Here is an 86,644-nt window from a genome sequence, read left to right on the forward strand (position 1 = left end):
TTCACCCCGGCCTCACGGCCTTCGGCTTGCGGTTTGCTACACTTGGCGACAAATACCCGTGGTCGGACTTTCACCGACAAGATGTGCGCCATGCCCGACACACATAAAGAAAAGATCCAAGATTCGTTTGATGAGAATCTTGGATCTTTGTTTTTATTCACGATTGAGAATTTCGAGGAATTCTTCACCAGTAATCGTTTCTTTTTCGTAAAGGTATTTCGCCAGCTCGTGTAATTTCATCATGTTATCCGATAAAATTTGGCAAGCTTCTTTATACGCTTTGTCGATTAAGGCAATGACTTCTTGGTCAATTTGCGCTGATGTTTCTGGTGAGCAAGCAAGAGAAGTGTCGCCTCCTAAGTATTGGTTATTGACTGTTTCTAAAGCAGTCATACCAAAGTGATCAGACATCCCTAAACGAGCGATCATCATACGCGCTGTTTTGGTTGCCATTTCGATGTCGTTACTTGCACCGGATGTAATCGAATGGAAGACGAGATCTTCGGCAGCACGACCACCGCAATAAGTCACAATTCTTGTATACAACTCTTCTTTGCTCAATAAGTTGTTTTCTTGTTCATCCACTTGCATCGTATAACCCAAAGCACCTTTTGTACGCGGGATAATCGTAATTTTATGAACTGGTGCAGCATGAGAACTTTTTGCGGAAACAAGCGCATGGCCGATTTCGTGATAAGAGACAATCATGCGCTCTTTTGGCGAAATGACTTTGTTTTTCTTTTGTTCCCCGGCAATGACGATTTCAATTGCTTCTTCTAAATCGCGTTGTGCCACTTGTTTTCGACCATCACGAACTGCAAGTAGGGCACCTTCGTTGATGATATTGGCCAGGTCAGCCCCAGAAGTACCAGCAGAAGCACGAGCGATCATATTAAAGTCGATATTTGGCGTCATTTTCACGTTTTTTGCATGAAGTTGAAGAATGGCTTCACGACCTTCAAGATCAGGGAGTTCAACCGGAATACGACGGTCAAAACGACCTGGACGAGTTAAGGCAGGGTCTAGGGAATCTGGACGGTTGGTTGCAGCTAAAAGAACAATTCCTTTGGAGCCATCAAATCCATCCATTTCCGCAAGTAATTGGTTGAGTGTTTGTTCACGTTCATCGTTGCCATTGAATCCAGAACCGTCACGTTTTTTACCGATTGTATCAATTTCATCGATAAAGACGATACATGGCGCATGTTTACGCGCTTCTTTAAATAAGTCACGCACCCGTTTAGCACCACGGCCAACGAACATTTCAACGAATTCAGAACCGGCAATAAAGTAGAAAGGTACACCGGCTTCTCCCGCAACGGCACGGGCTAATAAAGTTTTCCCGGTACCTGGAGGACCGACTAACAGAGCCCCTTTTGGCATTTTGGCTCCGATTTCGTTATAGCGACCAGGGTTGTTTAAGAAGCTCACGATTTCTTTGAGGTTTTGTTTTGCTTCATCTTGACCGGCAACATCTTTAAATGTGGTGTGGGTCATTTCCCCTTTATACACTTTGGCATTTGTTTTTTCGTTTTGACCGAAACCACCAAAGCCACCAAATGGGAAACCGCCACCGCTATTTCCATCTTCGTCATCATCTCCATTGTCGTCGCTATTCGGATTGGTAAAGGTAAATCCCCCACCACCCATGGAGTTGTTCATTTTTTTACGGAAATTTCTAAACATCCACCATAAGCCAAACCAAAGTAAGAGATAAGGCGCAAAGGTGATTAAAAAGGAAGTCAAGAAACTGTTTTGACGAACAGGAACTTCAGTGAATTCTACGCCACCGGCAATTAAACGATCGACTAAGTTAGGATCTTCAACGCGTTGCGTGACATAGACTTTGTGATCATCTGCATCGGTTGTAAAGGAGATTGTATCGCCTTCAATTGTTACTTTTTCGACTTCATGTTGTTCAACTTGTTGTAAAAAGTCGGAATAAGAAGTCGATGAATTTCTAGAGTTGTTCATCATGGATGGAATAAACATCAAGGCAAACAGGATGATGATTCCAAACGTTAAGATGAGGTATTTGAGATTTTTGTTTTTCGGTTTTTGATTCATGTTGTACCTCTTATGTGAATGAGTCAATTATATCGAATTTTAGCACTCAAGCAAACGATGTGCTAATTTACCTCGATTTCACACGAAGCAAAGACAATTAGGGTTAAAATTGTTAATTTGCGCACACTCGTTAGACAAAGAACAAACTAGTCGAATTTATGGCGTCGTTTTGTGGACAGAACCATCATATCCTTCATTTTCTGTTCGTCGGATTGTTCGAGCGCTTGCGTGAACTCATCTAGCGTATCTCGAAATTGGCGAATCTCATCCAATAAAATATCTTTGTTTAATAAAAACAATTCGCACCACATGTCTTCGTTGATGGAGGCAATGCGGGTTAAATCTCTAAAAGAGTCCCCGGTATATTCCACTAGGTGTTCATTTTCATGCGTGTCCATCAAAGTGACGGCGATGACGTGAGTTAACTGGGATAAAAAGCCGATCATTTTATCGTGTTCTTCGGGAGTTAAAACGGAAATGTTTTTGCATCCTAAATCTTTAGCTAAAGAACTGACTTTAACAATGGTAGAGGCAGAATTGCGATCATCAGGAATCAAAATGAAGTTTGCTTGATCAAAAATAGCCGGGTTTGCATATTCGATTCCTTTGGATTCACGACCACACATGGGGTGAATGGACATGAGTTCACAATCTTTACGCAAGATGTTTTGGACAGGTTCCATCACCGCACGTTTTACCCCAGAGATTTCTAAAATCAAGGTGTGTGGTGCAAAGTGGTTTTGGTTCTTTTCAATCCATTCTTTTAATAACGTAGGATAAATACAGAAAATAAGCAGTTCGCAATCAGCTAAGCCGTGGGAAAAATCCGCAAATCCTTCATCGATCCACTCTTTTTCTTTGGCTCGTTTTAAAGAATGGCCATTTAAATCAAATCCATAAACACGATAACCGAGTTGTTTTAAGCGCCCAGCAAAAGAACCGCCCATGACGCCCATGCCGATAATTCCAACAGTTTTCATGTTTATACCTCCTTGAGTTCAACACCTAGAGATTTTAGATCTGCAAAGAACGTTGGATAGCTTTTATTGACCGCTTGCGCATTTTGAATGAGACAAGGCTGATGGGCACAAAGCGCAAAGACAGCCATCGCCATAACAATGCGATGATCGTTATGACTATCGATCGTGACGACATGATCAGAAGAATAAGTGTCTTTTCCAATGATGGTGATCGAATCTTCATCACTTGTGATCTCAACACCCCACTTGCGCAATTCGTCTTCCATCGCTTTGACGCGATCACTTTCTTTATAACGCAGTCTTGCGGTATGGATCAAACGGTTTTTACCTGGAATAAATGCGGCAAGTGTACAAAGAATAGGGCCTAAATCAGGGCAATCGGCTAAATCAAACGTAAAGTTGATTTTTTGATCAGGGCTTACGACGAGTTTGTCTTCTTGCCAGTTCAATAAACCGCCAGCTTGTTGGACAAAATCACAAATTACGCGATCGCCTTGTAAAGAATCTTGTTTCAGCCCCGTTAAAGTGAGCTCTTGTTTCAACATCCCTAGCACTAAAAAGAAGGCGGCTTGTGACCAATCGGATTCGACTTGAACGTAGCGACTTTGATATTCCTGATTAGGGGCAATGTGGTAATGATGATCGTTGGTTTCTTCAACGGTAATGCCAAATTGGCGCATCATATCTACCGTTAATCCGACATAAGAGCGCGATTGATAATCCCCAACAACATCTAAATCAATGCCATTGACTAAAGGGGCCATCAATAACATGCCGGAAATGAATTGGCTTGAAATATGACCTTCTAAAGCGTAAGCGCCACTTGTTAAAGGACCTTGGAAAGTCAACTGTTGTTGATTTTGTTCAAAGCGTAATCCTTGATCATGGAATAATTTTTCATACACCCCTAATGGTCTAGCTAAAAGACTTTCTTGGCCTTTGAAGGTAACTCGTTCTTGGCCGCTTGCGGCAATGGGGATAAAAAAGCGCAATGTCGATCCGGATTCATAGGCATCTAAAGTGACGGGAGCAGTTAAAGTTTGCGGCTTGCATCCTTGTACAGAAACAAGGGAAGTCTTTGGGTCAATATTTATTTTTGCGCCAAGATTTTCTAAACAAGAAATGGTCGCTTGAATATCTTTGGAATTTCCTAAATGTTCAATGGTCGAATTGCCTTGGGCGAGTCCGGAGCAGATTAAGGCCCGGTGGCTTAACGATTTAGAGGCAGGAATGTGAAGTGTTCCCGCAATCGGGGAAGGTTGTAATAAAACGTTCATCAATAAATCCTTCCTTTCTAGTTTCAATGAAAGAACGTAAAACATGAATTATGCTTCAAAAGAAGTCGTCGCTTGATGACTCATCCATAAATCCAATAAGCCAAAAGCGCTCAAAGCATCGACAACAGCTCGAGCTCGGTGGATAATGGCCGGATCATGACGGCCTTTAATTTCTAAAATGACATCTTCTTTGGTTTGATAGTTGACGCTATGTTGTGGTTGATAAATCGATGGCGTTGGTTTGATACACGTTTGGAAAACAATCGGCATACCATTGCTGATGCCCCCATTAATCCCGCCATTACGATTGGTTTGAGTTTGAATGACTCCATCTTGGATGATGATTGGATCGTTGGCTTGGGAGCCATAAAGATGGGCAAAGCCAAAGCCTTCACCAAAACTAATCCCTTTAACAGCGGGAATAGAAAACATGAGATGGCTTAATGTACTTTCGATCGAATCGAAAAACGGTTCACCAATTCCCGCCGGAAAGCCAGTAATGACGGTTTGTAAAATACCGCCAACGCTATCGAGATTAGCACTCGCTTGTTGGATTTCTTCTTTCATTTTTTCTTCGGCTTGCTCATTGAGAACAGGGAATTCTTTTTGGTTTAAGATATCCATTTGTTGAGTTAAACAAGCAGAATCGAAATCAAAATCATCATCGACAATGCCATGTAAAGATTGAATATGGGTTGCAAGGCGAACGCCTTTTGCTTCTAAGATTTGGCGACAAATGGCGCCGGCAGCCACGATAGGCGCGGTTAAACGGCCGGAAAAGTGACCGCCACCACGATAGTCTTGATAGCCACTATATTTTTCAAATGCGGCAAGATCAGCATGCCCAGGACGTAAACGATATTTTAATTGGGCATAGTCTTGCGAACGCGTATTGGTATTGGCAATGAGAATGGTTAAAGGCGTTCCCGTCGTTTTACCTTCAAAAAAGCCAGAGACAAATTGGACTTGATCGGCTTCTTGTCGTCTTGTCGAAAGTTTGCCTTTTGCCTTACGTTTTTCCATTTCCCAATTGAGTTTGTCTAAATCAATTTCAAAGCCAGCAGGCAGGCCATCGAGCACGGCTCCGATGGCTTCGCCATGGCTTTCTCCAAAAAGAGTAATGGAGATATGGTTACCGAATGTGTTTTTCATAAACATTTTCCTTTAATAATGTATCGATTTGTTCAGGGCTTAGCGTTTGGAAATAGAAGTGTCCAGGTTTGTCGACAAAGACACAATCAATTCCCGTTTCATTGCCTTTTTTATCATTGCGAATGAGCGCACTCGCTTTGGCAATGTCAAAGTGATCGATTTGTGGGACTTCTAAGCGATCCAATATCGCTAAAACGCGATGACGCAAACTTGGATCGGTTAAAAAATATAACATGCCGATGGCAACGCATTCGCCATGCAAATAATCATGATTTTCAAAGCTTCCTTCAATGCCGTGGCCAATGGTATGACCGAAGTTTAAAGATTTTCTTAAATTCGATTCTTTTTCATCTTGTTCAACGACGATGCGTTTTAAATCGATGGAACGAGCGATGATTTTCACAAAATCGAGCTGTTCTTGTTCGAAATCAGCTACTAAATTTTCATCAAACAAAAGCCCCATCTTTAACGCTTCGACTAAACCGGCATGAATTTGGCGAGGATCGAGTGTTTCTAAAACATTCGGGTCGATCAAGACGGTTTTGGGTTGCCAAAAAGCGCCAACGATATTTTTGATCGGGCCTAAATCGATCGCCGTTTTTCCGCCAACGGAAGAATCAACTTGGGCTAGGACAGTGGTCGGCAGGTTGATAAAATCGATTCCGCGCATATACGTTGCGGCCGCAAAACCGGCCATATCCCCTGTGACACCACCACCCAGGGCAATGACTTGGCTTTTGCGATTTAATTCGGCTTGGCTCATCGCCATTAAAAGTTGTTGATAAGTGGTGATATTTTTCGATCCTTCGCCTTGTTCAAAACAAAAACAAGAAGCATTGGCGAATTGTTGTAAAACGAGATCCACCCATTTTTGTGGGATTCCCGAATCATAGACGAGAATCGTTTTCTTTTGTGTATCGAGTTTGTCTGCTAAATGACTCAGACAATCTTTTTCAATCCAAACTGGATAAGATGATCCAGGTAAAGAGACAGTGAGTTTCATATTGAATTCAAAAAAGCCAATGGTTAGGCAGTTGCTCCTCTCTTATCTTTCTATTCTCCCTAATCAAAATCAGAATAGAACTCGGCTTTTCTTAAACTGCCAAAGATTTATTTATTTTAACGAATTATGGCCAGGGATATGTAAAAGATCCTCTTTTCCCGTCGATTTATCTTCTGAATGAATATAATTTTCAGAAAATGTTTGAAAATAAGTCAAAAATTGAGAAGAATAAGTCAAATCTTACAAGAGTCAGACTGTATATCTTTAGCGACTCTTTATGCGATGGTAAGATATCGAAAGGTGATAATGTGAAACAATTGGAAGAAGTAAGACAAGAAATTGATGAAATCGATGCCCAATTAGCAAAGTTGTTTGAAAAACGGATGCAAGCGGCCAATGAAGTTGCCCAATATAAAATGGAAAATGACATGCCCGTTTTTGATCCCGTTCGTGAAAAAGTCGTCATTCAAAAAAGCAAAGAGCAAATTCATGATGAATCACTCAAAGAAGATTATGGCGCATGGATTCAAAAGTTAATGGATATCTCCAAAAAGCGCCAACGCCAAATGATGAGTGCCAATACGGTTGCGTATTGTGGCATTGAAGGAGCGTTTGCCCATTCAGTGACAAAACGACTCTTTCCTGATGCCGATCAAAAAGCTTGTAAAAGTTTTGATGAAGTCTTTGAAGCGGTTTGTGCCAATGAGGCAGCATATGGCGTTTTGCCTTTAGAAAATTCGAATTCCGGATTGGTGGGAGAAGTCATGGATGGCTTGTTGAACTATCCGATCTATATTCACCAAGTCGTAGATGAACGTATTGAACAGTGTTTATTAGGCACAAAAGAGGCAACCCTGAGTGATATCAAATGGGTCTATTCCAAAGACCAAGCGTTATGGCAATCCAAAGATTTTTTAGATCGTTTGCATGTTGAAACAATCGCTTATCCTAATACCGCTTTAGCAGCGCAATATGTTGCGCAACAAAACGATAAAACGAAAGCAGCAATTGGATCGAAAGAAAATGCTTCATTATATGGTCTCAATATATTAGCGGAAAATATCGAACTAGATTCTTCCAATACAACCCGTTTCTTAGTCATTTCGACAAAAGAAAATGAACAACTCGGGGATTATTGTTCCTTATTAATTAGTGTGAATAATACCGTCGGGTCTCTTGCCAAAGCGATTAATGTCATTTCCGCTTTTGGTCTAGATATGGATTGCTTACAATCGCGTCCTCGTAAAGGCCATCCATTTGAATATTTTTTCTATATCCAAGCCGATGGAAAAACAAATCGGGAAAATTTAGAGGCTTGTTTACAAGCGTTGCGCCCAGTTTGTTTAATCAATAAATGGTTGGGCAGCTATGCCATTCAAAGAAAGGAAGATTGAATATGAGTTTTGTTAAAGATAGTGTAAATCGCACGCCAATCGTCGATACAGTATTTACGATCGTCGAAAAAGCCAACGAAGCAAAAGCAAAATATGGTGACGATGCCGTCATTGATGGTGTCATTGGTTCTTTATATTCAGAAGAAGGAAAACTCACCGCTTTAAATACGGTTTACGATACCCTAAAATCTCTCGATAACCGTCACTTGGCCAAATATGCGGTGAGCTTTACGGGAAACCCGGACTTCCAAAAAGATGCGATCGATTGGGTATTAGATGGCAATTCGAATCTATATAAAGAAGTGATTGCGACACCAGGGGGAACAGGAGCTGTCGGCATGACGATTGAAAACTGCTTAGAAGCAGGACAAACGCTCATTATTCCCGAAATTGCCTGGGGCTCTTATGCTTTAATGGCGCAAATGAACAACTTAAATGTGGCGACTTATTCTTTATTTGAAGGCGATCATTTCAACGTTGAAGATTTAAAAGCAACTTGTAAAGAAGTGATGGCGAAACAAGATCGTCTTGTTTTGATTATCAATGACCCTTGCCATAACCCAACAGGTTATTCCATGACTGATGAAGAGTGGAAAGAAGTAATCGCATTTTTAAACGAATGCTCCAAAACGCATTCTGTTGTTTTGATTAACGATATTGCCTACATCGACTACTCCTATCGTGGCTTTGAAGCCAAAAAATACTTCAAAAACTTTGATGAAATTAGCGAAAATGTCGCAATTGTCGTTGCGTTCTCCATTTCTAAATCGATGACGGCTTATGGTTTACGTTGTGGAGCGGCCATTCTTTTAGGAAAAACAGAAGCTGTCGTGAATGAATTGAAAATCGTGTTTGAAAAATCAGCACGCGCAACATGGTCAAATATCAACAATGGAGCAATGGAAACATTCTCGGTGATCATGAAAGAGAAACGCCAAGAATATCTCGATGAAAAAGAACAATATGTTCAATTATTAAAAGAACGTTCTTCTCTTTTCATTCAAGAAGCAGATGAAGTGGGATTACCTTACTATCCATATCGCGAAGGCTTCTTCGTGACTTTACCGATGGATAATCAACTTCGTGATGCATATCATGCAGCTTTGATGGACAACAAAATCTTTACTGTAAAAGTCAATAAAGGAATTCGTGTTGCGATTTGTTCGATGCCAATTCGTAAAGTAAAAGGATTGGCTTCTCGTATGAAAGAAATTCTTGATCAAGTACAAGCTTAAAAAATTATGATCCAATCCGTCTTCATCTTGTTAGGTAGCACTAGCGATGAAGACTTTTTTTATGTTAAGGAAGAAGGGATCACAAGATTTGAATGGGATTTAGGAAATTTGTGAAAAGAAATATGAAAAGCATAAAGAGATGAATTTGCGTTGATGACTTTGAAGAAAAAGAGCGTGAATAAAAAAATCCCGACCGATTGGTCGGGATCAATTGTCAAGTACGGGACTCCCTTATAACTTTTTTTGATTTCCTTGTCAAATTAAACACTTTTAAATGTGTGAATTAATATTGGAAATGTATGGATTTCATGCTAAAATGACACGGAACATAGTATATGTTAAAAAGTGTGCAAAAAAACAAGGCGAAATAGAGAATCTATTTAAGTTCAATATATACAGGTGGCTAAAGAATTATGGAAAGACAAGCAGGAATTTTATTACCTCTGTTTTCTGTCCCTGGAAACCAAGGGATCGGTGATTTAGGACAGAAAACGTTGATGATGATCGATGAATTGACGCGTGCCGGAATTAAAATCTGGTCAATGCTTCCGATTACAGCAGTACAAGAAGACAACTCCCCCTATAGTATGGCTTCTTCTTTTGCGGGTGATCCAATTTATATTAATATTGACCGTTTAGCGGAAATGGATTTGTTGACGCAAAGTAGTGTCATCAACTGCAACAAGTTTAAAAATGTTGTGGACTATGAAACGGTTCGTAAATTCAAAGAACCTTATTTCCAAAGAGCGTTTAAAGCATTCCGTAAAAACTATAAACGATGGAAACCAGAGTTTGAACAATTCAAACGTGAAGCATGGTGGCTCAACAACTGGACCGCTTATGAATTGTTCCGCCAACTCAATGATGGCAAAGGCTGGACACAATGGCCAGAAGAGTACCAAACTTGGCCAGAAGCACAAGGGGTCAACCTTCGTGACTATGTAGAACAAATTTTCTACATTCAGTTTTTACAATTTATTTTCTATCGTCAGCTCGACCAAGTGAGCTCTTATGCGCGTGAAAAAGGCTTGATCTTAATGCAAGATGTGCCATTTTTCGTAAGCTTAGATAATGCGGAAGTATGGAGTCGCAAACGTGAGTACATGGTGCAGCCAGATGGACGTGTCGTTCAACTTGCTGGTTGTCCACCTGATCCATATCACGAAAAAGGACAATGTTGGGAAAAACCAATGTATAACTTTGAAGTGATTAAGGATGACGAATATCGTTCTTTCCGTTCTCGTTTTAAATGGACAGCACGAAACTTCGATGCGATTCGCGTGATCCACTTCAAAGGATTTGACTTCGTATGGAAAGTTCCAGAAAACCGTAACCCACAATATGGACAATGGGCATCAGGACCAGGCCGTGATTTATTAGAAAAAATCGTAGCCGATATTCCCAATACGATGTTAACAGCGGAAGATCAAGGAGAACTTCGTCCAACGCTTAGAGCAATCGAAGACGAATACGGTATTCCAGTGATGGATGTTTTACAGTACCGTATGGAAACAAAACTGTTGAAACATAAATGTACAGAAAATTCCGTAGTCTATACTTCGTTCTATGACACGCCAACATTAGAGCAAGACTATGCCAACTTTACGAATAACCGTAAAATCGCATTACGTCGCTTCTTTAAGAAAAGAGGCTACTTACACCGTCCATTCCACGATTTAGTTTGTCATTATGCGATCGATTCCGATGCGGTAATCGCGATGTTGCCAATGCAAGATGTGATCGGATTAAAAGATTTCGGACGCATCAATGATCCAGAAAATCCACATGGGGATAACTGGACTTGGAAGCTGAAAGACTTTAAAGTGTTCCCGGCAGAACTCGATAAAATCCATGAATGGCTCAAAGATGCCGGTCGTCTAGGCGATGGTGGACCAAGAAAACAAGTCGCTGAAGTCGAAGATAACGACAGTGACGATGAAGAATAAACATTTAGATTAAAACTAAGCAAAAGGAGATCCAAAGCGGATCTCCTTTTTTTTAAGATATCCATGAAAAATAAGGGGAAACAATATAGATCGAGAAGGTAGTGTCACTTAAGAATTGATTGAGAATTACGGATGTTCATGGATTTCTTCATTCATTACAATCTGGCTGGCAAGTCAAAATCTTGACCTCAACATGGTAGATGGAGTAAGGAGAAAACTTGACATTTATTGCAGTTAGACTATACTAACAAAAGATTAGCTTAGACTAACTCCAAAGTCAAGAAATGAATTCGAGAAAATTCTATCTTATTTTTTTTGAACATCGAATTAGTGTTTGCTAACTACATCAATAAAAAAAGGAAAGGACAGAAACAAATATGATGATGAATAAACGACTGATTGGCACGGTTTGTGAAAGCAAGAAATATATAGCGGCCAATGTCATTTTACAGTGGTGCTCATTGTTGGCCAATATCGCGATGATGATGAGCATTAGCCGCTTATTAGCAAGTGTCTATTTGAACACAGTAGATTCAACAATGCTTTGGCAAACAGGATTGGTGATGATTGTCGCATTGTTGGTTCGCTATATTTGTGCAACGTTCGCTAGTCGAATGGCCTATCTCTCTTCAAAAACAGTGAAAAAGACATTGCGAGAACGCATTTATCAAAAACTGTTAAAACTGGGGGCTTCATATTCAGAACAAGTTCAAACGAGTGAAGTTGTGCAAGTGGCAGTTGAAGGGGTTGAACAGTTAGAAACATACTTCGGCTCTTATTTACCGCAATTTTTCTATGCGATGCTTGCCCCATTGACATTGTTTATTGTCTTGAGCTTCATCAACTTTGTTTCTGCATTTGCGCTATTTATTTGTGTTCCTTTAATTCCGATTGCGATTGCTGGGGTCCAAACGTTTGCAAAAAAGCTATTAGCCAAATATTGGGGACAGTATGTCGCTTTAGGGGATACGTTTTTGGAAAATCTGCAAGGATTGACGACATTAAAAATTTATCAAGCAGATGGATATCAAAATGAAAAGATGAATCAAGAAGCTGAAGAATTCCGCAAGATCACAATGAAAGTGCTGACGATGCAACTGAACTCCATCACGATTATGGACTTGGTGGCATATGGCGGTGCCGCGTTAGGCATTATTTTGGCGATCACTCAATATGCAGGTGGACATGTGTCTTTGTTTGGCTGCTTGTTGATTATCTTGTTATCGGCGGATTTCTTTTTGCCGATGCGTTTATTGGGGTCTTTCTTCCATATTGCGATGAATGGTATGGCAGCAAGCGATAAAATTTTCCGCTTGTTAGATTTGCCAGAAAATCCAACTCAAGAAGCACAAGTTCCTCAAGATTGTTCAATCCAGTGCTCCAATTTACATTTTTCCTATACGCCAGATCGTGAAATTCTCCATGGTATCGATCTATCTTTTACGCAAGGTAGTTTTACGGCGATCGTTGGGGAAAGTGGATGTGGAAAATCGACTATTGCTGGGATTTTAACGGGTCAAAATCGAAACTATAGCGGTTCTGTCACAATCGGTGGACTAGAACTCGCGAAAATTCAAGAAGAAAGCTTGATGCGCAATGTGACTTATATTGGGCGCAATAGTTACTTATTCAAAGGAACAGTGCGCGACAACTTATTGATGGCCAACCCTCAAGCAACAGAGGATGAGTTATGGGGTGTGCTTAAACAAGTCAATATCGAACAATTTTTGAAAAGTGAACAAGGCTTAGATACGCCTTTATTCGAAAAAGCATCAAACCTTTCAGGTGGTCAATGTCAGCGTTTAGCGCTTGCGCGAGCCTTGTTGCATGACAGTCCAATTTACATTTTTGATGAAGCAACGTCCAACATTGATGTGGAAAGTGAAGATGAAATTATGGCGCAAATTCATGCGATCGCGAAAACGAAAACGGTCATTTTGATCTCCCATCGCCTTGTCAATGTCGTTCAAGCCGACAACATCTATGTCATTGACCAGGGCGATATTGTCGAACAAGGAACACATCAAAAATTATTAGAAACGCAAGGCCACTACAAGAAATTGTGGGATGCGCAACAAAGTCTAGAACAATTTGGAAAGGATGACCAAGATCAATGAAAAAGAGAAGCAATATTCAAATGATGGTCCGTCTGATTGGGTTAGTTAAACCGTTGACGGGCTATATGATCCTGGCCATCACGCTTGGCTTATTGGGTCATTTATGTGCGACCTTCATTACTGTTTTAGGTGGCTATGCCGTTATGAATGTGTGGGGTTATGCTGCTTTGAATGTGCTCGGTCATTCGGTTTGGATGAGCTTGCAGACGACTTTCATTGTCATTGTTGTGATTGCGATACTGCGTGGCTTTCTTCGTTATGGCGAACAAGCTTGTAACCATTTCATCGCCTTTAAATTGTTGGCCCTGATTCGTCACCACGTATTTGTGGCCTTACGTAAATTATGTCCCGCAAAACTGGATGGAAAAGATAAAGGGAATCTGATTTCAGTGATTACTTCCGATATTGAATTATTAGAAGTGTTTTATGCCCATACCATTTCGCCAGCCGCAATCGCCTTATTATTTAGTGCGATCATGAGCGTGTTTATTGGCTCATTCCATTGGAGTTTAGGGCTGATCGCATTGGCTGCTTATTGCACAGTGGGCGTTGTGATTCCGGTGATCATTTCTAAAATGAATGGCGATTTAGGAACACGATTCCGTCAACAGTCGGGAGAACTGAGCAGTTTTGTTTTAGATAGTTTGCGTGGTCTTTTAGAAACGATCCAGTATGGAACAGGCCAAGCAAGACTAGAAGAAATGAATGCGAAAACCGATCAGCTTTTGGTCCAAGAAGAAAAGATGAAACGACTGACCGGACGCAATACAGCTATGACCAATACTGTTATTTTAGCGTTTGATTTGGTGATGTTATGGGCATCGACTTTACTTTCTATGAACGGTGTCATTGGTTTTGATGGCGTTTTGATTTCTGTGATCGCCTTGATGAGCTCATTCGGTCCTGTTGTTGCTTTAGCTAATTTGGGAAGCACTTTACAAAATACGTTTGCGGCCGGAAATCGAGTACTCGATATTTTGGATGAAACACCAGTCGTTTTTGAAATTAGTGGCCAACCAGAAATTACATTTGAAAATGCCAAAGTGGATCATGTGACATTCTCTTATGGTCAAGAAACGATTCTTTCTGATATTTCGATTGATGTGCCAAAGCATTCTGTGATTGGTATATCGGGCAGAAGTGGTAGTGGTAAATCAACACTATTAAAACTGTTGATGCGCTTTTGGTCGGCTCAACAAGGTCAAATTCAAATTTCGAATACGGATATTGATGCGATCAATACCGAAAATTTACGAAACATGGAAAGTTTTGTCACACAAGAAACGCACCTGTTTCATGACACGATTGCGAATAATTTACGAATCGCCAAATTGGATGCAACCCAAGAAGAAATCGAAGCAGCTTGTCAAAAAGCCTCCGTTCATGATTTCATTATGAGTTTGCCAAACGGTTATGACACCCAAGTTGGAGAACTGGGCGATACGCTTTCTGGTGGCGAACAACAAAGATTAGGCTTAGCCAGGGCATTTTTGCATGATGCTCCATTGATGTTATTAGATGAACCGACAAGTAATTTAGATAGCTTAAATGAAGCGGTGATTTTGAAATCGTTACAAGAAGAGCGAGATGGAAAAACTGTGATTCTTGTTTCCCATCGCCAATCTACAATGCGAATTGCCGATAAAGTCTATTCAGTAGAACATGGAAGAATGAGCTAATGCCAACAATCGAACAAAAAAGACAAAGAGAACAAGTGATCGTTTCGCAAATGATCGCCTTGTACTGCAAAAGAAAACATCATCATCGAGATGGTTTGTGTCCAGAATGCCAGGCGTTAGATACATATGCCAAAATGCGCAGCGAGCGTTGTCCATTTATGGAATCCAAAACGTTTTGTTCCAATTGTAAAGTGCATTGTTATAAACCAGAAATGAGAGAAAAAATCAAAGAGGTGATGCGTTTTTCAGGACCGGGGATGATCTTCTATCATCCTCTTATGGCGATTCGCCATGTGATCGAAAGCAGACGTGAAAAAAGAAAAATGGGAGAAAAAACATGAACATTCGAAAAATGATCTATTTAATTGTCGGCTGCATCAGCTTAGCGCTTGGCGCACTGGGTGCCATCATGCCCTTGCTTCCGGCTTTTCCATTTTTACTTTTGGCAACGTGTTGCTTTGCGAAAAGTTCAGATCGACTCCATCAGTGGTTTACTCAAACAAAGCTGTATCAAAATAATTTAGAAAGCTATGTCCAAGGAAAAGGCATGAGCTGGAAAACTAAAATTCGCGTGATGGTGATCGTTACGTTATTGATGGCGGTTGGTTTTGTGATGATGAGCCGTGTTCCAATTGGCCGAATCGTTTTAGCAGGAGTCTGGCTATTCCATATGATCTACTTTGTTTTCGGAATCAAAACGCTTAAAGAGGGGACTCAAGAACCACTTTATGCATGGAGTAGAAAACTAGTAATTGAAGGTATGCAGTGTGAACATTGTGCTAAGCGTTTGGAAACAGCATTCCATCAAAATGGTCAGATCAAAGCCGAAGTGAATTTCAAAAATAAAATGGCAACCATCTATGCCCAAGACAGGATCAAAGATGAAGTGATCCTGCAAATCGTGCAACAAGCTGGTTTTGTTGGCCAAATGTCATAACTCAAATTAAAACTAGATCAAAATGGTCCCTTTTTGAAGACACTCGAAAGTCAATCAACGAGTGTTTGCATCAAGGGACTTTTAATATAAGGGATCATTAAAGTAGGACCGGATTCGTTGTGTATCTATAAATCATCACAAAAATTACAACGAATATTTGTGTGTTGAGCACACTTTTTACAACGAAAACGGGGTATACGTCACTTTGTGGATTTTTTCTAATCTCTTAAAGATTACCTTTTGAAATGTTCGAAAAGATGAAGGTTTAAATGCAAAAAAGCTCTGAAGAAATTGACTTCAGAGCGATATACATCACTAAATTAGATCACCACAATCGCGTCTTCGCTAGCGAGTTTCGGTTGTTCTAAAGTTGGAATATGGATATTAAGTGCTTCTTTTAAAACATCTTCAACAGTATTGACGGGTACGATATTTAAAGCATCTTTGACTTCTTGGCTCACTTCAACTAAGTCTTTTTCGTTTTGGGCAGGGATGAGTACTTTTGTGATACCCGCCCGCATGGCACCATAGAGTTTTTCTTTTAATCCGCCAATCGGTAAGACTTGGCCACTTAAGGAAATTTCACCGGTCATCGCAATGTGCGAATCGACTGGTTTTTGAAGGACTAAAGAAGCAAGGGCAGTAAAGATCGTAATGCCCGCACTTGGCCCATCTTTTGGCGTTGCGCCATAAGGGAAGTGGATATGAATATCTCGTTTAGAAAATTCTAAAGTATCTAAAGGCAAGCGGGATTTTAAAACGGAATACGAAATCTTAGCCGATTCTTTCATCACATCGCCCAGATGTCCCGTTAAAATCATTTGTCCACTACCGGGCATAGCGGCAGTTTCGATAAAGAGAACTTCACCCCCAACGGAAGTCCAGGCAAGACCTGTGACCATACCACAAGGATTAGACTCTTGTACTTTTTCATGACGCACTTGGTTCGGTCCTAAAATATCAAAGACATCTTCAGATCGAATGGTGATCGGTCCATGATTTTGTTCGATCAAATCAACCGCTTTTGCCCGAGCGATACTCGCAATTTGTTTTTTCAAACCGCGACAACCTGCTTCCATCGTATAGTTGGAAATAATCGTTTCAATTGCTTCCTCTTCAAAGATCAAATCACTTGGCGCAATGCCATGATCTTCTAAAACTTCGGGGATCAAATAATCTTTGGCGATCACAAATTTTTCGCTTGGCGTATAACTATCTAAAGAAATGACTTCCATACGATCTAATAAAGGAGCAGGAATATTGTCTAAAGAGTTTGCCGTCGCTATAAAGAGTACATCACTTAAATCAAATGGTAAATCCAAATATTGATCCGTAAATGTATCATTTTGTTCAGGATCTAATACTTCTAACATGGCTGCAGCCGGATCTCCAGAATAACCTCCGGCCATCATCTTATCGATTTCATCTAAAATCATGACTGGATTGGAAGCACCGGCTTGTTTCATCGCTTTTAAAATTCGGCCACTCATCGCCCCGACATACGTTCTACGATGACCACGAATCGCCGATTCATCCCGAATACCACCTAAAGAAAGGCGCGTATAAGGACGATGTAAAGCTTTAGCAATCGATTTTCCTAAGGACGTTTTACCAGTTCCGGGTGGGCCGACTAAAAGAATGGCACTGCCTTTCATCGAATTGCGCAGTTGCATCACGGCGAGGTGTTGCAAAATCCGTTCTTTCACTTTATCCATGCCGGCATGATGTGAGTCTAAAATCTTTCTGGCTTCTTTTAAATCAGGATGGAAGGCCTCTTCTTTTTTCCACGGAAGGGCAAGCGCAAAATCTAAGTATGTTCTTAACACTTCTGCTTCTTGGGCTTGTTCATTCATCTTTTCTAAACGTCTAGCATCTTCAAGAAGCGCTTTTTGGTTCGTTTCACGAAGAGGCAAAGCTTGAATTCTAGACACATAATCATTTTGATTGTCTTCTTCGCCCTCTTCATCTCCCAATTGTTCTTTTAGTTTTTGAATTTGACGCTCAATTGCTTGGCGACGATAGAAGTCAGTCGCCTCACTCATCATTTTGGCATTGAGTTCCAATTTTAAAGCAACTTCTTCTTTTTGCCGCAACAAGTAATCAATAAAACGAGTCACTTGTTGTTTTTTCGAATCGATCGTTAACATCTCATACGTTTCTGTCGTCGATAAATTCATATATTGCGTTAAAAACACAATCATCTGATTTAAAGACTCATATTCACGAACTCGATTGGCAATATGCCGACCACCTTGAAATGCCTTGGCAATATCATCCACGATTTGTTGGATATACAGTTGCATATCCGCCTTAGCTTGTTCACTTAAATCCTCAATGATTGGATCCTCATAATAAGCACAAGTCTTTGCTTCTGGATCGAATTGCACAATGCGCACTCGCACTTTGGCATAAGCTTTGACAAGCGGTTCATCCTGTTCGTCGTTGTTCACTTTTGTAGCACTGCATAAAACACCATACGCATTCAATTGACCATCATCACAATGTAAGTATTCATCCTTACCACTAAAGGCAACAAAGTCATTCTCATATAACAATTGAGCGACTTCTGGGCGAAGATTCTTTAAATGGAGAGTGGTCTGTGGCAAAAGTAATAAATTAGAAGAAACTTTAATAAAAGGAGCAGTGTGTTTATTGTTGTCCATAAAATCATCCTCACTTTCTATCAAACAATTTTGATTTTTTGTTTTAAACATAAAAGGCTAGCTATACAGAAAGCATGCCGGAATAAAAAAGTATTCTCAAGAAGAAAAGTAATGAGAAATATTAAACGAGTGATGAGATCGAAGAAAGAAAACTGAGAGTTGTGCATAAAAGATAGAGATTCACAAAGAAAAGGATGCAACTTAAGCATAGTCCAAGATCAATAAAACAGATCATCAAAAGACCGAGAAATGGGGATCTACGCAATGGATGTTAAGAAAGCAAATTTTGGGAGATAAATGAGAAAAATATCGAAATTTTATCAACTTTGTGAAAATATATTATGAATATGATAGATTGATAATGAATGATAAATAAAATAAAAAAAGATAATCAAGGGTTGAGAAGAAAGTTAGGCCACATGTGTGTTGAGAAGCACAAGTTTTACAATTGTAATAAGAGCATGAAGAAAACGTAGATTACTATTATCGGATAATGAATAGAAGCAATACATAAGATTATTGAGTGTGAGAGATAGAGACAGTGCTAATCTCTTTCCTCTCAACTCGATTGTTCGTATTGCTTATTATATGATTGTGTAAATGAGTCAATGAATAAAAGGGGACTAACTTGTGACTAATATGTTTGCGAGGATCGTGACAGGTCTATAGTCTGAGCTGAAAAAAGATTGTGAAGAATTCTTAGAAGGTGGATGAGTAATGGCAGGACATACAAATGCAAGTATGAATGCGGCGAATAAAGCGAAGAATGATGAATTTTATACGCTGTTAACGGATATAGAAAAAGAGATGCGTTATTATCGCAAGCACTTTAAGGATAAGACGGTGTTTTGTAACTGCGACGATCCGTTCGAATCAAATTTTTTTAAGTATTTTGTATTGAACTTTAACCGTCTTGGATTGAAGAAATTGATTGCAACATGCTATGCGACATCTCCTATTGCGCATAAGCAACTATCGTTGTTCGATGTTATTGAAAGTGATAGGCCAATTGAAAATAAGCCATACAAGGCTGTCGTCACAAAGGTTTATGATACGAACGGTGATGGTGGCGTCGACATGTTCGATGTGGCGGAGCTTTTCCGACAGCACGAGAATGAATTGGTTGAGCTTGAGGGAAATGGCGATTTTCGTTCTACTGAATGTCTTGCATTGCTTGATGAGGCTGATATTGTGGTCACGAATCCTCCTTTCTCACTGTTCCGGGAGTACGTCGCAACGCTGGTTGAACATGAAAAGAAGTTCATTATTATCGGCAATAGCAATGCTATTACGTGTAAAGAGATTTTTCCACTTATTATGCACAACAAGCTTTGGCTTGGCGTTACACGTAGTGGCACGGGCTCTATGTGGTTCAGGGTCATGGATGATTTTCCTGAGAAGTCAGGTCAAAAAGTCGAAAATGGTGTGAGATATCAAACGATAGGTAACTCAGCATGGTTTACAAATCTTGATGTAAAGAAACGTCACGATGAGTTTATTCTTGTCAAGAAGTATAAGGGACATGAAGATGAATATCCGACTTACGATAACTACAGTGCTATTGAAGTATCGAAGGTTGTGAACATTCCTCTTGATTACGAGGGTGCTATGGGTGTTCCAATTACTTTCCTTGGAAAGTACAACCCTGACCAGTTTGAAATTATTGGCATTAGCGGTGAGTTGGCAGAGCCGCTTTATGTTGATGGCAAGCGGAAATCAGGCCGTTTTTATATTGATGGGCGACGTTTATATGACCGACTTGTTATCAAGAACAAGCACCCCGAAAAAACGAAGGAGAGTCATTAGCCATGCATATTGAAGAACGTAAGATTACCGTTCGCGAAATTACAGAAGGATATTTCAATGATGCCGAGGAAGGTGTTGTTGGCTATGATGAGCAGCTGGACATCCGTCCGAAGTATCAGCGTGAGTTCGTCTACAAGGACGCGCAACGCGATGAGGTCATCCGTACCGTTATGAAGGGCCTTCCCTTGAATGTGATGTACTGGGTAGACCGTGGCAAACAGTGCGAGGATGACATCAATTCGCCTCGATACGAAGTACTGGATGGTCAGCAACGCACAATTTCGCTATGTGAGTACGTGGACGGGAATTTCTCTGTTGACGACAAGGGTTTTTATAATCTTCCTGTCGATATACAAAAGAAGATCCTTGATTACGAGTTATTCGTGTACGTATGCGAGGGGACGGATTCCGAGAAGTTGGAATGGTTCCGCATCATTAACATCGCTGGTGAGCAGTTGACCGAGCAGGAGCTACGCAACGCAGTGTATGCAGGGTCATGGGTATCCGACGCGAAGCGTTATTTCTCGAAGACGGGATGCGCGGCGACCACGTTGGCGGATGATTACCTGAAAGGTTCGAGCATCCGTCAGGAGTACCTTGAGACGGCTATCAAGTGGGCTGCTGCCGCTGACGGCAAGACCATCGAGGGCTATATGGCCGAGCACCAACACGATCCGAGGGCGCAGGAGCTTTGGAGTTATTTCCGCAGCGTCATCGAGTGGGTGCAGTCGGTGTTCCCGAAGGTGCGCAAGGAGATGAAGGGCTTGCCGTGGGGATTGCTTTACAACGAGCACCATGGTAGGCGTGATCTTGATCCAAAGGTGTTGGAAGCAGAAGTGCAGCGTCTCATGGGCGACGAGGATGTGACGAAGAAGTCTGGCATCTACGAGTACCTGTTGACGGGTGACGAGCGTAAGCTGAGCATTCGCGCATTCGAGCGCCGTGTGCAATTGGCTGCATACGAGAAGCAGGGCCACAAGTGCGCGATATGCGGTGAGGAATTCGAGTTTGAGCAGATGCACGGAGACCATATCGTTGCATGGAGCAAGGGTGGACATTCCACGCCGGATAACTGTCAGATGCTCTGCCGAGATTGCAACCTGAAAAAAGGGGCGCAGTAAGGCAAGAATAATTCCAATTGATACCGGAACGCTTCGCTTTTTTATGGTTAAATGTATATTTGATTAATTAAATAACGGAAATAATTGCTTTACAAGAAGCGAGAAATTCAAGCAAATTAAAAAATATCCATATGTGTATGGAGGTTAGTGGCCTGACCATCGTGAAGAAGTGCGTTGCTAGTGTCCGCGTTATGGGTTGGTCGGAAGAGGACCTGCTACAAGTAAGACTCTAGAGTGCATAGTATTCATGAAATGAGCAAGACGAGATGGAAATAGAATTACTATTGTCGCAAAGAGTAATGCTAAGCGAGGATGGAGTATTTTGTTGATAAATATACATTAATACAGGTAAGCTAGTGTCGACGTTTTTCTATTTGTAGGGCAGGATTGAAATAATTTTATGCAGGTTGGAATAAGGTGTATAAACATCTGTCAGACGATGTTGTAAACAACATCGCTAAAGAGAAAAAATGCGAACCCCTGAAAATTGTAGATAATGTATCTACTTATATGAAGCTCCTTGGTGATTTTTTGATTTTCTTCAAGTAATTAGAGAAAATATGAATCGTTCACAAATGACTTTTTGTAGAGAATAAAGGATTAAAAAATGCCCTTTTGATTCAAAGGGCAGGGAGTTACTTCAATAAATATTTTTCAAATGCTTTTTCGGCATCGAGATGGAATTCTTTAAAGAAAAGAACAAGCCAAATGATATAGGCGACGATCGCAAGATAAGGGTTGAATAGATAGGAACATAAAGCGCCAAGAACCATTACGTTTGCCCAAGTGAAACATTGATTACGCATGTCACGTGAGATATAGGCTTTGTCATAGCGTTGTTGTTGTGTTTCGGATAATGAATTAAATCCCGAAACGAACTTTGCACCTTTTTCTTTGAGTAAGGCAAAGAGAATTCCGATGATTGAAAATGGAATAGCTAAAATGGCACATGCCCAAACTCCAATATTCATGAATGAAGCCTCCTTTAGTTTTACTTTCAAATCTTATTCACTAGCTTGATGGATAAATTATCTCACTTTTTGCATAGAACAAGAAAAAGTAGCCCTTCACAAGCTCATTTTAATTACAAAAAAACAGCAAGATGACTTTATCTATGGTCATTCTTGCTGTTTTTTATTTTGCTTCTTGTTTTTTTATATTCGTAAGCGTCAAATGAATGACGGGTATTAAGATGAATAGCCTTTTGAGATAATTCGATCAGTTATCTCAGGGGGCTTTTTATTATGAATGATTTCGGCTATTTAGATCTTGGAATAGATTTCTCCAAAGTCAAAAACATTATTCTAGTGAATAAACCAGCCGATCTTCGTAAAGGGATTGATGGTTATGCTTCTATCATTCAGGGAATTTATCACCTAGATCCAACGGATGGTTCTTTGTATCTTTTTACTAACCGAACCAAAGATAAAATGAAAGGAATCCTCCATGATGGCAATGGTTACTGGTTGGTCTATAAACGTCTAGCTAGATCTCATTTAAAATGGCCTTTTACTGAAATAAATCAATATCAAACAATCAGCTCATCACAGTTACAAGCTCTACTATCCGGAATGACAATTGTGCCAGACCCTCAATTTTTACCTCAAAAACCAAAATACATTTAACCCAGCAGGCCACTCTGCTGGGTTTTTGACAAGAACTATATACATATGAAAAAACACATATTTAACATACTTAAATTTAATATAATATCTTATTAAGTTTCATATTATGCATAAATAAGATATAATACAGTTATGGTAAGAATAGATCCTGAAATTAAACAAAAAATCCGAACTAACATAGCGACTCAGATTCGTGAACAAACAAAAGACATGGACAAAAACGATGTCGTGAATTTACTTATTGATACAGTCTGCGAATCTCAAGGCAGAAAAGAGCTCAATAATTATCTCCAAAACGCTCTTTTTGCCGCAAAAACTGAAAACATTCAACTCAGACTCTTTGACTTAGATACCTTAGAACCAACTGATTTGGAAAAAGACACAATCGAATTCTTGAACGAAAAACGTGAAGCCTGTGAGATTACTGAAGAACAGTATCGCGAAGTTTTAGCTAAAGTCCAAAATCATCGAAAAAAGTTGGACAACCAATTAAACGATCTGAAAAAGCTAGATGCCGTTAAGAAAAACAAACCAAGAAAAGACTGCAGAAACCACGAACCCGATATCATCGATGTTATTCAACTCGATGAAAACACTCTCTGCCCATTCTGTGGCAGAAAGATGTCCCATTTAGATTATTCGGAAAAAACCGTTATTGAATACCAACCAGCTCAATACCTAATCAGAAAAATCAAACTGGAAAAAAAGGTTTGTCCGGCAGGATGTACAGATGAAAACGGAAAATCGATGATCATCAAAGCTCAACCGAAAGAACCAGATCTCATTGACAAGAGCATTGCCACAACTTCTCTTGTTGCCGGACTCGCTTATGAAAAATTCATGATGGGCACACCGTTATACCGCCTTGAAAAGGACGCCTCTGCTTTGGGAGTAGATCTGTCTAGACAGACAATGAGTAATATTTTACAGACGTGCTATGAACAATATCTAATCCCCATCTGCGAACAGATCAATCAGGATCTAGTGAAGCAAAATGTCATCCATATGGATGAAACACCGCTACAGTGTCTTGCCTTAAAAGACCGATCGACTTCCTATATGATCTGTGGAGTTAGTGGAGAATATGCACAACAACAAATGGTTCTTTACCAGTTCAATGAAAGTCGAAAAAAAGAATTTATCATAAGTATGCTTGGGACAGATTTTACCGGCGCACTCATGACAGATGGACTGCAAGGCTACAGATCCTATCCAGGATGCACAAAACTATCTTGTTTGGCACATGCAAGACGGTACTTTTATGATGCCGTTAACTGTAGGGATGATTATGCCCAATTGAAAAAGATTTTGAATGCGTATAAAAATTCCGATGATATTCCGGAAAAAGCTCAAGCCTTCCTTCAAGAACATGAGTCTTTAAATCGTTTAGTTGCCATTTTAAAACAAATCGCAGAACTGTATCAAATCGAGAATGACTTTTCTGATTGTTCAACTGAACAGAGAACACAGGCCAGAAAAAAGCTAAGCAATCCTCGTTTTGAAAAGTTAGTGCAAGAAGTTGAAATTGTAGCAGAAGGATTCGAAGAGAAAACGAAAGCTCATAAAGCTGCAACATACTTCTTGGAGCGTAAAGAAGAATTAGCGAGATACATAGAAAATGGCATTTATCCGATCGATAATAATTTAGCTGAAAGAAAAATAAAGAGTTTCGTGATCGCAAGAAAGAATTTCTTGTTCTCGAATAGTGTCAGCGGAGCAGAATCGGCTGCTGGGTATATGACACTGCTAGAATCAGCTAAAATGAATGGATTAAACCCATTCATGTACCTAGAACACGTTTTGAATACATTGAAGTATTACAAAGAAGAGCAAATTCCACAGAAAGTAGTGGAAGAGTTAGTTCCATACTCTAAAAATCTTCCTGAAAACTTATATCTTCAGTCAAATAATTAAGGCGCTGTATTCTGTTTAGCTACAAACAGAATACAGCGCCTTTTATTCTAATAACACACGTCATTCATTTGACGCTTACTTATATTCAACGCTTTGCATGTTGTTGGTCTATTTTAAGTGACTATATTCGATTTTCACTTTCCGTTTATTTCTTTTCGTCCATCCAAATACAAGAGAAGTGTTCTCCACAATCTTTGCCATCACGACGATAGGAATAACATTGCGGGTTTGTTTTGGTATCGAGAGAAGAGAATTGAATATTTTCTTCGGGAATACCGAACTTCTTGAAAAATTGTGCGTTGATTTTTTGATGATCTAAATAAGAGCGATCGCCTTGTCCGGAAAGAATACATCCTTCTAAAGAAATGCCTTCTTTTTTGGCCATGTCTTCCATTTGACTCACGACTTCTGGTCCAACTTCTAATGAATTTGGCATTAAAGAAGGAGAGAAATAGACATGGAGATCTTCGGGATAGAGTAATCCATCTTGTTGGAGGGCTTGTAAAAAAATAGCAACGATCGCTTGGACAGTTCCTTTCCATCCCGAATGCACGGCACCAATGACGGAATGTTGTTCATCATAAAAGAGAATGCCTAAACAATCGGCTGTAAAGACACCGATTAAAACATTCGGATCGGTTGTGTATAAACCATCGGTTTGATCGATGGCAGTATCGGCGCGATATGCGCCTTTTTTTACATCGAAAGAAGAAACACGAACGACATGTCCAGTATGTCTTTGGTGGGCTAAGCACCAAAAATCTAAAGGAAGGGTTTCTTTTTCTAATGCATAGCGATTTTGCATGACATCTTCGGGGTTTTGACAAACGTGTAAAGCGATGTTGCCTTGTTCTGGTGCATCTAGAGTTCTAAGGGTAATGCAGCCATGAATATGGTGATCATTGAATGTGATTTTGTTTAGTGAGTGTGGATTCATATTTTGGTTCGAGTTGATTTGTGTATTCATACATTGAGTATAGCGATTGGTTTGAATAAAGGAAAAGAGATCAAGAAAAGATCAAAATAAAAAAGTGGGATGGATTTAGTTGGAAAGAGAAAACGGAATTAGGCTTGAATTTTGAAATAGCGTTGGATTCAAAAATAACATGAAAAAGGCGATCTAAAGCCAAATTGTGGAAAAAATAAATTATTAGCACTTACTACTTGCATCTGCTAAATAGAGTGATATATTGTTAGCAGTCGAACAGAAAGAGTGCCAAAGATGAGGTGGGAATATGAACCTAACCGAAAGACAAAAGGCGATTCTGAAGGCGGTTGTTGAAGAATTTACTCGAACGGCGCAACCGATCGGGTCGAAATCTTTGATTCCCCTTTTGCCTATTCCTGTGTCATCCGCAACGATCCGTAACGAGTTAGCGATTCTTGAAAAAGAAGGGCTGATTGAAAAGACCCATTCTTCAAGTGGTCGTGTTCCTTCTTTAAAAGGATATCGTTACTACGTCGAAAATCTAATGGAACTTTCATTAGATCCGATGATTCAAGATTCGTTGCGTACCGTCTTTAGCAAGCGACATTGTTCACTGGAAGATACGATTTCGACATCATGCGATATTTTAGCGCAGATGACTCATTTGACGAGTATGGTTTTCGAACCTCGTCAAAGCGAACAAAGACTTGTTTCGTTATCGCTCATCCCGATCAACGAACATCAAGCCGTTGCGGTTGTGGTGACCAGCAGTGGTCAAACCCAACATCGTTTATTCCAGTTTGAAGAAGGTGTATCGATCGAAGATTTGAAATCGTGTACGCAAATGTTGAACGAGAAGCTTGCTGGAACGAAGGTTGATGAACTGATTGAACAAATGGAGAAGATCAGACCAGAGATTTCCGCTCATGTATCACGACATGAAGTGTTATTTGAAGCCTTCATCTCTGCTTGTATGGGATTTGCCAGTGAGAGATCAAAAGTATATGGAAGAGCCAATATGTTGGTTCAGCCTGAATTTGCGGATCCAGGGAAATTAGAAGATCTAATGCGGACGCTAGAAGATCGACAGTTATTTAAAAAGTGGGCTTTAAAACCAGATAACGTATCAACGAAAATTGATGAGCGAAATCAATTGATTCAAATTGGTGATTGCTCTGTCATCTGTACCCGCTTTGATACAGGCGCACAAGAAGAAGGCCAATTGATGGTCGTTGGACCAAGCCGTATGCCTTATTCCAAAGTCATCGCATTGATGGACTATTTATCCGAACAAATCGAAGAGACTTTCGCAACACGACTAGAAGGAGGACAAGACGATGAATAATCCGACTGATCCAAATACAATGGAAAATCAAGAGATGGATGCAACAGCGACTGTTGAGGCATCTACAGAAGAAACACTTGAAGATCCAGTTGAAGCACTTCAAAAAGAAATTGAATCGCTTCAAGCACAACTTGCTGAATGCAAAAACGAACAGCTTCGCGCCTATGCCGATACGGATAACACCCGTAAGCGATTATTAAGGGAAGCTGAACAAGTTAAAAAATATAGATTCCAAAATGCAGCGCTAGAATTGTTACCGATCTTGGATAACTTAAACCGCGCGCTCGCAACGAAACCAGAAAATCCAGAAGTTGAAAACTTCGTTAAAGGATTTGAAATGATTCAAACGCAATTCGTAAATGCCTTAAGTAATGAAGGTGTGATTGAAATTGAAGCGTTGAATCAACCATTCGATGCCAACTTCATGCAGGCGTTAGCTACCGAACATCAAGAAGGCGTTGAAGCAGGAATTGTTATTGAAGTTTTACAAAAAGGTTATAAATTGAAAGATCGCATTTTGCGACCAGCTCTCGTTAAAGTGAGCGACTAAAAGGAGGATATGAATATGTCTAAAATTATTGGTATTGACTTAGGTACAACAAATAGCTGTGTAGCTGTTATGGAAGGTGGAGAACCAAAAGTAATCCCTAACCCAGAAGGAAACCGTACAACTCCATCCGTGGTCGCATTCAAAGATGATGAACGTATTATCGGTGATGCCGCTAAACGTCAAATGATCACAAACCCAAACGTTGTTGCTTCTATTAAAAGTAAAATGGGCAGCAATGAAAAAGTTCATTTAAATGGCAAAGATTATACACCACAAGAAATCTCCGCAATGATTTTACAATACTTGAAATCTTATGCTGAAGATTACTTAGGGGAACCAGTAACAGAAGCAGTTATTACTGTTCCTGCTTACTTCAACGACGCACAACGTCAAGCAACAAAAGATGCCGGAACTATCGCTGGCTTAAATGTACAACGTATTATCAACGAACCTACTGCAGCAGCTCTTGCTTATGGTTTGGATAAAACAGATAAAGAACAACGTATCCTCGTTTATGACTTAGGTGGAGGAACATTCGACGTTTCCATCCTTGATCTTGATGATGGAACATTTGAAGTATTATCCACAAATGGTGACACTCATTTAGGTGGTGACGACTTCGATAACATCGTTGTTGATTGGATCGTAGATCAGTTCAAAAAAGACAACGGTATCGATCTGAAAAACGATAAAATGGCGATTCAGCGTATTAAAGAAGCTGCTGAAAAAGCGAAAAAAGATTTATCTAGCACAATGCAAGCACAGATTTCCTTACCATTCATCTCTGCTGGCGCTGCTGGACCATTACACATTGAAACAACACTCACTCGTGCTAAATTCAATGAAATGACAAAATCTCTTGTTGAAAGAACATTAGAACCAATTAAAAACGCATTACGCGATGCTGACTTAACAGTAAATGATATCGATGAAGTCCTCTTAGTTGGTGGATCTACACGTATCCCAGCTGTTCAAGAAGCGGTTAAAAAAGCAACAGGTAAAGAACCTAGCCACTCTGTAAACCCTGATGAAGCAGTTGCAATCGGTGCTGCAATTCAAGGTGGTGTATTAAAAGGTGATGTTAAAGACGTCTTATTACTTGACGTAACACCATTAACATTAGGTATCGAAACAATGGGTGGTGTAATGACTCCATTGATTCCAAGAAACACAACAATCCCAACTAAAAAATCTCAGGTTTTCTCTACTGCAGCAGATAACCAACCAGCAGTGGACATCAAAGTTTTACAAGGTGAACGTCCAATGGCTGCTGACAACAAAGTGTTAGGTAACTTCCAATTAACAGGAATTGCACCTGCACGTCGTGGTATTCCACAAATCGAAGTTACATTCGACATTGATGCTAACGGTATCGTAAACGTAAGCGCAAAAGATAAAGCTTCTGGAAAAGAACAGACCATCGTGATTCAAAACTCTAACGGTTTATCCGAAGATGAAATCGATCGTATGGTTAAAGAAGCAGAAAGCCACAAAGCAGCAGATGATGCGAAAAAAGCGGAAGTTGAAACTCGCAACAAAGCGGATGCATTCATCGCTCAAATCGATGCTATGTTAGAAGACAACAAAGATAGCCTGCCAGAAGATCAAGCCAAACAGTTAAAAGACAAACGTGATGAACTGCAAAAAGCACTCGATGAAAACGATATGGCTAAAGTTGAATCCTTCATGTCTGAATTAGAAAAAGCTGCTCAAGCTGCTTCTGCTGCAATGTATCAAAACGGCAACAATAACAACGAGGATCAAAACAACAACGCAAATGGCGATGATGTTGTTGATGCTGAATTCACAGAAAAGAAATAAGTTGCCCACACAAGCTTTAAACAATCCATCGTGATAAACGCTTAAAGAACGGCACATTTTTAATAAAAGTGTGAGCCATTCGCGACAATTGGCGTCATGCTTAGGCAAATAGGAACGAATTTGATATCCTAAAACACGATAAAAATGAAGCACTCTAAGCTACAGGGGTTTTCACTTCTGTAGCTTTCTGCATGAGAAGGGAGAAAGAGAATGTCTCAGCCCAAAGACCTATATGAAATCCTTGGTGTCAGTCGTGATGCTAGCCAAGAAGAGATCAAGAAAGCCTACCGCAAACTAGCTCGCAAATATCATCCGGATGTAAACAAAGAACCGGATGCCGAAGAAAAATTTAAAGAAATCAACGGCGCTTATGAAGTTCTCGGAAACGAAGAAAAGCGTAGACAATACGACCGATTTGGAACAACAGATGGTCAGGCCGGAGGATTCGATTTCTCCAGCTTCTTTGATCAAGGCGATCCATTTGGTGATTTATTCAATATGTTCACCGGTGGTTCAACGTATAGCCAAGCCAACTATCGGACAGCGCCACGTCGTGGAGAAGATCAATATCAGCGCATGACCATTGAGTTCATGGAAGCTATTGAAGGAACAACAAGAACAATTCGTCTTGATATAGATGAACCATGTGATCATTGCCATGGATCTGGGGCAGAATCCAAAGACGATGTACAAACATGCTCACGATGCAACGGTCGTGGTTATGTCGTTGAAGTCACGAATTCCTTATTTGGTCAAGTTCAAAGACAAACTACATGTCCAGAATGTCATGGAACAGGACAAACGATTAAAAATAAATGTCATGCCTGCAACGGAAGTGGTTTCCATCACGTTCGTAAAGAATTGGAAATCAAAATTCCACAAGGCATTATGTCCGGTCAACGCATCCGCTTAGCAGGAAAAGGTGGAAGCGGCATGAACGGTGGTCCAAATGGCGATTTATATATCGAAATTTTTGTCAAAGAACATCCAGTCTTCAAACGGGATGGTCAAGACATTTATATCGAAGTACCAATCTCAGCAATCGATGCCACTTTAGGTAAAAGCTTAAAAGTGCCAACAGTGCATGGAGATGTCGATTTGAATATCCCTGGCGGGACTCAACCTGGACAACGCTTCCGCTTAAAAGGACAAGGTGTTCCTTACGGCAAAGCAAGTGGTGACCAATATGTCGATGTCAAAGTCGAAATTCCTAAAAAAGTGACCGATGCGGAACGTGAATTGTATGAACAAATCCGTGACCATCGGGCAAAAACTGAAGAAGATGGACCATTTGAAAAGTTCAAAAAATTCTTCTCCGGAAAATAGAAATAAACATATAAGAGGATGAATGGAAGTAGATTCTTCCTTACGCAAATGATAAGGAAAGGAGCGATACTATGGCAGACAACAAAAGACTTTATTCGATTTTAGGCATTACGCCCGATGCGGATGATAAAGAAATAAAAAAAGCATATCGCAAACTCGCCAGAAAATATCACCCTGATGTCAACAAAGACAAAGGGGCAGAAGAAAAATTCAAAGAAATTAATATGGCAAATGAAGTTCTTTCCGATCCGAAGCGCCGTGCTCAATATGATCAATATGGCGAAATTGCGTTAGATCCAAACTTTAACGAAAACGTCTTTAACCAACAAAGCGGTGGCTTTGGCGGGGCGGGATTTAATTTTGAAGACCTCTTTGGCCAAGGTGGTGGATCGTTTAGATCTAGTGGCTTTGGTGGATTTGAAGATTTATTTGGTCGACAAAGCTCTCGCCCACGCAAAGGGGAAGATAGGAATACCAAAATTTCGATCAGCTTTATGGAAGCAGCCAAAGGGGCAACGAAAACATTTAGCTTTAATATTCAAAAATCCAATGGCAGTGTGGAACCTTTGACTTTAGAAGTTAAAATTCCAGCCGGAATTCGCGAAGGCCAAAAAATTCGTATTGCGAATAAAGGGGAACCAGGATGGAATGGCGGACCAGCTGGCGATTTGTATTTAGAAGTCAGTATTCGCCCAGATCGAAAATTCACACGCGATGGCCTAAATATCGAAGTCGTTGTCGATGTGAATTATATCGATGCCGCACTTGGCGGAACAATTGATGTACCAACATTGGATGGCGTGGTGGAAATGAAAATTCCAGCTGGAATCCAAGCGGATCAAAAGTTGCGTTTAAAAGGCAAAGGGATTGCCAGCGCCAAAGGAACAGGAGATGAATTTGCGAAAATTCGCATCACAGTTCCTAAACATCTAAGCGAAAAAGAAAAAGAATTATTCGAACAACTTCGCAATATTCAAGCGCATTAGAAAGTGTAAACGGCAAAGGGACATGAAACCCTTTGTCGTTTTTTTACGCAAAATTCAGGTGGTTTGTCTTGATGAACAATAGAAATGGGCTGATAATAAAGAATATTTGTGCAAAAGCCCTAAAATGCGGATGGACGAAGTGAGGATTAAATATGGATGAAAAGAAAATCGTAAATCTAGAAGAAGATTTAACAACTGAACATACCAACGAACCTGTTTCTTTAGAAGAACAAGCAGAACAGAAAATGCAAAAAACGATTTTAACAACAGATCAACAAACAGAAAAAGTGCTAGCAGATGAACCAGAAGTTGAACTCGTTGACGAAAATGAAATGCCAAATGAACAAGCACAAGAAGTACCTCTCGTGCTCGATGCAAATATTACAAGTGAAGAAGAGATTGAAATTGATCACACAGAAGAGATCAATCAAATCAATGCCCAAATTCAACAAACTTATGCCAAATATAAACGAACAATGATTTATTTAGTGGCTTGTTTTGTGATTTATATTGTCTTCATGTTTGTCGTTAAAGAATCATGGAGCGTATATGTTGTTTTGGCCAACTGTGTCGCGATGATTGCTTTAGCTGTATACGACACGCGTTTAACACGTAAAATTCGAAGACTTGCGACAGAACGTGGTCGTTTGATGGAAGAATCCAAAGTGGCCAATGGTCAGGCAGTGGCAACCGACTTACCTATGGTTGAAAATGCGCAATCTTTAAACGATCTTCCTCGCCAATTTACAGTTTTAGATGATATCGAATTTGAAGATGGAACAGTTGCTGAACATATCGTTGTCTCTCCTTATGGAATTGCCGTAGTTGGCGATGAATCACTCAAAGACAATGTGCTGCAAGCATTAGATCAATGTGGTGTGGACCAGGCAGAAGAACTAGTAATGTTCTATGATCCAAATGAAGAAACAAGTGAACTCGTTCAAAAAATTTTACAAGTCAATGTCAATTGTTTAGATGAAAGACAAATTATGCAGATCCTGCTTAATTTAACAGGACTTAGCAAATAGTCGATATAAATCAATAGTGGAGCCGATCCGATCGGTTCCACTTTTTTTAGAAGTGTATCGGGCATGGCACACATCTAGGTGGTGTAAGACCACTATGATAGCGTATCTTCGCAACCGCTAACCATTAGCTTAAGGCAAGGGGGTCACCGGTAACGGGGATTCTAAAAGAAGCCGGCGGCAAAGTTCCGGCCAGAGGAACACGAAGCACATCAAGCTATAGATTGGAGATGAGTAGAAAGGTGAAGGTATCGCATGAAAGAGAGGAGCAGAAAAAATATATACATCTGAGAAGGAAAAGTCTTTAAGCCAGGGAGAATTTCTTTTCAGCTATCTCAGGCGCTTTCCACGCTATATGAATACGAACCGCCTAGTGCCGAACGGCATGTTGAGTAGAGTGAAAGGAAATTTAGATAGACCCTACTCGATTCAATAAGCATTAGAATTCTGATTCCTATGAATGAAAAATTGTTTAATTGAAGGTTAATTAAAAAATAAAGTGTGATACATTTAAAATAATGAAAGGCTTTTTAAAAATATGGTTATGAAATTCCTGATATAAATCCCTGCGCGTATAAATATGAAACAGTTGAATGGCGCAGGGGAAGATAATGCAAATAACAAAAGGAGATTAAAATGCAGAAGAAAAACGCTTTCGTCGCTATTCTTATGGCAGTGGTTGTTATGTTAAATGTGCTTATTTGCCCTGTTTTTGCTGAGTATAATAAAAGATATTTGACTAAAGAAGTAGTTAATTTTAACAACGGCATTGTTCATATGCTTTGCGATAATTTAGGACTTGAAGTTGACTTATCGAGAGCTAAGCCTCTTAACGATTCGAATAAAGAACCAAGATATATGTATATTCCTTTTTCTGAAGGCGGGTATTTGATTTATGACTCACAAGAAAATTTCGTAACTGAATTTAGTGAAAGTGAAGAAAATGAAATAGCCTTCGATGGTGCTGATTATATTTATGCTGGTCCTCGTTCGCTTTACAAGATTATTGAAGGTGGTTTATTTAATATCCAAACGAAAGAATTTGTGAATGCACAAGAAGAATTTATGCATGGAATTAAAGAATTAGAAAATGACATTTCAGTAGCTGTTCGGGAAAACGAGGCAAAAATAGGGATTGAAATGCTTTCAACAAATGCTACAAGTACAATTTCTGGGCCTCTTCCCAACTATCATCATAATCCTGATGGAAGATGCGGAGCGACTGCGGCAGCTATGTTATTACGTTGGTATGATATTTATCGAAATGGGAAATATGTACCGAGCAACCTTGAAAGTAGTTCTGGGGTTGCTCTAATTGATCATCTTTGGAGTAAGATGAAAAGTTCGACTCATTCAGGAGCTTATCCAGGAGTTGTTTATGTAGAAATGATGAATTACATTAACACACAAGGAATTTCTCATGCTGGTGGGATAGATGTATATAGCAATGAGTATGTTATTGGTAGAGTTGACTCATATGGAACACCTTTCCTATTGAACGTTTTGAACCATCCTAAATACGAAAATCACTTTGTAACGGGATATGGGTATTATTCAGATTCTACCGGATTTTATCCAATCGTAAATGATGGATGGGGGAATAGAAACATAAAAATCCACTCTAACTATGCCCATCAAATCATATGGTAATTTGAAATGAAAAAAGAATTATTTGCTTTTCTCATATTGGTTTTGATTACTTGTTTTGGGATATTCTTTCTCACTTCAAATGGTCACAGTTCACCGATGAATTATCTTGTTGGCCAAGTCATATCAAAAGAGGGCAACACGTTAACGATTGAAGTGGATCATGAAAAATCTAATTTAAAAACGCCTTTAACAGAAAGTGTTTATTCCGTTGATGTAAAGGATATTGGAAGCTATTTTACCGATCCACAGATCGGAGATACCGTTCGGATTACTTGTAGTAAAGATATGAGTTTTCTTATTGCGATTTATGATGAAGATGAAGTGATAAATGATGCTGTAAGTACGGAATTGAACTGATCTCGGCAATAAATTGTCGAAGTAGAAAATTATAATGTTTTAAAAAGGCGCATGAACACAAGAGATGTAACTCTCGAGTAAGCATGCATCTTTTTTTTGCACTTTAAAATTTGATGAGGTGTTTTTTGACCTCAAACATTTTATAGCGAAGAATTTAATCGGATTCTTCGCTGATTTCTTTTGTGCGGTATAGCTCTCTCCTGTCAGGAGAAAGTTCGTATGCATCAAATGAATGACGTGCATTATGTTATATAGCTTTTTGAAATAAAGAAAATGTAGAGTAATGAGTGAAGCTCTCCGAGGACGCCTTTGCGGGATCGGCACGCGGCCGGAGCGGACTCCTTCTGCTGCTAAGGGAGTTCCTTTTGTCACACCGATCGCCTTGTCTTGCACTGTGGTGCGTGCGAATCGTTCAGCGACGACCGACGCGGCAAAAGGAATTAAAACATTCTTATATGTAAATTTTATGAAAAAGAATAGAAGGAAAAGGATCGTTTAAATAGAGTTTGCGTCTCAATTTCTTTTTATCCCATATTGCCAGAATTGGTTATTTTTAAATTGCACAAATTGGTAGTTCTTATATTGCGTTTTACATCAGTGCAACTAAAACCCATGTATGTCGACCACCAGAAAGTACCTTTCTAGGTTTCACCTTTTGGAAAGGAAAAGACGGATGGAAGGCAAAACCGGCAAATGACCGTAAACAAAGACTCTATGACAAAATTAAAGAAGTTCTTTGTAGAAAAAGAGCGGCTGCATCACCATTAAAAGACGTGTTTACAAAAGTAAACCAAATCGTCAGAAGTTGGATTAACTATTTTAGCATTGGTTCGATGAAAAAGTTCCTGACTAAGTTCGGCGAGTGGCTCAGGCATAAAATTCGAGTTGTCATATTGAAGCAGTGGAAAAGACCACGAACAATCTTTGATAACCTGATGAAATTGAATCGCATATCTAAATGGCCTTTAGAATCTGAATTGATCAGACAAACGGCCAACTCCAGGCTAGGCCTATATAGGACAGCAGGAATGCGAACAGTGAACTTTCTGATCTCACCAAATATTTTGGCAATGAGAAAAGGAGATCGACCAGGATTGATCGATCCCCTTAATCTCTATTTATCATTTTATAACGCATGAAATAAAACTGTAAAGCTGTAGCGCTGTATACGAGAACCGTACGTACGGTGCAATGAGAGGGACGGAAATTTAATTAATCCCCCTCTACCTTCTCAAGTCAGGAATGAATTGATTATTCGCTTTCTACAATAGGTTCGGCTTCTTCATCTTTGAGCAAGTATTTCCATTCGAAATGGTGATGGATGAAATAAATAGTCGCAATGGATAAGGCAACTAAAAGAACTTCTTGAGCGATTCTTGGTAAATGCCAAAGATCAATCCAACAAATACCAACATAAAGAAGTAAGAAGACTTCCAGATAGACAACTATCAACATCCAATAGCGACGGTTGGTGATGGCGCGTTTCATTTGAAAAGCAAAGCCAGCAAAAAGAATCATCATGGATATAGCCTCGGTCATCGCCATCCAAAGATTGGCAACTTCATTAGGATTGTTCGAAGGTTGTAATCCCGAAAATAAAGAATCAAGGGCGATAAAACCAATAAAAATTGCTTCATAACAAGTCCCTTCGACAAACCCGATCAAAAGGGCGTGGGAGCTTCGTTCTCGTTTAAATGAACGACCATAAAATAACAACGTAAAGGCGAGAATCAAAAAGGCGAAAGTCGCACAATAAACAACCGCAAAAGATGAAGTTTGCGCTAAGATTTGTTGGAACCAATCTTGATCATAGAAAATGGCAGGTAAAATCATCCAAACACAAAGGTAGGAGAGGATTAAAGCTGATGCGCCTTTAATTGCTGGTTTCCAACCTCCTTCTTGAATAAAACAATACAGTAAAATAGCGAGCATCGGTAAAACGGAGCTCATTAAAACAAGGACAATATGGGAGAATAGAAACATAGAAGTCTCCTTTCTAATATGGAATATTAATGGATTCAATGCGAATAGAAATTCCGTGTAAAGTTAAAACGTTATCATTATATCATTGCAATTGAAAATCAGAAAAAAGCGTAATGTTCTTTGAGCATATAAAATTGAGCAAAATAGAAAGTAGCTAAACGATTGCGAAACTAGACGATTTGATTTGTTTTTTAGACCAAAGATGGATTGATTAATAATCTGGATTACAATAAGAAGAAAGATAAAGTAGGTGATCGAAATGAAAGGGCATGGAAAGAAGGGTTCTGTAAAACGGAAAAAAACGTGGCGTATTTTTGTCTTGGTGTCCTGCATGAGTATGTCGATGGTTTTTGGTGGATGTACCAAAAAAGATGTTGTGCGCGTTGCGGTCAGTGAAGAACAACACGTACAAATCTTCGCTGAATTGTTTTGCCAATTGGCAAAAGAAAAAGATATTCCATGTGAAACAAGGAAAACTCAATCCGGAATCGCGAATATTCATCCCGCATTAGAAAACGATTCACTACAAGTCGGGCTGGAATATACACAAACGGCTTGGTCAAATATTTTACAAAAACATACGACTTATCGTCCCAATGATTTAACCGAACTCCAGCGTGAATATCAAAAACGCAATTTGTATTGGTGTAATCTTCCACGAGTTGAAGATGCTTACTCATTAGCGGTGAGTCAAGAAACAGCAAAGAAATATGATCTGCAAACACTTAGTGATCTAGCTAAGGTAAGCGAGGCACTTGTTATTGGAGCCCCAACATTATTTTTTGAAGAAGCAGACGCATATCCTTTGATCAAGGAAAGCTATGGCATGAGCTTTAAGACAACGGTGAATATTTCTGAACAAGATGTAGCATCCAATATATTGGATCAAAAAGTGGATGTGGTCTCTGCCCATTCTTTAGATGGCGGAATGCGAGCTGCAGACCTTGTTGTGTTAGAAGATGATTTAAATGTAGGAGTTGTTGCGACGGTGGGCGTTGTTATAAGCAAGCCGGCGATGATGGCACATCCCCAACTTAATGTTGTCGCACAAGAGATCGGTCGGATTTTGACGAGTGAGCAATTAGCGGATCTTTCGCAAGACGTTTTAAATGGCGTATCGACACCAGAAGAAATTGCTAGACAGTTATTGATCGAAAATGATTTGATTGAACCTAAAAATTAAAAAGCAAAAGAATAACGCAAAGGGGATTTTGTACGAAAAATCCTCTTTTTTTCTACATTTTTTTGAAACAATAAAAAAGTAGAAAAAAAGCGTGTTGCATAGAGTTGCCAAGTGGTGATGAATAATCGAAATAGATTGATATTCAATACTAATAGAGATAAATATACATCTTATATATAATATTAATTGTCATATCGTGTGAAAAGAAAGATGAAGAGGAATGTGGAATATGGCGCAACATAATGCAACATAAAAAAACAGGGAGAGCATAAAAAGAAGGGAAAAGACCTTAATTTTGAACGAATTATGCAATTGATGCACTGTTGCATTGCGTGTTGCATATTGCACGGCGAATACAACATATTCGAAAAAAATAAAAATGTAATGCTTTTCAAAAGGTTATTCGCTATAATTAGGACGTACAGATTATAAAAAACGAACAAGCGGCGAAAAACGTAAGTGCTTTCGCAAAAATGCTTCGAATTGCGCAAACGAATGCTTCGCAAGGATAAAGATTTGCAAATGAGATCGAAATTATTATGAAAATGTGACGCGAATCTCGGTTCTGATTTGTTCTGTGTTTTTATGATCAAAACGATTAAAAAAGTCTGCACAACACCTCTAATAAAGAAACAATACTTCTTGGTGCAGACAGGGGAGGAATTATGAAAAACTGGCAAAAATTTGCTGCGGCCGCATTAGCTGGATCTATGGCATTAGTAGGATGCTCCAATAATGGTGGTGGAGAAGCATCATCCACAGCAGCAGCTGGAGATGCATCAAAAGGTAAAGTTTATTATTTAAACTTCAAACCAGAAGCTGATGCAGCTTGGCAAGAAATGGCTAAAAAATATACTGAAGAAACTGGAACAGAAGTACAGATCGTTACAGCTGCAAGTGGGAACTATGAAACAACATTAATGTCCGAAATGGGCAAAAGTAGTGCACCAACTTTATTCCAAGTTAACGGTCCTGTAGGTCTGAAAAACTGGGAAGACTATGCATATAATTTAGCAGATACTCCAATTGTTTCTGAACTGACAAGCAAAGATTACACTTTAACAAGCAGCAATGGCGATACAGCAGCAATTGCTTATGCAGTTGAATCTTATGGAATTATCACAAACGTTGAATTATTAGAAAAAGCTGGTTATACAACAGACGACATCCAATCTTTTGAAGATCTGAAAAAAGTAGCTGAAGATATCCAATCTCGTAAAGATGAACTCGGATTTGCAGCATTCACATCTGCTGGTATGGATGGTTCCTCTGACTGGCGTTTCAAAACTCACTTAGCAAATATGCCTTTATATTTCGAATATAAAGAAGATGGCGTATCTGATAAAGAAGAATTGAAAGGTACTTACTTAGACAACTACCGTCAGATTTTTGATCTTTATATCAACAACTCCACTACTCCAGGTGCAGATTTAGCAAGCAAAACTGCAGATGATAGTGAACGTGAATTCACAAGTGGTGAAGCAGTATTCTTCCAGAACGGTTCTTGGGAATACAACAACTTAATCGATGCTGGCATGACTGATGACCAAATCACAATGATTCCTATTTATATCGGTGCTGGCGATGAAGCAAACCAAGGTTTAACAACTGGTACTGAAAACTACTGGGTTGTCAATAAAGACGCAAATCCTGATGATATTGCAGCTACGTTAGAATTCATGAACTGGATGGTTACGAATAAAGAAGGTACAACATTCATGGCTGATAAATTAGGATTAACAATCCCATTTAAAAAAGCAAAAGAATCTCCAAACGTATTTGTTAAAAAAGATATTGAATTAACAGCTGAAGGCAAAACTCCAGTATCTTGGAACTTCCCAACAATGCCATCTGAAGAATGGAAAAACGGTGTTGGTGCAGCATTAACTGCTTACGCAGCTGATCCAACAGATGCAAACTGGGATGCAGTAGTATCTGCATTCGTTGATGGCTGGAAAGCTGAAAAAGAACTCACTAAATAAGGTTTAAATCAACCGTCATTCACCCAATAGAATTAAATGAAACAATGAAATGCGCAGGTGGGGGAAATAAGCTTTCTGCCTGCGCTTTCTACTTTTCATAAATAGCTAAAAATGAGTTATAAATTCATATATTTGATTTATTCCATAAAACGATATCGAAAATGTTTGCGATAAGTGATCGAAATTTCTAAAGATGGTTGGAATGATCATATATTGTGAACAAAAAAGAAAGCTCGAAACAAGGAAATTGAAAGATAGGAGAAGACTATGGAAAAGGCTCTAAAAAAATATGCCTGGATCTTCGTTCTTCCGACATTGGCAGCTTTCACGATTGGATTTATCATCCCATTCTTTGAAGGTTTGTATTTGTCCTTCTGCCAATTTACAACAGTAGGAAATGCAAAATTTATCGGAATTTCGAACTATATTAATGCGCTCGGAGACCCTCAATTTATTCAATCCGCATGGTTTACCATTTGTGTAACTGTAGTGAATATCCTGGCAATTAATATTTTGGCATTTGCGCTCGCAATGGCTTTAACAGAAAAATTAAAAGGTACAAACTTCTTTAGAACAATCTTCTTTATGCCAAACTTAATTGGTGGGATCGTTCTAGGTTACATTTGGCAGATTTTAATTAACGGGATTTTGTCCTTATGTGCACAACCATTGTTGAAGTTGAATCCAACCGCTGGGTTCTGGGGCATCATTATTTTGATGTGCTGGCAACAGATTGGTTATATGATGATCATTTATATCGCGGGTCTGCAAAACGTCCCAGATGATTTGATTGAAGCAGCCAAAATCGATGGTGCGAATGATTGGCAAATTTTATGGAAAATTAAAATTCCAATGATGATGCCATCGATCACGATCTGCGTATTCTTAACGCTGACAAACTCTTTAAAATTATTCGATCAAAACTTAGCTTTAACCGCTGGCGAACCAAGCCACGCAACCGAAATGCTCGCGATGAACATTTACAACACATTCTACTTCCGTGCAGGTCCAGCATGGAAAGGAATTGGTCAGGCTAAATCGGTTATTTTCTCCATTGTGGTCATCCTCATTGGATTCTTGCAGTTGAAGAGCACAAGAAGTAAGGAGGTTCAAGCATAATGAAAGAAAGATCAAAAGTATTTCAGATCCTCCTGTTTGTCTTGATGTGTGTCTTAACGGTTTTGTGGGTTTATCCAATTTTCATGATTTTGGTCAATGCCCTCAAAGTTGAAAGCGCCATTACAACAAGTACTGTATTCAGCTTACCTAGTGCTGAAAAATTTGCGGGTTTTGAAAACTTTGCGAAAGCATTGCATTCGCAAGGATTCCTCGCTTCTTTAGGGTATTCAACATTAATTACGGTGACTTCCGTTGCAGCGATCATCCTTTGTTGTTCGATGTGTGCATGGTATATCACTCGTGTGAAATCAAAAATTAATAACTTCTTATATTATCTGTTTGTATTCTCCATGGTTGTTCCATTCCAAATGGTCATGTTCACCTTGTCCCAAACAGCAGATATATTAAAACTCAATACGCCATATAACATCTGGATCATTTATTTAGGATTTGGATCCGGTTTGGCTGTCTTTATGTTCGCGGGATTTGTTAAATCAATTCCTGTTGAAATTGAAGAAGCAGCATTGATCGACGGATGTTCCCCATTGCAGATTTTCTTTAAAATTGTAGTTCCAATTTTAAAACCAACAATGGTATCCGTAACAATCTTGCAAGCAATGTGGGTTTGGAATGACTATCTATTACCAACGCTGGTATTGGATATCACCAAATACAAAACGATTCCAATGCTGATTCAGCACTTCCGTGGAAGCTATGGACGTGTAGCGATGGGACCAATGATGGCATCGATCATCATGACCATCATCCCAATTGTTATTGTTTATATTTTAGGTCAAAAACATATTATTAAAGGCGTTGCCGCAGGTGCGGTGAAAGGATAAGTCTTTTGGCAAAAGTCACCATGAAAGAAATCGCAAAAGCATCGGGGTGGTCTTTAGGGACTGTCTCGCGTGTGCTAAGCGATGCACCTGGTGTCAATGAAAAAGCAAGAGAAGAAGTTTTACAAACAGCACGTCGTTTAAACTATCAGAAAAACGATATTGCGAGTGCCTTACGGCAAAAAAGACCAGAGGGAATTTTCATCGTCGTTGTCGCAAACGGAAGCCCAATTTTTGATCAACTCGCATTTCGCTTAAAAGATCACCTAGAAACTCTTGGTAAACGGGTCCATTTGTTGAGAGTCCAACCCGACCAAGATGAAGGAGAACTGACATTAAGCCAGATGCGACAATCGATGCCAAGCGCCATTGTATTTTTAGGCACACGGCGTGAAAAGCTTCGTAAGTTATACGGCCGGATCCCCATTCCGGCCGTTTCTGTTGGTGCGAATTTGGGCAACTGGCCCGATACGAACCTCGTTTCCTTCTCGTTACCCGATACTGAGATTTTTCAACAAGTCACAGAGAGTTTATTTGAAGAAGGTAAAGATGAAATTGGTGTGATCATGAATGATCGCTTTGCCTATAGTGAACTGGCGGATCGTTATTTAGGAATTCAATACGCCTGCTATTCACGAAATCGAATTTTGCAAGAAAATGAAATGACGACGCTTCAACCTTCTACTTATGAAGGTGGATATGAAGGTTTAAAACAATTGCTGGCTAAAAACGGAAAATTAAATGCGGTATTAGTGGGCAATGAAGAACAAGCGATTGGTCTTTTACGCGCCGCAAAAGATTTAAATATTGTCGTTGGACAAGATCTTGTTGTTTTTGCGATGGATTTAAGTGAGGCTTCTCATTATTCCATTCCCCGACTTTCGGGAATCAAACGCGACTTAGATCAAGATGTCATTCATATCATTGCCACGTTAAACGATTTAGAAACTAAATTTTCTAACGAAGTACCAAGACATCAAGAACTAGCATGGTCTGTCGAATGGCAAGATTCTTGTTGGCGAATTGAAACGATTGAATCGCTCAAGTAAAAGGAAAATGAGACGATTTAAAACTTGCAACACCATTGACTGAGGAAAAGTAAAATTGAATATTCAAACATAAATGAGTCATTGAAATCATAGAGATCATGTGCGTTAAAGTTGAATGCATATGAAGAAAGGAATGATGATTATGAGAAAAAATGGAGTGCTCCTTCACATCACAAGTCTTCCAAGTAAATACGGAATTGGAACGCTAGGGAAAGAAGCATATGCCTTCGTTGATTTTCTAAAACGCGCCGATCAACAAATTTGGCAAGTATTACCCGTATGCCCAACCGGATATGGAGATTCTCCTTATGCTTCTTATTCCACATTTGCGGGAAACCCATATTTAATTGATTTGGAAACATTAGAAGAAGAAGGTCTATTAAAACCAGAAGAATATCAAAATTTAACTTGGTATGAACAAGAAGACCAAGTAGATTTTGGTAAAATGTACACCCAACGTTATCCAATTTTAGAAAAAGCATCGAGTCGCTTTTTACAAAATCCAACACCAGACTATGTAGAGTTCTGCAAAGGCCATGCAAGTTGGCTAGATGACTACGCTTTATTCATGGCATTAAAAGATTTACACCAAGGTAAACCTTGGTTGGAATGGGAAACCCCTTATCGCAAATATGATGCCAAAGCGGTTCAAGCTTGGACACAAGACAACCAAGCACGTGTGGATTACTACAAGTCTTTACAATATTTTTTCTTCACGCAATGGGAAAAACTGCGCCAATATGCCAACAAAAACGGCATTTCCATTTTAGGTGACTTACCTATTTATGTCGCATTAGATTCTGTTGATGCTTGGAGTCATCCAGAGTTATTCATGTTTGATGAAGATGGAAAACCATCCTTAGTTGCGGGATGCCCACCTGATGGCTTCTCGGAAGATGGTCAGTTATGGGGAAATCCAATTTACAATTGGGAATATCATAAAGAAACTGGCTATGCATGGTGGATTAATCGAATCGATCATGCGACAAAAGTTATGGATATTTTACGAATTGACCATTTCCGTGGCTTTGATTCCTACTATGCAATTCCAGCGGGAGCAACGACTGCTAAAGTTGGAGAATGGTTACAAGGACCAGGAATTGATTTATTTAAAGCAATTGAAGCAAAACTAGGTAAGAAAGAAATCATTGCCGAAGATTTGGGATACTTAACTGATTCTGTAAAACAATTGTTGGCGGATAGTGGATTTCCAGGAATGAAAGTTTTAGAATTCGCATTTGATTCTCGCGATGGATCTGGTGCTGAATATTTACCTTATAACTATCCTAAAAACTGCGTTGCTTATGCCGGAACACATGATAACGACACGATTCAAGGTTGGTTTCAAATGATCAACGATGGAGATCGTAAATACGCGCAAGACTTCATGGATGCCTACAATCCTGGCGAATACCATTGGGAAATGATGCGCACGGTGATCGCTTCTCCAGCCGATACAACAATCGTGCAAGCGCAAGATTTATTAGGATTAGATTCTTCTAGCCGCATGAATACACCAGGTAAAATGGGTGGAAACTGGACTTGGCGTTTAAAACCAGGGCAGATCAATGCTGATGTAGAAGGAACATTAAAATGGGTGACTGACTTATATGGACGTGCCCCAATGAAGAAAAAAGTAGTCGAAGACGAAAAAGAAACTGAAGAAAAAGAATAATTGTTGTATTTGAGGTGGATCAAAATACAGACAATTTAAAAATCCGCAAACGACCGTCAAGTTTATGCGGATTTTTTAAAGAAAAAGGTGGAACAAAGATGTGTGAAAAATCACATCTTGATTCCACTGAATTTGATTTTGATTAACGGTTTTTATTGCGACGATTGCTTTTCCATTTCTCGAGGCGACTTTCAATTTCTTGTGCTTCGCGTTTGGAAATCATATATTTCCCTTTTTTGCAGGATAATTCAACGAGGCGAGAACCATAAGGTTCAAGAGAATGAATCGTTGAATAAGGGATTTCTTGATCGTGATAAACCAAAGCCTGAGTTCCAAAAATGATGCGCCCATCGTGCCAATGTTGAACCGCTTTGGATGCTAAGAAAATCGCAATCCCGATAAAACATAAATATTCTGGGGGAAAGGAATCGGTATTCGTCAAATTTTGACTTTGAGTCGAGAACGATAAAACAAAAAAAGCCATCACGATATCGAGAAAGAGCCAACCTTGATCGAACGTCGCTTTGGTTGAACCGTTGTGCATTTTCATAAAATTACGTTGAACATCAAAACTCTTTTTAATTGCCGCGACTTGTTTGAATAGAACAATCGTGCTCAATGCACATAACAAAATTCCGAGCGCCCATAGTGTAAAAAAAGCCATACTTAAACCTCAATTTCAAATTTATTCAAAAAATATAGTGTAAAACATTTCATTTTTAGAATGCTAGAAAGAATCTAAAGTGCAAACGCTTTACATTGGAAACTAAAATAAAAAAACATTGGAAATTAGCCTTTTTTAAAGGAAAACCTTAGAGTTCTAATAGAAGACTAAGTCAACAAATTTAAATGGCAAAAATCCTTATAAATTATAGAGCCTCCTCTTAGATTTAGAAAGAGATTCAAAAGTCAAAATGTATATAGTTTGCTGATGAGGATTCTATGTAGTCAAAGATAACAGGATCAATTCCTGTATGCATGAAAGGATTATGAACATGGACATGAATCAAACTCTGCAGGGTATTGCTTCACACTATTATGGTAAAGAACTAAAAGATTGCAATCCACGTGAAGTTTATTATATTCTGCTCGATCTCACGAAAGAATTACTGAAAAGTGTTCCTTCCATTGAAGGAGATCGCAAAATCTACTATATTTCTGCCGAATTTTTAATTGGAAAATTATTATCGAACAACTTAATCAACTTAGGATTATACAAAGAAGTTCGTGATATTTTAGAAGCAAACGGAATTTCTTTAGCAGAAGTTGAAGAATACGAACCAGAACCATCTTTAGGAAATGGTGGTTTAGGTCGTTTGGCAGCTTGCTTTCTCGATTCGATCGCAACATTAGAACTTCCTGGTTATGGAGTGGGATTGAACTACCATTGTGGTCTGTTCCACCAAAAGTTTGAAAACAATAAACAAAAAGAAATCCCTGATCCATGGCTTTCTGATAACTGCTGGGTACAAGATACAGGCAAGTATTACCCAGTTCACTTCAAAAAGGGAACATTGTATGCGCACTTATACGCAATCGATGTTGTCGGCTATACGAAAAAGAAAAACCAATTACTGTTATTCGATTTAGATTGTGTAGATGAATCCATTATTCGTGATGGCATTTCTTTTGATAAAGAAGAAATTCCAAAAAACTTAACACTGTTCCTCTACCCAGATGATAGCGATGAAAATGGCCGCTTATTACGCGTTTACCAACAGTACTTCTTAGTTTCTGCTGGTGCGCAAATGATCTTGGAAGACATTAAAGCGCACGGTTGGTCTTTAGATACATTAAGCCAACACGCCGTAATTCAAATTAACGATACGCACCCATCTATGGTCATTCCTGAACTGATTCGTTTATTAGTTGCAGAAGGAATGGATATGGATGCAGCAATTGAACAAGTAGAAAGAACTTGTGCTTATACAAACCATACAATCCTAGCGGAAGCATTGGAAAAATGGCCAGTTCACTTCTTAAACGAAGTGGCACCAGATTTAATGCCAATTATCGAATACTTAGATCAAAAAGCACGTCAACGCTCCAATAACCCAGCTACTGCAATTATCGATCACGAAAATCGTGTTCATATGGCACACATGGATATCCACTTCTCTCAATCCACAAACGGTGTTGCTAAAATCCATACAGATATTTTGAAAAACACAGAGTTACATGATTTCTATGAACTCTATCCATATAAGTTCAACAATAAGACGAATGGGGCAACGTTCCGTCGTTGGTTACAAGCATGCAACCCAGAATTAACGGCTTGGATCATCTCTAAAATTGGCGATAGCTTCTTAAGCAAAGCGGAGGATTTAACAAAATTACTCGACTATGTCGATGATGAACAAGCTTTAGAAGAACTCGTTGCGATCAAAAAACAGAAAAAAGAAGAATTGGCAACATTCTTAAAAGCACGCCAAGGTATTGAATTAGATACAGATTCGATCTTCGATATTCAAGTGAAACGTCTGCACGAATACAAACGTCAACAGATGAACTTATTATCTGCAATCGCAATGTATCAAGAAATCAAAGCGGGCTACCGTCCAGATCATAAAGTTACAATTATCTTTGGCGCTAAAGCAGCACCTGCTTATGTTCTAGCAAAAGACATTATCCATGCGATTCTTGTATTCTCTAATATCGTAGCTAACGATCCAGTAGTGAGCCAATACATGCAAATCGTGATGATTGAAAACTATGATGTAACATGTGCCGAAAAACTGATCCCAGCAGCGAATATTTCTGAACAAATTTCTTTGGCATCTAAAGAAGCATCCGGAACATCAAACATGAAATTCATGCTCAATGGGGCAGTGACATTAGGTACTGATGATGGGGCCAATGTTGAAATTCACAAATTAGTTGGTGATGAAAATATCTTCATCTTTGGTAAAGACAGTGACACAGTCATTGATCATTATGCAAAAATGGATTACCGTCCAATGGATATTATCCAAGCCAACAACAAGATCGGTGAAATTGTCGACTTCCTTGTGAGTGACGAAATGATGAAAAATGGCGATCCAGAATCTTTACATCGTTTATATAACGACATTTTAAATAAAGACTGGTTCATGGCTCTTCTTGACTTAGATGCTTACATAGCAGCACGTAAAGCAGCTTATGCGGCTTATGAAGATCAGAAAAAATGGGCAAGAATGGCTTTGATCAACATCGCCATGGCAGGTTACTTCTCTTCTGACCGCACAATTGCTCAATATAACAATGATATTTGGCACTTGAAAAAATTAGGTGTGTATACCGATCAAGATGTTGAACTTGTAAGTGCGCAAACTTTAATGGAACAAAAGAAAGCTGCAAAAGAGGCTCAAGCAAAAGAAACAGCTAAAATTCCAGCAGCAAAATCAGCGCCAGTAAAGAAAGTAAACCCAAATCGAAAACCTTCTTCTAAAAGATCTAGTGCTAAAAAAATCAAAAAATAGAGAACAAACCGAATTTGAATAGCCTATTCAAAACTTGGCTAGTATAAAAAGACAAATCCCTTTTAGTCGACCTCGATATGAATAAACAAGAGGTCTCTAAAAGGGATTTTTGTATTGAAAAATAGGGATCAAGTCAAGGGAAGGGTTAGAGAAGGAATAAAAATCCCTTCCTGTTTTTAATGGGCAGGAAGGGAGAAAAAATCAAAATGATTGATGATAATTGATCAAATGATGCGTTATAAACTTTGTTTAAACAAGCATTCCACCATCAACAGATAAAACGGTACCGGTGATATAACTTGCTTTGTCAGATGCTAAAAAGACAAAGGCATTGGCAATATCTTCTGCCTCACCAATTCTTTTCATTGGGATGGCTTGAATCATTGGTTGAATCATCTGTTCAGGCAAAGCACGAACCATGTCTGTAGCTGTGATTCCCGGTGCAACGGCATTGACGCGAATATTGTATTTTCCAAGTTCACGAGCTAAGGAAATCGTTAGACCATTGACCGCAAATTTAGAAACTGGATAAGCAACCCCAGAAGGCTGACCTTGGCGAGAAACCATGCTCGATGTGTTTAAAATCACGCCGTGTCCTTGTTCTTTCATGATTTTTGCAGCGGCGTTAGCACAAACAAATGTAGCGTTCACGTTAAGATCCATGACTTTTTTAAATAAGTCGAGTGTGTAATCCATAAATGGCGTGGATTCAGAGAGGCCAGCATTGTTGACTAATACATCGAGGGAGCCATATTTTTCTTTGATGTCGCTAAAATCAGCAAAAATTGAGGCTTCGTCGGTTAAAGAAGTCCATCGTCCTTCAACATGATCATGATTTAATTCGTTTAATGCTTTGGATACTGTTTCTTGGCGAGAACCATACAAAACGACTTGGTAGTCAGCTTCTAAAAAAGCTTTAACGGTCGCAAATCCAATCCCGCGGGTACCACCAGTAATCACACAAACTTTATTTGGCATATTCTTGCTCCTTTCGTTCCAGTAGGAATTAGTATAGTTTTAGTATAAGTGATTTCGCTAAAAAAATAAAAAAGATTGTGAAATATTTTAGGAAAATAACATATTTAAAGTTGCTCTATCCATTGATGAAAGGGATGAGTCAAAAAAAGAAGCTACAGAATTTGTAGCTTCTTTTTTTGAGGAGGTTTTTGAAGTATAAGCCGTTCTTAACAAGCGATCATTAAGCGTTGAAAACAAGTTGTCCAGTTGTTGGATCTACATCAACGAGAATGTTGTTTTCTGTTTCTTTATCAAAAATTTGAATGTATTCAGTATTAAATGCGAGTTGGATCGTATCACCCACACGAGCAGCTGTGGATGGATCAACTGCAGCTGTGATTTGAACACCATTGCAGTTGACATATAAGTTACAAGTGGAACCTAACATTTCATACACTTCAACTTTACCGCTAGCAAGCGCATCTTTTGCTTTTTCGAGATCTTCTGGTTGGTCAGAAAGGTTTTCAGGACGAATACCCAAAGTGACAACTTGACCATCTGTATAACCTTTTTGTTTTAAACGAGCTGCTTTTGCTGCTGGTAATAAAATGTGGTCGTTACCGAGTGTTAAATATACTTTATCTTCTTTTTCTGTAATTGTTGCATCCATGAAGTTCATTTGTGGGCTACCGATAAAGCCGGCAACGAATTTGTTAACTGGATATTTGTATAAGTTATTAGGTGTATCGATTTGTTGCACTTCACCATTACTCATTACGACGATGCGATCTCCTAAAGTCATCGCTTCGGTTTGGTCATGTGTAACATAAATAATAGTAGAACCTAATTTTTCGTGTAGACGAGAAATTTCAACACGCATCTGCCCTCTTAGTTTGGCATCAAGGTTGGATAAAGGTTCGTCCATTAATAATACTTTTGGATGACGAACGATCGCACGCCCCATGGCAACACGTTGTCTTTGACCACCGGAAAGAGCTTTTGGTTTACGGTCTAATAAACTTTCCAGGCCCAAAGTTTTGGCAGCTTCTGCAACACGAGCATTGATTTCATCTTTTGGTAATTTAGCGATCTTTAATGGGAATTCCATATTTTCGCGAACAGTCATATGTGGGTATAGCGCATAGCTTTGGAAAACCATGGCGATATCACGGTCTTTTGGATCGAGATCATTCACGCGTTTGCCATCGATGACTAAATCACCAGAAGTGATTTCTTCTAGTCCGGCAACCATGCGCAAAGTTGTTGATTTACCACAACCAGATGGACCGACGAAAATGACGAATTCACCATCTTTGATATCGAGGTTAAAGTCTTGAACTGCTTCATACCCGTTTGGATAGATTTTTTTAATATGTTTTAAATTTAATTCGGACATACATTCTCCTTGTTATTGGACTACAGATTTTATAAAACACAAAAAGGATAGGATATAACCTGAATAGTCCATGATTTATACAGTATTTGATGTTGTTTTATCTATGCTTAGGATACCTTTTATAGGAAGCGGTTACAAGAGATTGAGCATGAAACGTTTCAAAACAAGAAAGACAAAAAACAGAAGAGAAATGATGCGATTTGCGGCAAGAAATGACTTTTCAAAAACAAACTCTAATTAGTAAAATTTTATCAAATTCACTGTAGAATTTAGTAAATATTTCGAATGAAAGTCTTCTGAAAGCGCTGTTTGTGCGATACAATGGAACTAACAAGATTCTATAAAAGGTCCAATGACCAAAGAAAGAGAAAGAAATATGTCTGATCAATCTATTTTAAAACTGGTTGAATATGGTGTTGAAACTGGCTTGTTGCCAGAGATGGAAAAAACGTATGCGACCAACTTACTTCTTGATTTGATGCAACAAGATGCAATTGATTTTGAGGCCTATGAACCTTCGGACAAGGATATTGATCTCGTTGAAGTATTAGATGAGTTACTTGACGAAGCTGCCCAAAAAGGAATTATTGAAGATTCCATTACGTATCGTGATTTATTCGATGCGAAATTGATGAACTGCTTAATGCCACGACCAAGTGAAGTGCAAAGAGAATTTGATAAACGGTATGAGAGAAGTCCACAAGATGCCACAAATTGGTTCTACAAACTGTCTCAAAATTCCAACTATATCCGTCGTGATCGCATTGCCAAAGATGAAAGATGGACAGCCGATTCTCCATATGGTGAAATCGAACTTTCCATTAACTTATCCAAACCAGAAAAAGATCCAAAAGCGATTGCAGCAGCTAAAAATGCACCGCAATCAAGTTATCCAAAATGCCAACTTTGTTTTGAAAACGAAGGTTATGCTGGGCGTGTGAACCACCCTGGCCGTTCGAACCACCGCATTATTCGAATTGAAGTGAATCGTTCACCTTGGGGATTCCAATATTCTCCATATGTGTACTACAACGAACATTGCATCGTGTTTAACTCTAAACACGTGCCAATGGCAATTAACCACGATACATTCGTAAAATTATTCGACTTTATCGATTTATTCCCACATTACTTTTTAGGTAGTAACGCGGACTTGCCAATCGTTGGAGGAAGTATTCTTTCTCATGACCACTTCCAAGGTGGACACCATGATTTCCCAATGGCTAAAGCACCAATGGAAGAAACCTTCAAGCTCAAAGGCTTTGAAGATCTAGAAGCAGGAATTGTTGCATGGCCAATGTCCGTTATCCGTTTAAGAGGAATTGATCGCAGCCGTATCATTGCTGCAGCGGATCATATTTTAGACGTATGGCGTTCTTATACAGATGAAGCGGCATCCATCATTGCTCATGATGGTCAACCTCATAACACAATCACCCCAATCAGCCGTAAACGTGATGGTCAATACGAACTGGATTTAGTTTTACGTTGCAATATCACAAGTGAAGAACATCCAATGGGAGTATTCCATCCTCATGCCCAGTGGCATCATATTAAAAAAGAAAATATCGGTTTAATTGAAGTCATGGGACTTGCTGTATTACCAGCTCGTTTAAAACAAGAAATGTCCGATCTAAAACAAGCAATGTTAAAAGGCGAAGATATCCACGCCATTCCAGCATTAGCTTTACATGCCGATTGGGCAGATGAAATCAAAGAAAAATATGCCGACATCAATGCGGACAATATTGATCAGATCATTCATGATGAAATCGGTATTGTATTTACTCATGTCTTAGAAGATGCCGGAGTTTATAAAACAGATGCAGCGGGTAGAGAAGCATTCCGCCGCTTCATTGCAGCACTTTAAACACAAAAAGTGAGATCGAATAGAACATTCGCGAAAGGAAACGTTATGAGAATTTTAGTAACTGGAGGAGCTGGCTATATTGGTAGCCATACTGTTGTTGAATTATTAAATGCCGGACATGAAGTTGTCATTGTCGATAACTTATATAACTCAAGTGAAAAAGCAGTCGACAGAATTCAAGAACTCACACAAAAAACAGTCGCTTTCTACCAAACAGATATTTGCGACTTAGAAGGTTTAAACAAAGTATTTGACGCTCAACAAATCGATGCAGTCATCCACTTTGCGGGCTTAAAAGCAGTCGGAGAAAGTGTTCGTAAACCAGTTGAATACTATAACAACAACATCGCTGGTACTTTAAACTTAATCGAAGCAATGCGTAGCCACAATGTTAAAAACATCATCTTCTCTTCTTCTGCAACAGTGTATGGTGATCCAGCAGAAATCCCAATTACAGAAAAATGTCCAAAAGGAACATGCACAAACCCATATGGTTGGACAAAATGGATGATTGAACAAATTCTGACTGACGTCCATACTGCAGATCCAGAATGGAATGTTATCTTACTTCGCTACTTCAACCCAATCGGTGCCCATGAATCCGGACGAATTGGCGAAGATCCAAAAGGAATTCCAAACAACTTATTACCATATGTAGCACAAGTTGCAGTGGGTAAATTAAAAGAAGTTGGTGTGTTCGGAAACGACTATCCAACACCAGACGGTACAGGTGTTCGCGACTACATCCACGTTGTTGATTTAGCAAATGGACACGTGGCTGCATTAGAACAAATCAAAAAGAATGCCGGCTTAAAAGTGTATAACTTAGGTACAGGTAAAGGAAGCTCCGTATTAGATGTAATTCATGCTTTCGAAAAAGCTTGTGGACATGAAATTCCTTATTCCATTAAACCAAGACGTGAAGGCGATATTGCGACTTGTTATGCAAAATGCGACCTAGCTAAAGAAGAATTAGGATGGGAAGCAAAATACAATATCGATGATATGTGTGCTTCTTCTTGGAAATGGCAATCTGAAAACCCAGATGGCTATAATACAGAAGGAAAATAGATCGCATTCAATCCCATTGATTTGAATCAAAACCCCAGTCATTTGTGATTGGGGTTTTCTAGTGGGTTGATTGCCTATTGGTGAAAGTTTTTTGTTTTCAAAAATTATACGTATAATTTGAAGATAAGTTTGTTCAAGAAAAGAGAAAAGGAGGATGACATTTGAAATCAGTAGATTATGGCCATGGCAGTATCGCTAAGGCGATCGTGCGCTCAGCTGGTCCAATGATGATTGCCCAAGTCCTTTCACTTCTCTATAACATGATTGACCGCATGTATATCGCCTATATGCCACAAGGAACGATTGCGATTGGGGCAGTCGGACTATGTTTTCCGATTTTGACGATTATGATCGCTTTTGCCAATCTTTATGGTTCTGGAGGAGGGCCTTTACTGGCCATTTGTCGTGGACGAAACGAAGAACAAGAAGCGAAACGTATTCAAGCCGCTACATTAGGTTTAATTGTGATCACAGGACTTGTCCTGATGATCGTTACGCAACGATGGAACAGTCCAATTTTGCGGCTATTTGGTGCAACTTCAGGCAATCTATCTTATGCCAAACAATATTTAGATATCGTTTTATGGGGTACAGTCTTTTCGATGCTTGCAACAGGAATGAATCCTTTCCTCATTGCGCAAGGAAGACCACTCGCAAGTATGACAACCATTGCCATAGGGGCAGTTTTAAATATTGTGCTCGATCCACTTTTTATTTTCGTTTGGCAGATGGGAATTGCCGGTGCAGCGATTGCGACGGTGATTTCGCAAATGATTTCCGCATTAATTGTGTTGTCTTTGTTGATGTCTAAGCGCGCTGTTTTAAAACTGGATTTTTCTTTAGTCTTTCCTTCTTTGAAGTGGGGAAGAATTCGCCGGATTACTTCACTGGGCTTTGCGGGATTTATTATGCAAGTGACCAACTCAATCGTACAATCCGTGTCTAATTCGGTTTTAGGACAACTTGGAGGCGATCTTTATATTTCGATCATGACGATTGTGAGTTCAGTTCGCCAAATTTTGGATACTCCCATTTCCGGATTAGTTGAAGGAGCAAGTCCCATTTTGTCCTTTAACTATGGCGCAAACCAGATGGGGCGAGTGAAAAAGACGATCCTTTGGATGACGGGGATTTGTTTAGGGTATACCGTTGTTGTTTGGCTTTGCGTGATCATTTGGCCAGAGGTATTTATCGATCTTTTTAATCAAGATCCCAATTTAATAAAAATCGCTAGGCCGGCGCTGACGATGTACTTTGTGGCATTTATTTTCCAGGCTTTTCAATATGCGGGACAGACGGTGTTTAAATCGTTGAATATGCGTAATCAAGCGGTCTTTTTCTCGTTGTTTCGAAAAGTGGTTCTTGTTGTTCCATTGACCCTACTCTTGCCCCATTTTATGGGGGTAATGGGTGTCTTTGCGGCAGAACCGATTTCGAATTTTATAGGTGGATGTGCTTGTTATATTTGTATGTATGGAACAGTCTATCGCAAAATTAAATCGTAAAAAGGATCCCATTTGATACAAAATTGCTTGTATCAAATGGGATTTTTTTTATGTCAGTAGACGAATTAGAAAAAATATCAAAAGTTTAGGGAATACTGCAAAGTGAAGAGAATATACAAGTGAATTTATGTGAAAACGCTTTATTTAGTGTAGGAATAATGAATGATATCGGAAAAGCAAGGACGATTTCATCTGTTTTCAGAAAACGAATGAAATTATTTACAAAAAATGTTGAAAAATGAAAATGACTGATTAAAATACTAAATCATTAAATCGATGACCGGAAGGAGTAGCTGTTGGAAGGTCTAAAGAGAGCTATAGTTTGGTGAAATATAGCGTCTGAAAAACAGTGAACGTGTCCGTGAGTGAAACTGCGACAGCAATCGAGTAGTTTCCGCTTCCTGGCGTTATAGGTAAGAGTCCTTTGTATAGAACAAAGGGAAGATAGGTGGTACCGCGAGCAATCGTCCTTTCATGTTATAGGAAAGGGCGTTTTTTTTTAGGCATGAAAGGGGTGATCTTCATGAAAAAAGTCCGACGAAGAACATCCAAATTCTTATGTTCAAAATAAATAACTAAATTCAAAAAAATAAAACATTAAAAAAGCTTATTCAAGCAAGAGGAGAAACATTACAAGCAAGGTGGTACAGATTTCAAATCCGATCAGCACTTTTTTGGCCCATTTTTAAAATACGAAAAACAACGAAAATAAAAATTATACAAAAATTGTCTTAGCTTATTCTGGCGGATTAGATACATCAGTATTGATCCCTTGGTTAAAAGAACATTACAACAACTGTGAAGTTATTGCGGTATCGGGAAATGTTGGGCAAGCAAGCGAACTAGAAGGCCTTGAAGAAAAAGCTCTCGCAACGGGTGCTTCAAAACTGTATATCGAAGATTTAACAGATGAATTTGTGAATGACTATATCGTGCCTTCTTTAAAAGCGGGTGCAACGTACGAAGATTATTTACTCGGTACTTCTTTTGCAAGACCAATTATCGCGAAAAAAATCGTCGAAATTGCGAAGAAAGAAGGCGCTCAAGCAATTTGTCACGGCTGCACAGGAAAAGGAAATGACCAAGTCAGATTCGAATTAGCAATCAAAGCTTTTGCGCCAGAATTAGACATCATCGCACCATGGCGGTTCTGGGAACTCAACTCCAGAGAAAAAGAAATCGCCTATGCCCAAGCCCATAACATTCCTTTAAAAATCAATAAAGAAACAAACTACTCAAAAGATAAAAACCTCTGGCACTTATCTCATGAAGGATTAGATCTTGAAGATCCTGCAAATGAAGCACCAATCGAACAAGAAGGATTCTTAGAATTAGGTGTTTCTCCTCAACAAGCCCCAGATCAACCAACAACGATCACCCTTCATTACGAAAAAGGTGTGCCAACCGCATTAGATGGCCAAGACATGAGCGCAAAAGATATCATCTATAAATTGAATGAACTAGGCGGCGCAAATGGAATTGGAATTTTAGATATTGTTGAAAATAGACTGGTCGGGATGAAATCAAGAGGTGTTTATGAAACACCAGGTGGAACGATCTTGTATGCGACACATAAAAAATTAGAAGAAATCACACTGGATAAAAATACGAAACATTTCAAAGATATCGTAGCTCAAAAATTTGGGGAACTGGTCTATGACGGATTATGGTATACCCCATTAAGAAAAGCACTTTCCGCATTTGTGGATTCCACACAAGAAACAGTGACTGGGGATGTAACAGTCAAATTATATAAAGGAAACATTCTGCCAGTAAGCGTCACTTCTCCTTATTCCTTATATAACGCAGGCATGGCAACGTTTGATGAAGACGATTGTTACGACCAAGCAGATTCCGCAGGATTCATCAACTTATTCGGTTTACCAATCGCCGTTAGAGCCATCAATGATCAAAAGCTCGCTCAAGAGACTGGGGAACATTTCTCCAGCGTTGAGTAATGGCGAAACTTTGGACCGGACGGATCGCCGGCAAAACCGATCCGCAGGCCAATGATTTCAACAGCTCGATTTCTTTTGATCAACGACTGTATGCCCAAGACATTCAAGGATCAAAAGTTCACAGCAGCATGTTAGCCAAACAAGGAATCATCACGACTGAAGAAAAAGAAAAAATCCATCAAGGTCTAGAAGAAATTCTAGATTTGATGAATCAAAACAAAATTGAATTCAGCCATGAGTATGAAGACATTCATACTTGTGTCGAACAACTTTTAACCGAAAAAATCGGCGATGCCGGCAAAAAATTACATACCGGCAGAAGCAGAAACGACCAAGTTGCTTTGGATTTAAAACTGTATGTTGCTCAAGAAATTGGCGAAATCCAAAAAGCAATCAAGCAAGTGATTCACGCGTTATGCCAAGTTGCTAAAGCCAATGCCGATACGATTATGCCCGGCTACACGCACCTGCAAAGAGCACAACCGATCACATTTGGTCATACGTTAATGGCGTATGCGACGATGTTAAAACGCGATTTCAAACGCTTAGCCAATACGCTCGAGATCATGGATGAATGCCCACTTGGCGCAGGTGCTCTCGCGACAACAACATTCAATCTAGATCGCGACTATACTGCTAAACATTTAGGGTTTTCCAAACCGATGTCAAACTCACTTGATGCTGTAGCGGATCGCGATTACTGCATTGAATATTTAAGCGATCTATCCATTATGATGATGCATTTGTCTAGACTCAGTGAAGAGATGATTTTATGGAGCTCTTGGGAATTTAAATTCATCGAACTCGATAATGCATTCTCTACGGGCAGTTCGATTATGCCGCAAAAGAAAAATCCCGATATGTGCGAACTCATACGCGGTAAAACAGGGCGGGTGTATGGCGATTTAATTGGCTTATTCACTGTCATGAAAGGTTTGCCTCTTGCCTACAACAAAGATATGCAAGAAGACAAAGAATCTGTATTTGATGCAACAGATACGGTCATGATGTGTTTAAACGTATTAGCACCAATGATCGAAACGATGAAGGTGCTTAAAGATAATATGAAAAGCGCGGGTCAAAAAGGTTTTATTAATGCGACTGACTGCGCCGATTATTTAACGAAAAAAGGAATGCCATTTCGCGATGCTTATAAACTGACAGGCGAACTTGTCGCCTCTTGTATTGAACAAGGAATCGTCCTTGAGGATCTTCCATTGGAGCAATTAAAACAAATCAGCCCCCTCTTTGATCAAGATTTCTTTGATAGTGTCGATTTGTTGAATTGCGTCAATCAGCGTCATGTGTATGGCGGGCCAACCCCAAAAAGTGTTTTGGCGCAAGTAGAACAAATGGAACAATTCCTCGCGAACGATCACGAATAAATCACGAAAACGATTGTTTAGAAAGTCATATACAAATTAGAAAGGATCCATATCTATGAAAAAAGTCTATATCGATGGTCAGGCAGGAACGACTGGACTACAAATTCATGAGCGTTTAGCAATGCGCAAAGATATTGAATTATTAGAAATCGATCCGGCATTGCGAAAAGACGAAAATGAACGCAAAAAACTCATGCGACAAGCGGATTTAGTCTTCTTATGCCTTCCTGATCAAGCGGCTAAACAAGCGGCTTTGTGGATGGAAGACATGGATACGCGCATCATCGATGCGAGCACAGCACATCGCACCAATCCAAATTGGGTATATGGCTTTCCTGAACTATCGCAAGAACAAAAAGAAAACATTCAACATGCCAAGTGTGTGGCCAATCCAGGATGCCATGCCAGCGGTTTTATCGCTTTAGTTCAGCCTTTAGTCACCCATGGTTTATTAGATGCCAATGTGAAGCTCACTGCCTTTTCGTTAACGGGCTATAGCGGTGGCGGCAAAGCGATGATTGAAGATTATGAACAACATTGCACGATTGACATGAGGTCTCCTAAACCTTATGCCTTAAATCTTAGTCATAAACATTTGCCAGAAATGAAGGCGATTTGTCAGCTTGAACAAACTCCGCTATTTGTGCCAATTGTTGATGACTTTAAACAAGGCATGCTCGTACAAGTGTTTATTGATGCTAATGATTTACATCATCCCAACTCCTCTATGCCTATTGGTGTGAATGAGTTAGTGAACTTTTATCAAAGCATTTATCAAGAAAGTCCAATTCAAGTATATGCCGGCGAAAATGCTTTATATACATCAACATTAGCTGGCCTAGATAAAATGGAAATTTTCGTCAATGGAAATGAGAATGGTTTTGTACTGAGTGCTCGCTTTGACAATTTAGGAAAAGGCGCAAGTGGAGCAGCCGTTCAAAATATGAATTTGATGTTAGGTCTAGATGAATACCAAGGTCTGCATCTTTAAAAAGAAAAACAATTCAGAACACTGAATTCACGATAGAGAAAACAGGAAGGAAATCGAGATGAAGCTTATCAAATCAGGAATTACGGCCGCTAAAGGATTTACGACCGGCGCAATTCATTGTGGGATTCGCAATAACAAGTCAAAAAAAGAACTGGCTTTGATCGTTTCGCAAGTGCCTTGCCAAACGGCAGCCGTATATACCAAAAACAAAGTTAAAGCAGCACCACTGCTTTTAAACAAAAAACACCTCGTTAATGGGCAAGCACAAGCCATTTGTGTGAACTCTGGCAATGCCAATGCATGTGCGATCAATGATGATCAAAATTCCTATATTCAAGCCAAAGCTGCTGCAGAAAAACTGGGCTTAAATGTGGAAGATGTTCTCGTTGCTTCAACGGGCGTGATTGGTGTGGAACTGCCAATCGATAAAATTGTGAACGGGATCAAAGAGATTGAATTAACAACAGATTGGTTAGAAACCGCAAAAGCGATTATGACTACGGATACAACGGTTAAAGAATGTTCAGTTGAATTTGAATTAGATGGCAAAACAGTACATCTTGGTGGAATCGCCAAAGGAAGCGGCATGATCCATCCCAACATGGGCACGATGTTATGTTTCATCACGACTGATGCTGCCATCAGTCATGAAATGCTTGATCAAATGTTAAAACAAAACGTCAAACAAACATTTAACCGCATTAGTGTGGATGGCGATACTTCAACAAATGATATGTGTATCGTTATGGCTAATGGTTTAGCTCAAAATACTTATATCGATCATGAAGGTGAAGATGCTGCAATTGTTAATGAAGCACTCAAAACGGTCATGGAAGCATTGGCCATTGACATTGCAAAAGATGGCGAAGGCGCTTCACGTTTAATTACCGTGCAGATGCAAAATGCGCGAAGCGAACAACAAGCCGAAACATTGGCCATGTCAGTCGCGTCTAGCTCGTTATTAAAAGCAGCCGTATTTGGCCAAGATGCGAACTGGGGTCGTGTTTTATGTGCAATGGGTTATGCGGATACCGAATTTGATCCAAGTTTAGTTGATATTTATTTTGCGTCAAACCAAGGCAAAGTATTGGTTTGTCAACAAGGAAAAGGAATTGTCTTCGATGAAGATTTAGCCGCCAAAATTTTAGCAAAACCAGAAATTGAAATCATCGCTGATTTACATGCAGGAGATGCGCAAGTGACTTGTTGGGGATGTGATTTAACGTATGATTACGTCAAAATCAATGGAGATTATCGGACATGATGAGCGCAGAAAAGAAAGCCGCAATCCTTGCTGAAGCACTTCCGTATTTAAAGGAATATCATGATGAAATCGTCATCGTAAAATACGGCGGCAACGCCATGATCGATGAACAACTCAAAAAAGCCGTCATTGAAGATGTGTTGATGTTGCATTTAGTCGGCATTCATGTTGTCTTACTGCATGGTGGCGGGCCCGATATCAATCGCATGTTAAAGAAAACAGGTATTGAAAGCCAGTTTGTCAATGGCCTTCGCGTGACGGATGAACAGACGATGGAAATCGTTCAAATGGTTTTAAGTGGCAAAGTGAATAAAGAACTCGTCAGCCATTTAGATGGCAAAGGCGTTGGTCTTTGCGGAATGGATGGCAATTTGTTTCAAGCGATTAAACACCAATCGCCAGATGCGGATTATGGATATGTCGGCGATATCGTCCAAGTCAATTGTGATTTAGCCAAAGATTTAATTGAAAAAAACTATATTCCCGTTATCTCCTCGGTCGCCATCGGCCAAGAAGATGGTCATGCCTATAACATCAATGCGGATTTAGCAGCCTCCAAACTTGCTGCCGCTTTGCATGCCAAAAAATTGATTTTATTGACAGATATTGTCGGCTTGTTAGCAGATCCAAAAGATCCAAATAGCTTAATTGAAACGATCAAACTCTCGCAAATCCCGGCTTTACAAAGCAATGGGGTAATTCGTGGCGGCATGATTCCTAAAGTCGATTGTTGTGTTGAAGCGGTGCGCCAAGGCGTATCGCGCGCGAGTATTATCGATGGCCGCGTAGAACATTCGATTCTCATTGAATTGTTAACGAATGTCGGTATTGGAACAATGTTTTTGCAGGAGGAGATTTAAATGAACTTTGAATCTTTAAAACACTTAGAACATGAACATGTCATGCAAACTTATGGACGTTTTGATCTGGCGATCGATCATGGTCAAGGTAGTCTTTTATACGATCTGCAAGGCAATGAATATATCGATATGACAAGTGGAATTGGCGTCAATGCGCTCGGTCATAACTATTTGCCTTTAGTGCAAGCAATTCAAAACCAAGCCACAAAAATCTTGCAGGCATCAAACTTGTTCTATACCGAACCTATGGTTGATGTGGCACAAAAGCTCAACCAAGCTTCTGGCATGAAAAAAGTTTTTTTCGCCAATTCCGGTGCTGAAGCCAATGAAGGTATGATTAAAATTGCCCGAAAATATTCATGGGATCATTATCATGATGAAAATCGCTTAGTGATTTTAACACTCAAACAATCTTTTCATGGCAGAACGATCGCAACACTAGAAGCGACTGGCCAAGATCATTTTCATCAAAACTTTTTCCCATTCACAAACGGCTTTGATTATATTCCGGCCAACGATATGCAAGCTCTGCAAAACTATTTTGCGACACACAAAATCGCAGGGTTGATGATGGAACTTGTTCAAGGCGAAAGCGGTGTGCGTCCGTTAGATCCACAATTTGTTTGCGAGGCAGCTAAACTTTGTCAACAACACGATGTGCTGTTGATGATTGATGAAGTCCAAACCGGTATAGGCAGAACAGGAAAATTTTTCGCCTATCAGCATTACGGTATTGAACCTGATTTAGTCTCATGTGCGAAAGGATTAGGCGGTGGTGTACCGATTGGTGCCGTACTTGCAAACACAAAATGCCAAGATGTTTTACAAGCTGGAGATCATGGAACGACATTTGGTGGCAATCCATTAGCCGCAAGCGCAGCGCGCGTCGTGATCGATACGGTCAGTGCTCCCGAATTTTTAAACGATGTGCAAGACAAAGGGACTTGGTTTATGGATGAGCTGAAAAAACTCAATTTATCCAAAGTCAAAGATGTGCGCGGTTTAGGGTTGATGATCGGCATTGAAGTTGCACCTGAAGAAGTGATGAACGACTTAACTAAACTTCGCCAAAAAGGAATTTTAGCTTTAAAAGCAGGTACAGCGACGATTCGTTTTTTACCTCCATTGATTATTGAAAAGCAACAGCTACAAACGGTATTAGATGTATGTAAAGAGGTGTTGGGATGAAACATTTATTAAAATTACTCGATCTATCCACAGAAGAAATCACTAGAATTTTAGACTTGGCAGATCAGTTAAAATATGAAAGAAAACATGGGATCCCCCATGAACATTTAAAAGGAAAATCGATCGGTTTGATTTTCCAAAAATCTTCAACGAGAACACGTGTCTCTTTTGAGACCGGGATTTATCAACTTGGCGGTCAGCCTTTATTTTTATCCAGCGCGGATCTGCAAATCGGTCGTGGTGAACCAATTCAAGATACTGCTCGTGTCCTTTCCCGTTATTTAGATGGCATTATGATTCGTACATATGGTCAAGACGAAGTAGAAAACCTTGCTCAATATGGCTCGATTCCAATCATTAATGGTTTGACCGACTTCTGTCATCCTTGCCAAGTTTTAGCCGACTTGATGACGATTCGCGAAAAGTTTGGTCATTTAGAAGGATTGAAAATGGCTTATATTGGCGATGGCAACAATATGGCTAACTCATTGATCGTGGGTGGGTTAAAAACAGGAATGGATGTTGCAATTGCCTCACCAGTCACGCATCAACCCGATGCGATGGTCTTGGAATTTGCGAAAACATATGGTGACCATTTCCAACTCACGACTTCCCCTGTTGAAGCGGTGAAACAAGCAGATATTGTCGTTACTGATACTTGGGCGTCCATGGGACAAGAAGACGAAAAAGAGGCAAGAGCGAAAATCTTTGCCGGCTATCAAGTGAATGATGAACTATTAGCTAACGCTAAAGAAGGTGTGATGGTTCAACATTGCTTGCCTGCCTATCGTGGTCAAGAAATTACGGAAAAAGTATTCGAAGATCATGCCGATGAAATTTTTGAGGAAGCAGAAAATCGTTTGCATGCTCAAAAAGCTGTCATGGTTTTATTGATGAAAGAGACAAATTAAGGTTAATTCAAGAGAAAAAAGAAAACAGCCAAGATTCAAGAGAAATCGGAGGCTGTTTTTTTGGTGTTAGAGTTTGATGATTTCTTGAGCAATTGCTTCTTGGAAAGCAGCGTCGTGTTCGACAAACAGCATCGTCGGTTTAAATTGTCGAAGAAGTTGTTTGATTTGGAGTCGTGAATAAATATCGATGTAGTTGAGTGGTTCATCCCAAATGTATAAGTGGGAGTGTTCACAAAGGCTTTTGGCGATTAAGACTTTTTTCTTTTGACCTTGAGAATAGGTATCCATATTTTGATCAAATTGTGTTCGTTCGAAATCCATTTTGCGTAAAATCATCTTTACTAAACTTGCATCGATGGGTGAAGCGAGTTGGATCGTTAAAGGGATAGGGGAAATAATCGAACTGGACCGAACTTGTGATTGTCCCTTGATATTTATATTGTCCAAGTAAAAGGTTGAGAAATGTGGTTTTGCCACGACCATTTTTGCCAATAAATCCGAGTTTTAAATCGGTATCGATTTGAAATGTGACATTTTTAAAAATGTTGTCCGAGCTAGAGGGGTAACCAAATGTTAAATTGTCTACGTAAATTGCTGACATGAAATATACTTCCTTCAATAATGCAAAAATAAAAGAGCTACAAGAAAGCAAAAAGCAATTCTTTGTAGCTCAAAATCACAGAATAAACCGATATGAAAAAGGATATTCATTATTTGGATAATAATAATTTAGATGATGAATAAGGAATAGACGAATCACTTTCTTGCAGAATTAGAGTTCTCGCCAATGACGAGACCACATATATGTTTTAATGAGCAAGAAAAGTTATACATTCTTCCACCTCAATTCATTCATTTGGAAAATAGCATAAACGGAAGAAAACAATCAATTGGATATGCAAAAAGAATGATCTTTATGATGGACTAAAGATCATTCTGATGAAGGAATCTAGGGTTCTAAAATTTGTGTAGCTTCGATAATTTGCAGACTTGGCTCGCCATTGTCATTATAGAAAAAGTTGCCAGTGATACGGGCTTTACAACCACCAAAATCAGTGCTTCCTTCTAGGCGGATTCGATCTTGTGGGGTATTGGAAGCAGGTGAGTTTAAGATTACCGCAAAATAATTGCCTTCTTCATCAACGTTTGCAGCTTGCGGTAAATAGCCAACCACAGTGATAGGGGAAGATAGTGCAGTAAGTTGTTTGCCCTGTTCGATCGCTTCTAATACGGTATATTCATGTTCTTCTTCTACAAGCGAGGCATTTGAAGCGGAAGAAAAAGAAGCTTCACTCGATGAGATTTCTGATTGTGTGGAATCAACTTGTGTAGTTTGTTCACTTTGCGTATTTGTTTCACTTTGTGAACTGGTTTTATGAGAATCTATTGTGCTTGGATTGGATTGGCAAGCGACGAGTAAACTAGATAAAAGACAGATTGCGAAGTATTTTGATTTGTTCATAATGTCCTCCAACATTTTGTTTTTCTTTATTTTATTATAACTAACGCGAGGCTAAGGCTGATCGACTTTGTTGAATATCAAGAAAAGAAAAATCCTGATCTTTGTTTGGATAACAAGATCAGGATTTTAAAATTCAAGCAAAGTAGGCAATTAGTCTAAACGTGTCATCCATTTCTTTTTGAAAAAGAGGCAATAACACAAGATTAAACGAACAAATTCTTCTTGCGACAACAAAAGATAAATCCAAAGGATGTTTTCTTTAAAGAAGAATAAACCAGCTACAGCGAGCGGAACGCCAATAGCCCAAGTGCCAAAGGTATTCAGGATCAACAATATTCCCGTATGACCACCGGATCGCAATACCCCACCGATAACCATGTTTTGGACTTTGACTAAACTCATGAGTCCAAATGCCCATAAAAGTTGAATGCTGAGTGTTTGAACATTGGCGTCTACATGATAGATCCGCACATAAAGAGGGGCCAAGAGCGATAATGAGGCAAATAAAATCAAAGAGCCGATAAAGGCCATTTTGAGAATTGTCTTGGAATGAGACATGGCCAGGTGGGATTGGTTAAGGCCAAGATCACGACCGATTAAAATACCAGCAGCTTGCGAAAAGCCCATTAATAATCCCATATATAAACCAACAACGGGAATGGTCATCGTCATTGCGGCACTTGCGATCAAGTTGGTATGGCCATAGACCATCGTGTAAATATTTTCCCCAAGACTCCATAAAAAATCGGAAACGACAAGGGGGACAACAATTTTAACAAGAGATTGCAGTTGGATCTTTACCGCTTCTTTTTGTTTTAACCAAGGCAAATAGCGTGAACAATAATAAGCAATGATGATTGCACTGAGTGCCGTGGATAAAACGGTAGCAAGCGCTGCCCCAAGTGCACCCCATTTGAAACCAAAGATCAATAAGGCATTCAATGCGGTATTGGCAAGAATCCCAATGGCAGATGCATAGAAAGGTTCTTTGGCATGTTGGTAACAACGCAAGGGAACGGAATATAAGACCGTATAAGCTTGAAAAGGGATCGCCCATATCGCAACACGCATGTAGTCCATTGCTTGAGAAGCAACATCGCGCGTATATAAGTTCATGACAGGTAAAATGCTCGAAAGAATGGAAACGAGTATAGAAATAAGAAATGTCCATTTCATGACAACTTGGATTAGGCGAGCACTTTCTACTTTCGCATTTCGCCCAGCGTATTGGGCGACGAAAATACTGACGCCAGAGGCAGCGGCAGCGATAATCGTTTGGTAAATTGAAATATATTTATTCGCAAATCCAGTTGCGGCAATCATGGTCATGCCTAATTGCCCAATCATAACTTGGTCAATGATCCCTAGGGAGTTTTGAACTAATGATTGTAAAGCGGTGGGCAGAGCGATCGACCAAACTTGTCGTTGAAATGAATGTTCCATGCTCATCCCCTCCTTGTTTATCATGTCATCTAAGATATTGTATCTTGAAATGATCTTCAAGATTATGAAATTTCAAAATTTGTTGAACCTATCTTTTTGTTGGCTTGTCCTCCATTTCCAAGAGGGAATCTAACGTAATATTGAAACCGGTTATTTGCGGAACGATTTCATGGATTACAGGAATAAAAAAAGGGATAAGTACGCCATAATCAGAAGAAAAGCGAAAAGCGTGTTTAAAAACCGGAAATTGACTTGCGAAAGCATTGGATAATTCGTATAAAAAAAGCAAATCGAATGATCATCGATCAACGATGAATGAAATATAAAATACCGTAAATAAAGAGCGAAAAACGCATGATCAGAAAGGATAGTATTCATGAAAGAACAAGATTTAAAGTTAATTATCGCAGATATTGATGGCACATTAGTCGAAGATTCAACACGCACAATGTTACCTTTTACACGTGATGTATTAAATTTTTTACACGCAAAAGGGATTTTATTCGGCATTGCATCTGGTCGTCCAACAGATGAATTAAGCAGAAACTCCCTCCAATACCATTTGGATTTTGAACCAGATATTTTTATTGGAATGAATGGTGGCGAAGTGGATGACCGCATTTCCCATCAAGTTTCTTCTTGTTATCCATTAACACCAGAAGATATCCAATTCTCCATTGAATTATTCAAAGATTATCCAGAAGTAAACCCAATTTTATATCGCGACCATAAATTAGTTTGCCGTTATCGCGATGAACTGATTAAAGGAACAGAATCTAGATCTGGAAAATCAAGCCATGTTGTAGAAACAGAAGAAGAATTCTGGTCCGAAGAAACAGGAAAAATGATGTTTAGAACAAAGACGGCTGAACTTTGCTCTGAAATTGAAGCACATGCGAAAACTCGAGTTCCTGCTCACTTAGCAGCATTTAAAACACAACCAACTTTATTAGAAATTCAAAATAATAGCGTCAACAAAGGTGTGGCGTTAAAACAAGTTGCGGCTCAACACAATATTCCAATCGAATCCATCATCGCCTTTGGAGATGCATCGAATGACAACGAAATGTTAAGAGATGCAGGTCTTGGCGTTTGCATGATCAACGGTTTGGAAGATACAAAAGCAGCAAGTGATGTTTTAAGTGATTACAACTGCAACGAAGATGGAATGGCTCGTTATTTATATGATCACTTCCGTGGTTTATTTGCGGGATTTGAATCACAATATTTAGACGAAAATAAAGAATACAAACCATATCGCTAAGCTTAAAAGAGCATGTACCAAAGAAAGAGGAATGAAAAATATGAAGGCAGACTACCATTTACATTGTCAGTTTAGTAATGATTCTTCTTATCCAATGGAAGATGTCATTTTAGATGCGATTGAAATGGGATTGGATGAAATTTGTTTTACCGATCACGTGGACTATGGGGTGAAATTTGATGTCACACCAGAGACAGAAAAAGACATTCCTAAATCATTACGTAATGTCGACTATCCCCAATATTTTGCAGAAATTGCACGGTTGAAAGAAAAATACAAAGACAAAATTGCGATTAAAGCGGGATTGGAATTTGGCGTGCAGATGCATACACTACAGATTTATCATGAACTCAAAGAGAAATGGCCATTAGATTTTGCGTTGTTATCGGTTCATGAAATCGATGATCTTGAATTTTTCCGATATACATACCAAGAAGGCAAAACGCAACAACAATACAACGAAGGCTACTATCGTGAGTTGTTAAAGCTTGTTCAAAACTTCCAAGATTATTGTGTATTGGCTCATATGGATTTAATTGTTCGTTATGACAAACAAGGGGTTTATCCTTTTGAAAAAGTCAAAGATCTCATTACGGAAATCTTGAAAGTGGTCATCGCCAATGGCAAAGGAATTGAAATCAATACGTCAAGTATACGTTATGGGTTAAGTGATACGACCCCATCACGCGCGATTCTCAAGCTTTATCACGATTTAGGTGGAACGATCATCACAATTGGTAGTGATTCCCATCGCCCAGGTGATTTGGGAAGTGGGATTTTGCAAGCTAAACAAATCCTGAAAGAAATTGGATTTAAACAGTTCTGTACCTACGAAAATTTTAAACCCATTTTTCACTCTCTATAAAGACAATCAAAGGCCTCATGACGATGATGATCGTGATGAGGCCTTTTTCAGTGAATGATGAAGGTGGAAGTTCCCTTTAAGAGATCAATCGTTTGTCCGATCGTCATGAAATTCATTATGTTTTCTGCGGATTGTCGGGAATTTACTCCGAGGGTTGTCGGAAGTTACCCCCAAGGATTGTTTTATCGACTTGGTTGATGGGAAATTCTACATAATTTCCCATAGATCCCAAACAAAAATGGACTCGATTTCCAATGTCTCTAGATTGAATAGGGAATTGGAGATAGAGTCCTTAAATCATTTCGATGAAATCAAGATATTTTATAGTCCATTTGTTGCTGAAGTCGTATTGTTTGCAGCATTTCCATCTGGTGTGGAATTTTGTTGTTGAGAAACTTGGTTTAAAACTTCCCAAACAATTTTGTTAATCTTACCAGCATCATTTGGATTCGATAAAGTACGTGAAAAAACAATAATGCTGTAAGGTTGACCGGAAACGGAATAGCCAATGACGTTGGTAAAGGTATCTAATTGGCCATATTTTTGGAACATAACAGGTTCGATCAACTCATTGAGATACAGTGTTTTATCTTGAGTATCTAACGCTTGAGTGATGATGTGGTAGCGGGTTGGATCTCCTTTGAGTCGGTTTAAAATATCCATATATTGAGTTGCAGTTGCTAAGTTAGCCATCGGATCTTCAGATTGGGGAGTATGGCTAGAATAGTTTTTCAATAATCCCGCAAATGCTTCCCAACCGCCAAGGCCATGGTAAAGAATGGCAGCGGCTGTGTTATCGGAGTGAATTAAACTCGATTGGATCAGTTCGGAAATGGGGATTGCTGCACCAAAGTAATATTGATTTGCAATCGGGTTTTGTCCTTCTGTTTTATAATCTTCAGCATTGAAGACTAAAGTGTCTTCTGGTTTTCGTGTTCCTTCGGCAATCTGGTCGCAATAGAGCATCGCTAAAGGCAATTTATAAATACTCGCCGCTTCGATAACCATTTCTTCGTTTAAACGGTACGAAACAGTTTTATCATCACTTTCAACAAGGATACATAGATCGCTTGGATTATAGCCTTGTTGAGCAATGTATTGATCAATTTGTGTTTTCAGTTGTTGATTGATCGCTTCTGGATCGTCAAATTGGGACACTTGAACTGGGAGTTCATTTGGATCGGGAGTCAAGGATGCAATTTTCTCTTCAGTTTGTTGTTCTTGATGTCTAAAAATAACAAACCAAAGTCCACCCAAAACAAAACATTGAATAATGCAGATGATCGCAAGGATGATCGTGGCGTTTTTATAACGATTTTCTTTTTGGTATTGATGGTTATGCATCTCGATTACCAATTCCTTTCTAAATTGTTTGTTTTATTTTAATCCAAAAGGGAATAGATTGGAAATGATTCGTTTTTTACCCTGGTCCATTTCAAGATAAGAAAGAATAAAAAAAGAACCGCAAGGTAAGAACCTTGCGGCTAGATGATACCAGAAATAATAATGTTTAGTGTTCGATAAAGAGATGGATAGACTGGTAATCATCCATATAACAACTTAGAAAAGAAAGGACTAAGAAAGAGAACGCAAATTAATGATTCATGACGGTTTGCATTCCAATTCCTGTCGTTGACTATAGTGTACGCCAAAAGGGACATTTTGCCTATAAGAAGGCATTGACTTTAATAAATTGTTAAGTTTTGAGCGACTTGTTTTAAATCGATTTTACATCAAACTCTTTCGATTGAAAGACAAGATTAAAACTTAAATCAAAAAGGATAACGCAAAGTCTAATCTAAATCTTGTTATTCATCAACGGTTTCCATGATATCAGGAATATTGCGGTTTAATTCTTTGTATATTCGAAGAAGAATATCAGTTGTGACGTTTTCTCTATTACCAAGTTTTGCCATCGAATCTGAACTGATTTTAGTCATTGTGAAGCTTCTTTTTGTACGTAATAATTTTAGAAGTTTTTAAAGGCAAAAACAGATTTAAGCATCTTCATGAAGCACATTCCAGGAGCGTCCAAATAATTCATTTCCTTCAGGTGACAATTGTAAAACTTCTGTTGTCTGTAGTAATTCTGCGGCACGTTTGGTATATGAACCTTGCTTATCCATAGCGATAAATACCTGTTTATTGGTATGTGAATATAATTCAAGTACCTTTTCTAAAACATGATCTTCTATCTGTTTTAACATGAAAGAATCATGTACAACGACAGGCAAATGAGGATGTTCCTAATTATGTGCTCGAAGCAGTTCGTCAAGGTAATGTAGTTGGCACCCAAGGAAAACGGAATTCCCGAACCATATATGAATTTATATAGGGTGGTAAAAAACAACGGATTGCTGTTCAAGTTGGAAGCAATGGATATATTGTTGGCGCGAATTGCATCAGCCTTAAGGAGAAGTAATTATGATAAAAAAAATACGTGTGCTACTTGAATACAACACATATTGCTTATGGCTATACGATGAAAACGATGAAATAATTGATAACGATAATCCGCCGGAATGGAACAATGATACTGAATTAACCGATGCCTTCATGGCAGTTAGCGACGTTTATGATACTTTCTTTTTGGATGATGGAAAAGAATTCTCTTATGTAGGTTGTCCAGACGAAATTACTGGAAATAAATTGAAGGATCTATTTTCATTTGCGATGGATCTTCTCTATGAAAGAAATGCCGGAAAATATATTATTCAAAATGATGTGTCGTTTGAATTTTAATATTGTTACATCAAGCGTTTGAATACTGTTAAATAGTGTCCATTAAAATGGGTCAATCCAAGTTAAGTGTCCACACATGTGGGTCTCTCTTATTATTTTGTCCATTTTTATGGGTACAGTTTAATTAAAGAAAAGAAGAAAATGTAAGATGATTTAATAAAATCAAACAGTATAATAAACCTCTAACAATACAGATTTTAATTCAAGTTGATGAAGATATAGAGGGAAATATTGAATATGGCTTTTCGTACAACAGTACTCACCTGGTCTAAAGGGGATTTGATGGAAACCTATTGGAAGGTGTTTTTTAAACGACAAAACGAAACATCAGGATGGAAAATTGATTTAATGACCATCTTTTTAAACCGTCGGGCGCATGCGCACGGTGGTTATATTGGCAAAGATACTTATTTTGCCGGACGACCACGCTTGCCTCATGGCTTACATGGCATCTTTATTTCACGCTATGCCCATATCGGGAAAGAATGTTGGATTTATCAAAATGTCACGATTGGAGAAGTAAATTCAAAAGCACCAACAATTGGCAACAACGTTTTGATTGGCGCCGGGGCATGTTTAATTGGCGATATTCATATTGGCGATGGAGCGCGAATTGGTGCCGGGGCTGTAGTTCGCCAAGATGTACCGGCCAATGCGACAGTGGTCAGTGGCGAATGCAAAATGATTTTGCATGATTCATATCGCCCATTTGATTTAGCCGTTGCACTCGAAAAAGAAGAAGCACAAAACCGGAAATAAACCGAGTACAATATAAGTAAGAAACACGATGCTGTTTAAAAAAGGAGAAAAAAATGAAATCCATTCCAATTACTTCAATCGAAGGATTCCAAATTGGACAAGCACAAGATTTAGAAGGCGGAACCGGTGTTACGGTCATCATCAATAAAGATGGTGCCACAGGTGCAGTTGATGTTCGTGGGGGCGGACCGGCAACACGAGAAACGGATTTGTTAGATCCCAAAAACATGGTCCAAAAGATCCACTCTGTGGTTCTTTCTGGCGGAAGTGCTTTTGGCTTAGAAAGTTCAAGTGGCGTTGTTCGCTATTTAAAAGAAAAGGGCGTTGGCTTTGGTATGAAAGATATTATTGTGCCAATTGTTTGCCAAGCCTCTTTATTCGATTTGAGTGTCGGATCAAGCGATGCTTACCCTGATCGAGAAATGGGATATCTCGCTGCCCAAAACAGTGAACAAAACGTTTTTGAGTCAGGTTGTAAAGGCGCCGGAACGGGAGCAAGTGTTGGAAAACTGATGGGATTTGAACACTCCATGAAAACCGGAATCGGAAGTGCTGCATTCCAAATCGGCCCATTAAAAGTAGGGGCAATTGCAGCGGTGAACGCTTGTGGAGACATTTATGAACCCGATTCTAAAATTCGCGTTGCCGGAATTTATGATCGCGAAACGAAAACAGAAATCGATACAGAACAAGCTGTTTTACAAATGGCAACACAAGCGATGGAAGGAATGAACACCACGATTTGTTGCGTGATAACCAATGCTGATTTAGATCAAGCGATGCTAACCAAACTAGCTGGAATGTCACAAAACGCGTTAGCGAGAACAATTCGTCCAGTCCATACACCAAATGATGGCGATACAGTTTTTGCGATGACATCGAATCAAGTGCCAGCAGATTTAACACTTGTTTCCGTCATGGCAATTCAAGCTTTAAGTGAAGCAATTGTAGATGCTGCCAAATCAGCAACACCGATGTTTGGACTAGAAAGCTGGTCTTCTTTGCATCAAGCATAATTTGATTTTCTTTGCAAAACAAAAAGATACGAGAACACAAATTTCTCGTATCTTTTTGTTTTAGATAGCAGAGCTTGTTTGTTTAGGTGGGAAAGCTTTACGTTGGCGAAATAAGAATAATATGCCACGAACATTAAGTTCGAAAACCATGGCCATCCATACCCCATAAAGACCATAAGGAATGGAAAGCAGCCAAGATAAAGTAATACGCACACCCCAAATGGAGATGAAGTTTAAACAAGCAGGCCAAAGCGTATCGCCTTTACCGCGTAAAATACCAATGATCGCAATCGATGCCCCATATAATGGCTCGGCAAATGCTTCCATTTTCAACAGGTTGGAACCAATCGCAATAACTTCAGGATCTAAAGAAAGCATCGCGATTAATTGGCGGGAGAAAATAAACATAAACGCGCCACAGACAGACATCATTAAAACAGTCAGACGTGTGATGCGCCACGCAATTTGGCGGGATAGTTCAATTCGATTGGCGCCAATACATTGGCCAATTAAAGCAGAGGCAGCTGAGGCAAACCCAAAGGCTGGCATATAACATAAGCTTTCGGCAGTGATCGCAAAACTATGTGCAGCAATAGACAATGTTCCTAAAGAGCTGACAATGCGTGTCATCGCAATGTAGGCAGTTCCCGTAATAAATTGTTCGATGCTGATCGGACCACCGATGCGAAATGCGCTACGCACGGAGTGGGAGTGAAAACGCCAAGGGGCTTTTTGTTTTAAAAATTCGTTTTTGATGAAAATCCATCCCGTCAAAAATAGCGAAACACAAATGACGGATGAAGATGTTCCAAGTGCAGCCCCCATTACGCCTAAATTGAGTTTGAAGATGAATAGTGCGTTAAAACTTACATCCAACAAACACATCATGACTTGGGCAATGCCGGGAACTTTCGTATCGCCCGTTGACTGTAACATATTCATTGCTAAAGTATTCAGCATGTAAAATGGAATCGTCAAAGAATAAACGAGCAAATAGAGTCCGGAATCTTTTAAAACAACCGGTTCGCCCCCAAGCAAAACTGGGATTTGAAAGCTGAGGGAAGCCATCAATATTGCAAGTGGTATGCTACAAATGCCAACGGCAAGGAGTCCTTGGCGACAAAGGGATGCGGCTTTTCGATAATCACGAGCGCCAATCGCTTGTGAAGTTTGAACGGAAAAGCCAAAAGTTACACCATTGGATACCCCATTAACTAACCAGGTTGTGGAGGTGACTAAGCCAATTGCGGCTGAAGCATTTGTCCCTAAACGGCCAACCATCCCCATATCGATTAACTGCATAATCGTGGTGGAGATTTGCGCCATAATGGCTGGCCAAGAAAGAGACCAGATTAAAGAGCGTTGCTCTTTTGTGTTGAGCGATTGATGATCGCGGATTTTTCGTAGAAGTTGTGCAGATGTCATGGAGTCATTTTATCAAATATTTGTCATAAACAAATGAGTGGAAAGATTTTTTCAAGGAATCAAATATTATCCAAACGATAACGATCTCGCATAACAATGACCAAATGATGGAATATAATAAGAACACCAATTAGAAAAGAAGGGAGATGAGTGTGATGACTGTTCAACAGTTCCCCTTTAATCGTGATCGAAGCAATGATAAAAAACCAAAACGTGACGGGAGTGATTTAGAACAATCTTCAACTTTCAATCTTCATGAACAAGGATCCTTTTATTGCGTGAATCAACAAGATCAAGGATTTTTAAAAACGTATGGATTAATGGATCCGAGCTTGTTTAATCATTATTTTTACGGATGTCAAAACCACTTTTTAGTCTCATCAAGAAGAGGTTTTTATTATTGGCCATGCGCCAATGAAGGCATTACGGGCGTCTGTGCAAAAAAGGATCCATCTTTTATCAAGGGGAGTAAAAATCCTTGTTTAACGTGTAAAAACCGCAAAGGGACAAACTTAACCCCTGTCCATTTGCAGCGCCATTTTCAAACGACGGCTTGGCCAGACCAAGGATTAGTTAAAATCACGCCCCTTCAACCCGATGGATCTGTTCACTTTTTATTGTGGCAAATCGGATATCCACATTGGGGAAAAAGTGATGCGCCAGATAAAATCGATCAAATTACCAAAATGATCAATGATCCTCATCAAGGATTTTTTATGGACTTGCCGCTTTTAAAGAATGTTGAAGCGTTATGCAAAACAATTCGCAAAGCGGGTTGGAATTATTTAAAAGCATCGGGCGCATATCCAGGATCGATGCAAATATGGTTATTCTTTGAACAACCGCTTCAACTAACCAAAGCAGTCGATTTGGGGAAAACGTTAATTTTAAAGGCAATTTTAGAAGAAGGACTATGCGATTTATCGTTTTTCGATAAGATGGTCCCTTCACGTTTCCCTAAAGACAAAGATTCAACGGGCCCGGCAATCGAACTGCCTTTGCAAGGGTGTGCCCTTGTAATGGGCAGAACGTATTTTTTAGATGATCAAAACAAAAACGTTCCTTTTGAACAATCACAACAATTTCTCAAAGCGATCGCAAAAGCAAAACTAGAGAGCGTCGAAAGATTTTTGCATGCGCATAAAAAACAATTGTTTTCTTGGTTAGATCCACAATCCAAAATGAATGTAGAAAGAAAACAACATCAAATCTTACAGCTTTTTGAAGATCCAGAAGACACGACCCATTTTCAAGCGAGTGATGTTCAAGGAACACTGAACATAACACTCAAAAACGGAATCTGGATTCAAAAAGACAATTTAAAACCGCGCTTAATTGGTCAATTGTTATTGTTAGGCAGTTATTGGAATCCAGATGAAGTGAGAAGTAAAGGCCGCTTTTTTAGTGGCCCACGCGTGATTCAGCATGCACAAATTGAAAAAGGGATGATTCATTTACCAAGAGGGATGGATGAAGAGTTGATTCGTCGTTTTGAAGAAGCGATGATTCCTTATCAAATCGAAGATCAAACGACAATTGGCCAAGCGCTTGATGTTCGTTTTTTAGGCCAGTTGCGTCCTGAACAAGAAGTGATGGTCAAATCGTTACTTGCACATACTCATGGCATTCTTGTGGCCGCAACGGGTTCTGGTAAAACGATGATGGCAACGGCATTAATTAGCCAAGCGAAAGTTTCGACACTCGTGATTGTCAATAATTTAAGAATTTTGGAAGGATGGGTAGAAACACTAAATACCCATCTACAATTCAACAATCCGGAATTTGAAAAAAATCTAAAAAAGAAAGGTCAATTCCAAGGGAAAATTGGAGTTTTGCAAGCCAATAACCAAACGTTATCTAAGCGAGTAGATATCGCTATGGCGCCTACATTATTTGCGAAGAAAAATGTCGAAGAAATTCTCGAGCCATATGGAATGATCATTTTTGACGAATGCCATCATGCGGCCTCGGCGCGCAATATTGAATTGCTCGATCAAATTGCCGCCAAACGAGTTTATGGTTTGACGGCTACACCGCAGCGCCCGGATGGATTGTCGCCTACGTTGTTTTGGGAATTAGGATCGATATTAAGTGAGTATTCGTCCAAAGAACAAATGAAGAAACAAACGTTCCACCGCTACTTCGTCACGCGCGATACCAATTTCATGGCGATCGATCAAAATCAAAGTGATTTTATGCGAATCTCACAAGAAGCTTCGTATGATCCTTTACGGAACTTAAAAATCGTGGCGGATGTTTTAGATGCTTTAGAACAAGGCCGAACGGTTTTAGTATTAACTCGCTATGTTCAACATGCCCGTTATTTAGCGAAGTTTGTGCAAAAAGCTGATCCACATGTAGATCTTTTATTAAATGTGGGAACAGAAGATAAAGAGAAGATTCACGAGCGACTAGAAGCGTTAAAACAAAAAGAGCGAGTTGTTTTGATTGGAACGTATAAAGGAATGGGAGAAGGATTTGACTTTCCGCGTCTAGATACGCTCATGTGCACGATGCCGGTTGACTCGTCGATTGTCATTTCGCAAGCGATTGGGCGAATCCATCGCCAAGTCGAACAGAAAAAAGATGTGTATGTCTATGATTATGTAGATCGCAATGTCAGTATGTTTCAAAGAATGTTCGCTTCTCGACAAAAGGAATATTTTGATCAAGGTTATCAAATGAACGTCATGAAAGAGAATGAACAGATCAAAGAGAAACTTCCTTATAGAGTCAAAACGTATTCGGTACAACCCCAAGTTGATGCATATGGGCGGATTGTAGATTATCGTCAACAATTGGCAATGGATATCATGCAAGCAAAGCGCCAAATCTCTGTTGTGATCAATCAAGTGGATTTTGAAACACGAGAAGAATTATTGTCTTATTTCGCACCAGCCTTAGCAAGACATGTTCGTGTGGATCTATTCCTTGAAGAATGTGCAAAAAGTACGGCACGTAAATTAGAACAGGCGGGAATGGTCATTCATGTTCATTCTCGAATTATTGGTCGTTTTATCGTGATTGATAAACATTTAAGTTGGTATGGGCCTCTTGGCATTCATCTCCATGATACGCAAGCGTTATGGCAAAGAGTAGATGATCAACTTGTCGCCAATAGTTTAATGGAAGCAAGAAGACAAGAAGAACGAGCAATCATGACCATGCAAATAAACTACAAACAAGAATAGCTCAATAAAAAAATGAATAAAACAGGCGATGTGTTTAAAATGTCGTCTGTTTTTATTTGCGATCATTAAACAGACAAAGCAAACAAGAGAGTCTTTCACTTTTTAAGATTAGGGAAACTGATATAATGAACTTTGACAGGAGAAGATGAGATATGATTATTGATTTAGATGATATTATTGATGCCATTCAAGGTGGGAGTAATCAAGTTGAATATTACTTAAACATCCATAATGGTGAAATCATTATGCGTGATGATTCGTTACCTACACGCGAACTGATGGAAATCGATGATGAAATCGACAAATATTACGATTCCCTTATTTTGATTCCAACGGCTTATGATGCAAATCAAGTGGGAATGATGCGTCGTTTTACAAATGACTTACCTGAAGGACAAGCGAAAGATGCATTGAATACTGCATTAAGCGGAGGAAAAGGTTTATATCGTCGTTTCAAAAACGTTTTACAAAACTATAACCTCGATAATCAGTGGTATGAATACGAAGATGACCAATACGTTGAATTCGCAAGAAAATGGTGCGAAGAAAACGAGGTGCAATTTGAAGAAGTTCCAAAAATTGTATATCGTCATGCCACACGCCGTGACATTGATTTATTAGTGAAGCTCAAAAAGAAAGAGTTGAACATTGAAGATGAATCTTTAGATTTCGAACTCAACCGTTATTTTTCGGCACAAGTTCGGAATGGCGCTCTCTATCAAATCATTGCTTGGTGGAAAAATAAAGTTGCGGCAACTGGAGCCATTGCTTGGGTATTTACGCCACCTACACCTGAACTTCCTGATGGACGGACGGGATATTTATGTAATTTCTGGATTGATGAAGAATTGAAAAACCAAGAGTATGAAAAAGAAATTCTTAAACGTCTAGAAGAAGAGGCACGTCGTCGTAAATTACCAGAAATCCGTTCTTACAACTTGCCTGCAGAACTTGTTGAAGGACAAGGATTTGTCAAAGAAGAAAACGTATATAAAACACAACTGAAAATTAAATAATCGTCATTCTTTGACCATAATTAAATGCAAAATAAAAACCGAACGCATCAGCATTATGCTTTAGATCGTTCGGTTTTTTTGTGGGATGTTATTTTTCAACCAATAAAAAAGCCTACCGTGAAGGTAGGCTTAACGAGTGAATTATTGATTAGGTGAGAGGATTAACCAACTAATTCAGCATCTTCGAAGTGCCAGTAACCATAAGCGGAGTGCCAGATACCATCAACAACATCTTTGTTTTCAAGCCAGAAGTCATTGTAGTAAGCAACTGGGATACATCCTGCATCTTCGATTAAGATTTCTTCAGCTTTGTGGAGAGCTGCAGAACGTTCTTTTGGATCAAGCGTTGTACTAGCAAGATCTAATTGTGCATCGTATTCAGGATTGTTGTATTTACCATCGTTATTTCCGTTTGTGGAATATAACAGAGTTAAGATGTTAGATGGATCAGTGTAGTCACCTACCCAACCGTTACGAGCGATTTCGAAGTCACCGTTACGACGCATTGGTGTGAAGGAAGCCCATTCAACGATTTCAACATCGAGGTTTACACCGATTTCTTTCCAAGCTTGTTGTAAGTATTCAGCAACTGATTTGTGGTAACCAGAATCGTTAGTGGAGTATGTCAGAACAGGTAAGCCTTCACCATTTGGATATCCAGCAGCTTCAAGTGCAGCTTTAGCGGCTTCGATATCAGCTGTTGGTTTGAAGAAGTTTTCTCCACCGTTGGAGTTTTTGTAGAATTCAGTTCCGTCTGTATCCATCCATCCTGGACCAACGAAGTTGCCAGCTGGAGAATAAGTACCTTGCATTAATGTGTTTGCGAGGTATTCACGGTCGATTGCAAGACTAAGTGCTCTACGAACGTCTGGGTTAGTGTAAGGTTCTTTTTCAGTATTTAAAGAAATGTAGTAAGTACCGATCATTGGTGCTACGAAGAAATCATCGCGTCCTTCTAAAGAAGCGATTTCTTCAGTTGGAACGTCTTTAATAAATGCGATTTCGCCAGCGTTATAAGCGTTGTAAGCAGCGTTTGCATCTTCGATTAAGTTGAACTTAATACCGTCGATTTTAATATTTTCAGCATTCCAGTAGTTAGGGTTCTTTTCCATTAAGATGTAGGAGTTAGGTACCCATTCTGTTACGTGGAATGGACCATTGGAAACGTAAGTTTCAGCAGCTGTAGCCCAAGCATCGCCATTTTTTTCAACAGTTGCTTTTTGAACTGGGGAAAGAGTTGCGAAAGCAGCTAAGGATTCAAAGTATGGGCAAGCATTGCTTAAGTGAACGATGAAAGTTTTTTCATCTGGAGCTTCAACATTTAATTTCGTAATGTCGCCGGCGATTGCTTCATCGTAACCTTCAACCATGGAAAGTACTGTTTCAGCATAAGGAGCAGCTACGTTTGGATCACATACACGTTGCCAGCTATAAACGAAGTCTTCAGATGTTAATGGTGTACCATCGGACCATTTTAAGCCATCTCTAAGTTTGAATGTATAAGTTTTTCCATCTTCGGAAACTTCCCAAGATTCAGCAGCACCTGGAGCAGCATTTCCATCTTTATCGTTAGTCAGTAAGCATTCAAAGCTTTCTAAGATCATGTTGCCGGCATCAAGTGCAGAGTTTAATGCTGGGTCCATAGTTTCTGGGTTAGGGCCGATTTGTACAGATAAGATTTTCTTATCTCCTGTTGCAGCAGCTGTAGAATCTGCTGTGCTATTAGTGGAAGTGTTGTTAGATGAGCATCCTACAGCACTTACTGTCATAGCAGCTGCCATGAGCAATGTAAGAGAACGTGTCTTCATTTTAATCTCCTTTTCTCTATTATGTTGTCCGTCTTAGTCGATTCCAGATCCAAACTGGTTCAGGGGATCCATCCAGCCAACTCACCAGATTGGCTGATTAAATGTTGGACCTGGAACAGATGTGAAATCTGAAGATATCATTGAAGGCGGCCATGTAACCCGATAGCGGAAACCATCGAGCTTCTCCTCTTTTGAGGTGATGGGTGAATTGTAACACAGTGAAACAAATTGTGAAAACAGTTTTCTTTTTATGAAAGAAAAATTTTCATTTTAATCATTTTTTGCAAGTTTTTTCTGTGCTTCTTCCAATGTTACATGGTGACATGCAACAAAATGACCAGGAACAAGTTCTTTAAATTCTGGTGCGGATTGAGCACATTTTTCAGTTGCGCGAGAGCAACGTGTGCGGAAACGGCATCCACTAGGTGGATTAACAGGGGAAGGGACATCTCCTTCCAGAACAATACGTTTGTTCGTACGAGCTTTAATTGGATCGGCTACAGGAATCGCAGAAATTAGTGATTCTGTGTAAGGGTGAAGAGGAGTATTGGTTAATTCATTCGCTGGAGCAAGTTCAACCATACGTCCTAAGTACATAACCCCGATGCGATCGGAAATGTGTTTCACAACGGATAAGTCGTGAGCAATAAATAGATAAGTTAATCCCAAATCACGCTGCAAGTCTTCAAACATGTTAATAACCTGCGCCTGAATGGAAACGTCAAGGGCACTAATTGGTTCGTCACAGACGATAAAATCAGGGTTAACGGCAAGAGCACGGGCAATTCCGACACGTTGACGTTGTCCACCGGAGAATTCGTGAGGGTAACGGTTAGCATGTTCAGAGTTCAGTCCGACTTTACGTAACAATTCAATGATCATGTCATAGCGTTCTTTATCATTTTTTGCGAGGTGGTGCGTATCAATTGCTTCACCAACGATATCGCCGACAGTCATACGAGGATCCAATGAAGCATATGGGTCCTGGAATACGATCTGCATGCGTTTGCGATAAGGCAACATGTTGGCGTATTCTTTCTTTTCGACGTCAAAAATGACATCGCCATCGAAAACAAAGCGGCCACCAGTTGGCTCATAAAGGCGAAGTAAGGAACGACCGGTTGTGGTTTTCCCACATCCGGATTCCCCAACTAAACCAAGTGTTTCTCCTTTTTTGATCGTGAAGGAGACATCATCTACAGCTTGAACATATTTTTTGTTTTTTCCGTGACCACCAGCAGGGAAATACTGCTTTAGGTGTTCGACGACGATAAAATCTTCGTTTTTTTCAGTCATGCTTCTCCTCCTCCGCTACTTTTTGCCGAAGAATCGGCTGCTAATCTTTCCATGGCTTCTTTTTGTTGGAGCCAGCAATATGTGTAGTGCGTATCATCAAATTCAGTGATCGGTGGGTTTTGTTTCAAACAAATTTTCATACATGCTTCACAACGTGGACCAAAAGGACAACCTTTAGGTGGGTTTAACATATCAACAGGCGTTCCTTCGATTGGGATCAAACGTTGATGTTCATCTGTATCTAAACGAGGGATAGAACGGATTAAACCTTTTGTGTACATGTGTTTTGGTTCATAGAACACTTGGTCGGTTGTACCGTATTCAACGATACGACCAGCATACATAACGGCAATGTGATCACACATAGAAGCAACGACACCTAGGTCGTGGGTGATCATGATGATGGACATTCCTAATTTGTCTTTTAGTTCCATCATTAACTCTAAAATCTGCGCCTGAATTGTAACGTCTAATGCAGTCGTTGGTTCATCGGCGATCAGTAATTTAGGTTCGCAAGCGAGTGCGATGGCAATCATGATTCTCTGGCGCATACCACCGGATAGTTCATGAGGATATTGTTTCAAACGTTTTTCAGGTTCGTTGATACCAACAAGCTCGAGAAGTTCTTTGGCACGAGCTTTGGCTTCTTCTTTTGTTTTATTCGTATGAAGCGTAATAACTTCTGTAATTTGGTTTCCGATTGTATAAACCGGGTTTAAGGAAGTCATTGGGTCCTGGAAGATGATAGAAATTTCATTTCCACGGATTTTACGCATTTCTTTTTCAGTCATTTGATCGACTTGGTGGCCATTAAAATATAGGGAACCAGAGATCAGTTTTCCTGGATCGGCAGTTAAACCGATCAAGGAATAAGCAGTTACGGATTTACCGGAACCGGATTCACCAACAATACCAAGGACTTCACCTTGACGAAGGTGGATATTTACATCGTTCAACGCCTTAACTTCACCAGCAGGGGTAAAGAAGGAAAGTTTTTCGTGTTCTATATTTACTAAATATTCTTCAGACATAGACTCTCCTTATTTATTTCTTCATCTTTGGATCGAATGCGTCACGTAAACCATCACCAAGCAAGTTGAAGCTTAAGATGATTAAGGAAATAACAGCAGCAGGGATGAACAGTAAGTATGGATAAGTATAAAGACCATTCAAACCAGCACTTGCGAGTGATCCAAGAGATGGAAGTGGAACAGCAACCCCAAGACCTAAGAAACTAAGGAAACTTTCTGTAAAGATTGCAGATGGGATTTGTAGTGTTGCACAAACAATTAATGTACCAATGCAGTTTGTCATTAAGTGTTTGCGGATAATTGTAGATGTTTTTACACCTAAAGCACGAGCAGCAGTTACGTAGTCAGATTGTTTGATCGTTAAGACTTGGCTTCGAACCATACGAGCCATGTTAACCCAATATAACAATGCGAATACGATAAAGATTGAAATCATGTTCGTTCCGACGGTTTGGATCCAGGTGAATCCAGGAACGGTAGCTAAAGCTTTTAGCGGTCCATCCAACGCGAATGAAAGCAGGATGATTAATAAAACATCAGGGATTGTGTAGATAATGTCGACAATACGCATCATTAATAAGTCAACCCATCCCCCAGCATAAGCAGCAATTGCGCCATAAAGAGGGCCAATACATAAGATGATGGCAGTAGCGATTAAGCCGACTAATAAAGAAATCTGTGTACCAACCATGATACGGATCGCATAGTCACGACCCATAGAGTCAGTACCAAAGAAGTGAGGGAACACACTTCCCCCAGCATCGATGATTGCTTGTTCTGCAGCTGAGAACTGCATTGGCGCTAAGTTGTTTGCCCCTTTAATTTGCATATCATAAGAATATGGATAGAACTGGGGAACAATAAACGCGAAGATCATGATGATGATGATCACAGCAAGTGAAACCATTGCTACTTTATTTTTTCTTAAGCGGCGGAATCCATCTTTCCAGAAACTGATGGAATCACGCATGATGACTTGAGATTGTTTTTCTTCTTCAGTAGCAGGTAGGAAATCTGCTGGATCCAAATCCATTTGAAAACTAATTGGGTTTTTAGCCATTTTCTTTCCTCCTGTTTTTAATCGTATTTAATACGTGGGTCGATAATCTTATAAAGGATATCGACAACTAATGTCATAAGGATAACGAGAGTTGCTAAGAAAATCGTCGTACCCATGATTAATGTGTAGTCACGTCCGTTGATCGCAGTGATGAAAGAACCACCAAGACCTGGGATAACGAAGATTTTTTCAACAACGAAGCTTCCGACGATTGTGTAGGCAAGCATTGGTCCGACATAAGTAACAACAGGTAAGATGGCGTTACGTAACGCATGTTTAAATAACTGTTTTGTTCCAGAAAGACCTTTAGCTTTTGCAGTACGCATATAGTCTTGGCCTAATACGTCTAACATACTAGAGCGCATTAAACGCATGATGTATGAAGTCGGATAGAAGGCGATTGCGGTAACCGGCAAAATGTACGATGTCCAATCAGATAACCCTAATGTGGAAACTAATTTCAGTTTTGCACCGAAGACATAGCTCAATAAAGTACAAACGACGAATCCAGGAACGGCAATTCCTAATGTTGCAAACACAGAAATGAAACGGTCCCAGAATTTTCCTTGATGTAGAGCAGCAATGCAACCAAGGGAAACTCCTAAAACTAAAGAAATTAGAACAGCCATTCCACCGATCTTAGCGGATACAGGGAATTTAGTAACAATAATTTCAAGAACTGTACGACCACGTTGTTTCAAAGAAAGACCGAAGTCTCCGTGTAATAAACCATTCATATAGGTCACGTATTGTTCCCATAGTGATTTATCTAGGCCATATTTTGCTTCCAGAGCAGCTGTAGCCTGTGGGCTTATCGCTTTTTCAGATAAGAATGGTCCACCGGGGATCATGTTCATCAAAAAGAAGGTCAAAGTAGCGACAACCCAGATAGTGACGATAGCGAGTAATATTCGTTTCAATACATATCTAGTCATTTTAATTTGTTAATCCTCTCTAATAACGGTAGACCTGTCTACGCAGGCTGACCGCGAAATTACAAGCGCAAGTATATCATGCAAAATGAAACGTTTTTCAAAGATTTACATTTTTTTACAGTTTTTCTGTGTTTTACCGCTGAAAATATACGTTTTTGATGAATAAAGATGATTTTTGGCGGAATTTCTAACATTTGTGACCTATTGTTCTCAAAATGTATACAAATTTGGGATTAGGACTTGATTTTATGTATCTATAATAGATGATAAAACAATCAAAAGATCTAAAACGTTGATCGAATCAATTTTTCTGATCGAAATGCAAGTTACATATATTTTCGAAAATGTTTGACTGGAATGAACAGAAAGCAAAAAAATTGAGTAACGAATGTGAAACGAATGAAACTGAGTGAAAGTTTTCAAAGCAATTCCTAAGGAAAATGATCACTGAAGATAGACAAAATTTAAAAGCAGCAAAAAGAAATAAAAAAGAATTATTCTTGCGTATTGAATAGTCAAAAGGAAACCAAAAATAGTTAGTTTTACCATATAAATATAAGGAAAGAAAAAGCGGGAAATTGACTTGGAGAACCAAGAGCAATACCCGCTTTGATTTTTTAAGAATTCAGATTATTCGTGGTGATGCCCATGCCCGCAGCATTCGTGATCGCCATCTTCATGGTGATGCCCATGTCCGCAGCATTCGTGATCGCCATCTTCATGGTGATGCCCATGTCCGCAGCATTCGTGATCGCCATCTTCATGGTGATGCCCATGTCCGCAGCATTCGTGATCGCCATCTTCATGGTGATGCCCATGTCCGCAGCATTCGTGATCGCCATGTTCATGATGATGCCCATGTCCGCAACATCCGCCGCGTTGGCTTAAGACAATTAATTCACCGTCTTGTAAATCGATGATGACATTTTCAACGACGTCTTTTGCATCACCTTCCATTAAAATTTTTACACCTTGAATATCTTCTGGTTGATCGCCTTCATCAAAGCGAACGAGTTGGAATGTAGGCATTACACCGCAGCAGCCTTCTTGAAGGATGACTTCAAGACCTTCAGCGCCATTTGCGGATAAAATATTATTCAGCTCAACTAAAGCTGGTTCTGTAATTTTCATATTCAGATCCTCCGTCTTCAACAGTTTAGCCTAAACAAATCGTTTTGAAAAATCTAAGACATATAAAATATGGAGAAATGAGAAAGAAAATAACCAAATGGCAGAGGGTCTTTTTCTGATTCGGATTCATGATTTTTTGCACAAGAGTTTTTAAAAATAAAGATGATGAAAACAGAATTGAAATGATTTTGCTTTAAACGTGCTATAATCCGCAACGATGAATGAGAAAAAGAAACAATTATTTATTGAAGGAATGAAAGCCTCGATTCCGATTGCTTCAGGCTACTTTGCGGTTTCGGCAGCGTATGGAATGGCGGCGATTGTTCAAGGTATGACCGTTACGCAAGCGGTGATGACTAGCTTGCTCAATTTGACAAGTGCTGGCCAATTTTTCGGGAACGACTTTGATTTGTGCGCAAGCTTCTTTAGTGGAACTTGTGTTAACCCAACTTGTGATTAATGCGCGTTATTTTTTGATGTCCATTTCTTTGGCGCAAAAAAACAGGAAACAAGATGCCACTTAAAAAACGATTGATCATGTCGTTTGGCATCACGGATGAAATTTATGCAGTAGCAATATCACAAACAGGCGCTGTGAAATTTGTTTGGTTTTTAGGTTTGATGATCCCGCCAATTATAGGTTGGACACTGG

72 protein-coding genes and 1 other annotated feature are annotated in these 86,644 nt (G+C 39.4%); of the genes, 46 read left to right on the forward strand and 26 right to left on the reverse strand.

Annotated elements, in window-relative coordinates; all coding sequences use genetic code 11:
* Positions 1–153 precede the first annotated feature (153 nt).
* From ftsH to ALLST_RS0100025, 5 genes are all read right to left on the reverse strand, one after another.
* Entirely contained in the window at positions 154–2,067 is a 1,914-nt protein-coding gene (gene ftsH, locus ALLST_RS0100005) for an ATP-dependent zinc metalloprotease FtsH (RefSeq protein ID WP_019891903.1), read from the reverse strand.
* A gap of 146 nt (positions 2,068–2,213) precedes the next feature.
* Positions 2,214–3,047: a prephenate dehydrogenase gene (locus ALLST_RS0100010; RefSeq protein WP_019891904.1), complete on the reverse strand. Its 834-nt coding sequence runs from the start codon at positions 3,045–3,047 to the stop codon at positions 2,214–2,216.
* Between the two features lie 2 nt (positions 3,048–3,049).
* Positions 3,050–4,324 (reverse strand): 3-phosphoshikimate 1-carboxyvinyltransferase, encoded by a 1,275-nt coding sequence (aroA, locus tag ALLST_RS0100015; protein ID WP_019891905.1) that lies wholly within the window; start codon positions 4,322–4,324, stop codon positions 3,050–3,052.
* A gap of 48 nt (positions 4,325–4,372) precedes the next feature.
* Positions 4,373–5,476, reverse strand: coding sequence for a chorismate synthase (aroC, locus tag ALLST_RS0100020; protein ID WP_019891906.1), 1,104 nt, complete (start codon positions 5,474–5,476; stop codon positions 4,373–4,375).
* A complete protein-coding gene (locus ALLST_RS0100025; protein ID WP_019891907.1) occupies positions 5,457–6,479 on the reverse strand; it encodes a 3-dehydroquinate synthase in 1,023 nt (340 codons plus the stop codon). Before ALLST_RS0100025 ends, aroC begins: the two co-directional genes overlap by 20 nt.
* 308 nt (positions 6,480–6,787) lie before the next feature.
* Between ALLST_RS0100025 and ALLST_RS0100030 the strand changes: the two genes are divergently transcribed.
* From ALLST_RS0100030 to ALLST_RS11500, 7 genes are all read left to right on the forward strand, one after another.
* Positions 6,788–7,873 carry a chorismate mutase gene (locus ALLST_RS0100030; RefSeq protein WP_019891908.1) on the forward strand — a complete coding sequence of 362 codons (1,086 nt, stop codon included), beginning with the start codon at positions 6,788–6,790 and terminating at the stop codon, positions 7,871–7,873.
* Between the two features lie 2 nt (positions 7,874–7,875).
* Entirely contained in the window at positions 7,876–9,108 is a 1,233-nt protein-coding gene (locus tag ALLST_RS0100035) for a pyridoxal phosphate-dependent aminotransferase (protein WP_019891909.1), read from the forward strand.
* A 413-nt stretch (positions 9,109–9,521) separates the two neighbouring features.
* Entirely contained in the window at positions 9,522–11,054 is a 1,533-nt protein-coding gene (malQ, locus tag ALLST_RS0100045) for a 4-alpha-glucanotransferase (protein WP_019891910.1), read from the forward strand.
* A gap of 377 nt (positions 11,055–11,431) precedes the next feature.
* Positions 11,432–13,171 carry an ATP-binding cassette domain-containing protein gene (locus tag ALLST_RS0100050; protein ID WP_019891911.1) on the forward strand — a complete coding sequence of 580 codons (1,740 nt, stop codon included), beginning with the start codon at positions 11,432–11,434 and terminating at the stop codon, positions 13,169–13,171.
* Entirely contained in the window at positions 13,168–14,850 is a 1,683-nt protein-coding gene (gene cydC / locus ALLST_RS0100055; RefSeq protein WP_019891912.1) for a thiol reductant ABC exporter subunit CydC, read from the forward strand. Before ALLST_RS0100050 ends, cydC begins: the two co-directional genes overlap by 4 nt.
* Positions 14,850–15,191 (forward strand): nitrous oxide-stimulated promoter family protein, encoded by a 342-nt coding sequence (locus ALLST_RS0100060; RefSeq protein WP_019891913.1) that lies wholly within the window; start codon positions 14,850–14,852, stop codon positions 15,189–15,191. The genes cydC and ALLST_RS0100060 overlap by 1 nt, the downstream gene beginning before the upstream one ends.
* Positions 15,188–15,787, forward strand: a complete 600-nt coding sequence (locus ALLST_RS11500; RefSeq protein WP_019891915.1) for a DUF454 family protein — start codon at positions 15,188–15,190, stop codon at positions 15,785–15,787. The genes ALLST_RS0100060 and ALLST_RS11500 overlap by 4 nt, the downstream gene beginning before the upstream one ends.
* A gap of 320 nt (positions 15,788–16,107) precedes the next feature.
* Here the strand turns inward: ALLST_RS11500 and lon are convergent, their stop codons facing one another.
* Positions 16,108–18,450 (reverse strand): endopeptidase La, encoded by a 2,343-nt coding sequence (gene lon / locus ALLST_RS09555; protein WP_019891916.1) that lies wholly within the window; start codon positions 18,448–18,450, stop codon positions 16,108–16,110.
* A gap of 717 nt (positions 18,451–19,167) precedes the next feature.
* Between lon and ALLST_RS0100075 the strand changes: the two genes are divergently transcribed.
* A complete protein-coding gene (locus tag ALLST_RS0100075) occupies positions 19,168–20,256 on the forward strand; it encodes an adenine-specific methyltransferase EcoRI family protein (RefSeq protein WP_019891917.1) in 1,089 nt (362 codons plus the stop codon).
* 2 nt (positions 20,257–20,258) lie between these two features.
* A complete protein-coding gene (locus ALLST_RS0100080; protein WP_019891918.1) occupies positions 20,259–21,377 on the forward strand; it encodes an HNH endonuclease family protein in 1,119 nt (372 codons plus the stop codon).
* A gap of 635 nt (positions 21,378–22,012) precedes the next feature.
* On the opposite strand, the gene ALLST_RS0100085 is transcribed toward ALLST_RS0100080, so the two are convergent.
* Positions 22,013–22,348, reverse strand: coding sequence for a DUF3784 domain-containing protein (locus tag ALLST_RS0100085; protein WP_019891919.1), 336 nt, complete (start codon positions 22,346–22,348; stop codon positions 22,013–22,015).
* A gap of 273 nt (positions 22,349–22,621) precedes the next feature.
* On the opposite strand from ALLST_RS0100085, the gene tnpB reads away from it, so the two are divergent.
* Both tnpB and tnpC read left to right on the forward strand, forming a co-directional pair.
* Positions 22,622–23,002, forward strand: coding sequence for an IS66 family insertion sequence element accessory protein TnpB (gene tnpB, locus ALLST_RS09560; RefSeq protein WP_019891920.1), 381 nt, complete (start codon positions 22,622–22,624; stop codon positions 23,000–23,002).
* Between the two features lie 132 nt (positions 23,003–23,134).
* Positions 23,135–24,916: an IS66 family transposase gene (gene tnpC, locus ALLST_RS0100095; protein ID WP_019891921.1), complete on the forward strand. Its 1,782-nt coding sequence runs from the start codon at positions 23,135–23,137 to the stop codon at positions 24,914–24,916.
* Between the two features lie 145 nt (positions 24,917–25,061).
* Here the strand turns inward: tnpC and ALLST_RS0100100 are convergent, their stop codons facing one another.
* Entirely contained in the window at positions 25,062–25,883 is an 822-nt protein-coding gene (locus tag ALLST_RS0100100) for a purine nucleoside phosphorylase YfiH/LACC1 family protein (protein WP_083921977.1), read from the reverse strand.
* Between the two features lie 268 nt (positions 25,884–26,151).
* Between ALLST_RS0100100 and hrcA the strand changes: the two genes are divergently transcribed.
* The 9 genes from hrcA (at position 26,152) to ALLST_RS09565 (ending at position 36,043) form a co-directional block, all read left to right on the forward strand.
* The gene (gene hrcA, locus ALLST_RS0100105) at positions 26,152–27,189 is read left to right on the forward strand and encodes a heat-inducible transcriptional repressor HrcA (RefSeq protein ID WP_019891923.1); all 1,038 of its coding nucleotides are present in this window, start codon (positions 26,152–26,154) and stop codon (positions 27,187–27,189) included.
* Entirely contained in the window at positions 27,182–27,739 is a 558-nt protein-coding gene (gene grpE / locus ALLST_RS0100110; RefSeq protein ID WP_019891924.1) for a nucleotide exchange factor GrpE, read from the forward strand. The genes hrcA and grpE overlap by 8 nt, the downstream gene beginning before the upstream one ends.
* Positions 27,740–27,754: 15 nt before the next feature.
* Positions 27,755–29,560 carry a molecular chaperone DnaK gene (gene dnaK, locus ALLST_RS0100115; RefSeq protein ID WP_019891925.1) on the forward strand — a complete coding sequence of 602 codons (1,806 nt, stop codon included), beginning with the start codon at positions 27,755–27,757 and terminating at the stop codon, positions 29,558–29,560.
* Between the two features lie 210 nt (positions 29,561–29,770).
* Positions 29,771–30,886, forward strand: coding sequence for a molecular chaperone DnaJ (gene dnaJ / locus ALLST_RS0100120; RefSeq protein WP_019891926.1), 1,116 nt, complete (start codon positions 29,771–29,773; stop codon positions 30,884–30,886).
* Between the two features lie 71 nt (positions 30,887–30,957).
* On the forward strand, positions 30,958–31,872 hold the full coding sequence (locus ALLST_RS0100125; protein WP_019891927.1) for a DnaJ C-terminal domain-containing protein: 915 nt from the start codon (positions 30,958–30,960) through the stop codon (positions 31,870–31,872).
* Between the two features lie 152 nt (positions 31,873–32,024).
* Positions 32,025–32,900 (forward strand): hypothetical protein, encoded by an 876-nt coding sequence (locus ALLST_RS0100130; protein ID WP_019891930.1) that lies wholly within the window; start codon positions 32,025–32,027, stop codon positions 32,898–32,900.
* Positions 32,901–33,533: 633 nt separating this feature from the next.
* Positions 33,534–34,547, forward strand: a complete 1,014-nt coding sequence (locus ALLST_RS0100135) for a C39 family peptidase (RefSeq protein ID WP_019891931.1) — start codon at positions 33,534–33,536, stop codon at positions 34,545–34,547.
* Between the two features lie 96 nt (positions 34,548–34,643).
* Complete coding sequence (locus ALLST_RS0100140) at positions 34,644–34,904, forward strand: hypothetical protein (protein ID WP_156816538.1); 261 nt, start codon at positions 34,644–34,646, stop codon at positions 34,902–34,904.
* Positions 34,905–35,497: 593 nt separating this feature from the next.
* A complete protein-coding gene (locus ALLST_RS09565) occupies positions 35,498–36,043 on the forward strand; it encodes a group II intron maturase-specific domain-containing protein (RefSeq protein ID WP_281166756.1) in 546 nt (181 codons plus the stop codon).
* A 112-nt stretch (positions 36,044–36,155) separates the two neighbouring features.
* On the opposite strand, the gene ALLST_RS0100155 is transcribed toward ALLST_RS09565, so the two are convergent.
* Positions 36,156–36,887: a hypothetical protein gene (locus tag ALLST_RS0100155; protein ID WP_019891935.1), complete on the reverse strand. Its 732-nt coding sequence runs from the start codon at positions 36,885–36,887 to the stop codon at positions 36,156–36,158.
* A gap of 259 nt (positions 36,888–37,146) precedes the next feature.
* On the opposite strand from ALLST_RS0100155, the gene ALLST_RS0100160 reads away from it, so the two are divergent.
* The 6 genes from ALLST_RS0100160 (at position 37,147) to malQ (ALLST_RS0100185) (ending at position 44,734) form a co-directional block, all read left to right on the forward strand.
* A complete protein-coding gene (locus tag ALLST_RS0100160; RefSeq protein WP_245553777.1) occupies positions 37,147–38,070 on the forward strand; it encodes a glycine betaine ABC transporter substrate-binding protein in 924 nt (307 codons plus the stop codon).
* A gap of 665 nt (positions 38,071–38,735) precedes the next feature.
* Positions 38,736–40,052, forward strand: coding sequence for an ABC transporter substrate-binding protein (locus tag ALLST_RS0100165; RefSeq protein WP_019891937.1), 1,317 nt, complete (start codon positions 38,736–38,738; stop codon positions 40,050–40,052).
* Positions 40,053–40,319: 267 nt separating this feature from the next.
* Positions 40,320–41,171 carry a carbohydrate ABC transporter permease gene (locus ALLST_RS0100170; protein ID WP_019891938.1) on the forward strand — a complete coding sequence of 284 codons (852 nt, stop codon included), beginning with the start codon at positions 40,320–40,322 and terminating at the stop codon, positions 41,169–41,171.
* Positions 41,171–42,013 carry a carbohydrate ABC transporter permease gene (locus tag ALLST_RS0100175; protein ID WP_019891939.1) on the forward strand — a complete coding sequence of 281 codons (843 nt, stop codon included), beginning with the start codon at positions 41,171–41,173 and terminating at the stop codon, positions 42,011–42,013. The genes ALLST_RS0100170 and ALLST_RS0100175 overlap by 1 nt, the downstream gene beginning before the upstream one ends.
* A gap of 5 nt (positions 42,014–42,018) precedes the next feature.
* A complete protein-coding gene (locus ALLST_RS0100180) occupies positions 42,019–43,059 on the forward strand; it encodes a LacI family DNA-binding transcriptional regulator (protein WP_019891940.1) in 1,041 nt (346 codons plus the stop codon).
* 142 nt (positions 43,060–43,201) lie between these two features.
* Positions 43,202–44,734 (forward strand): 4-alpha-glucanotransferase, encoded by a 1,533-nt coding sequence (gene malQ, locus ALLST_RS0100185; protein ID WP_026472710.1) that lies wholly within the window; start codon positions 43,202–43,204, stop codon positions 44,732–44,734.
* A 142-nt stretch (positions 44,735–44,876) separates the two neighbouring features.
* Here malQ (ALLST_RS0100185) and ALLST_RS0100195 read toward each other — a convergent pair whose 3' ends face one another.
* The gene (locus tag ALLST_RS0100195; RefSeq protein WP_019891943.1) at positions 44,877–45,398 is read right to left on the reverse strand and encodes a hypothetical protein; all 522 of its coding nucleotides are present in this window, start codon (positions 45,396–45,398) and stop codon (positions 44,877–44,879) included.
* A 331-nt stretch (positions 45,399–45,729) separates the two neighbouring features.
* Between ALLST_RS0100195 and ALLST_RS09570 the strand changes: the two genes are divergently transcribed.
* A complete protein-coding gene (locus ALLST_RS09570) occupies positions 45,730–48,192 on the forward strand; it encodes a glycogen/starch/alpha-glucan phosphorylase (protein ID WP_019891944.1) in 2,463 nt (820 codons plus the stop codon).
* Positions 48,193–48,441: 249 nt separating this feature from the next.
* On the opposite strand, the gene ALLST_RS0100205 is transcribed toward ALLST_RS09570, so the two are convergent.
* Both ALLST_RS0100205 and ALLST_RS0100210 read right to left on the reverse strand, forming a co-directional pair.
* Entirely contained in the window at positions 48,442–49,170 is a 729-nt protein-coding gene (locus ALLST_RS0100205) for an SDR family NAD(P)-dependent oxidoreductase (protein WP_019891945.1), read from the reverse strand.
* Positions 49,171–49,390: 220 nt separating this feature from the next.
* Positions 49,391–50,545 carry an ABC transporter ATP-binding protein gene (locus ALLST_RS0100210; RefSeq protein ID WP_019891946.1) on the reverse strand — a complete coding sequence of 385 codons (1,155 nt, stop codon included), beginning with the start codon at positions 50,543–50,545 and terminating at the stop codon, positions 49,391–49,393.
* Between the two features lie 376 nt (positions 50,546–50,921).
* On the opposite strand from ALLST_RS0100210, the gene galT reads away from it, so the two are divergent.
* The 10 genes from galT (at position 50,922) to argF (ending at position 63,548) form a co-directional block, all read left to right on the forward strand.
* Complete coding sequence (gene galT / locus ALLST_RS0100220) at positions 50,922–52,415, forward strand: UDP-glucose--hexose-1-phosphate uridylyltransferase (RefSeq protein WP_019891948.1); 1,494 nt, start codon at positions 50,922–50,924, stop codon at positions 52,413–52,415.
* A 45-nt stretch (positions 52,416–52,460) separates the two neighbouring features.
* Complete coding sequence (gene galE / locus ALLST_RS0100225) at positions 52,461–53,486, forward strand: UDP-glucose 4-epimerase GalE (protein WP_019891949.1); 1,026 nt, start codon at positions 52,461–52,463, stop codon at positions 53,484–53,486.
* Positions 53,487–53,647: 161 nt separating this feature from the next.
* The gene (locus tag ALLST_RS0100230; RefSeq protein ID WP_019891950.1) at positions 53,648–54,991 is read left to right on the forward strand and encodes an MATE family efflux transporter; all 1,344 of its coding nucleotides are present in this window, start codon (positions 53,648–53,650) and stop codon (positions 54,989–54,991) included.
* Positions 54,992–55,258: 267 nt separating this feature from the next.
* Positions 55,259–55,466, forward strand: a binding site (T-box leader).
* 250 nt (positions 55,467–55,716) lie between these two features.
* Positions 55,717–56,949 carry an argininosuccinate synthase gene (locus ALLST_RS0100235; RefSeq protein WP_026472711.1) on the forward strand — a complete coding sequence of 411 codons (1,233 nt, stop codon included), beginning with the start codon at positions 55,717–55,719 and terminating at the stop codon, positions 56,947–56,949.
* Positions 56,949–58,334 (forward strand): argininosuccinate lyase, encoded by a 1,386-nt coding sequence (argH, locus tag ALLST_RS0100240; protein WP_019891952.1) that lies wholly within the window; start codon positions 56,949–56,951, stop codon positions 58,332–58,334. The genes ALLST_RS0100235 and argH overlap by 1 nt, the downstream gene beginning before the upstream one ends.
* Before the next feature lie 55 nt (positions 58,335–58,389).
* Complete coding sequence (argC, locus tag ALLST_RS0100245) at positions 58,390–59,325, forward strand: N-acetyl-gamma-glutamyl-phosphate reductase (RefSeq protein WP_019891953.1); 936 nt, start codon at positions 58,390–58,392, stop codon at positions 59,323–59,325.
* A 58-nt stretch (positions 59,326–59,383) separates the two neighbouring features.
* Positions 59,384–60,589, forward strand: coding sequence for a bifunctional glutamate N-acetyltransferase/amino-acid acetyltransferase ArgJ (argJ, locus tag ALLST_RS0100250; protein ID WP_019891954.1), 1,206 nt, complete (start codon positions 59,384–59,386; stop codon positions 60,587–60,589).
* Positions 60,586–61,449, forward strand: coding sequence for an acetylglutamate kinase (gene argB, locus ALLST_RS0100255; RefSeq protein ID WP_019891955.1), 864 nt, complete (start codon positions 60,586–60,588; stop codon positions 61,447–61,449). The genes argJ and argB overlap by 4 nt, the downstream gene beginning before the upstream one ends.
* Positions 61,450–62,637, forward strand: coding sequence for an aspartate aminotransferase family protein (locus ALLST_RS0100260; RefSeq protein ID WP_019891956.1), 1,188 nt, complete (start codon positions 61,450–61,452; stop codon positions 62,635–62,637). It begins immediately after the preceding gene.
* The gene (gene argF, locus ALLST_RS0100265; protein ID WP_019891957.1) at positions 62,634–63,548 is read left to right on the forward strand and encodes an ornithine carbamoyltransferase; all 915 of its coding nucleotides are present in this window, start codon (positions 62,634–62,636) and stop codon (positions 63,546–63,548) included. The genes ALLST_RS0100260 and argF overlap by 4 nt, the downstream gene beginning before the upstream one ends.
* Before the next feature lie 66 nt (positions 63,549–63,614).
* Here argF and ALLST_RS11735 read toward each other — a convergent pair whose 3' ends face one another.
* The 4 genes from ALLST_RS11735 to ALLST_RS0100285 form a co-directional block, all read right to left on the reverse strand.
* The gene (locus ALLST_RS11735) at positions 63,615–63,869 is read right to left on the reverse strand and encodes an ATP-binding cassette domain-containing protein (protein ID WP_019891958.1); all 255 of its coding nucleotides are present in this window, start codon (positions 63,867–63,869) and stop codon (positions 63,615–63,617) included.
* Positions 63,844–64,149, reverse strand: a complete 306-nt coding sequence (locus tag ALLST_RS11795; RefSeq protein ID WP_019891959.1) for an ATP-binding cassette domain-containing protein — start codon at positions 64,147–64,149, stop codon at positions 63,844–63,846. Before ALLST_RS11795 ends, ALLST_RS11735 begins: the two co-directional genes overlap by 26 nt.
* Before the next feature lie 348 nt (positions 64,150–64,497).
* The gene (locus ALLST_RS0100280; RefSeq protein ID WP_019891960.1) at positions 64,498–65,010 is read right to left on the reverse strand and encodes a hypothetical protein; all 513 of its coding nucleotides are present in this window, start codon (positions 65,008–65,010) and stop codon (positions 64,498–64,500) included.
* 150 nt (positions 65,011–65,160) lie between these two features.
* Entirely contained in the window at positions 65,161–66,453 is a 1,293-nt protein-coding gene (locus ALLST_RS0100285) for an MATE family efflux transporter (protein WP_019891962.1), read from the reverse strand.
* 376 nt (positions 66,454–66,829) lie between these two features.
* On the opposite strand from ALLST_RS0100285, the gene ALLST_RS09575 reads away from it, so the two are divergent.
* Both ALLST_RS09575 and ALLST_RS0100295 read left to right on the forward strand, forming a co-directional pair.
* Positions 66,830–67,717 (forward strand): HAD-IIB family hydrolase, encoded by an 888-nt coding sequence (locus tag ALLST_RS09575; protein WP_019891963.1) that lies wholly within the window; start codon positions 66,830–66,832, stop codon positions 67,715–67,717.
* 31 nt (positions 67,718–67,748) lie between these two features.
* Positions 67,749–68,582, forward strand: coding sequence for a histidinol-phosphatase HisJ family protein (locus ALLST_RS0100295; RefSeq protein WP_317300822.1), 834 nt, complete (start codon positions 67,749–67,751; stop codon positions 68,580–68,582).
* 321 nt (positions 68,583–68,903) lie between these two features.
* On the opposite strand, the gene ALLST_RS0100300 is transcribed toward ALLST_RS0100295, so the two are convergent.
* From ALLST_RS0100300 to ALLST_RS0100310, 3 genes are all read right to left on the reverse strand, one after another.
* Complete coding sequence (locus tag ALLST_RS0100300) at positions 68,904–69,926, reverse strand: serine hydrolase (RefSeq protein WP_019891965.1); 1,023 nt, start codon at positions 69,924–69,926, stop codon at positions 68,904–68,906.
* A 464-nt stretch (positions 69,927–70,390) separates the two neighbouring features.
* The gene (locus ALLST_RS11740) at positions 70,391–70,522 is read right to left on the reverse strand and encodes a helix-turn-helix domain-containing protein (RefSeq protein ID WP_019891966.1); all 132 of its coding nucleotides are present in this window, start codon (positions 70,520–70,522) and stop codon (positions 70,391–70,393) included.
* A 57-nt stretch (positions 70,523–70,579) separates the two neighbouring features.
* The gene (locus ALLST_RS0100310; protein ID WP_019891967.1) at positions 70,580–70,816 is read right to left on the reverse strand and encodes a DUF2326 domain-containing protein; all 237 of its coding nucleotides are present in this window, start codon (positions 70,814–70,816) and stop codon (positions 70,580–70,582) included.
* A 190-nt stretch (positions 70,817–71,006) separates the two neighbouring features.
* Between ALLST_RS0100310 and ALLST_RS09580 the strand changes: the two genes are divergently transcribed.
* The 3 genes from ALLST_RS09580 to ALLST_RS0100325 all read left to right on the forward strand — a co-directional run bounded on the left by ALLST_RS09580 (position 71,007) and on the right by ALLST_RS0100325 (position 73,099).
* Positions 71,007–71,324: a hypothetical protein gene (locus ALLST_RS09580; RefSeq protein ID WP_019891969.1), complete on the forward strand. Its 318-nt coding sequence runs from the start codon at positions 71,007–71,009 to the stop codon at positions 71,322–71,324.
* A gap of 237 nt (positions 71,325–71,561) precedes the next feature.
* On the forward strand, positions 71,562–72,083 hold the full coding sequence (locus tag ALLST_RS0100320; protein WP_019891971.1) for a serine acetyltransferase: 522 nt from the start codon (positions 71,562–71,564) through the stop codon (positions 72,081–72,083).
* A 53-nt stretch (positions 72,084–72,136) separates the two neighbouring features.
* Positions 72,137–73,099: a P1 family peptidase gene (locus tag ALLST_RS0100325; protein ID WP_019891973.1), complete on the forward strand. Its 963-nt coding sequence runs from the start codon at positions 72,137–72,139 to the stop codon at positions 73,097–73,099.
* Between the two features lie 60 nt (positions 73,100–73,159).
* On the opposite strand, the gene ALLST_RS09585 is transcribed toward ALLST_RS0100325, so the two are convergent.
* Positions 73,160–74,524: an MATE family efflux transporter gene (locus tag ALLST_RS09585; RefSeq protein ID WP_019891974.1), complete on the reverse strand. Its 1,365-nt coding sequence runs from the start codon at positions 74,522–74,524 to the stop codon at positions 73,160–73,162.
* 146 nt (positions 74,525–74,670) lie between these two features.
* Between ALLST_RS09585 and ALLST_RS0100335 the strand changes: the two genes are divergently transcribed.
* Positions 74,671–77,715, forward strand: coding sequence for a DEAD/DEAH box helicase (locus ALLST_RS0100335; protein ID WP_019891975.1), 3,045 nt, complete (start codon positions 74,671–74,673; stop codon positions 77,713–77,715).
* Between the two features lie 152 nt (positions 77,716–77,867).
* On the forward strand, positions 77,868–78,731 hold the full coding sequence (locus ALLST_RS0100340) for a UPF0158 family protein (protein ID WP_019891976.1): 864 nt from the start codon (positions 77,868–77,870) through the stop codon (positions 78,729–78,731).
* 161 nt (positions 78,732–78,892) lie between these two features.
* On the opposite strand, the gene ALLST_RS0100345 is transcribed toward ALLST_RS0100340, so the two are convergent.
* The 6 genes from ALLST_RS0100345 to ALLST_RS0100370 form a co-directional block, all read right to left on the reverse strand.
* Entirely contained in the window at positions 78,893–80,539 is a 1,647-nt protein-coding gene (locus ALLST_RS0100345) for a peptide ABC transporter substrate-binding protein (RefSeq protein WP_019891977.1), read from the reverse strand.
* Positions 80,540–80,809: 270 nt separating this feature from the next.
* A complete protein-coding gene (locus ALLST_RS0100350; RefSeq protein ID WP_019891978.1) occupies positions 80,810–81,835 on the reverse strand; it encodes an ABC transporter ATP-binding protein in 1,026 nt (341 codons plus the stop codon).
* Complete coding sequence (locus ALLST_RS0100355; protein WP_019891979.1) at positions 81,832–82,866, reverse strand: ABC transporter ATP-binding protein; 1,035 nt, start codon at positions 82,864–82,866, stop codon at positions 81,832–81,834. The genes ALLST_RS0100350 and ALLST_RS0100355 overlap by 4 nt, the downstream gene beginning before the upstream one ends.
* A gap of 13 nt (positions 82,867–82,879) precedes the next feature.
* Positions 82,880–83,926 carry an ABC transporter permease gene (locus tag ALLST_RS0100360; protein ID WP_019891980.1) on the reverse strand — a complete coding sequence of 349 codons (1,047 nt, stop codon included), beginning with the start codon at positions 83,924–83,926 and terminating at the stop codon, positions 82,880–82,882.
* 17 nt (positions 83,927–83,943) lie between these two features.
* Positions 83,944–84,861, reverse strand: coding sequence for an ABC transporter permease (locus ALLST_RS0100365; RefSeq protein WP_019891981.1), 918 nt, complete (start codon positions 84,859–84,861; stop codon positions 83,944–83,946).
* A 630-nt stretch (positions 84,862–85,491) separates the two neighbouring features.
* Positions 85,492–85,992, reverse strand: coding sequence for a hypothetical protein (locus tag ALLST_RS0100370; RefSeq protein ID WP_019891983.1), 501 nt, complete (start codon positions 85,990–85,992; stop codon positions 85,492–85,494).
* A gap of 217 nt (positions 85,993–86,209) precedes the next feature.
* Between ALLST_RS0100370 and ALLST_RS10860 the strand changes: the two genes are divergently transcribed.
* Together ALLST_RS10860 and ALLST_RS11800 are read left to right on the forward strand one after the other, a co-directional pair.
* The gene (locus ALLST_RS10860) at positions 86,210–86,452 is read left to right on the forward strand and encodes an ABC transporter permease family protein (protein ID WP_026472713.1); all 243 of its coding nucleotides are present in this window, start codon (positions 86,210–86,212) and stop codon (positions 86,450–86,452) included.
* Complete coding sequence (locus ALLST_RS11800) at positions 86,430–86,516, forward strand: hypothetical protein (RefSeq protein ID WP_083921980.1); 87 nt, start codon at positions 86,430–86,432, stop codon at positions 86,514–86,516. The genes ALLST_RS10860 and ALLST_RS11800 overlap by 23 nt, the downstream gene beginning before the upstream one ends.
* Positions 86,517–86,644: the final 128 nt, after the last annotated feature.

It is taken from the genome of Allobaculum stercoricanis DSM 13633 (assembly GCF_000384195.1).
In the GTDB taxonomy this organism is placed as follows: domain Bacteria; phylum Bacillota_I; class Bacilli_A; order Erysipelotrichales; family Erysipelotrichaceae; genus Allobaculum; species Allobaculum stercoricanis.

Bases quoted from the DNA above. Each gene is read 5' to 3' on its own strand.
- ftsH (WP_019891903.1), bottom strand. From the start codon at position 2,067: ATGAATCAAAAACCGAAAAACAAAAATCTCAAATACCTCATCTTAACG.
- ALLST_RS0100010 (WP_019891904.1), bottom strand. From the start codon at position 3,047: ATGAAAACTGTTGGAATTATCGGCATGGGCGTCATGGGCGGTTCTTTT.
- aroA (WP_019891905.1), bottom strand. From the start codon at position 4,324: ATGAACGTTTTATTACAACCTTCCCCGATTGCGGGAACACTTCACATT.
- aroC (WP_019891906.1), bottom strand. From the start codon at position 5,476: ATGAAAAACACATTCGGTAACCATATCTCCATTACTCTTTTTGGAGAA.
- ALLST_RS0100025 (WP_019891907.1), bottom strand. From the start codon at position 6,479: ATGAAACTCACTGTCTCTTTACCTGGATCATCTTATCCAGTTTGGATT.
- ALLST_RS0100035 (WP_019891909.1), top strand. From the start codon at position 7,876: ATGAGTTTTGTTAAAGATAGTGTAAATCGCACGCCAATCGTCGATACA.
- malQ (WP_019891910.1), top strand. From the start codon at position 9,522: ATGGAAAGACAAGCAGGAATTTTATTACCTCTGTTTTCTGTCCCTGGA.
- ALLST_RS0100050 (WP_019891911.1), top strand. From the start codon at position 11,432: ATGATGATGAATAAACGACTGATTGGCACGGTTTGTGAAAGCAAGAAA.
- cydC (WP_019891912.1), top strand. From the start codon at position 13,168: ATGAAAAAGAGAAGCAATATTCAAATGATGGTCCGTCTGATTGGGTTA.
- ALLST_RS0100060 (WP_019891913.1), top strand. From the start codon at position 14,850: ATGCCAACAATCGAACAAAAAAGACAAAGAGAACAAGTGATCGTTTCG.
- ALLST_RS11500 (WP_019891915.1), top strand. From the start codon at position 15,188: ATGAACATTCGAAAAATGATCTATTTAATTGTCGGCTGCATCAGCTTA.
- lon (WP_019891916.1), bottom strand. From the start codon at position 18,450: ATGGACAACAATAAACACACTGCTCCTTTTATTAAAGTTTCTTCTAAT.
- ALLST_RS0100075 (WP_019891917.1), top strand. From the start codon at position 19,168: ATGGCAGGACATACAAATGCAAGTATGAATGCGGCGAATAAAGCGAAG.
- ALLST_RS0100080 (WP_019891918.1), top strand. From the start codon at position 20,259: ATGCATATTGAAGAACGTAAGATTACCGTTCGCGAAATTACAGAAGGA.
- ALLST_RS0100085 (WP_019891919.1), bottom strand. From the start codon at position 22,348: ATGAATATTGGAGTTTGGGCATGTGCCATTTTAGCTATTCCATTTTCA.
- tnpB (WP_019891920.1), top strand. From the start codon at position 22,622: ATGAATGATTTCGGCTATTTAGATCTTGGAATAGATTTCTCCAAAGTC.
- tnpC (WP_019891921.1), top strand. From the start codon at position 23,135: ATGGTAAGAATAGATCCTGAAATTAAACAAAAAATCCGAACTAACATA.
- ALLST_RS0100100 (WP_083921977.1), bottom strand. From the start codon at position 25,883: ATGAATACACAAATCAACTCGAACCAAAATATGAATCCACACTCACTA.
- hrcA (WP_019891923.1), top strand. From the start codon at position 26,152: ATGAACCTAACCGAAAGACAAAAGGCGATTCTGAAGGCGGTTGTTGAA.
- grpE (WP_019891924.1), top strand. From the start codon at position 27,182: ATGAATAATCCGACTGATCCAAATACAATGGAAAATCAAGAGATGGAT.
- dnaK (WP_019891925.1), top strand. From the start codon at position 27,755: ATGTCTAAAATTATTGGTATTGACTTAGGTACAACAAATAGCTGTGTA.
- dnaJ (WP_019891926.1), top strand. From the start codon at position 29,771: ATGTCTCAGCCCAAAGACCTATATGAAATCCTTGGTGTCAGTCGTGAT.
- ALLST_RS0100125 (WP_019891927.1), top strand. From the start codon at position 30,958: ATGGCAGACAACAAAAGACTTTATTCGATTTTAGGCATTACGCCCGAT.
- ALLST_RS0100130 (WP_019891930.1), top strand. From the start codon at position 32,025: ATGGATGAAAAGAAAATCGTAAATCTAGAAGAAGATTTAACAACTGAA.
- ALLST_RS0100135 (WP_019891931.1), top strand. From the start codon at position 33,534: ATGCAGAAGAAAAACGCTTTCGTCGCTATTCTTATGGCAGTGGTTGTT.
- ALLST_RS0100140 (WP_156816538.1), top strand. From the start codon at position 34,644: ATGAATTATCTTGTTGGCCAAGTCATATCAAAAGAGGGCAACACGTTA.
- ALLST_RS0100155 (WP_019891935.1), bottom strand. From the start codon at position 36,887: ATGTTTCTATTCTCCCATATTGTCCTTGTTTTAATGAGCTCCGTTTTA.
- ALLST_RS0100160 (WP_245553777.1), top strand. From the start codon at position 37,147: ATGAAAGGGCATGGAAAGAAGGGTTCTGTAAAACGGAAAAAAACGTGG.
- ALLST_RS0100165 (WP_019891937.1), top strand. From the start codon at position 38,736: ATGAAAAACTGGCAAAAATTTGCTGCGGCCGCATTAGCTGGATCTATG.
- ALLST_RS0100170 (WP_019891938.1), top strand. From the start codon at position 40,320: ATGGAAAAGGCTCTAAAAAAATATGCCTGGATCTTCGTTCTTCCGACA.
- ALLST_RS0100175 (WP_019891939.1), top strand. From the start codon at position 41,171: ATGAAAGAAAGATCAAAAGTATTTCAGATCCTCCTGTTTGTCTTGATG.
- malQ (WP_026472710.1), top strand. From the start codon at position 43,202: ATGAGAAAAAATGGAGTGCTCCTTCACATCACAAGTCTTCCAAGTAAA.
- ALLST_RS0100195 (WP_019891943.1), bottom strand. From the start codon at position 45,398: ATGGCTTTTTTTACACTATGGGCGCTCGGAATTTTGTTATGTGCATTG.
- ALLST_RS09570 (WP_019891944.1), top strand. From the start codon at position 45,730: ATGGACATGAATCAAACTCTGCAGGGTATTGCTTCACACTATTATGGT.
- ALLST_RS0100205 (WP_019891945.1), bottom strand. From the start codon at position 49,170: ATGCCAAATAAAGTTTGTGTGATTACTGGTGGTACCCGCGGGATTGGA.
- ALLST_RS0100210 (WP_019891946.1), bottom strand. From the start codon at position 50,545: ATGTCCGAATTAAATTTAAAACATATTAAAAAAATCTATCCAAACGGG.
- galT (WP_019891948.1), top strand. From the start codon at position 50,922: ATGTCTGATCAATCTATTTTAAAACTGGTTGAATATGGTGTTGAAACT.
- galE (WP_019891949.1), top strand. From the start codon at position 52,461: ATGAGAATTTTAGTAACTGGAGGAGCTGGCTATATTGGTAGCCATACT.
- argH (WP_019891952.1), top strand. From the start codon at position 56,949: ATGGCGAAACTTTGGACCGGACGGATCGCCGGCAAAACCGATCCGCAG.
- argC (WP_019891953.1), top strand. From the start codon at position 58,390: ATGAAAAAAGTCTATATCGATGGTCAGGCAGGAACGACTGGACTACAA.
- argJ (WP_019891954.1), top strand. From the start codon at position 59,384: ATGAAGCTTATCAAATCAGGAATTACGGCCGCTAAAGGATTTACGACC.
- argB (WP_019891955.1), top strand. From the start codon at position 60,586: ATGATGAGCGCAGAAAAGAAAGCCGCAATCCTTGCTGAAGCACTTCCG.
- ALLST_RS0100260 (WP_019891956.1), top strand. From the start codon at position 61,450: ATGAACTTTGAATCTTTAAAACACTTAGAACATGAACATGTCATGCAA.
- argF (WP_019891957.1), top strand. From the start codon at position 62,634: ATGAAACATTTATTAAAATTACTCGATCTATCCACAGAAGAAATCACT.
- ALLST_RS11735 (WP_019891958.1), bottom strand. From the start codon at position 63,869: ATGGATTTCGAACGAACACAATTTGATCAAAATATGGATACCTATTCT.
- ALLST_RS11795 (WP_019891959.1), bottom strand. From the start codon at position 64,149: ATGTCAGCAATTTACGTAGACAATTTAACATTTGGTTACCCCTCTAGC.
- ALLST_RS0100280 (WP_019891960.1), bottom strand. From the start codon at position 65,010: ATGAACAAATCAAAATACTTCGCAATCTGTCTTTTATCTAGTTTACTC.
- ALLST_RS0100285 (WP_019891962.1), bottom strand. From the start codon at position 66,453: ATGGAACATTCATTTCAACGACAAGTTTGGTCGATCGCTCTGCCCACC.
- ALLST_RS09575 (WP_019891963.1), top strand. From the start codon at position 66,830: ATGAAAGAACAAGATTTAAAGTTAATTATCGCAGATATTGATGGCACA.
- ALLST_RS0100295 (WP_317300822.1), top strand. From the start codon at position 67,749: ATGAAAAATATGAAGGCAGACTACCATTTACATTGTCAGTTTAGTAAT.
- ALLST_RS0100300 (WP_019891965.1), bottom strand. From the start codon at position 69,926: ATGCATAACCATCAATACCAAAAAGAAAATCGTTATAAAAACGCCACG.
- ALLST_RS11740 (WP_019891966.1), bottom strand. From the start codon at position 70,522: ATGACTAAAATCAGTTCAGATTCGATGGCAAAACTTGGTAATAGAGAA.
- ALLST_RS09580 (WP_019891969.1), top strand. From the start codon at position 71,007: ATGATAAAAAAAATACGTGTGCTACTTGAATACAACACATATTGCTTA.
- ALLST_RS0100320 (WP_019891971.1), top strand. From the start codon at position 71,562: ATGGCTTTTCGTACAACAGTACTCACCTGGTCTAAAGGGGATTTGATG.
- ALLST_RS0100325 (WP_019891973.1), top strand. From the start codon at position 72,137: ATGAAATCCATTCCAATTACTTCAATCGAAGGATTCCAAATTGGACAA.
- ALLST_RS09585 (WP_019891974.1), bottom strand. From the start codon at position 74,524: ATGACATCTGCACAACTTCTACGAAAAATCCGCGATCATCAATCGCTC.
- ALLST_RS0100335 (WP_019891975.1), top strand. From the start codon at position 74,671: ATGAGTGTGATGACTGTTCAACAGTTCCCCTTTAATCGTGATCGAAGC.
- ALLST_RS0100340 (WP_019891976.1), top strand. From the start codon at position 77,868: ATGATTATTGATTTAGATGATATTATTGATGCCATTCAAGGTGGGAGT.
- ALLST_RS0100345 (WP_019891977.1), bottom strand. From the start codon at position 80,539: ATGAAGACACGTTCTCTTACATTGCTCATGGCAGCTGCTATGACAGTA.
- ALLST_RS0100350 (WP_019891978.1), bottom strand. From the start codon at position 81,835: ATGACTGAAAAAAACGAAGATTTTATCGTCGTCGAACACCTAAAGCAG.
- ALLST_RS0100355 (WP_019891979.1), bottom strand. From the start codon at position 82,866: ATGTCTGAAGAATATTTAGTAAATATAGAACACGAAAAACTTTCCTTC.
- ALLST_RS0100360 (WP_019891980.1), bottom strand. From the start codon at position 83,926: ATGGCTAAAAACCCAATTAGTTTTCAAATGGATTTGGATCCAGCAGAT.
- ALLST_RS0100365 (WP_019891981.1), bottom strand. From the start codon at position 84,861: ATGACTAGATATGTATTGAAACGAATATTACTCGCTATCGTCACTATC.
- ALLST_RS0100370 (WP_019891983.1), bottom strand. From the start codon at position 85,992: ATGAAAATTACAGAACCAGCTTTAGTTGAGCTGAATAATATTTTATCC.
- ALLST_RS10860 (WP_026472713.1), top strand. From the start codon at position 86,210: ATGAATGAGAAAAAGAAACAATTATTTATTGAAGGAATGAAAGCCTCG.